The sequence below is a fragment of the Agrobacterium vitis genome (assembly GCF_013337045.2).
GTDB lineage: Bacteria > Pseudomonadota > Alphaproteobacteria > Rhizobiales > Rhizobiaceae > Allorhizobium > Allorhizobium vitis_B.
On the sequence record NZ_CP118261.1, the window covers coordinates 1 to 115,343 of the forward strand.

The following is a 115,343-nucleotide window of genomic DNA, read 5'->3' on the forward strand; positions in this document are numbered from 1 at the left end:
ATGGCGAAGATCGCCCCGAAAACTGAGGCCGTGATTGAGGGGTTGACTGCCTTGATGGAGCGTCACGCCGACGCGCTTTCCAGCCAGTTGCAAGCACATCATTTGAAAGTTTTCCCGCCGACCTCCGAAAAGGGGATTAGGACCTTCGGCCCCTCTGAAGCGTCTAAGTTGCTTGGCGTTGGGGAGTCTTATCTAAGGCAGATTGCTTCAGAAATGCCAGAGTTGAATGTCAGCATGAGCCCTGGGGGCCGGCGCATTTTCTCGATTGAAGATATCCACGTGATCCGCAAGCATATGGACCAGATCGGTCGTGGAAACCGTCGCTACCTTCCGCATCGTCGAGACGGCGAGCAGCTTCAAGTCATTTCGGTCATGAATTTCAAAGGTGGCTCGGGCAAAACGACCACCGCCGCGCATTTGGCTCAATATCTCGCAATGCGCGGCTACCGAGTGCTTGCTATCGATCTCGATCCTCAGGCAAGCTTGTCTGCGCTCTTTGGCAGCCAACCGGAGACGGACGTCGGTCCAAACGAGACCCTCTATGGCGCCATCAGATATGATGATGAGCAAGTGCCAATCGAACAGGTCGTTCGAGGAACGTATATTCCTGACCTTCATCTCATTCCCGGCAATCTCGAACTTATGGAATTTGAGCATGACACGCCCCGCGCCTTGATGAAGCGCAAGGAAGGTGACACGCTCTTCTATGGTCGCATCAGTCAAGCGATTGAAGACATTGCAGATAATTATGATGTCGTCGTCATCGATTGCCCTCCGCAACTCGGTTACCTCACGCTGTCAGCTTTGACGGCCGCGACATCCATCCTTGTTACGGTTCATCCCCAGATGCTCGATGTGATGTCAATGAACCAGTTTCTGGCAATGACATCGAACTTGCTGAGAGAAATTGAGAGCGCCGGTGCGGAGTTCAAGTTCAATTGGATGCGCTACCTTATCACCCGTTTCGAACCGAGCGATGGCCCCCAAAACCAGATGGTGGGCTATCTCCGGTCTATTTTTGGGGAAAACGTCCTTAATTTTCCAATGCTCAAAACGACGGCTGTCTCGGACGCGGGCCTGACAAACCAGACCCTTTTTGAAGTGGAACGCGGTCAATTTACACGATCAACCTATGATCGCGCCTTGGAGGCTATGAACGCCGTCAACGATGAGATTGAATCTCTGATCAAAAAAGCATGGGGTAGAACCACATGAGCCGGAAGCACATCCTTGGCGTCTCGACGGACGCCCAAGACGTTAAGCCGTCTGACAATCGTGCAGGGAAAACGCGGTCAATGCCGCTTCTCGGGGTCGCCAGAAAAGAACGCGACCCGGCAACAAAGCTGACTGCGAATATTGGAAACGCACTGCGTGAACAGAATGATCGCCTAAGCCGCGCCGAAGAGATAGAGCGGCGTCTTGCTGAAGGCCAAGCGGTTGTCGAATTGGATGTTTCGACCGTAGAGCCATCCTTCGTGCAGGACCGTATGCCTGGTGATATTGACGGACTTCTCGAATCGATTCGCGACCAAGGCCAGCAGGTCCCAATCCTCGTGCGCCCTCACCCGGATATGCCGGGCCGCTATCAGGTCGGCTTCGGTCACCGTCGGCTCCAGGCCGTTTCAGAATTAGGTCTTCCGGTCAAAGCGGTTGTTCGCGAGCTGACCGACGAACAATTGGTCATTGCACAAGGCCAGGAGAACAACGAACGTCAGGATCTCACCTTTATTGAGAAAGCACGTTTCGCCCATCGCTTGAATAAGCAATTTTCACGCGAGATCGTTATTGCCGCTATGTCGATCGACAAGAGTAACCTGTCGAAGATGCTTCTGCTTGTCGACACCCTCCCCCCGGAGTTGATCGATGCAATCGGCCCCGCACCAGGCGTCGGCCGACCAAGTTGGCAGCAACTCACGGAGTTTATCGAAAAGGCCCCCTCACCCTCGGACGTCTCAAAATATGCGCTATCGAATGAAGTGCAAGCGCTGCCATCTGCGGAGCGATTCAAGGCGGTGTTGGCCAGCCTTAAGCCTCGACGGGTCTCTCGAGGGCTTCCGGAAATTATGTCGACCCCTGATGGGGATAGATTGGCTCAGGTTTCGCAAAGCAAATCCAAATTGGAAATCACGATAGACAGGAAGGCGACGCCTGATTTCGCGGCCTTCGTCATTGATCACTTGCCTGCGCTTTATCAGGCGCACCGAGCACAGACCCAGAAGAAACAAGGAGAGTAGTCCGCAAAAGAAAAGAGCTCCCCCAACGTCGCCGTCGTGGAAGCCCTTCTGTCTCTCTAGCAAGAACAGAATCGCATTTCCTCGAATCCTCGTCAAGAGTTTTTGCGCCATTTGGTGAGTGATTTTCTTTTGCCTGCTGAAAGGTGAAAGATGATGGAGACTGGAAATGTGACGACGCCCTTTGGGCGGCGGGGTATGACGCTTGCGCTGGTGCGCCGGCAAGTCGCCACAAGCGACATTAAGCCGGGCAAACGTGCGGATAAATGGAAAATATTCAGGGATGCCTCAGCTGCAATGGAATTGCTTGGTATACAATCCAACAGCCTTGCGGTTCTCGATGCGTTATTGAGTTTTTACCCAGAGAATGAACTACGGCAGGATGCGCAACTTGTTGTTTTCCCCTCGAATACTCAACTTGCTCTTCGAGCGCACGGGTTGGCTGGAGCGACATTACGCCGGCATATCGCTGTGCTTGTAGATGCAGGGCTGATCGTTCGCAAAGATAGCGCCAATGGGAAACGCTACGCGCGCAAGGATAACGCCGGTCAGATCGAGCAGGCATTTGGCTTCGATTTGTCACCACTGCTCGCACGCTCAGAAGAACTTGCGATGATGGCGCAACAAGTGATGGCGGATCGTGCCGCCTTTAGGAAAGCCAAGGAAAGCCTTACCATTTGCCGTCGAGACGTTCGCAAACTGATCACGGCGGCTATCGAGGAGGGCGCTCAAGGCGACTGGCATGAGATCGAATGCGCGTATGTATCGCTTGTTGGCAAAGTATCTAGAACACCACCCCTTTCGGAAGTTACTGCCGTTTTAGATGAGATGAACAACCTGAAGAGTGATATTATTAAGCGATTGGAAAATCAGGTAAAATCAGAAAAAAATAGCAGCAATGCTGCTCAATTTGAGCGGCACATACAGAATTCAAATACCAAATACGTTAATGAACTTGAACCTCGCTCTGAAAAAGAGCAAGAGGCAACCAGGGCGCAAAACAGTTCGCCTCAACCTGTGCCGATAAAGTCATTTCCGCTTGGAATGATTTTGAAGGCCTGCCCTTCGGTTAGCGATTACGGTCCGGGTGGAAAAATAGAAAATTGGCGTGACTTAATGACTGCCGCAGTTGTGGTTCGATCTATGTTGGGAGTAAGTCCGGACGCCTATCAGGAAGCCTGCGAAATTATGGGTCAAGAGAATGCAGCTACCGCTGTCGCATGTATTTTAGAGCGTGCAAACTTTATCAACTCAGCTGGGGGCTATTTGCGTGATCTAACCCGCCGATCAAAACAAGGAGAGTTCTCCCTTGGGCCTATGATGATGGCTTTGTTAAGGGCCAATGGCCAAGTGGGCATGAAGGCGGGATAAAGCGCTGAGAAAATTTCGTCAAGACGATGGATTGGGATCGAAACGCGTGTAATTGAGGGCCTGATTCGGTGGTCAGCTGACCACCGACATAAGTAATTGAAAGACCAACGTTTTTTCCACGCGGTTTGAAACCACGATTTTGGATGATTCCTGACGCGGAAAATGCGAATTGCCATGAAAATCATCGTCGTGAGCAGGATATTGAGCCGTTGACTTGCTCATAACAATTGAGAAAGAGCCCAGATTTTCTGGCGGCATCTCCAATCTGGTCCCGTCCACACCTCAGTTCGGGAGCGGCTAAAAAATCGTACTAACATCAGGCCTGCGGCCTGTAAGCCAGGTAGTTATCCTGAATGATGATGTGGTCGGCTAAGTGTCTGGCATCATGCCAGACACCCCAGATGAAACTGGAGCCGCGACCGGAAAGTCCGGGAAGACCCAGGAAATAGAGGCCTTTCTCACATGAGACACCTTGATGATGTCTAGGGCGCCCTGCTTCATCGAAAGCATTCACCTTCAACCAGCTATAGTCGGACCTGAAGCCGGTAGCCCAGATGATCGTGGAGACGCCGGCGTTAATAAGATCCAGTTCGCGGATAGGATTAATAATACAATCTGTTGTCGGACCAAGGATGCGAGCCTCTGGCTCTTCAGGAAGGTTGAGACCGTTGCATGCAACAAAAGCATCCGCTTCGTCGAGCAGCGATAGATAGTTCTGGTCGCCACACTCAAGATTGTCGGCAAGATCTTGAGCGAAGGATAATTTGCCGTCCTTAAAGCTTTCGGTCATGCCCACCAGCACCATGCCCTGTGCTGCTAGACGACGGAAGTCGATCGTTTCTCCGCCTCGTGCGCCACTGACAGCGACCGTAACATGCCTGCTTAGCTTCAATTCCTGTACCTGTGCATCCCATTTGCCGAGAACGCCGAGCCACCAAGCGCAGTCGCGGCCGCGATAGCTGCGCGGAGGACGATCATGCGGCCCAACAGAAAGATAGGTCTTGCAGCCCGCACGCATTAATTCCTCGGCAATCTGCACTCCTGAAGAGCCCGCGCCAATCACGAGAACAGCCCCCTCCCCGAGTTGATCAGGGTTGCGGTATTCGCTGGAATGCATTTGGTTGATATCTGCCGTCGGTGGAACGATTGGCGGAATGTTCGGCAACTGAAACGGACCGGTCGCCACCACCACGTTTAGAGCTTCGATCACACCGTTAGACATCTCGACACGGAAGCCTGGACGACCTTTCAATCGCTCGACTTGAGTCACCTCGGTTCCACAGCGGATCGGTGCGTTATACTTCTTCGCATAGGCTTCAAAGTAGTCGGCAACGCCTTCTTTGGGGATAAACGCATCGGCATTGCCAGGAAAAGTCATGTTTGGAAAACGATCGTGCCAAGCTGGCCCATTAGTGACCAGGGAATCCCAACGCATCGAACGCCAACGCTCGGCTATCCTTCCTCTTTCAAGAACGAGATGTGCTACTTTGTTCCTAGGCCGCACACTCATAAACCGGGTTTGCAAATCGGCCTGATTTTGATTCACTGAGGCCTTGATTTGGAGGCCTCTCATGACCCGTCGCCGGTTTGATCTCACCGATTTCGAATGGACTGTCATCCAGCCCTTGTTGCCCAACAAGCCGCGTGGGGTGCCACGTGTTGACGACCGGCGGGTGATCAACGGCATCTTGTGGCGGTTTCGGACAGGTTCACCCTGGGCAGACGTTCCTGATCGATATGGTCCATATACAACCTGCTACAACCGGTTCGTGCGATGGCGAAAGGCGGGTGTCTGGGATCATGTTCTGGGCGAGATTTCCAAGGCTTTCGACGGCGATATCGTTATGATCGACAGCTCCTGTGTCCGTGTTCATCAACATGCGGCCACGGGAAAAAGGGGGATCAACACGATGGCTGCATGGGACGTTCCCGTGGCGGCTTGACCACCAAAATCCACGCCGTTGTCGATGCCGATGGCCGACCGATCCGTCTCGCACTCACAGCCGGTCAAACCCATGATGGTCGCATGGCAGAACCATTGTTACAGACAATCTCCAAGGGTGCGATCCTGCTGGCGGACAAGGCCTACGATACCAACGCGATCAGAGCATTTGCAAAGCAAAGGCAGGCATGGGCCAATATTCCTGCCAAGAGCAATCGGAAGGGAAGCTTCCCTTTCAGCCAATGGGTTTACCGACAGCGCAATCTCGTTGAGCGTTTCTTCAGCAAACTCAAACAGTTCAGAGGCATCGCAACCCGTTACGACAAAGACCCATTGAACTTTCTCGCCGCTGTCAAATTGGCAGCAGCAAGAATTTGGATCAGATCGTTATGAGTCTACGGCCTAGTGAGATGCTCACTCATGGCGATACCAGCCTGTCCGCCGCCAACGACGAGTGTATGTATTTTTTCGACAGTCATTGCTTCGTCCTTGTTATATTTGAAGTGCGCGTGCTGGCGCCTTGAGCGGTTTTTCTCGCTCGTCGGGCGTCCAGTTAAGGTAGGCATCTCTGGCTTCGGCTGATGCTGCTGAAGACCGTCTCCATTTCTTTTTTGTATGTTTTTTTATGCGCGACCATGTGGCCAATGCCGACTATGTACAACTCCCTGATAATCATGGGCCAAAATCTCAATCGCGTTCGGAGAGTTTAGGTTGGTATGAGACACTTAAAAAACAGAGGAAATTTTGGTGAGATCAACAATGCAATAAGAGACGAGGGGAGGGGAAATGGTTCATCTAAAATTTGGACACATTCACTCAACGCTGGGCAACGAATATTCAACTTTGGCAGTGTGGTTCGCTCACTTAGGATAAGTCTGTACGCTCGAGAGCGGTAGGTGCTTACATATGTTTGAAACGGCCTGTCGCAAGGAACTTAAGAAACAGCCTTACGAAAGATAATGGCTTTAGGACTCCCTTAAATGGATTTTTGCTAAATTTACCCGGTATGCTGTCTAGGCGTTGCGCAAGATGAGCCGATGATATTGAATAACCAGTTTGGCAATCGTAAAAATAGCTTTGATTTGGACGCTGCGGCCGTGCTGGATGAAGCTTGGAACCTCGCATGTACAGGTCGTTCCATTCGCGCGTTCTCCTTAGCAAATTCAGTTCTGACTTCTGCAGAACAGCGAGGAGATCAAGGTCTTGTAGCGCGCGGTTCTCAGCAATGTGCGTGGTATTGCTTTCAACTTGGCGAGACAGAGACGGGGCTAGTATACGCGGAGAAAGCTCTTTCTCTTTGGAAGCAGCTTGAAGAGCCGGCGCTTGAGGCGGAAGCAATTAGTATTGCTGCTTGGCTGCATCTGGAACTCGGTAATTTAGAGCAGGCTGTCGAGTTCGCCGCAGAAGCAATGAACATTGCCGACCAGAGCCGTAATCTCAGATGTCGGTCTCTGGCCATAAATGTTATTGGCGTGATATTCTGGATGACGCGCCAACCATCCCTTGCGGTTGATTATTGCGCTCGTGCCGTAGAGCTTGCCCGAGAGGCACACGATCTTACATTCGAATGTTGGTGGTTGATTAATCTCGGTGGCGCGCATGCAGAGGATGCTTATCTCGTTCAGGAAGCCGATAATCAAAAATTCGAAACGTCGATTAGCAGCGCAATAGATGTTACGAAACAAGCACTCAGCCTCGCTCAATTACTTAAAGACGCCTGGGCCGAGAGGTTGTGTATCGCAAACTTAGCAGAATATTTTAATGCGGTTGAGAATTTTTCCGCCGCAGAAATGTTATTGGAGCGGTACCGTGACATTCCGGGCGACGATTATGTCCGCGGGGAGGGGCATTATCTGGTTACACTGGGAAGCACGCTCGTTTCGTTAAAGCGCTATGAAGAGGCCTTGGTTCCACTTGAGCAGGCCCACTTGCTTGCCGGGGAAAATTTCAATCTTGAGACTTTAATGCATGCCTGTCTGTCTCTGTCAAAAGCTCATGAGTATCTTGAAGCATTCGAGTCTGCGCTCGATTTTCATAAAAAATATCACAAGCTCCATCAGCAGTTCACTGCGGAGCGGATCCAGCAAAATGCCCGTATGGCGGAGATCCGTTATGAAACGAAAAAACTCAAAGCAATGCTTGATACAGAGGCAGAGCGCTCTGCAGAAATTGCCCGGTCATTAGAGGCCCTTCAGCAGCAAACCAATGTCCTGACCGAAGCGGCGAATACGGACCCGTTGACAGGACTTTCCAATCGGCGGCATTTGGAGACGATAATATCTGACGTTAATACTCAAGGCGCGAGTTATGCGCTGGCGATCCTTGATGTCGATTACTTCAAGACAATCAATGATACGTTCTCCCATATCATTGGTGATCGTGTCCTTGTGCAAATCGGGGCACTGGTCAAAATTGTTGTTCGTGAAACAGATCTCGCAGTTCGCTTTGGTGGCGAAGAGTTCGTTATACTTATGACGGACCTAACACTCGCCCACGCGGAAAGGGTTTCCGAAAGACTGCGAATGACAATTACCAACTTTGACTGGTCCGAAATTGCTGATGGGCTGAATGTGTCCGTCAGTATCGGAGTTGCAATGTCAGACGATGCAGTCGACGCCGAAGCGGTTTTGCAACTGGCGGATCGGCGCCTTTATTGGGCAAAGCAGACCGGTAGAAATAGAGTTGTTTGTTTTCTGCCGTCTGGAAATAGGTTTGAACAAACGACCAGCGCGATTACGGATTGAGGAAGCGATCCGATTCTGCTGACTGTCCCATAGCCTCTCGACGTTGCATTTCTCTTACCATGAATCTCTGCTTCCGCCGGAGTGAAGATGCGTACGGAATGCCGTGCAAAACGCGCCATAGCGCATTCGATTTTAATGTCATCAATAACCGAAACCGCTAATCCGATGTCATGCAAGGCTAAAAGGTCGGGGTGTGGCGCGGAAAGGGATTTCGACGCAACGAGCGCGATAAACCATTATGATCTTCGGTAGTGATGGGACTAAGCCGAGGTGCATTTTGACAGGTAGCAGAATTGGACCAGCAGTCGCAATTGCATGCAAAATCCTGGTGAAACAACCGGTCTGAATGGGGTTCGTGGCCGAAAAATCCAATTTTCAGGTGCCAAACATTGTGATCACCAATTCACGGGATGCGAGTTTTCTGGTTCAAACAAACAAAATCAAAGCCCCGCCGCTTTTGTCAAATTGACCCTGAAGCGATCCCTTCGGCGTTGATACCTGCGGGTCATCTCGGCTGAGGCATGACCGAGTTGCTTCTGGATATAGCGTTCATCGACTTCGGCGGAGGAGGCGAGACCAGCGCGCAGCGAATGGCCGGAGAATTTGAAGGCACGTTCAATTTCGCTGAGATCGCCACGAACCCCGGCAGCCATGGCGGTCCGCTTGACGAGCCGTGCCACTTCCTTGTCGTTCAAGCGCTCTGGCCCAACCGACTTGCCTTGTCCGGTGACGCGGCGGAAGAGGGGGCCATGGGCAAGCCTGGCGAAGGTGATCCAGCTCTCCAGAGCAACCACCGGGCAGGTGGCGTCCGATGAGCCACGGCCGATCTCGACTTCGCGCCAGCCGGTCTTGCCGCGCAGGGTGACGAGCATGCCCTTGTCAAATATTTCGATCCAGCCGCGCCCGTCTTCGGTTTGGTCAGCCTTGATGTCAAGACCAACAATCTCGGACCGCCTCAGGCCACCGGCATAGCCGATCAGCAGCATGGCCCGATCGCGCAAACCTCTGAGGGTTCCGCGATCAAGCGTCTCGATCATGGCAATGATATCCTCGGCCAGCACCGCTTCTTTTTGTACGGGTGGGCGTGCGTGACTGTTGCGAATCCCCGCCATGACGGTGGCGATATGCCGATCCTTGCGATCGAGCATCAACCCGCGCTGGGCATAGTTCCAGGACAGGGAGGAGAGGCGCCGTTCGATGGTTGAGACTGAATTGGCCTTGCTGCCGTGCGCCGGTGTGCCAACGGTCTCGCCTGAGGCGCAGGCGGTGATATAGAGGCCAACAGTTTGGGGGTCCGGGGGCAGGGGAGCCAAGTTCGAGCGTCGGCACCAGGCGCTAAAATGCTTCCAGTCGGAGGCATAGGCTTTGCCGGTGTTGGCAGAACTTGCGGCCTCGACATAGCCGCGGGCGCGGTCTGCGAGGCTGGCGAGGTACGCTGGCGTCTGGTCCCCGGCAACGGGGGAGAGGAGGGCAGGGGCCGAAGTGTCTATTGCCAATCGCTGCGGCGCGGAAACCTCATGCGCTGCTGCCATACCGAGAGGCGGAGCGGCGCTTTCCTGGAGGTCAATATCGGTGTTGTGCTCGATGATTTGGGCCATTTCTTTATAATGAACATTATGTCCGATAATGCAAGATTATCGGACATTATCTTTTACGGACATGCCGTGCGGTTTCTCACTAAATACCTAGCATAAACCGCGCGTATTGCGTATCGTCTCTGGTATGGATTCGCTCCCGGCCGCTACAGAACCGCCCCAGATATGGTTGCCCCGCCTGCCAGGTTGGGCGCTGTCGCGTGGCCGTGACATCAACGAGACCGACGCCGTATTCGCCGCTGGTATCGCTCTGAAATCACTGGACGATCTGGTTCGGGCCGGCCCGCGATGGCTCGGCTGCTGGCGCGATCGACTTGCCCTCAAATCAGCCGCGGTCGCCGCGAAAATGCTTGGCCGCAATGAAGAGAAAAACGCTCTCCGCGACGCGGTCTTGCTCACCGTCACCGGCGACGACCCCGGCCCCGCCGGAAAACTATTTCTGGCCACACGAATGCTGACGCGTCGATCCGGACCGGTCACCACCTCATTCGTCAAAGAGATTGCCGATCTTTTTGGCCTCCGGTGGGACGACAGTCTTGCTTCAATCCCGGATCTGATTGAATCTGCGGTTCAGTCTGGGCGAGCAGCTCCTTTCGTCGTGGCGGACCTCCTAACGACGGTCTTTGCCGCTCGCCCGGACGCCGAGTTGATGGGGCTCGGTGTGGCCGACGTGGTGCTTTCGCAAAAGTTGAATTGGCCGAAACCTGTGCCGCTGCTTCTGCCCGAACGCTTTGGGCCAGGTTTTCGGACGATCGGCGGCAGAGGTCGCGTTCGGCCGGGCGAACTGGCCTATTCAAAAGCGATCTGCCTGGCGCTGATCGATGGTGTCAACGCGGCACTGCACTCCGCCACCGAGATCGATCGCCGCGCCGCACGTCTGCTGGCCGTGGCGCCAAAGCTTCGCACCAAGGGCGCTGAGCCCGTCGTCCAGAGATTGCTCAACGAGGATGCGGTTCCAGCCTCCGCGCCAGGCAGCACACTATCGCGCTGGGCGGCCAACCGGCTGTTCGAGCGGCTCGAAACCTTGGACGCGGTGCGGGAGCTGTCCGGCCGCACCTCCTTTCGGATATTTGGGTTGTGACGATGGCCGGATCCAACGCAGCCAAAGCTAACCGGCGTCACGCGAAAGAGCGGCAGCAGGAGGCCCTGTATGATCGCGAGCTGGAGGACTTGCCGCCGGAGCTACGCTGGCGGGAATGGATGCTGCGGGTCGAGGCAGTGATTTTTGCCTCGGCCGAACCAGTCTCCCGCGAGACGCTGGCGCGGGTGGTGGGAAAAGATTGCAGCATCGATCTCCTCGTCGATGATCTGCACGAGGAACTCCGTTCCCGGCCCTACGAGTTATTGTCGGTCGCCGGCGGCTGGCAGCATCGCACCCGGCCGCGCTTTGCCGACACGATCCGTGCGTCCTCGACCCCGACGCGGCGAGGGACCGCGGCACTGTCCGAGTTCGAGGCGATGGTGCTGATGGCGGTGGGATATTTCCAGCCGGTCACACGCGGTGAGCTATCCAAGGTCTTTGGGAAGGAGGTCAGTCGCGATACGATAGCGTCACTTCGCGGGGCTGGTTTCATCGGCTCCGGGCCACGCAGCCCGACGCCTGGGGCGCCATACACCTATGTGACGACGCCGCACTTTCTTTCCGCCTTCGGCTTGGAGACGTTGCGAGACCTGCCGAACATCGAAGCGCTGGAGGATGCAGGACTACTCAGCCGACCTGCGGTACAAAACGAAATCGCTGCCTCGGAAGTCGGCGAAAGCGAGACGGACGAAGAGCCGTCGCTTATTAAGTGATGCCGCCCGTCTGAAGCCGCTTGGCCATCAGCACTGGACTGACGAGCATCGCCGCGAGGCCATCGCCCCGCCTCTAGCGGCTCCAGTCACGTTCAGTGGTGCGCAAATCGGTATCAGTCCTATCGTGCCATCGGACAATACCTACGTGCCCCGTGCAGGCGTTCGAGCGCAGTGTGTCTCGCCATACTGACTTAACAGATATTTTGGAAAAGAGCCGTCTTGCCCCGCAAGGCGGCGTCTCTTTGCCCGCTACGGGAACCAATCCCACTGCGAGCGGTTCACACGTCGCGATAGGAGCACCGAAATGAAAAAGATCATCATCACCACAGCCTTTGTTCTTGTAGCCTCGACTGCGGCTTTCGCGCAGTCCGCCGCGGAAAGCACTGGCGCTAACTCGCTGATCGGCCGTGCGCCTTCGACGCAAGACTTCGTCATGCAGGCATCCGCCAGTGACATGTTCGAAATCGAGTCAAGCAAACTCGCACTTCAGAAGGGCGACGGGCCGACCAAAGCTTTCGCGCAGCAGATGATCACTGACCACGAGAAAACGAGCGCGGAACTAAAGGCCGTGCTCGCGGGCGGCAAAGTCGCAGGGGTTCCGGTCGCTGCTCTGACAAAAGACGACAAGGAAGAAGTCGACGATTTGGCAAAGCTTTCCGGCGCCGAATTCAAGGAAGAATATTTTGACGAGCAGGTCGATGCCCACGAAGACGCCGTAGATCTCTTCAAGCGCTACGCTGGGGGTGGGGAGAACGCCGACCTGAAGGCATGGGCCGCCAAGACGCTTCCGGCACTGGAGCATCACTACAAGATGGCTCAGGATCTCGACAAGTAGAGCTTGCCGTTGGGGGCCGGAGAACTAGATTGTTAGCTGGGCTATCCCGGTGACCACGGATGTACTGGCACCTGTAGAAGGTGAGCGCAGGAGGTCGGTGCGACTACGTCGCCCCGGCCTTTGCTTTTTGCTATGACCAGCAGCGGCCTGCGGTCACGGCTTTTGTGGACGAGCTCCGATCAGCTGCAGACACTCCGGCAAGCCTGACCGATCTCTTCGGCCATCAACTAGTCATTTTCTCACTTCGAACCTGGTGGCATTTCCACAATTCTGGCGATGTTTGATGGACGCCGCCGGTCAATTCAGCTCGGCAGCGGCGAAGAGTTAAATTTCTGAGCAACCGCGACGGTTGGCGCAAGTGATCCTGTCCGGTCCACAGCGCGTCATGCCCTGAGGGCAGCTTACCGCCGTTGCCTATCACCGACGTAGCGGTCATACAGGCACAGGCCTTTTCTCAATGGAATACATCATCACGTCATGTCGTCGAGATACATCGAAGGCGTGCGGTATTGTATCGAGAGCGAGAGATGTTGACCTCGAAAAAATCGACCAGCAAGCTTCTAAAATCTTCAATAGAGCTTCGACAAGGCTCATAGCATTGCTGTAGATGCCTTGAATGAGACAAGCAAGGGCTCAGCTGCGCCTGTTCCAAAACTCTAATACGCTTTTTGCCTGAATTGCTAGCTGATGCCCCGCATATAATGATTGGCGGCGGGTGTCAGTCCGCGGCTTCATGCCGACCATCAGCAAGCATTGCCTTGATTGTTTGCAACGTCTCCAGGGCAGCCGCAGCACAAGCCTGAAGCGTCGCGATCTATCCGGTCATCAACGGCGCTTGCCGCGATTTCCAGCAGCCGGAGCTAAGATAACAGGTTGTTCGTCAGGTCGACTAGGTCTGTGCGGTCGTGCATGAGGGCGTCCATTGGCAAGCCACACCATACCGCCAACTCGCAAGAAGCGCGATGATCGGAACAGCCTAAAGAGATGTGGAGCTGCTTGGTCTCGCCCCTTCTTGCGCTGACGGGGTCGAATACATGTCTGCCTACAGGTTTTCGGATAATTTACGGACCTGACGGCAACTTTCCAGTGATCGCCATGTTCGAACGTTGCCGATGCGGCGAAGACGATCTTTGTTTTGAAGCAACATGCCGGAAACTCATCGTTGCATCGGCGCCGCTCCTCGATTTGCTGCCGGATCAGCGATTTTGGCGGCATTCCGAGGCACCGACCTGAACGCCTCCGGAGGAAGCATGCGCTTGACGCTCATACTCATCGTCTCAGCCGTCTTCATAGCTATCGTTGCTACGGTCTTAATCTTTCCGAACAGCTCTGGCCCGGAACAACAGCCATCCCCGCACGCGATCGACCAGGAGGGGAAATGACTAAGTTTGACAAAACCGAAACGCCGACGGGTCTCGCCCCATCGGCAGACTCACCCGAGCAGAAAAGGCGAAAGCTCCTGGCGGGGAAAGGTCTGATGCTCTTCATCGTTGGCATCGCCGCTTTGGCTGCTTTCCTTTACGTGTTCATTGCCGTTTACGGGATCTTATCGAGCACATGAATAGGCAAGGCATTCCTGACGATGCAGACGCCTGACGCGTTTATGCCGGCGATAGGCGTTTGGCAGCCTAAACCGGCCGCACGGCGCGATTTGAACCCCGGTTTCGAACATACGGACCTGACCGAATTTACCCATAGGCCGACTCTACGTTCATCATGCAACTTCATTGGGCTTAGGCGGTTCGGTCGATTGACGCCGGTGTAACGGCCGGAAATTTACGACATTCGGGAATTGTTCTGCGATGAAGAGAAGTGCAGCATGGGAACTGAATACTGTCCTCATTGCGAGAAACCGTTCTCGCTTTTTTTCATCGATGACAAAAACCGACAACCCGTGCAGGTGACGGTGATTTGCCCGTACGACGGATCACCGGTTCGAACCGAGGTTACAACACGGCGGTATTTCTCAAAGGCACTCGTGGGGGCATGTGTGACGAGGGCGGATCACCATCCCTTACCCTAGCAAACGGCCTTACGTGGTAGGAGTCGCCTGACGGCCTCAATAAGGCGAGGTTGCACGCCTCCCTTCCGGCGTTACGCTGCGTCCAGGAGGTACATATGAAAGTCATGACCAAGGACCAAATTCCGTCGTTCGTCGCGGAAATCGCGGCGACCGGATGTAATTATCACTGGAGTTGCTGGCGTGGGATATCTTGTCGGCGATGCTGATCTGCCGAGACCGATTTACCGAAAGGTACTCCCCGAGCTTCGGCGCATTCTCAAGTCTTATGGATGCCGAGACCACCTCCTTAGGGAAATCAGCAGCTACCTGATCTCAATCGGCCGCTCTTATCCACCGCCCGCGCGTCATTAACGGAATTTCGCGCCCGTGGTTGAGCCAGGTGCTGGCCGTCGGCGTAGGGTCAAGTATGAAGAACCCCGGGCGCAACAGTGTCGAGATAATCCTCGATCCTTCGACTGGTCAGGCCATAGTGGATGTGGCCGGACGCGTCATAACATTGCCCGGTCCATTCAAGTCGAAGCAGGAAGTAGAAGATGCTGCTTCAGTGTTCATGGAGGCGTTGAGGCCGCCTTCACCGAAGCTCGTTCGATAGGGATATGCCCCTGAAGCATAGCCCCAACTATCGCCCGTTGCGCAAGGAACACACTGGCATTGCTAATTCGTGATGTGCGCCGTACGTTTGGCTATGCGCGGAAGAATTCCATCTGATGACCCCTTCGCCCTGCCGATCTGGCTTTGCTAGAGCGTGTTTTCGCGCAAGTCATCCCTGAACACGACACCCACCCAGATGAACTTGCAATGCTCCTGGTGAGATTGTTTCAAGATGGCATCCACGATGAGCACGAGCTTCTGATGGCCGCTGAAAAATGGTTCAGATAGCCCGTTGGGCAGAGGACCGACGAACTTGCTAGACGGTCGAGCTCGCGCCCGGTTCTGGGCTATCGCCTAAAGGCGGCCGTGTGACGCTCGCGTGACGGGTGAGCATTATATTACCACAAGCGGGCTGCCTGTTGCCCGTCCGCGATGGAAGGAAAGCCTCTCGCACTACCCCGCGACGGCTTTCCTTTTCTCCTTGGCTCCTAATCACTCAGGTCCGGAAACGGCTCTCGCCGCAATGCCTTGCAGACTATCTGCCACTGCCGGCCGTTCATGCCCGGAATGGCAATGGCTTGGAGAGCGTCGAGCCGGTCTAGGTCACTGAGGGTATGATAGCCGCGAAATTGGAGCTCGCGCACAAGAAGCGGATTCAATGGGAGCACGGATATCGGTTTGTCCATACGCGATGGTTGACAGACAAGCCTTATGAAAGCAACTAGCGCGTCCCTGTGAATGGAAGATGGACCGCATGCAAAACCTCCTGACGCTGGAAGAACTGGTCGCCGCGGTTCTTTTCGAAGCACGCGACCGATTGGCCTGGAACTCAATCACGCTCGGCGAAATCCAGGGCAGATGCCTTGAAGCGGCGGAAGACCTCGCCCCGGATCTTATGGGCGTTTTGAGTAGCGTGGCAGGCTTGCGGCTCCTTATCCCTGCTCTTCAGGCTCAGGCCACCCTCATCGAACCGGCAGATGAGGAGTTGGAAATTTGGACATCTGCTCGTGAGACAAGCTCAGATATCCAGAATCTTTAATTGACGAATCCCTAATGTTTGAGCAATCAGATGCAGCGCCTCGTGGCGGGCCAGGGCAATGACGCACCAGTGCTGGCAAGCGACCAGGCCATGCAGTAGGCGAGGTCTGAGGTGAGGGCTCTCGGCGTGTTGGCTCCCATGCCCTCGTTGACCAGATGCCGGAGGGTTTCGACATCCTGGTCGGTCAACAGCTCGGCGAGCTCATCGCGCCGGTCGATCGGCAGGACCCAGGCGATGGTGTCCAACTCAACGGCGCGCCTTTCGACGCTTGTCCTGAAGCTTTATCTTTCGGCCTGCTCGTGGCAAAGGCGGCAGTTTGAGACAGCCGAGCGTGACCCGTCTCTCTCCAACAGCGGTGCCACGATTACCACGTTCGCATGTCCTTGGTCCGCGAATGCTGCACCCTCAGCGTCCATGCACCGATCTCCTGATTAAGGTCGGTCCGGATGACGCGCAACCGGGAAAAGCCTGGAAATCCGCCCTTGATCGCGTCGAACCGCACCGGGATAGTATAGGCATCGTTGGCGTGGCGGTTCTGATAAAGTGCTTCCCGCCGGGAGACGAAGGTTGGCGCAATATCCCAGACTTCCGACATGGCACCGAGGGCGATGGCAAGCGCGAACAGGGGCACCGTCAAGACGATCAGCGAGACCCATGGGTGTTGACCGAGGTATGGTGCTAGCATTGGCGGCAGGAAGATTGCGATGAGGATAAGCGACGCCAACCAGTAAAACCGCGGTGATCTGCCGGGAGCGCGCTGGGCTCGTGTGTCACTCATGATTGCGTCTGGCTCCGGGTCGAGGCGCCTGACCGCGCCGCACGACAAGGCAATTTATACAACCCACCCACTGAAATCAAACTACCATCGATATGAGGTACTTATCGTTGGTTAGCGCGCCGACCGCCAATCGTACTATGTGAGGAACCCAAAATTTGAGATAGAGTTCCTTTACGACTTCGTTTACCATAAAATCAATGGCTTACGATCTCGGCAGATTGGCAATTTCGAGTTTTTTTGAACCGGCTTTCCGTGCCGGTATCGCCCTCACGCGCCTCGACGAGCGCATCGCCCGATCACCGGTCGCTCAGGGATGGATCGAACGATCCCAGTTCACCGATGCCTGCGCCTCGCTCTGGATCGACGGCGAGCTCGTTCATCTCGAAGACCTCGTCCTCCACGACGCCTTTCGCGACACCCGCACCCCAACCCACGAACTGACCATCGCTCGCGACGTGTTGCGCACCCGCCGGCGGATTGCCGCGCAGTCGCCCGACTGGGCGCTGTCGCCGGAAGGCATTCGCACGCTCCGGCAGACTTCGGAGATTGGGTCAACCGGCACAGGTGAGGCGCAGACCGCCGGCACAGTGCGGAGCGCCGCCTCGATCGATGCGGAAGGGGAGGGGGATGATGTCGGCGAGGGCGCCAAAGATCTGCGTGGCGTCGATTTTGCCGCCATCGATGCGATCCTTGCGCGCTCCGACGCTGCGATCGAACGAGCCAGAAAGCCTGGCCGGGCTCCTGCCGATCCGATGATTTATGATCTCGACTGGGATGAGGATGCCCGGCTTGACGAATGGCGTGGCGTGCTGCGCCAAGCCGAAAACCTGCCGGCGGTGTTGCAGGCGATCGTCGCCCTCGATGCCTGGAATGAGCTGGCCGTGCTGCAGCATGCGCCCTGGCTCGGCCGGCTGCTGGCGGCCTCGATCCTGCGGCAGGCCGGCGTCACTACCGGTGACCATCTAGCCGCCATCAATCTCGGGCTGAAAACCATTCCCGTCGATCGGCGCCGGCATCGCGATCGCGAAACCCGGCTGCTCGCCATCGCCCACGGACTTTTGGCGGCCGCCGAGATCGGGTTGAAAGAGCATGACCGGCTGGCGCTGGCTCGAACCCTCCTGGAGCGCAAACTGGAGGGGCGCCGCACGTCGTCAAAACTGCCGGAACTGGTCGAGCTGGTGATGGCGAAACCATTGGTGTCGGCCGGGATGGTGGCGAAAACGCTCGAGGTCACGCCGCAGGCGGCGCGGCGGATTGTTTTGGAGCTGGGCTTGCGCGAGATGACCGGGAGGGGGAGGTTTCGGGCGTGGGGAGTAATGTAGCCAGCTAGTAGCGCTACCGCGCGAAGCTTCCGGGTTCTCTTCGGAGAAGCGAAGTACGCTTATTTCGATATATCTTCGATGATGATAATACGTGCAGTTTCCTGTCTTCAACCACATGAGGAGTGCTGATGCGCTTGCTTTTTAGCCAACGCTACCACCGGGCGATCGAACAGGGTACAATCGCAGTCGAAATTACCGATGCTGCGCGTCGGAAAGTCTGGGCGTGGCTATCTACTAATAACACCTCCCTTGGCATTCGGCGGGACCCTAACGACAACTGGGTCTCGAACTCCTCTATCCTCGAGGAAACCGAGAGTGGTTTGCTCACCGAGAATGGTTGGGATCGCCTTCCGGTAACACCTTACCCCGCCGACACACAATATCACGCAGCTTTGCGTTTGCTCGTTCTGGACGGCCAAGGTTTCTTTGTCTTCGACACCATCGAAGTTGCGTCGAGCTATATGGCTTCACGACACGAAAGTGGCGAATCTGTCCGACTTTTAAGAACGTATCCGGAACTCAGGTTGGTTTGACCGTGGATGTCGTTGCTTTTTCGGCCTTGAGAGCTTCGTAGAGGGCGGTTTTCCCGATTTTCACGCGGGCCGCGGCTTCCCGGACGTTCAAACCGGCCGCCAGATGCTGGCGGGCTTTGGCAAGTTTGTCCGGGGTTACGACGACTTGTCGGCCACCGCGTCGGCCGCGTTCCTCTGCGGCTTGCAGACCGGCACGTGTTCGTTCCCGGATCAGATCGCGCTCGAACTGTGCCAGCGCGCCGAACAGGTGGAAGACCAGGCGACCGCCGGATGTCGTGGTGTCGATGTTTTCGGTGATGGATCGGAAGCCGACGCCTTTGGCCTCCAGTTCGGTGATGATCTCGATGAGGTGCTTCATCAACCGGCCGAGGCGGTCGAGCTTCCAGACTGTGAGCGTGTCGCCGTCGCGAACGTAGCGGATCGCCTCCGCCAATCCGAGTCGGTCAGTCTTCGTGCCGGATGCCTTATCCTCGAACAGCCTTTCACAACCTGCTTTGCGCAAAGCGTCGAGTTGCAGGGCGGTGTCCTGGTCGCCGGTGGAGACCCTTGCATAGCCGATAGCGGTCATGAGACGTGGTTTGTCCGATTTGCCGTTTCATGACAAGGTTTGCGGACAAGAACTGTGGATGCCGCGAAACGTTCGTTTGTCGGACACGCATTTTCCGTTTCGCTGCACTCTCCGCGGCGAAACGGGAAGATCAGAGAATGGTGCGAAGAGCATTACTGAGCGAGGCATGGTGGCAACAGGCGACGATCATCCCGGATAACGAAAGGGAGATCGCCAAACATTACACGCTGGATCGATCGGATCTCGACCTGATCATGCGACAGAACAAGGCCTCGAACAGACTGGGCCTCGCCTGTGTTCTGGCCACGCTACGATACCCTGGCCGACCGCTTGCGGATGGCGAGGTCCTGCCGGCTGGCGTCTTACGATTTCTGGCGCGGCAGATCGGCGTCGATCACCATGAGATCGAACGTTATTTCGAGCGCCCACAGACGCGGCGCGAGCATCTGGCCCTGCTTTTCGACAGAATGCAGATGCGTCCGTTTGTGCCTTCGGACGTGCGGGCACTCACAGGCTGGCTGACACCTGCCGCACAAACCCTGCGCCACGCCGATGTATTGGCGGATATGGTCGTGGAAGAACTGCGACGCAGGAGAATTCTCTTGCCAGCGCGGCCAGCGCTCGAAGCCATCATTCATGTGGCGATCAGGCGCGGCATTCGTATTGCTCATCGGGCCTTGGCCGGCGGGATCTCAGAAGGCCAAAAGCTCGATCTGGACAAGCTTCTCGATCCGCGTGAGGGGACAAGCGTGACTATTCTTGCCTGGGCGAGAACGCCAGCATTGTCGCCAGCCGCCGTCAACCTCGACAGAATTGCCGAGCGCATTCGCTTTCTCCGGTCTCTGAACCTGCCGACGACGTTGATGGATCGCATTCCGGCCAAGGTCTTTGACGAATTTGCTGCAGAGGGGACGCGAATGAGCGCGCAGCATCTGCGCGACCTTAACACCGAACGCCGACATGCTGTCCTGGCTGCAACAGTGCTCCACCTTTCCCGCCATCTCACCGATTGCGCGATCGACATGTTCAAGAAACTCATGGGCATCCTGACGCGGCGAGCCAATAACCAGGCGGCTGCTCGCGTCACCCGATCCGTTCGGGAAGTGCAGACGCCGTTGAAGGACGTTTCAAAAGTCTGCCATGCGATCATCAAGGCCAGAGAGAAGGGTGAGGACATGGCCAAAGCGCTTGATCTGGTCATCCAATGGCCAGCTTTTACAACCAGTGTCCAGGCGGTCGATACGCTGATCGCGCCGGATGTTATCGACGGTAAAATCGAAATGCTCCAGCGCTATCCGACGATCAGGAAACTGGCGCCACAGTTTCTCTCCACTCTCGTGTTCCGCGGTCACGCAGTGGCGGCGAACCTCTTGCGGGCGCTATCCGTGGTCGCGGGTCTATATCGTACGGGCAAAAGGACCATACCCGACAAGGCACCGATCTCCTTTGCGCCGAAGGGCTGGATGCCTCTCATACTCAAAGATGGAAAGATTGATCGCAGGGCTTATGAGCTTTGCCTGTTCAGCGAATTGAAGCGCCGGCTCGATGCGGGCGATGTCTGGGTGGAAGGAGCCAAACGCTTCCAGTCTTTCGAAAGCTTTCTCATTCCCACGCCGACATTCGAGCTGATGCGTGAGGAAGGACCGCTTCCAATCGCCGTTGATACCGATGTCGAGACGTATCTTCGCCAACAGCGCCAGCTGCTGAACGATGGACTGGCTGACCTCTCGCGTCTGGCCGCAGCCGGCGAGCTCGACGATGTAGAACTGACCGGGGCGGGGTTTAGCGTCACGCCGCACAAGGCTATGTTTCCGGACATCGCCAAGTCGCTGAAGCTAAAGGTGGAAAGCCGTCTGCCTGCGATCCGCATCACTGACCTTTTGCTCGAGGTTGACGCCCGAACGGAATTTTCGAACGCCTTTACCCATTTGCGCAGCGGTCGGACGGCCGACAACAAGCTTGCGCTCCTCACCGCCATCCTGGCGGACGGGATCAATCTCGGTCTCACGAGAATGGCGGACGTTTCCCCCGGCATTACGATGCGCCAACTCGCCTGGGCGCACGACTGGCATATTCGCGAGGAAGGTTACACGGCCGCGCACGCCATTCTCGTCAACGCCCAGAGGCAATTGCCTCTGGCAAGCTTGTGGGGCGATGGAACAACGTCATCCTCCGATGGCCAGTATTTTCCGGCGGGCGGACACGCCGAGGCGATCGGCGACCTCAACGGCCGCTATGGTCCCAACCCCGGCGCCAAATTCTACCGGTTCACCTCTGACCAGTACGGCGCTTTCTACATCATCGCCATGAATGCCAATGCGAGCGAAGCCATCTATGTCCTCGATGGACTGCTCTATCATGGCAGCGATCTCGCCATCGGAACCCACTATGTCGATACCGGCGGGGTAAGCGATATGAGCTTCGCCCTTTGCCATCTCGTTGGTTTCCAGATTGTGCCTCGGCTGCGCGGTCTCAAGGATCGCAAGCTCTATCTTTTCCCGCGCGACGCGCCTCCCGAAAACCTGGCGCCGCTCGTTGGCGAGCACATCAACGTCGAGCGGATCAAGGCAAACTGGAACGACATCCTGCGGCTGGTCACGACGATCCGTTCCGGGCAGGTTCGGCCTTCGACCCTGTTGGCAAAGCTGTCCGCATTCCCACGCCAGAACGGACTGGCGTTGGCGCTACGCGATCTCGGTCGCATCAATCGGTCCATCTTTCTGCCCCAGTGGTGGCAGAACCCCGAAATGCGCAGGAACGCGACGGCCGGCCTCAACAAGAGCGAATCCCAGAACACCTTGGCCCGCGCACTGTTCTTCAATCGCCTCGGAGAATTGCGCGACCGGACTTTCGAGAGCCAGTTCTACCGAGCATCTGGACTGAACCTGCTAATCAACGCCATCGTCTACTGGAACACACTCTATCTTGAACCGGCGTTCGCCGAGCTCAACCGAGATGGCATTCCCACGCCGCTTGACATCATCAAACACATTACCCCACTCGGCTGGCAGCACATCAGTCTCACCGGCGATTACATCTGGACCCCAACAGACGGCGTTGATCTCAGGCCATTGCGGCGCGAAACATCTATCCTCGCAGCGTGATCACCATACGTTCTCAAAAGTCGGACAGATCCAACACTTTCGTGTCGTGACGCCACAACGGGCATTTTCGTTCTTTTGGTATTCCGGTTTACTGGTAGACCACTTCATGATAGACAGATGCCTTCTCGTGTGTCAACGCTCGACAGACAACAATTTTATCTGCCCTGTATGCAGCCCCTTCGGGGGTCGATAAAACGAGAACGGCTCCGTGCTGTATTACGAGTCTTTGAAGCTGGATTGCCCTTGAGGCTTGGATGGAAGGGGATGCCGAATGATCAAATATGCGGACTGGATTTTCGAGAGCCGGACAGCGGGGAAACAGTCATGACGGGACTGAGCAAGATAGCCTTGACCCCGCGGGTTCCTCTCGCCTCGGAGGTTGCTCACCGGATCCTCGACTATCTGTTTTCAGGAGAGGTCAGGCCCGGAGACCAGATTCCGTCCGAACGGCAGCTTTCGGAAGCGCTCGGTGTGAACCGTCCCGCGGTCCGAGAGGCATTGCGTGCGCTTTCCTTTCTCGGCCTTCTGGAAATCCGGCAAGGCAGCGGCACCTATTTCAAGGACCCTTACGAGAACCTGCTTTTCACCATCTTCGAACTCAGCATCATGTTCGGTGACCGAAGGTTGATGGAGCTCATCGATGCACGCGCCGAACTTGAAGTTACGATGGCAGGACTGGCTGCGAAATCTAGGACAGAGGAGCAACTCCATGCGCTTTCGCAAAATCTCGAAGCGCTTCGGACGTCGAGGGGATCGGGCTTCATTGATGCCGACACCAATTTTCACAACACGATCGGCGAAGCTGCCGATAACGATGTGCTCCGAGACATGCTGAAGGGTGTGCGGACGATGGTCCGCAAGTGGCTTGGAACAAACATCCGTTCCGCCAATCCCGAGACCACCGCTATCGCATTCGGCGAACACACTCCGATCTTTGAGGCCATCCGGGACCGGGATGTGGAAGGTGCGCGCGCCGCGATGGCCCTGCATATGGCAGGCGCCAAACAGCGACTGGCCGAGTCGGTGGATCTTTTGCGAGCGACCCGCTCTGCGGAGGCCCGCCAAAGGAGCGCTGGAGCCTGATCATCCCTAAAGCGATCATCCTGACGCTCTTCATCTACATCGTTTTTGATCAGATCCTTCACATTCCCTGGCCGAGGACCGTTGTGGGTGAATTGCTACCGCCCTTTTTGCAGATCCCGGGAATGTGACGGGCTTGTCTATGGGTGAGGTGCAATCCGATGCTGTGCCGGCATATCTGGTTTGCTGCTTGCGTCGCTTGTTGAGCCGCGGCTTGGTCGCCTAGAATGAAGTTGGTGTGGTTTCTTTTGCGCCCTGTGCAGTGCCGATTGAGCCGTAGGTTTGAGTCTGCCGCGCGGGCGCGGGACAGAACGAAATCTGCCAGTATTAAAGGGGAGGATGTCTTGAACGGGAAGTCACGTTGGGAAGGTTGCGCTCGGCACAGCCGTTGGGCGATCTTCATGCTGATCCTGGGAAGTGCCGTTTCGGGAAGTTTTGGAACGGCAACATTTGCTCAGGATGAAGCGATCGAAGAAGCGCTGGTCACGGGAGGAAAAGTTCAAGGATCGTTGAGCGATACTCCGGGCGTGACACAGTTTCTCGGCATTCCTTTTGCCGGGAACGTCGGCGGAGAAAATCGCTGGAAGCCGGCGCCACCCGTCAAGCCGTGGGACGGCGTTCTGGTCGCCGACAAATGGGGCGACCAGATGCTTCAGGATCCCAACAAGCTGAGCGATGCACCGATCAGCGACAATGGCTTGAACCTGGCGATCTGGACGCCGGCTCACAGCAGCAGTGACAGGTTGCCCGTCTATATGCTGATCCATGGCGGCGCGAACCGCCTGGGTGCCAATGGGATGAAGGATCTGTATGCTGCACAGCTCGCGGCAAAGGGCGTCGTGGTCGTGTCGGTTCAATATCGACTTGGCGCGCCGGCCTGGTTGTCGCTTCCCGAGATGGCCAAGGCGAGCTCGGCAGGCCCGAAGGGTAATTTCGGCGTGCTGGATCTGGTTGATGCGCTCAAATGGATTCAGAAAAACGTCCAAGCGTTTGGCGGTGATCCCGCAACCGTCACGATTGGCGGACAATCGGCCGGTGGTGAAAACACCGTTGCTCTGCTTCGCACGCCGCTTGCCAAGGGGCTGTTCAAGCGCGCATTCATCCAGTCGAGTTTTACCGGCTTCCTGCCAGGTAAGACCGTGGATTTCGCCCAGAAATCGAAACAGAACCAGGAAGCCGTGAATAAGATATTTGGCAAGGAGATGACTCTTGCCGATCTGCGTGCCGTTGAATCCAAGGTCTGGCTCGACAAGTGGCAAAGTGGGAAGGAAACATTGTTCGGCGTCATGGCCGGTGCGGTGGCAACTAACCAGTTCTACACCATCGACGACTATGTTTTCACAAAGGATTCCGTGAATCTTCTCCAGCCGGGCGATTTCGACGGGTTGGACGTCATCATAGGTCAGACGGCCGACGAATATACAGGTTTGCGACCGAACGACCTCAAGATGACGGACGAGGAGCAGCACAAGGCCATGCTGGCGGCCATTCGTCCTTATCAGGCAGGCAATGTAGATGAAAATGTGTTTTCGCTTTACGCCACGGACGATCCCGTCGAGGCTTACCGCCTGTCACTGCGGATGCTTAACGACTACATGTTCGAATACGTGCGGATAGGCGCTGAATATGCCAAGGCGCACAGCAACGCCAATGTTTATCTCTATTACTGGGATCATTGGCCGCCAGGCAAGGATCAAGGTTTCCGCCGCGCTTGGCATGCGGGCGATAACTGGTATTTCAACAGCTCGCTGCGCCTGGGCAACCGCGATCAACTACCCTGGACGGATCCGGATATCGCCATGCGCGACATCTCCGTCAGCTACCTCGCGAATTTTATCAAGTCCGGGGATCCGAACGGCCACAACGTTCCGCATTGGGGGCAGGTCACGCCGAAATCCGGCGGTCAGTTCCTCCGATTCCATGAGGGTGAAGCATCCATGCGCACGTCCACTCTTTACCCGTCACGGGACCGATATCTCCGCGAGGAGGTCCTTAAGGGGATTGGTATGACAGAGGACCAGGTTAGGGGTCGCAATTGAGCAAAGTGTGGCGATAGACGCCATCCTTTGCTGGCTGGTCTAGACGATCGGCCGAGGAAGAGCGTGGCGGGGATCTAGGATCTTCTCGCCGCGCGCCGCGGGCATCGCCCATCACGTCCGTTCCGCCGAGATTTCCGCTGAATGGACAACGGTTCGCGCCGACCTTGTTTACCGCGTCTGCGAGCTTCTTCCGCAGAACTTCGTACCTGTCGGGTTGCTGCCGCAGTTTCGCGGACAAGCGCCGCCGGAATGCATTGCAGAACTGGGTCGTATCGGTGAGAAGCTCGGCTTCGTCGGCACAGCCTCAATTCCTCCACGTCCGGCGGCCATTGGATTTTTAAATCACGGGGGGCAAGCCCCTTATCCCCCGTTATGAGGCGATGGCGGAGCTTGAAGTGCCCGCGATGATGCACGTCTCGTCCTCGCAAAACGATAATTTCTATGCCACCGGCCCGCACATCAATGCGGATACGACCGCCTTTATGCAGCAGATTCAAGGGGATCTGTTCAAGTGCTTTCCGACGCTGAAGTTCATAATCCCGCATGGCGGCGGTGCGGCTCTCTACCACAACGGCCTGAGAATTAACGTTTCGGCCTTAGTCCGTCGCCAGATGTTTGACTCCATAGCTTGCTCTGCCAGAGCGTGCGTAAACTTCTGCGGCTGCGCGGGACGCATTGATGACATGAGCGGCCGCAGTTTTACGTGCGCGTTGCTCGTCCCCCTCAGAGATGGCGTCCGCGATAGCCGACATCTCCTCCAAGGACGCGCGGGCCCGGCCGGGTTGGGACATAGACATCCCGCGAAGAAAGCTGATGCGCGCATGTAGACCGTCGATGATTTCCGCAATCACAGAATTCCCAGCTGAACGCAGAATTGAGTCATAGAACTCCCTGGTGTGAGAAATTTGGCCGGCAGCATTTCCCTGCTCGACGGCATGCCGAAAAGCGGCAAGGGCCCCGCGCATTTCCTCCAGATCGGAAGGGAGGGCGTTCCTCGCAGCCAAAGCCGCCGCCTCCGCTTCGAGCAAGTTGCGGGCCTGGTAGATCTCCTGGGCTTTAGACCACGGCAGCACGGGAACGATCGGGCCGCGATTTGGTATGATATCGACAAGCCGCTCAGCTTCGAGACGCCTCAGAGCCTCTCTGAGAGATGGTCTGCTGATGCTCAGCAATTGACATAGCTCGGCTTCCACAAGCCGGTCGCCAGGGCGGAAACGCCCTTCAAGAATGGCGCTACGCAACGCGCGCACCGTTTCGTCCAATACCGTGCCGTTGACGGCGCCGCGATCGATCTTGGTTTGCAAAATACCTCCCTACGGTTCTTTTTCTTGCTGCGGCTTCACCATAGCATGCTTCCGATCGTCAGACAAACAGATCGTCCCTCGCAATTTTGTCTGACGATATGCGGTTATGCTTGACATATTGTAAGACGATAAGTATCTTCCCACTAGAAGCAATTGTAGGCGATTATCCCAATGGAACTAAATATCCGTCGTATGCTGACGGTCAAAGACGACGCCTATGACGATGGCGTCACCCGCGTGGAAAGGCCGCTTCGAAAGGTGGCCGTCATCTTCGTCGTCGCGAATCCGCTTGCCGGTACGCGGGGAGCCAATGTGCAGGGGTTGATCGACGTCAGCCCGAAGCTTGGTGAAATGATGGGGCGCAAGCTCGTCGAGGCGATGGGAGAGTTCGAGATCCAGGGCTATGGCAAGGGCGGCCTCGTGGGGCTGGGCGGAGAGCAGGAGCATGCCAACGCCTTGCTGACGACCGCTTTTGCCAACCCGCTGCGGAGTCAGATTGGCGGGGGGGAAGCGTGGATTTCTTCCTACCAAAAGGTTGTCGCACCGAATGCGGTCATCGACATCCCGATGAACCACAAGGACGAAATCTATGTCCGTTCGCATTATGACGGCATGACCCTCACCGTTCCGAACGGGCCTCAATACGACGAGATCGCGATCATCTTCTGTGCCGCGAGCCGCGGACGGCTGAGTGCCCGCGTCGGCGGCCTTACCCATGAGGAGGTGCTGACGCGCAAGATGGCTGTTCAGGCTAGTCGGGAGGGCGCGACGTGAAGACCGCGATCGTCAACATTGGCAAGATAGTGTCCGGTGATCTGGCCGCTCCCTTCGTGGCCGGGGATGGCCTTTTGATGGAAGATGGGCGCATCGCCGAAATTGGAAGCCTCGATGCCGCACAGATCGAGGCTGCTGATGTGGTCATCGATGCCGACGGCGCGGTCGCGATTCCCGGGCTCATCGATTCCCACGTCCATATCACCTTCGGCGACTACACGCCGCGGCAAAAGACGGTCGGCTATCTCGAAAGCTATGTTCATGGCGGTGTCACGTCATCGGTCTCCGCCTCGGAGGTGCATGTTCCCGGCCGGCCCAAAGATCCTGCGGGTGTGAAGGCGCTCGCTGTCGCGGCCATGAAGTGTTTCGAGACATTCCGGCCAGGTGGCATGCGCGTTCATGCAGGCGCGGTCATATTGGAACCCGGCCTCACGGCCGCCGACATGGTGGAGTTACGTTCCCTGGGGCTGCGTTATGCGAAGGCCGGGTTCGGGGCGTTCGCCACTCCGTTCGACTATGCATCCCTGGTCAAGGCGGCTCGAGATGCCGGGCTCATTACGATGGCGCATACCGGCGGAGCATCTATACCCGGGTCCTCCGGAATTTGGGCGGAACACATTCTTGCAATGAACCCCCATGTTTCGTTTCACGTCAATGGCGGTCCGATAGCAATGCCCGAAGCGGGCTTCGAACGGCTGGTATGCGAATCTGAAGTTGCCTTGCAGATCTGCACCGCGGGAAACCTGCGTACCGCCCTGCTTGTGGCCGATCTTGCGACGAAACATGACAAGCTCGACCGACTTTTGATCGCCACCGATACGCCCACCGGAAGCGGGATCATGCCGCTCGGAATGCTGTATACGATCAGCCATCTTTGCGCGCTGAGTGATATGCCCCCGGAAATTGCGATTGCAGCCGCAACCGGAAACAATGCGAGGGTTTTCGGGCTTTCTTCCGGCATACTGGCTGTGGGCCGAGATGCGGATGTCGTGCTGGTCGATGCGGGCGCAGGCGGATCGCAGACGGATGCTTTGGCAGCGTTGCGAAACGGCGACATACCTGCCGTGTGCGCGGTCGTTACGGATGGCGTTCCCCGTTTTGTCGGGCGCAGCCGAAACACGCCAGCCGGCCAGCGCAACGTTCGCACGGCGTCCAGCCGCATCGTCAATCTTTTCGATCACACGGGACATTGAACCTCGTCGCTTTTTGCCCCGCAAGCAGCCAGGAGCAACCATGCCTGCCGATGCCGTTCTCTTCTCTGAAATGACGCCCCAGCCGGATTGGGAAGATACCTTCAACACGTGGTACGACACGGAGCACATCCCGATTCGGATGAAAGTCCCAGGTTTCGAGGGCGCGCAGCGCTATCGCGATATCGCAGGCGGCGGATATCTTGCCGTGTATGACATGGCTGCGCCCGAAGTGCTCGAAAGCGCTGAATATCTGCAGATCAAGAACAGCCCTTCAGAGCAGACCGCCTCCATGCTGGGATCGGTGTCCGGCTTCACCCGCTATACAGGCAAGCTAATCGGCTTGCAGATGCGGCCGCAGGTGGAGGACGTGGACATGCTTCTCTCATCACCATTCCTGTATGCGGTCTTCTTCAGCGTTCCCGCAGACAGCGAGGCGGATTTCAACGCGTGGTACGACGCTGAACACGTCCCCATGCTGCTTGGCTGCGCCGAATGGCTCGGATGTCGGCGCTATCGGATCGTGTCGGGCGCTCCCGAAAACTTCACCCATATCGCCCTGCACCATCTGAAGGACCTGTCGGCACTCGACAGCCCGGAACGGGCGCGTGCGCGAAGGACAGAGTGGCGCGACCGGCTCGCGTCCAACGACTGGTTCAAGGGAAGCTATGGTACGTTTGCCCGTCATGGCGAGCGGTTTATCGGGGACGCCCCGCAGTTATCCTGACGCAGTTTCTTCGTCATCGCCGCGGATGCCCGCCGTACCGGCCATCGCGATCATTTTAGAAGGCAAAGTGAGAATGGATAATCGTATCGTTATCGTCGGCGCTGGACCGGCAGGTCTCGTGACCGCGCTGACCCTCGTGAAGGCAGGCCTACCCGTTCTGGTTATCGAACGAAACGCCACGCTGCTGGACGATCCGCGTGCGGCGACGATCCATCCCGCGACGCTCGATATTCTGGACGAGTTGGGCATCGTGGACAAGGTGAAGGAGGAAGGGCTGTACGCGCCGGTCTTCCAGTTCTGGGACCGCCCGTCGGGCGCGATGGTCGCCGAGTTCGATCATGCGTTGCTGAAGGGAGAGACCCGCCACCCCTATGTTATTCAGTGTGAACAGTTCAAGCTGTCGCGTATCGTCTGCGATCTTATTTCCGCCAATGCGCTTGCCGAGATTCGTTTCAATGCGAATGTCCAGGAGATCGCGGTTGTCGATGAAGGCAAGGTCCGCCTGACGGTTTCGACGCCCGAAGGAAATGAGACGATCGAAACGCCCTGGCTGATCGGTTGCGACGGCGGTCGCAGCACCGTGCGCAAGTCGGCGGGCATCGAATTTGGTGGCTTCACGTGGCCGGAGCGTTTCGTGGTCATCACCACGCCCTTCGATTTCGCGGCAGAGCATGGCTATAGCTATCGCAGCTACTTCGCCGATCCCGACGAATGGTGCAATTGCTTCAAGGTGAGCGGCTATGACGGGGTGGCGTTGTGGCGTACTGTATTTCCGGCCGATCCGGCCATCGGCGATGACGAGTTGCTCAGCCGGCAATTCGCCGAGCAGAAGCTTCAGCGCTTCTTTCCCAAAAGCTCGCCCTACGAGGTCGTTCATCACAATATCTACACGGTTCATCAGCGCGTCGCGGAGACCTTCCGGAAGGGCCGTGTTCTCCTCGCCGGGGATTCGGCCCATATCAACAATCCGATCGGCGGGATGGGGTTGAACGGCGGCGTGCAGGACGCCTTCAGCCTGGGGCAGAAGCTTGCGACCGTTATCAGAGCAGAAGCTGGCGAGCACGTTCTCGACCTTTACGATTTTCAGCGCCGCACGATCACCACGAAATTCGTTCAGGAACAGTCGATCCAGAATAAGAAGCGGCTTGAGGCGAAAGACGCCGATGTGCGCCAGCGTAATCTCGATGAACTCCGGTCGATTGCCGCCGATGCAAAGCTCGCCAAGGAGTTCCTGATGCGAACCTCGATGATCGCTGCACAGCGCGCGGCCAACGCGCTCACCTTGTAGCCGTAACTCGTACTCACAGACAAATAAAGAAAAGGGGAATGACATGAAAATAACGAGCAAATTTACTTACATCGCCGCCATGCTGGTCCTTTGCGCAGGCTCCGCCCATGGCGCGGAAACGTTCCGCTATGGAACCGTCGCCATCAAGGGAGATGCCGGTTTCGTATACATGGGCACGCAACCCGGCATCACCAAAAAATATGGTGCCGACATCGACCTGCAAGCTTTTCAGGGTGACGCTATTCTTTTGAAAGCGCTTATCGCCGGCCAGATCGACGCCTATATCGGCAATCCTGGCGGTCCGATGATTGCCGCAAGCAAGGGCGCGAACATCAAGATCGTGGGATGCCCGTGGCCCGGACTTACCTATGCCCTCTACACGAAATCCGATGTCGGGTCGGTCGCGGACCTGCGCGGCAAGACGATCGGCGTTTCCGCTCCAGGAGCGTTGCCCGACCTTTTTGCCAAAGCAGTGGTCATGTCGGCCGGCATGACCGCTAGTGACGTGAAATTTACCGTATCAGGCAGCGATGCCGAACGCGTGGCGGCGGTTGCCGCTGGCGTTACCGCTGCCGCACCCAGCTCAAGCGAATTCACCGCCAAGGCTGCGAGCCTTGGTCTGAAGCAATTGGTCCATGCTCGCGATATCGTTCCCAAGTATATACGGTTCTGCATCATGACGCGCGGCGACCTGCTCAAGAGCGAGCCCGGTCGGGTCGAAGCCTTCCTTGCGGCGCAGATCGATGGTTTTTCGAAAGCCCTCAATGACAAGAAGGCGATGACGGAACTGTCTTTCGAAAAAGCCAACCTGCCGAAGGACGATCCTTCGCCGGAGCTGATCTACAACGAGGTGACGCAGTATAATGCTGTCGATCCCACTATGGCCGTAAACGTCGAAAACCTGGCCTGGATGCGGGATCTGCTAGTGAAGACAGGCAACATCAAAGGTGATTTCGACCCCGCGACCATGGTCGATACGGCTGTGCTGACAAAGGCCCGTGCTCTTGCCTCCAGCAAGCAGTAGGCCGGAGGATTAACAGTGTCACTTGTCCAACTGCAGAATGTCGCCAAGACCTTCCTCACGAAGGTCGGCGGCAGCAAAAGGAGTGTCGAGGCTCTCCGCGGAGTTTCGTTCAACGTCGAAAGGGGAGAGATACTAGCTATCACGGGGGCAAGTGGCTGCGGGAAGACCACGTTGCTGAGAATTATCATGGGCTTGGAACAACTGACGACGGGCGCGGTGTTTGTCGGCGGCAGACACGTTGATGGATGTGGTTACGACCGAGGGCTGGTCTTTCAGCATGCGGAATTGCTTCCGTGGCGCAACGCGCTGAAGAACGTCGCCTTCGGCCTGGAACTAAAGGGCGTGGCTACTCCCGAGCGCGAAGTCGCGGCTCGCGAGTTCCTCGAACTTGTCGGCCTCGGCAATGCTGCCGATCGTCTGCCTCACCAGCTTTCGGGCGGGATGAAACAGCGCGTCGGGATTGCGAGGGCGCTGGCCATTCAGCCGGAAGTCCTGCTGATGGACGAGCCGTTCGGCGCGCTGGATGCCCAGACCCGCGAAGGTTTGCAGGACGAGCTCATGGAGATACAGACGAAGACGCAGCAGACCGTTATCATCGTCACCCACGATCTAGACGAAGCGGTGCTGCTGGCCGACAGGGTCGTCGTCATGGAAAAAGGGGTGGTGAAGGAAATCCTCAATATCAAGCTGCCGCGACCGAGGCCGAGTCTTGCGGCTCTAAGGGGCAATCCCGAATTTGGCGACAAGCGGTTGCGCCTCTGGGAGCTTCTCAGACAGGGCAAAGGAAAGCAGGAAGGCAGAGCATCATGACGATGGAGACAAACAGTCCTAAAGCGCGTAGTCCGTTGTTTTCGGCCGCCCGGGCCTCCTTGGATCGCCGGTTGCTCACAATTTTCTCATTGGTCGTCTTCTTTGCGTTCTGGGAAATGTTTGGGCGACAGATCAATCCGTTGTTCGGATCATATCCATCGGCAATCGCTGAAAAGCTCGTGGAAATGACGCTCAACGGCCGTTTGCCGACGGCATTCTTTCAAAGCATGCAGGTCTTCTTCTTGGGGTTTGCGATTGCCACGCTTAGCGGCATAAGTCTCGGCCTAGTGCTTGGTCGGTCGCGTTCGCTTGAAGCTCTGTTTGGTTTCTATCTGACCGCCGGAAACTCGATGCCGATGATCGCAGTCGTGCCCCTGTTCATCCTGTGGTTCGGTCTCGGTTTCGGCGTGAAAGTCGCGATTATCGCCGCCCTTTCCTTTTTCCCTATCTGCATCAGCACCTGGGACGGCGTGCGATCGGTTCCCAAATCCCTGGTTGAGGTCGGAAGATCTTTTGTTGGCTCACGTTCGGCGATCCTCTTCAAGATTGTGCTACCGGCTTCGGTGCCATCGATCATGGCCGGCCTCCGGCTTGCCGTCGGCAAGGGTGTTATCGCACTCGTAATCGCGGAGTTCCTGACGTCATTGTCCGGACTTGGAGGGATCATCCTCAGCGCAGCAAACAACTTCGACACCGCCGAAATGCTGGCTCCCATCGTGGTTCTGCTGGCTTTCGCTGTCGCGTTGAATGCGGTAATGCTGAGGCTGGAGCGGTTCTTGGCACCGTGGCATCTCGAGGTGACGGGGTAAGAGGCTCGCCGGCCTCCTGCAACGCCGCCAGGCGCCGATCCGATCCGCGGCAGGGCCTTTTCGCCGCGCCAACTGGCCGGCGTCCTGATGAGGCATGAACAGCAGCTTTATTATGGTGGTCGGCAGAAGGCGTCCGAGCGCCACGCACCAGGCGATAGCTTCTCGAAATTCACGATCCGATCTGGGAGGAGCGTGGACGACTTTCCCGGCAGCGTTCCGTTCTTGAATGGGACAGGGGATCTTGCCTGTCGTGTTTTCGACGTTGTTCGAAATGTAGAAAGCTCTTGAACCGCTGGAGCGACAGGACTGGCTCAGTGGGCAACTCGCCGCGGCCCATCTGGGCGTTCGGGGAAAGATCGTTTCGCATCTACGGTCAAACACGCCTCACTAAGAACGCGTGAAAGACGCGGCCGAAGTGCACTTTCCCTTCTGCGTCGGTCCCTACCGACGCTTCCCTGCCGAACATTCGCTTCGGTCTTGCTCATTTTCTCGACAATCTTACGCGTGCGAGATGACAGGACCAAGCCTACAAATTCCGAGACGCTGAGCGGAAACATGGCGGGTTCCCTCAGTTCCTCAAAATTCCAAAACCGCGAATGGCAGCAAGCTGGTACGCCTCCGAAGAAGGCCGCATTGTGCTTGTGAGTGATGCCGTGGATGGTCTGTCTATATAGACGGCAATATAGACGGTGCTTTAACCATGGACATTATGGATGACCGCCCGGGTCTGGTCAGCCGGATGGAGATTGTCGAGAGGGGTCGACGTCGGCGATTCACGGATGAGGCGAAGCTGGCGATCGTGGCGGAAAGTTATAGCGGTCTGCGCCAGGTCACCGCAACGGCAGCGCGTCACGGGATCACGCGCTGGCAGTTGAACGGGTGGCGCAGGGCCGCGCGTGAAGGAAAGCTTTCCGGGACTTCAGCGGATGGCTTCGTACCGGCACTGATCGTACCGGAGCCCAGTGTCGCAACAGCCGAGCCCGCATCGACTACGCCCGTGCAGCCCCTCGCAACGAACTGCGGTCGCATGGAAGTCATGAGCGCGAACGGCAGGCGTATCATCGTAGATCGGGATGTCGACGTTGAGGCGTTGCTGCGGATCATGCGTGGTCTGGAGACGCTGAGATGAACCCATTTCCAATGGGATCAGGGGTCAAGGTGTGGCTGGCGACGGGCCATACCGACATGCGGTGCGGCTTTCCTTCGTTGGCGCTACGGGTACAGGAAGTCTTGAAGCATGAGCCATTGTCAGGCCACCTGTTCGTCTTCCGGGGTCGCAGATCGGATATTTTGAAGATCATTTGGCACGATGGATTGGGCGCTTGTCTGTTTACCCGACGGCTGGAGAAAGGTCGGTTCATTTGGCCGAATGTGGAGGGCGGCGCGGTTGCGATTTCGCCGGCGCAGCTATCTTATTTGCTTTCCGGGATAGACTGGCGCAACCCGCAAGAAACATGGCGCCCGACGCGGGTTTGAGTGCATTTTGCGATTGAATTTGCCGCCAGGTCTGATTCACTATCACCATGACGACGGCACCGTTCTCCCTTCCTTCGGACCTTGCCAGCGCCCAGGCGGCGCTGCTGGCTGAACGTGAAGCGCGGTTGCGCAGCGAGGCCGAGCGGGATGCCGCCGTCGCCGAAGCGGCGAATGCCCAAGCCAGGCTCTCCAGCACCGAAGCTTTGATCGCGTATCTGCAACTGCAGATCGGAAAACTGGAACGTGAACAATACGGCCCGCGCCGTGAGCGCACCCAGCGGCTTATCGACCAGCTTGAATTGCAACTCGAGGAACTGGTGGCTGCGGCGACCGAGGATGAACTGGCGGCTGAAGCTGCTGCGGCGAAAGCCCAGACCGTACGTGCCTTCACGCGCAAGCGACCGGTACGCAAGCCCTGGCCGGATAATATCGAGCGCGAACGCGTCGTCATAGATGCCCCCACGGTTTGCAACGGCTGTGGCAGCTCGCGGCTGTCGAAGCTTGGTGAGGACATTACCGAGACATTGGAGGAGATCCCCCGCCGCTTCAAGGTGATCGAAACGGTGCGAGAGAAGTTCACTTGCCGTGATTGCGAGGCGATCAGCCAGGCGCCGGCGCCGTTCTACACCACGCCGCGGGGCTTCCTCGGCCCCAACCTGCTGGCGGCGATCATGTTCGACAAGTTCGCCCAGCACCAGCCGCTGAACAGGCAGGGCCGACGCTTCAAATGCGAGGGGATCGATCTGTCGACCCAGACGCTGGCCGATCAGGTCGGCCATGTCAGCGCCGCCGTCAAGCCGCTCTTCGATTTGGTCGAAAGCCACGTGTTCGAGGCCGAGCGGCTTCACGGCGACGACACGACGATACCGATCCTGGCCAAAGGACAATGCACGACGGGCCGCATATGGACATATGTGCGCGACGACAAGCCCTTCGCAGGTCCCGCGCCGCCCGCGGCGGTCTTTTACGCCTCCAGCGACCGGCGCGGCGAACATCCGCAAAAACACCTGGCCGAATTCGAAGGCATTCTGCAGGCCGATTGCTATAACGGCTTCAATCCCTTGTTCGATTGGACGACGAAACAGGTGCCGGTGACGCCTGCCTTCTGCTTTGCCCATGCGCGCCGAAAGTTCTTCGAACTTGCCGATGTCTCTCGAAACGCCCGTCGGGGCAAAGGTGCAAAACCTATCTCGGCAACTGCGCTGGAGGCGGTGAAGCGGATCGACGCCCTTTTTGACATTGAGCGTGACATCAACGGATGGAGCGCCGATGAGCGGCTCGCCGTGCGTCAGGAAAAAAGCAAGCCGCTGCTCGTCGACATGGAAGAGTGGCTGCGCCGGGAACGAGAGAGCCTGTCGCGGTCCTCACCCGTGATCGAACCTATCAATTACATGCTGTCGCGCTGGGCCGACTTCGCCCGATACGTCGACGATGGCAGAATCTGCATGACGAATAACGCGGCGGAAAGAGCCTTGCGCGGAATTGCCCTGGGGCGCCGAAACTGGACATTCGCCGGTTCCGAACGCGGTGCGGACCGCGCGGCAGTCATGCTAACCCTGCTCACGACTGCGCGTCTGAACGAAATCGATCCCAAGGCCTGGCTCGCCGACGTGCTCGCACGTATCGCAGACACTCCCGTCTCCCGCCTGCATGAATTGCTGCCTTGGAAGTGGAAGGCGCAAAGATCCCCATCTACCCTGGCTGCCGCGTAAACAGCTGTCGGAATAGCTCCTCCGACTGCCGCAGGCCTTCATCCGTCAGAATGAGCGACTTCGACTTGTTGACCGGATCGCCGATCAAACCCTTCTTGTGGAGCCTATCTGTCGTTGCCCAGTCAAAGCCTTTCCAGGCGCAGCACTCGTCGTGGAGCGTTAGCCACAACAGCGCAAGAACCGCATCGTCGATCTTGTCCTCGTCGATATCCATTCATCGATCTTACCATGCGCGATGAGCAAAATCCCGCGGCCTTCCTCGGATGGATACGCAAGCTGGGCTGCGTAATCGGGACGGGAATAAACACGCCGTCTGCGATCGATCGAGAAAGACTATCACAGTGCTCGCGGCCGGTGAGCATTCGTCTCGTACATATTCCACGATGGCAAGGATGCCGCCCAGAGCAAGAGCGCGGCTCGCCGCACGACAGAAAGTGGGGTGATCGGACGAGCGCGCCGCTGTTGCGGCCACCACACCGAGCGCACCTCCATCAGCGACAGGCCGGTGCTCTGCCTTGCCGTCGCGAACGGAGACGCAAGAAGTAGCCGGCTGCATTATGCCCTGCTGGGCGCACCGGAGGCGAGTTGACGGGTGAAGATGGCCCGTACCGCGGCCGACATCGAGCATCGGCAATCCCGAACGCACAGGAGCTGCTTCAAGCCGCGCGGCACCCAGCGGAAAGCGCCAGCCGAATATTGCCGCGGACCTGTGCGTAGCGGTCACCGATCGTCTATGCGCTCTGATTTGACATTCACATTTGCTCTATCAGTTATGCCGTTTGCGAGCATTGACTTAAGTCGATTATGTTCGACTTTACCGAGGTCCTCCCAATAGGAGGCATCCCGCGGCTTTGGAGGAAGCTGCTGGGTTTACCAATTTAGCGCAAGACGATTTCTTACGCCCGAATGTCGTCACGGATTGGAGGAGTACCAGATGAATTACAAACGAACGCTTACATCTAAAGACCTTTATTTCGCCACTGGTAAAACGACGCGCTGCCTCGCATTGACCTCGGCCATCCTGCTCGCGAGTGTGGGAACTGACTTGGTGGCCTACGCGGCCTCGTACACGTCCGGGGCCGATGCCGCCGTTGTCGATACCAGGGCCGGTGAAGTTGTCGGAGCCGAACGCAACGGGGTCTACAGTTATCTCGGCGTGCAATATGCGACTGCCGAGCGTTTCATGCCGCCGAAACCGGTAACGTCATGGGAGGGCGTGCGGCCTGCAGTGGCGTTTGGAGAAACATGCCCGATCCCGGCGATGAAATCGGTCGCAGGTGATGAGCTGTTCAATCCGCACCGCTATTTGCCGACCAGCGAAAATTGCCTGTCCCTCAATCTCTGGACGCCAGGCCTGAAGGACGGAAAGAAGCGGCCCGTCATGGTCTGGCTGCATGGTGGCGGCTACACCAACGGTTCCTCGATCGAACAGGTCGCCTATGACGGCGAAAACCTGGCGCGCAAGGGCGACGTTGTGGTCATCACCCTCAATCATCGCCTGAACGCGCTCGGTTTCCTCGATCTTTCCGCCTACGGGCCTGAATACAAGGAATCCGGTAACGCCAGCATCGCCGACCTCGTCGCGGCACTGCAGTGGGTGAAGGACAATGCCGAGGCCTTCGGTGGCGATCCGGGCAATGTGACGATCTTCGGCCAGTCGGGCGGCGGCAGCAAGGTACGAACGCTTATGGGCCTGCCAGCGGCAAAAGGCCTGTTCAGCAAGGCGATCGTCCAGAGCGGTGCGACTACGACTCCAACGACCAACCAGAAATCCGCGCAACGCATCGCCCAACTGACCCTGAAGAACCTTGGCCTCGAGACCTCCCAGGTCGCACAGCTGAAGACTTTGCCGGTTGCGACACTGATCGAGGCCGGTACGAAGGCGCTGGAGGATGCGAAGAAGGAGGGTGATCCGAACCCGCGCTGGGCACCGGTCGTGGACGGCTCCTACCTTCCGCGCGATCCGGTCGGTGATGGATGGGTCGACCAGGCAAAGGACATTCCGCTGCTGATCGGTACCGTGCTGAACGAGCAGGAAACCGTCACCCGCTTCAACCCGGCCGTTCTTTTCGCCGACAACAAGAACAAGTGGACCGCCGAAAAGACCAGCGCCAAGCTGAAGGAACGCTTCGGCGACAAGGCTGATGCCGTCGGCAAGGCTTTCGTCGAAGCCTATCCCGACAAGAAACTGGCCGATGCCGCCTATGTCGATCTCACCGGTCGGCCCGGCACGCTGAAGAACATCCAGCTCAAGGCCAAGCAGGGTGGCGCGCCTGTCTATTCATACGTGTTCACGCGTGAATCGCCCGCCATGGGCGGTATCGGCGGTGCATGGCATTGCTCGGAAATTCCCTATGTCTTCGCCAATGCCGAACTTGTTTCGCAAGCGACAGGCGGCGGACCCGAGGCTGCCGCCTTGCAAGACAAGATGAGCCAGGCGTGGATCAATTTCGCAAAGTCCGGCAATCCGAACCATCCGGGCCTGCCCGAATGGCCGGCTTATGCCGCCGACAAGGGTGCGACGATGATCTTCGACAACAAGAGCGAAGTCCGGTTCAATCACGACCTGCCGCTGCTCAAGGCCGCCGGCGTGATGTAGCCCGCATCTCGGTCCCATTCCTGATGAGTGACAAACTTCCGGCGGTGCCGTCGCCGGAAGAGTGGCTAACCTTTACGCGATGTCACCGGATGTCCAGCCGGCGCGCCACAAGAACCGGCTCCTGCATTTCTTTTCATTTATTCCATCGGAGAAAAGCATGAAAAAGACAGTTATTAGCCTCGCAATCGCATCGAGCGTATCCGCCCTGGCGGCGGTCCCTGCCGCGGCGCAGAGTGCAACGGGCACGCTGCGTGCGGGGGCTGCGCGCATAGAGATTACACCGCCGGCGAACCCGACCTATCCGGCAATGAACGAATACGATCACGAGAAGCTTTATCTCCGGGCGATCGTCGTCGACAACGGCAAGACGAAGATGGCGCTCATCGGTGCTGATCTCGGCGGTATCAACGAGGAAGTCTGGGCCGAGGCCAGCAAACGCATCGGCGAAACGCTCGGCATTCCGCTTCAAAACGTTGTCCTGTCATCCACCCATACCCATAGCGATTGGCCGGCCAACGCGACCACGGCGCCCGGCCAGCCGCGCTATGGCAGCGATTTTGTATCGAATGTTGCGGTCGATGCGGTGAAGAAGGCCGTTTCCGCATTGCAGCCGGCAAAGGTCGGCTATTCCACGGGAGAAGCTTATCTCAACGTCAATCGCGACGCGATCAATCCGCAGACGCATCTGTGGACGCAGGCAGCGAATTTCAATGCCTATTCCGACAAGACCGTAAGTGTCCTTTCCGTCATCAAGCCGAGCGGCGAGCCGATCGCGACCTATGTCAACTACGCGATGCATCCTGTGAACGGCTACCTCTCGGGTTTTGTCAGCGGAGATTTCGCCGCCGCCACGAGCCGCTATATCGAGCGCAATTTCAGCGACGATGTCGTGGCGATATTCACCCAGGGGGCATCCGGTGATCAAAATCCGCGCTGGCTCAGAACCGGTACCAACACGCTCGCATCGAAAACGGGATTGCCGATCTCCGGCTACGAGATGAGCCGGGAAGATATTGAGGCGCCATTGCGCAACAAGCAGGTAGCGGACGGCCCGCTCGATCCGAAAAGGGCGCGTCAGCTTGCCGATTATATCCAGGCCCTCGGGGTTATACTCGGAGAAGAGGTCATCCGCGTCATGTCGCATACGGATGGATGGATGGCATCGCCGGAAATCTGGGCGGCGCAAGCGACGCTGACCTGCCCCGGCCGGACGCGGCTCGACAAAGTGCGCGAAGGAGCGGCTGGTCAGTACGAGGACGGCAAGGATGTCGATATCCGGCTAGGGGCCGTTGGCATCGGCGATATCGTGCTCTCGACCGTCAACGCCGAGATCTATAGCCGTATCGGCCAACGCACCAAGCAGATATCGCCCCTTTCGAAAACCATGTTGATCACCCTGGCGAACGGTCGCGCCAATTCCGGCTATATTCCGGACGACCAGTCGTTCGAACATCAGACGTTCCAGGTTCTGGGTTCGCGGCTGAAGCCGGGTTGTGCCGAAGAGGGTATCGCGAAGGGCATTGCCGGTCTGGTCAGCGACCATATCGAACGCAAGGGCACGAACTGACTTGCGCCAAAGGCTCCAGAAATAAACTGAGGACCTTAGATCAGGAGTAATACGAATGTTGTTTGCACATCGCCCCGCGATGATCGGCGTCATGCTGCTATCATTCATCGCACCCGCCGCGCATGCCATCACTCAACCGGTTTCCGCGCCTGTTGGCGAAGTCGTCGGACAGGAGCAGGGCGATCTGCTTGTCTATCAGGGTATACCCTATGCCCGACCGCCGGTCGGTGATTTGCGCTTCGCTCCGCCTCGGGAGGCGGAGCCGTTCAAGCAGCCCTTCGTCGCAGATGCCCCCGGCAACGAGTGCGTCCAGCACGCGGTGTTCTGGCGTCCGGACAAAGGGGCAAGCTGGACCGAGGATTGCTTGACCCTTACCATCTACCGGCCGTAGGGAGATGCGGGCAATCTACCCGTCATCGTGGGATATCATGGCGGTGGATCGCGCAATGGCGCCAAGACCGACTGGGACCCGAAGGAGATGGCAAGGCGCGGGAATATCGTTGTAACCGCGAACTACAGGCTGGGAGCTCTCGGTTATCTCGCGCTTGCGGAACTGAATGCGGAATCACAGGATGGCACGAGCAGCGGGAACTTCGGGGATCTCGACAAGATCGAGGCTCTCAAATGGGTCAAGAAGAACATCGCCGCTTTCGGAGGCAATCCGGAAAGGGTTGTGGTTGCAGGACAATCGGGTGGAGCCCGAGGTGTATGCTTCATCGTCGCGTCGCCGCAGGCGAAAGGCCTGTTTCATGGAGCGATCATAGAAAGTGGACGCGACTGCCCGAGCATGTCGAACGAAAAGGCCGTGGAAAGCGGGGAGAAATTCGCAGCCGCAATTGGTTGTGCGGACAAGGCAAGCCGGCTTGCCTGCCTTCGCAGCAAGAGCCCCGATGAAATCCTGGACGCTCAGGAAAAGTCCGCTCTGCCTCTCCCAACGGTTTCCGGCGGCTATGCCATGCCGAAACCGCCTCTGGAGGCATTCGAGACCGGAGAATTCAACCGGGTTCCGGTCATCGTGGGTAATACGCGAAACGAAGCGCGCATATTCGTCTATGAGGCCAACGATCTGAAGGATCAACCGGTCAGTCAGGCCCAGTATCGCGCCGAAGTCCGCAAAAACGAGGGCGACAGAGCGGAAAAAATCCTCGCCGCATATTCGGCGACCGAGAAGACCGCCCCCGGAGCCGCGCTGGCCGATTATAGCACCGACCGAGGCTCTACCTGCCCGACAACGAAGCTCGTCACGGCACTTGCCCGCTGGACCTCAACATATGCTTACGAGTTCAGGGACGAGACGGCGCCGTTGCGGTCCTATGCCTCCGTGCCGCGGTCCTTCGCCGTAGGAAGCGGCCATAGTTCGGAGCTTCCCTATCTGTGGGGAGAAAGCATGGTGCCTGCGGGCTTGACGACCCGGCAATTGAAACTCGCCGAGGTGATGCGTCGTTTTTTTTCGGCGCTCGCGGATCCCAAAGGAATGCCGTCTGAATGGCCTCGATTTACCGTGGAAAGACCCCAGCGTCTGGCGCTTCTGGAAGACGGCGTTACGAAGGTCATCAGCGAAGACGAGTATCGCGCCGCTCATCGTTGTGACCTGTGGCAGGCTGAAAAATAGTCAGCATCGTCCAGCCATATCCGCATGTTTACCAGATCCATCGTAAGGCAAAGCTGATTGTGGGAGTTCCGCGATTAATCGCGACACTTCGGGGCGCCCAGCGGGATCGCATCAGGGATCGCATCAAAGGTTTGTTCCGGGCGGGACGCGTAGCAAGATGGTCCTCGCCCCAATAACTGTCTGTCGCGCTGCTGTGTATGGCGCGTCCGGGTGTTTGCTGAAGCGATATGACGGAGCGGCTTAGAGGTACTGTTCGGTCAGGCAACGGTGCTACACAAGATCGAGATGGACTTTCTCGACGACATGCTGGCCGCCTTGCGGGGGAAGCAACCCCGGAATGGCTGATGATCGATAGCACTTTCGTGCGGGTTCGATTCTGCAAATCAGTCCGGGCGAGCAGCATCCTTCGCAGTGGCGGACCTGTTAACGGCGATCTTTGCCGTTCGCTCGGACGCCGAGGTGATGGCGGCGGGCCTCGCAGAGAGGGTGTTGGCGCACAAGTTGAAATGGCAAAAATCCGTGCCGCCGCTGCTGCCTGAGCGTTTTGGTCCGGCTTTCCGCACCATCGGCGGCAGAGGCCGCGTTCGGCCGGGCGAACCGGCTTACCCAAAAGCTATCTGCCTGGCGCTCGTCGATGGCGTGGACGTGGCACTTCGGTCCGCAGCAGAGATTGATCGCCGCGCGAGGCGGCTGCCGGGCGGTGGTGCCGAAGTCCGAACCAAAGGCGCCGAGCCGGTGATCCACAAGCTGCTGACCGAAGATGCAGTGCCGGCCTCTGCGCCGGGCAGTGATCTGTCACGCTGGGCCGCGAACCGGCTGTCCGAGCGCCTGGAGAGCTTCGAGGCGGTGCGCGAGCTGTCCGGCCGGTCCTCCTTCCGGATATTCGGGTTGTGACTATGGCGGGAGCGAGCGCTGCCAAAATCAGGCGGGGACAGACGAAAAGACGACAGCAAGAACTCTTGTACGATCGCGAGCTTGAAGACCTGCATCCGGAGATGCGCTGGCAGGAATGGATGATGCGGGTCGAGGCGGTGATCTTTGCCTCCGCCGACCCGTCACTCGCGAGACGCTGGCGCGGGTGGTGGGAAAAGACTGCAGCATCGATCTGCTGATCGACGACCTCATTGAGGAACTGTGCGCCCGACCCTACGAACTGGTGTCGGTGGCCGGTGGCTGGCAGCACCGAACCCCGGCCGCGGTTCGCCGAGACGATCCGCGCGTCTTCGGCGCCGACAAGGGGAGGGGCGGCGGCGCTCTCCGAGTTCGAGGCGATGGCGTTAATGGCGGTGGGATATTTCCAGCCGGTGACCCGCGGCGAGCTCTCGAAGATCTTTGGCAAGGAAGTGAGCCGTGACGTTATCGGCAATTTGCATCCTCGGGTTTCATCGGCTCGGGGCCGCGCAGCCCGACGCGAGGGCGTCGTACACCTATGTGACGACGCCGCACTTTCTCTCGGCCTTCGGCGTGGAGACATTGCGGGACCTGCCGAACTTGGAGGCGCTTGAGGATGCGGGCCTGCTGGGCAGGCATTTTCTGCAAAATGCGGCAGAGACGTCTAAGGATGAGGGCGAAGAGGAGGCAACATCCGATCGGTAAACGGGAGAGCCTGGCGTCACCAAATCGCCTTGGCTTTTAACTTCATTCGAAACAGATGCAATGAGTGGTAATAGTTCTATGCGGTTTGTGAATCCAATCCCTTTCGTTCGCGATATCAGCAGATCGCGGGAATTTTATGAGAAGAAGCTCTACTTGAGAGTGCTGGAGGATGCGGGAGGCTTCGTCCTGTTCGAGTCAGGCTTTGCCATTCACGAGGGAGTGGCACTCGCGAGAACCGTTTGGGGCGATGTGGCCGAAACGGAAGAATCCTATGACCGGCGAAACCTGCTGCTATCTCTTGAGCATGAGGATATCCACGCGGCATTTGAAAGCATCGGACCGTATGTCGAATTGATCCATCCGGTTGAACGCTCAGCCGCCCAATCCTCGCACCGGTGACATCTTGCGCTAAGTGGACGGCCGATCCGATGGTGACGCATCACCTCACCCTACCATGCGCAGCGGAGGTCGGTTAGACGCCCCAAATCACCGCCTCTTCGTGACGCTTGATTAATTGCCGCAAGTTCTGAAAACCGGAGCGGATGAAGGTGCTGAATTCGTCAATGGCCGCAGAATGCGTGGCGTCTATGCGCTTCAGGATCGCCAAGGCTCGTTCCGGATGAGGAATGCTGATCGGAAGAGCCGTGATCGTCTTCTCCTTGCGTTGGGCAAAAACGACGCTGTGGGGCATGACTGTCAGCGCATCCGCGGTTTTCATGTAGTTGATCACTCCCATTAGCGAGCCGCCGGAATAGCGTATCTTGATCTCGGTTGCACCGAAGGAAAGAAGCAACGCGCGCAGATCCGTCAGCAAGGGGCTGCCCGGCGGCGGAGCGACCCAGGGGTAGTCGAGCAGTTGGCTCGGCTGCGGTCGGCGCTTTAGGAGGAGGGGGTGCGTTACCCGACAGGCGACGACGTTGCGGCCCGGCAGGATCTCTTGGAATTCTAACCCGGAACCCTCTTCGAGGATATCGATGGGGCAGATCGCGAGGTCGATCTGGTCAGCCTTCAGCGCAGCCCGCAGGTCGGGAAAATATCCATAGCTCTGCTCGATGCGCACGTCCGGGCGGCTCGCCTGAAATTCCGCGCAAAGGCCGGCGATGAGCGCATCCATGAAGAAGGGCGTGCCGCCGAGCCGAACGACACCGCTCTTGCCCAAGCGAAAGCTTTCCAGAAGGTCGGAAGCCTTTCGGGAGGCCGCGAGCATGACGAAACCGTGCTCGGCGAGCGCTAAGCCTAAGGAGGTTGGTTGCAGTGGTCTGCGACCCTTGATGAACAACGGCTCGCCGACGCGCTTTTCCAAGCTGGAAAGGGTGCGCGAGACGGCGGGTTGAGCCAGCCCCAGCAGGGCCGCGCCCTCCGTCACGCCGCCCGTCTTGACGACGGCAGCGAGCTGGATCAGGTGGCGTTCATCTATTTTCATAACAATCGGTTATATCTAACCTGAAAAAAATCATCAATCCGTCCGTCCCCAGCTGTTATTATGATTCCACCGGCACAGCGGACTTGGGAGGAGAAGCATGGCGGAGCAGGCCAAGGCGCTCATATTCAGCGAAGCGACATCTTCGGAAGCATTTGCTGAGCGCTTTTCTTCGGGCAAGGATCGGAAATTTGCGGCGCTGATCGTCGCAGCCGTCACCCATGTACATGATCTTATCAAACAACACCGTCCGACCCAGGAGGAGTGGCGCAAGCTGCTCGCCTTTCTGACCGAGGTCGGCCATGCATCCGACGAAAAGCGACAGGAGTGGGTACTGCTGTCCGATCTCATCGGCGCTTCCGCGCTGGTCGAAGAGATCAACTCACGACGGCCCAAAGGGGCAACCCCCAATACCATTCGTGGCCCTTTCTTTCGGGCAGATGCTCCGGAGCGTGTCAATGGCACCTCCATTTCACTGGACGGCATCGGCGAAGCGTTGAGCGTGCGCGGACAGGTGGTCGATCTCGACGGAAAACCCGTCACCGGCGCGGCGGTCTTGACCTGGCAGGCCAATGCGGAAGGTTTCTACGAGAATCAGCAGCCGGACCGGCAACCCGAACATAATCTGCGCGGTCTCTTTCGGACCGACGTTGATGGACGGTTCCACTACCGCTCGGTGATGCCGTCAGGCTATGGCGTGCCGAACGACGGCCCGGTCGGGCGATTGCTTGCCGAGGCCGGCTATCCGTTGCACCGGCCGGCGCATCTCCATTTTGTTGTTCGGGCACCGGGCTTTGAAACCATCACCACGCATATCTATGACGCCGGCGATCCGCTTCTCTCGGAAGACGCTCTGTTTGGTGTCCGGCCGGAACTCGTCAAATGTTTCGAGGTCAAGGACAACGAGGGGCGGCGCATGAAAACCGTCGATCTCACGTTCGTCATGGTTCGGGCCAAGCCGGGGAGGGCCGCCAGATGATCCGCAGATTTTCCTATGCCGGCAGTCCGGCGCAGATCGTCTTTGGTGCGGGCAGCAGGAACTCGGTAGCCGAGTGGATCGGCAAGGCCGGATGCAGGCGTGCTCTGGTCCTTTCGACACCGCACCAGCGGGCCGATGCAGAAGCGTTGGCTGTAGAAATCGGTCCGCTCGCCTGCGGCGTCTTTGCCGGGGCCGTCATGCATACGCCGGTCGATGTGACCGAGACCGCGATGAAGGTGGCAGCCGACATGCGTGCGGACTGCGTCGTGTCGCTCGGCGGGGGATCGACGATCGGGCTCGGAAAGGCGATCGCCTATCGCACGGATCTTCCGCAGATCGTCGTGCCCACAACCTATGCCGGATCGGAGGTAACCCCTATTCTCGGTCAGACCGAGGCCGGCCGGAAGACGACGGTGCGCGATGCGAAAATCCTCCCGGAGATCGTGATCTACGATCCGACAATGACCTATGGCCTGCCCGTGTCTCTGAGCGTGACCAGCGGTCTGAATGCCATGGCCCATGCCATCGAGGCGCTTTATGCGCGTGACCGTAACCCGATTTCGTCGCTGATGGCATTGGAAGGTCTTTCAGCCTTCAAGCGAAGCCTGCCGGTCATCGCCGAAAGCCCGGAAGACGCGGATGCACGCGGTGACGCGCTTTATGGCGCTTGGCTCTGCGGTTCGGTGCTCGGTACCGTCGGCATGGCGTTGCACCACAAGATCTGCCACACGCTTGGCGGTTCGTTCGATCTGCCGCATGCCGAAACGCATGCTGTGATGCTGCCGCATACTGCGGCCTTCAATGCTGCCGCTGCAGCACCGGAGCTTGCGGCTGCAGCCGCGATCTTCGGAGGCTCGCTCGGCGGCGGGCTCTGGGATTTCGCCAGGGCGATCGGTGCGCCGTTGTCGCTGAAGCAGTTCGGACTGCGCGAGGAGGACCTGGATCGTGCCGCCGGGATCGCGGTCGAGAACCCATATTGGAATCCGCGTCCCATCGATCGGGATTCGATCAGGCAACTCCTGCAGGACGTATGGCAGGGCCAGCGACCGGCAGGATGACATTTCATCGCGCGCCTTATGGCGCGCTCTTTGGGAGGAGAGACGATGACTGAAGGCATTTTTACAAGACGCAGATTTTTGAAGACGACGGCCGCCGGGGGCGCTGCACTTGCTGCATCCGGCCTGGCTGCACCAGCGATTGCCCAGAAGGCGGCGATCAAGCTCGGTTATGTCAGCCCGCGCACCGGTCCGATGGCGGCATTCGGCGAAGCGGACAAGTTCGTCATCGACGCCTTTCTCGCCACCACCAAGCGGATGGGCCTCAACTACGAGGTCGTGGTGAAAGATAGCCAGTCCAACCCCAACCGCGCCGCCGAAGTTGCCAAGGAGCTGATCGTCGATGACGAGATCAACCTGATGCTCGTATCGTCGACGCCGGAGACGACCAATCCGGTCTCGACAACCTGCGAAGCCGAGGAAATGCCCTGCATTTCCACGGTTGCGCCATGGCAGCCATGGTTCATTGGCCAGCAGGGCAATCCGGGCGATCCGGCATCGTGGAAACCGTTCGATTATGCCTACCACTTCTTCTGGGGACTGGAAGACATCATCGCCGTCTTTACCGGCATGTGGGGCCAGATCGAGACCAACAAGAAGGTCGGTGGCCTGTTCCCGAATGACGGCGACGGCAATGCCTGGGGCGACAAGGTCGTCGGTTTCCCGCCGGTTCTCGAAAAGCTCGGATACGGCCTCACCGATACCGGCCGCTACCAGAACCTGACAGATGATTTCTCTTCGCAGATCAACGCGTTCAAGAAGGCAGGCAGTGAGATCCTGACGGGCGTGATGATCCCACCGGATCTCACCACGTTCTGGAACCAGGCCAAGCAGCAGGGGCTGAAACCGAAGATAGCTTCGATCGGCAAGGCACTCCTCTTCCCGCAGACGGTCGAGGCACTCGGCAATGCCGGACACAATCTCTCGACGGAAGTGTGGTGGACGCCGAGCCACCCGTTCAAGTCCTCGCTGACCGGCGAAACCGCTGCCGCGGTGGCGGATGCGTTCACCAAGACGACCGGCCGTCCCTGGACGCAGCCTATCGGTTTTGCGCACGCCATGTTCGAGATCGCCGTCGATGTCATGAAACGAGCCGGCGATCCCGCCGATGGCGAGGCTGTAGCGAAGGCGATCGGTGCTACCAAGCTCGATACGCTGGTCGGGCCGATCGCCTGGGGCAACGAGAAACTTCCGCCTTTTGCCCGCAAGAATATCGCCAAGACACCTCTGGTCGGCGGCCAATGGCGCCTGAAGTCAGGTGGCGGCTACGACCTTGTGGTTGTCGAAAACGGCCTTGCGCCGAACGTCCCGCTCGGCGGCAAGCTCGAAGCGCTGGCGTGAGATAATGCCTCCCGGCCTTGCGGCCGGGAGGCTTCAGCAGAGGAAAGCCGATGCCCATACTGGAACTCAACGGTGTCTCGAAATCCTTCGGCGCGCTTGTCGTCGCGGAAAACATCGGCTTTGCGGTGGAGCAGGGCGAAGCGCTGGGCGTGATCGGGCCGAACGGCGCCGGCAAGTCGACCCTGTTCAACCTGATCAACGGCAACCTGCCGGTCGCAAGCGGCTCGATCAGCTTCGACGGACGCGACGTCACCCATATGCCGCCGATGCAGCGCTGTCTTGCGGGCATGGGGCGTACATTCCAGATTCCGCAGCCCTTTGAACGTTTGAGCGTATATGAAAACCTGCTTGTCGCGGGTGCCTTCGGCACTCAGACCGCCGAGCGCCATGTGGCGGATGCCTGTGCCGACATCCTGGTCGAGACGGGGCTTATCGGAAAGGCGAACATGCCAGCAGGATCGTTGACGCTTCTGGAGCGCAAGCGTCTCGAACTGGCAAGAGCGCTAGCTACCCAGCCGAAGCTTCTGCTGCTCGACGAGATCGCCGGCGGCCTGACGGAAGGTGAGTGCCATCAACTGGTCGCTACGATCAAGCGGGTCCATCAGCGTGGGATGACGATCATCTGGATCGAACATGTATTGCATGCGCTGACGGCGGTGGCGGAACGTATCCTGGTGCTCAATTTCGGTCGGGCCATCGGGATCGGAGCGCCGGACACGATCATGGCTTCGAACGAGGTGCGCGAGATCTATCTGGGGATGGAAGCCTGATGGCAAACCTCATTGAAATACATGGCCTGACGGCTTTCTACGGTGACTTCCAAGCGCTGTTTGGCATCGACATCCGCCTGGAGGCCGGCGAGACGATTGCCGTGATCGGTGCCAACGGTGCCGGAAAATCTACCTTGATGCGGTCGATCGCCGGCGTGATCGCCGGCCGCCCCGAGATGATCCTGCATCGCGGCGAACCCATTGGTCAGCTTGCCGCGCCAGACGTCCTGCGGCGGGGCATCGCTCTGGTCCCTGAAGGGCGAAAGCTCTTTCCGTCGCTGACCGTCGAAGAAAACCTGCTTATCGGCAGTTACGGCCGCAAGGGCAGGGGACCGTGGACGCTCGAAAGCATCTATGCGCTGTTTCCGATCCTGAAGGAGCGGCGGAAAAACCCGGCACCGGCCCTTTCCGGCGGCCAGCAGCAGATGGTGGCGATCGGGCGAGCCTTGATGTCCAACCCGGAAATCCTTCTCTGCGACGAACTCAGCCTCGGTCTTGCGCCTGTTGTCATCAAGGATATTTACGCCGCCTTTTCGAAAATCCGCGCAGCCGGTGCCGCGATCGTCGTCGTCGAACAGGACATCGCCCAGACTCTCAAGGTCGCCGACCGCCTCTATTGCATGATGGAAGGCCGGATCACCTTGACGGGCCGGCCGGCAGATCTGGATCGCAGTCGTATCCACGACGCCTATTTTGGAGCGAAACCGCATGAACTGCCTTGATACGCTCCTTCAGGGCGCACTGCTCGGCGGTCTTTATGCGCTTTTTGCGGCGGGCCTCAGTCTCGTTTTCGGCATCATGCGTCTCGTCAATCTCGCGCATGGCGACCTGATCGTGCTGGCCGCCTTCCTGATCCTGCTTCTGGTTTCCTCACTGGGGCTCAACCCATTCGTTGCAGCAGCGATTGCCGCGCCGCTGATGTTCGCCGTTGGCTGGTTGCTGCAGTATCAGCTGCTCAACCGGACGCTCGGCAAGGACATACTGCCGCCTCTGCTCGTGACGTTCGGCCTGTCGATCGTCATCCAGAACGGCCTGCTGGAGGGGTTCACGACGGACAGCCGGCGCATATCCGCCGGTGCGCTGGAAACCGCATCGATACAAGTTGCTGGCATCAATGCCGGCATGATGCCGCTGATCACTTTTGCCTCGGCTGTTCTGGTGATCGTCGCCCTCAACCAGCTCATCTACCGTACGGCGCTGGGGCAGGCATTCCGGGCGACGTCGGATGACGTGGTCACCGCGAGCCTGATGGGAATCCGGCCGAACGGCATCTTCGCCATGGCGACCGGTTTAGCGATGGTGATCGTAACGATCGCGGCGCTTTATCTCGGCATGCGGGCCAATTTCGATCCGACCGCCGGACCGGCTCGGCTGATCTATGCCTTCGAAGCCGTCATTATCGGTGGTCTCGGTTCGCTGTGGGGCACGCTTGCCGGCGGGGTCATTCTGGGGGTCGCGCAAACGGTCGGCTCGGCGATCAATCCGGAGTGGCAGATCCTGGCGGGGCATATCGCCTTTCTGCTTGTGCTCGTCTTCCGGCCGCGCGGCCTTTTCCCCAGGGCGGCGGATTGAGACCATGACGACGACGGATCTTAAAACGATGACGAGCGAGATCGAAACATCCTCTGGCTGGCGGGTCGAGACCCGCACCCGGCTGTCCGGTACATTCGCCATTCTCGGGCTGCTTGTCTTCGCTTTACTTGCGACGGCGCCCTTCCTGGCATCCCGCAGCGTCGTGCAGAACCTGTTTTTCATCCTGACCATGCTGACGCTGGCTCAGAACTGGAACCTGCTTGCCGGTTATGCAGGCCTCATCTCCGTAGGCCAGCAGCTTTTTGTCGGCTGCGGTGCCTATGCGCTTTTCGGCCTTGTCATTCTGGCGGGCGTCGATCCGATCCTGGCCGTTCCGCTTGCGGGCGTATTCGCCATGCTCGTCGCGCTGCCGACGGCCTTTTTCGTCTTCCGGCTCTACGGCCCCTATTTTGCGATCGGCACCTGGGTCGTGGCCGAGGTCGGGCGATTGCTGCTTGCGCAGTGGAAAGCGCTTGGAGGTGGGACCGGCACATCCCTGCCGCGAGACGCTATGCGGGATATGCTCGGCCTGTCCGTTTTGCAGGATTGGTTCGGCATGCGCGCCTCGGTCGCCGTGGATGCTCTCACCTATTGGCTTGCACTGGCGCTGGCTTTCGTGACGATCGTCTTTGTCTACAAGCTGCTGCGTAGCAAGCAGGGGCTTGGCCTGGCGGCTGTGCGGGACAACGAGACGGCGGCGCGCGCACTTGGTGTCGATGCGAGGCGGCTGAAGACCGTGGTCTATCTGCTGACGGCCTTCCTGACCGGGATTGCGGGCGCACTGGTCTACCTGCAGAAAGCACGGATTTCTCCCGATGCTGCATTCTCGCTGACGGATTGGACGGCCTATGTCGTTTTCATCGTGGTGATCGGCGGCATTGGCACCATCGAAGGGCCGATCATCGGACTGATCGTCTTCTTCCTGCTGCAGAACAGGTTTTCGAGTTATGGTTCCTGGTATCTGCTGGCGCTGGGGGCGCTTGCCATCCTGACCATGCTTTTCGCGCCCCGGGGTCTCTGGGGCCTGATATCCAGCCGTACCGGCTGGGAACTCTTTCCGGTTCGCCGCCTGCTGAGGGGCGGACCCATCCGACAGACTGAAAAGGGAGGGCCGCATGGCTGACATCACCACCGACGTTTTGATCATTGGCACGGGACCCGCGGGCTCGGCGACTGCCGCCCTGTTGGCGACCTACGGGCTGGAGCCGCTGGTGATCAACAGGTACCGCTGGCTGGCCAACACACCGCGGGCTCACATCACCAACCAACGCACGATGGAGGTGCTGCGCGACCTCGGCCGCGATGTCGAGGATGAGGCTTACCTCTTTGCGACCGAGCAGAATCTGATGGGGCAGAACGTGTTCTGCACCGCCGTGGCCGGCGAGGAGATCGGCCGCATGCAAAGCTGGGGCAACCATCCGCTCTCGCGGGCGGAACATATTCTCTCGTCCCCCGGCCGGATGAACGATCTCCCGCAGACCTACATGGAACCGCTGCTTTTCAAGACGGCATGTTCGCGCGGCGCCCAGTCCCGCATGTCAACCGAATATCTGCGTCACGAGCAGGATGCCGAAGGCGTCACCACCACCTGTCTCGACCGATTGACAGGCAAGGAACTGACGATCCGCTCGAAATTCCTGATCGGTGCCGACGGCAGCAATTCCAAGGTCGCCGAGCATGCGGGCCTGACTTTTGAAGGCAAGATGGGCGTTGCTGGCTCGATGAACATCCTGTTCGAGGCTGACCTTTCGCGTTACGTCGCCCACCGTCCATCAGTTCTCTACTGGGTGCTTCAGCCAGGCGCCGATGTCGGCGGCATCGGTATGGGGCTCGTGCGCATGGTGCGGCCGTGGAGTGAATGGCTCATCGTCTGGGGCTACGACATCAATCAGCCGGCGCCCGAGGTCGACAACGCTTTTGCCACCAAGGTCGTTCGCGAACTCGTGGGGGTTGAGGATCTAGAGCCGAAGATCAAATCGGTCTCGACCTGGACGGTCAACAACATGTACGCCACCACGATGTCGAACGGCCGTGTCTTCTGCATGGGTGATGCAGCCCACCGCCATCCACCGTCGAACGGGCTTGGCTCGAACACGTCGATCCAGGACGGTTTCAACCTGGCCTGGAAGCTCGCCATGGTGATCAAGGGGCAGGCCGGGATAGGGCTTCTGGACAGCTACCAGGCCGAGCGCGCACCTGTCGCCAAGCAGATTGTTGCCCGCGCTAACAAATCGATCGAGGAAACTGGGCCAATCTTCAGGGCGCTCGGCTTGCTCGATTCCGTCGATCCAGTGAAGATGCAGCAAAATATGGACGCGCGTTGCGACGACACAGCCGGTGCCGAGCATCAACGCAAGGCAATCCGGGAGGCGATCGCCCACAAGGTCTACGAGTTCGATGCCCACGGCGTCGAGATGAACCAGCGTTACAAGTCGAATGCCGTGGTGACTGACGGCCAGCCTGAACCGATCTTCGAGAAAGATCCGGAATTGCATTTTCAATCAACGACTTGGCCGGGAGCTCGGCTGCCGCATGTCTGGCTGTTCGGTGCAGACGGCGAAAAGGTCTCGAGCCTCGATTTGACGGGGAACGGGGTCCTCACACTGCTCACCGGTATCGGTGGCGACGGCTGGATCACGGCGGCCAAGACTCTGTCGAAAGAGCTTGGCATACCGATCGTCGTCCACAAGATCGGGCCACGGCAGAAGTGGCAGGACCTGACCGGCGACTGGGCGCGCGCCAACGAGATTAGCGATACCGGCGCGTTGCTTGTTCGTCCCGACCATCACGTTGCTTGGCGTTCGCATGCCGTGATCGTCGATCCGGAAGGCAACCTGCGCCGTGTCCTGAAGACCATCCTAGCTAGATGAGGCAAACATGAGCACTTGGGAAAAAGGCTATTTCACTGAAGAAAACTCCGTCGAAGTCGTTACAAACCGCAACGCAAATGCCAAGAGCGAGCGACTAAAAGAGGTGATGGAGGTCGTCACCCGGAAGCTGCACGAGGCGGTGAAGGAATTGGAGCCGACCCAGGACGAGTGGATGGAAGCGATCCTCTTCCTCACCCGAACGGGGCACACTTGCACCGATTGGCGACAGGAGTTCATCCTCTTGTCCGACGTGCTCGGCGTCTCCATGCTCGTCGACGCCATCAACAACCGCAAACCATCCGGCGCCTCGGAAAGCACGGTGCTCGGACCCTTTCACGTCGCAGATGCCCCGGAATTGCCAATGGGCGCCAATATCTGCCTCGATCAGAAGGGCGAGGATATGGTCATCGGCGGACGCATTCTTAATACCGAGGGCGGACCGATATCCAACGCCGTCATAGATGTCTGGCAGGCGAATGACGAGGGCTTCTATGACGTGCAGCAGAAGGGTATTCAACCGGACTTCAACCTGCGCGGCGTCTTCCGCACCCGCGAGGACGGACGTTACTGGTTCCGGGCCGTGAAGCCGAAATATTATCCGATCCCCGCGGACGGCCCGGTCGGCCAGCTACTTGGACACCTCGGCCGTCATCCGTTTAGGCCAGCCCATCTGCACTACATCATCAAGGCAGACGGTTTTGAGACGCTGACGACCCACATCTTCGATCCTGACGACCCTTACATCAATTCAGATGCTGTGTTCGGGGTCAAGGAGAGCCTGCTCGCCGAATTTCGTAAGACCGAAAATCCCCAGCGAGCAAAGGAACTCGGGTTTTCGGAAAAGTTCTGGGAGGTAACTCATGATTTTGTACTGGCGGCTCACCCAAAGCGACTTCGGCGCACGCGCGAAGAATAACCTACAACATCAGGGCGGGTACAATTTTACCTGAGAGAACGAGGCGGATCAGCTTTTAAGTGTGACCGCTCGATCAAAAAATCACCCCATCCGCTCGAGGCTACCGCAGAATGACCGTCTGAGCCGTTGCCAAGACGAATATCTCGGCCTATCGGATCCAGCTAAGTGTGTCCGGCCTGCGGGGGCTGATGCAGTGCCGTTATTGGCGACCACCCCGACTATAGGTCAAATCAAGCGCGAGAGTGAAGAGAGCGGACAATACCAAGCCAGACCGGAAAATTTGTATGTCGAAGCCGGGCTCCAGTAATAGGTCAACATGTATCCCGTCACAATTGCGACGCTGCGGCCAAAGCCAATCACTAAACCGACGCCCGTACCGCGCAACAGTCGGATAGATCGCTGGGGTGATCGCAAAGTATGCGGCAATACCGCCGTTCGTGCAAATGCCGACAAAGAGCGCCAGCCTCTTCGCAAAGCTTTCATTGCGACGTTGGCCGCATAAAGATGGTAAGCTAGGCTAATCCTCTCGAGCCCACGATCAGAACAGTTGCAATTCGTGGTTTGATTTTTGTGGCCAGTACGGCAAAAATGAGTGCACCGGGCACACGGCCAGATGCGATCAGCATGCCGACGACAATGGCAAGCTGGGGATCGCCGGAAGCGTCCGTCACTATTTTGGCATACCAGGTGTCGGCACAATAGAAGGCCGAAGTAAATGATGCGTAGCCCAGCCACAAAAACATCGTTCGCCAGATCAGATCGCGCTCAAGAACACCACCCAGACCCCGATGCTTCCTTTGTTCACCTGTCACTTCTGGCAGTACCATGCTTCGGAGTGACCGATCAACCTCGCGATCCGATTGTAGGTTGCGAGAGCATGCTTTGGCCGTTTATGGAGGATAATTCCACCGATTTCGGCAAAGCGCAATACGCAGCGAGGAGAGATAAGCCGGAAAGCCCGGCTCCGAAATAGAAAGGTGCGCGCCAGTCGAACGCATCTGTCAACGGCGCGATTGCAAAACCAGCCAGCGATGAATCAAGAGGAAATCCATCCCGGAGATACCAAATACGGTTTCTCTGCGTTTCTCGGATGAATATTCAGAAACCATGCTATTGAAGCTCGACACTAGCTCACCAATGAACACCCCAGCGAAACCCCTCGCCATGAGAAGCTGAGCCAACGACTGTGCCAATGCCGAAAGAACCATCGCGATGGTAATTGCGGCAAGGCACAGCAGAACGTGCTTGCGGCGCCCAATGCGATCCGCAATGGGCGAGATGATCAGCGCGCCCATTGCCTTTCCAAAAACACTGGCGCTCAAAAAGTATCCCACCTCATAGTTCGGAAGGCTCCAAACCGTCGCAATCGAAGACATTCAAAAGGCATGACGACGACTTCGTAGCCGTCTATTTTGCCAAGACAAGGCAAAGCCCAACAATGCCTTATTGAGCTGCACTCATCGGTCGTTGTTTGATGGCATCATTGACAGTCACGAGATCCTCGCATTTTGTCTCTCGGTATCATCGATGCAGCGCATGCATCCTTGAGCCGGCACCGCGGCCGAGGCACTACCGCCTGCTGCTACGCTCAACGGTCCGCGACGGACTGACACCGCGTCGCGTCGGCACATCAAAAAAATCAGCGCGGGCGTGGTTGGCTTACCTTAGGCGTCTTGGAATGTGTCATCAGACAACGGGATTTGAAGCTGTCGAGCAAGCTGCAACGTGAGCTTGGATAAGCCCGCGCTATCATCCGCCACCCCGAATACATAGCCATCGGGCCGGAGAATGACAGCCTTCACGTTCCAATCCGCAAGGGTCGCGATGAGCTCGGCGCTAAGATCATCTATCATTATCGCGCTAAGATCCTCCCAGATGCCTCTAATGCTTGGATCGACTAACTCTAGTTGACTTGCGTCCCCGAGGACGGCAAAGCGCCCTCCGATCCGTTCTTCCAAAAAACGTCCATCTCTAAGGCGCGTCTCGGGAAATAACCGCCCATTTGGTGCCGGCCCTTGGTCCCAAATTCCCTGACCTAACTGTGGCCTAGGATACTCAAAAACGTTGTCGGCATCGATCGCAAGACGGTGATCGCGCTCGGTAGCTGCCTGTTTGTCGGTGGTTTGGATGATACTTCCAAGATGGACGGCAAGCTCGATGAACGTCCTAGCATGCGGACGCCTTTCGCATTCATACGTGTCTAAAATCCCGGGATCGGCGCCCCCCCTGATGACCGCATCGAGTTTCCATGCCAAATTAACGGCATCGCGGATGCCCGCGCAAAGCCCTTGGCCAAGGAAAGGGGGCGTCTGATGACAACTATCGCCGGCCAGCAGCAGCGCGCCGTGTCGCCAACCTTCGGCGATCAGAGAATGAAATGTGTACACAGCCGAGCGTTCAATGTTGGCGTCGTTGGGGCCAATCCACCGGGAAAGTAATGGCCAGAATACCGATGGATCGGTCATCCGTTCCGGATCGTCTGTCGGCATAAGCATGATTTCCCAGCGACGTCGGTTATCTCCAACCCAAAAAAAGGTCATTGGCCGCTGAGGGTCGCACCACTGTATGGAATACTCCGGGAGATTTCGTGCTTTGGACGAGTTCAAGTCCATAAGCAGGTCAACCACTAGCCAAGGCTGATGAGATCCAAGGTCTTCCATTGCGGAGCCTATTTGTCTGCGGACGAAGGAGCGGGCACCATCGCATCCGACGACAAATCGTGCTCGGAATTCTTGTTCCTTGTCGCCAATAAGATCTTTGGCTCTCAGCAAGGCATAAGCGCCTTCAGGCTCAATGGCAATCACTTCGTGCTGCTGCAACACCGTAATTGTACTGTAGCGATCAACACCATGGCGCAGCTCGGCTTCCAGATGGGGTTGATGAAACAGCCAGTTGGACCCACGCCGCTTGAGCAAAGTTTCTCCTTGCGCGTTGATGAAGTGAGTGCCCTGGGTCGATGGCCGGGCGATTGTTTCGATGGCGTCTGCCAGTCCGAGCGAACGGAATACCCGCATGATCTCGAGGTCGAAACTTACTGCCCTTGGCAGAGAGTTTGAGCCCGCTTCCCGCTCTAGTACAAGAACGGAGAGACCTGCTTTACCAAGCAAATTTGCCATCGTGGCCCCGACCGGCCCGTACCCCACGATTGCCACATCGAAGCTATTGTTCTCGAGAATCATTGGTTCGTCCTGAATATGCGTTATGGTTATGTCCCAGCAGACCTCGGCGGAGAAAAAAGCTGCCTGCGGTCCTTGCTGCCGTGTCATCAGTACGGCCTTGGCTTTGCCGATTGCTGGCGCGTGCTTAGAGGTCCCCGTGGAGGGCTCTCCCTAGAATTGCCGCCCCGACGTGCGCGATGACCACATCTTCCTTCGTCGTGTCTGGCGTTGTCGCCATGGTTCAGGCGTACTTTCGATACCTTTCGCGTCTAGATCCCATAGCACTTCGAGAGGCCGCTCTCCCGGGGTTGAACGCTTCGGATGCCCGATCGCTATGAAGATGTGAAGACGTTGGGTGCTCACATCGTCGGTGTTGTCCAAATCACTGAAAGTCCCTCCCACTGAATATTCGCGCTTGACGAGCCCTAGAAATATTCCGCTATATGGAAACATATTTCAAGAGGCGGATTGAAACTTTGACCGTGGGAGGGTCTTATGGCGGTGATGGATGAAACAATGACCGTAGCTGAACGGATTGCGCTATCGCTCAGGCGTCATGGCGTGAAAATGATCTTCGCGCAGAGTCTCCCCTCCGCTGTGGTTCTAGCCTGTGAAACGCTGGGAATCCGTCAAATCGCGTATCGGCAAGAGAATATGGGCGGGGCGATGGCCGACGGGTATGGCCGCATTTCCGGTCAGGTTCCTGTTGTATGTGCCCAGAACGGACCGGCTGCCACATTGCTAGTCGCCCCACTAGCGGAGGCGCTCAAAGCATCTGTTCCAATTGTCGCTCTGGTGCAGGAAGTAGAGCGTCCATACATGGACCGCAACGCGTTCCAAGAGCTCGATCATTTCGCGGTGTTTTCGGGCTGCGCCAAGTGGACGAGACGCATCATAACCAATGATCGGGTAGAAGACTACATCGACCAAGCGTTTGTCGCGGCCGCAAGCGGTCGTCCGGGACCTGCGGTACTGCTGCTTCCGGGGGACTTGTTACGCGAACCTGCCCGCGAACAGCTCTATGAGCGCGCTGACACATTGGGCAATTGGCCGTTGGACACGATCCAGCCCGGCGCCGCGCAGGTTCAGCATGCGGCCCGATTGATCGCTGAGGCAGCCCATCCCGTCGTCCTCGCTGGCGGAGGGGTTCATTCCGCCGGCGGCGCTACGGCCCTGGCCCAACTTCAAGAGTTGGCCCATTTGCCGGTTTTTACAACGAATATGGGTAAGGGAGCCGTCGATGAGCATCATCCGCTTTCATGCGGTGTACTCGGGGCGTTGAACGGACCAAGGTCAGTGGGACGGCACACGCGACCGATCCTCGAGCGGGCGGATGTGGTCCTCTTGGTCGGGACGCGCACTAACCAGAACGGTACGGACACGTGGCGGCTGATCCCGCCTTCGGCCCGAGTGTTGCATATCGATATCGATCCCAACGAGATTGGACGAAATTATGAAGCCGTGCGACTGGTGGGAGATGCCGCCAGCACATTGAACGCTCTTGCCGCCGCCCTGCAGACGTCTAAGCTCTCCCGTCGCCGTGCCGGACGTTACGCGCTTGAAAACCAGATCGCGGCCGCCTGGGCGGCGTATGCGCGGGACCTCGAGCCTACATTGTCGCAAAATGCCTCGTCGATCCGACCGGAGCGGGTTATGGCGGAGTTGCAGAAGCTGCTGACCGAACGAAGCATCGTCGCCGCGGACGCCAGTTATTCATCAATGTGGGTAGCGGGGCAGTTGCGATCGTCCGCCGTGGGAACGCGTTACATTACGCCGCGCGGGCTCGCTGGACTTGGCTGGGGCCTGCCGCTGGCCATGGGTGCCAAACTGGCGCGACCGGATGAGCGGGTCATCGCCATCGTCGGTGACGGTGGATTTGCCCATTCATGGGCCGAACTGGAAACAATGGCGCGGATGCAGATACCGGTCTGTGTCATTGTTTTGAACAACGGTGTGCTTGGTTACCAAAAGGATGCGGAATCGGTAAAATTTGGGACCTTCACAACGGCGTGCCATTTCGCTCCCGTCGATCATGCTGCCATCGCTCAAGCCTGCGGCTGCCGAGCAGCCCGGGTCGGAGACGTAGACGAACTCGTTTTGCGGCTTACCGAAGCCTTCAATGATGACAGTCCATGGTTACTGGACGTGATGACCGATCCGGATGCGCATCCGCCTCTGTCCCTTTTCGCGGGATCGCTTAATCCCTTTGAATGAGAAAGGGCGGGAGGCTTCGCTTTTGAAGCTGGGAAGTCCAACCAGCGCCGCGTCACCTCAGCGCGAATCAGAAGAGGAAGTTTTCGGCCGGCTCGCAAATGTTGCCGTCATGCGCCATCAACAAGGATGAACCTATCATGGCCCCTGTAGTTCTTATCGATTCCTGTCGACACCCCGTGGCATACGACCTGCGCGGGCCTGATGCCGCACCGCTCCTCGTACTGCTCCCCTCGCTTGGGATTTCGAAAGAGATGTGGGAGCCGCAGATGATGGCGCTCACCGGATGGTTCAGAGTATTGCGCGTCGAGCATCCCGGACATGGAGGAGAGGGCCTGACACCAGGTCCGTATACGGCCGAAACCCTGGGGAGGCGTGTGCTGGAAGTCGTTGACAGTATCGGCGGTCACACCTTTTCGCTGGTCGGATCATCAATGGGCGGGATGGTCGCAATGTGGATCGCCGCGCGCTATCCTGAACGTGTCACGCGCCTTGTTCTGTGCTGCACCGCCCCTGTCATCGGGCCGGCCGATTTATGGAACGAAAGAGCCGGCAACGTGCGTCGCGACGGGACACGGCCGACGAAGCAGGAGCTTGCTGGGCGCTGGTTTACCCCGCGGTTTTCCGCCGAGAACACCGTACTCATCGACAGTTTACATAAAAACTTCACTCAGATCGATGCAGAGGCGTATGCTCTTTGCTGTGAACTTCTAGCCGAGGCTGACCTCCGCCAGGAACTCCCTGAAATCAAGGCTCCTACACTTGTCATTGCCGGCGCGCTTGATTCGGTGATCTCCATACAATCTTGTACTGAAACGACGCTGGCGATTAAGGGAGCGGCCTTAACCGCTTTGGCGGACGGTTCGCACCTGCCGAACCTCGAGCAGCCGGCGTCCTTCAATGATCTGTTGCTCCGTCACCTGATCGGTGAAACAATGGAGCGGGGAAACACCGTGCGGCGGGCCGTTCTTGGAGAGGAGTATGTCGTTTCTCAGGGTGGAAACCTGCCCAGAGAACCGTTCGAAGAGTTTATGACGAAAGTCTACTGGGGAGAGGTTTGGAGTCGCCCGGGCCTCGATATCTCCACACGCCGACTTTTGAATATTGCTATGCTGACCTGCCTAAAGCACACCGATGGCCTGGCAATCCACGTTCGAGCGGCGCTTCGCGCCGGAATTTCCGCAAACACTATTCAAGAGGTCGTCCTTCAGGCAGCCGTAGTCGCCGGCGTGCCGGCGGCAAACGCGGCCCGATTTGTGATCAACCATGTTATTAATGAAGAGCAGGCGACGAGACTTTGACTTCTCTGAAACGTAAGAGGCCCAGGGTACAGGCCCCGCTTTTTCAGTGGCGGCGCATTCGAAATTCGACCTACTTGCGTGGTCTGCCGGTGGGTCCTGAGTCTCCGAACTTTAGGAGCCTATCGGCTAATTCCCGCGCCAGCGACGTTACGTAGCGAGAAAGCGCTTGCTGGTTTCCGTTCGAGAGATCTAGGTCGCCTATGCAAAGAACGGCCAGAATCGGCTGCTGATCCGTACCAAGCACCGGCGCCGCGATGCCACGGGTGTCTTCAAAACGCTCACCATTGTCGACTGCGTAGCCTTGCGCCTGAATCTGTCCCATCTCTTTCTCGAGTTCGACGATATCCGTAATAGTCTTCGAGGTGTAGGTCGGGAGCCCTTCGACCTCATAGAGATATCTGCGCTCCGATTCGTCTAAAAAAGAAAGGAGCAATTTGCCGTCAGCACTGGCATGTGCCGGTTGGGCTAGCCCCGGCTCGAACTTCAGCTCTGGCCTTAGGGTTTTCGGGCCAGCAACATGGGCAAGAGAAACGACGCGCATGCCTACCAGAGTGCTCAGTTGAGCATCATGACCCGTAGCCTCGACAAGTCGAGCAAGAAAGGCGGTCCCTTCGAGCACCGCGGGATTTGTAAGCAAAGCTGTGGTTCCGATGCCGAGCATTCGCGTACCCAACCGATACTTCGAGGTCCGAGAATTCTGTTCAATCCAGCCGAGGCCTACCAGCGTCGCCATAAGCCGATGAGTACTCCCAGGCGAGAGCTGTACACGTTCGGCCAGTTCAAGGATCCCCATCGGATAGGGATGTTCGGCGAGAGTTGTAACAATCCTGGCAGCTCTTTCGACTGCTCGTACTTTGGGCACGGAGATTGGCGTAACCACTTGTTCTTTTTCCTGTCGATGGTAACTCGTTATGCCACAGTTAGTATAACCGCCATCAAAGGGCAAATTGTTTCCGCCTGCCGGAATATGTGACGAGCGGAAGGACAATGCGCGTGTCCTGCAGGATGCCGAACCTGTGGCGGCCTTGAATGCAATCGTGCGTAGCGGAAATCAAAGTGAGTTTCGTCTCACCCTAATCGCCGCGCTGTGCGATCGGCCAACGACCAATTGTATCCCTTGATTGATCCTTTTCCATCCACATAGGACGTCCTTTGTCCGTGAAGGTATTGTCCAGCCTGGAAATGCATGCTAATGGAAATGAAATGATGTTCCGTCTGTTGGAATGTGCGGCGAGGAATATGGCTTAAACCGGCCGCGGGAAGATGTTCAGTGCGAGTTGAATGAAAGTGTAGGCGCCACTTCAGGCATGGCGCCAGCGAGGAGGAGTGAAGCAAATGTATTCTCAACACAAGGTTCTCGACGTGCATGGCCACATGCGCGCCGTAGTCCCTGCATCCAGCTATCTGGCACTTCTTCTCGGGAGCAACACGGCCATTCCCAGTCCGCTCTCAGGACTGGCGGACGATCCAGTAGCGCCGTTCCTGACGATGAAGAAGCGAGACATGGTGCCGCAGTCTTCCAATGAAGACATCCGCAAACTCGCAGACCAGCATGCGCGCTATTTGGAAGCGCGCAACATCGACGCCCAAATTCTTGGCCCACATCCGGTCGAGTTTCACGGTTGGCTCCCGTCGGCGCTCTTTAAGGAATGGACGATCTTCATCAACGATTTGATTTTTCGTTTCTGTCAGGCGCGACCTGATCGTTTTGTAGGAGCTTGCCAACTCCCGCAGCTATCGACTGAAAATGACGCGTCCCACATGCTTCCCGAACTTGAGCGTTGCGTAAAGGAATATGCCTTCGCCGCCACCTATGTGTTCCCAGATCCCACTGGACGACGCGACACTCCACTGCTCAATCACCGCTATTGGGATCCGCTCTACGACTACTGCCAGGAGCATGACCTGCCGATTATCGTGCATGGCTCCGGCTCGCTGGATCAGCGGTTCGAAACCATTCCGATCGACTCGCAAATGGCCTTTGTGTGGGAGCAATACTATTCGTTGATGGCGTTGCGGCACAGCGACGTCTTCGAGCGGTTCCCCCGCCTGCGTGTTCTCATCTGCCACTGTGGTGGCGCGCTTGACCGTTTCGTTCAGCAATCGCCGCTGGTTAATCCCAAGCCCGAGCGGGATTTATCAGAAAACCTCTTTTTCGACACCTGTGCGCACGATCTCGATTTTCTTGCGGCGGCCGTGCATCAGCGCACCCCGGCCCAAATGTGCTTTGGAAGCGAGTCGCCCGGAACTGGCGGATTAAGACGTGCAGGCACGGAGCGAACGGTGGACGACCTTGTTCCAATGTTTGCCGAACATCCCAAGCTTGCCTTCCTCTCAGACGAGGAGAAGCTTAAGATACTGCATCACAATCCTGCAAAGTTCTGTCGGGGACTTGCTGATCCCAGCGCCGCCAACAAAAAGGCCCGACGCGCAATTGGCGTGAATTAGCGACAAGGATTATCGGGGAGGAAATCAAAATGATTAAATCTCGGCGACTTGGTTACGCCAGCTTCAGTACACCTCGCATGCAAGAGCAGGCAGAATATTTCAAGGAGATCCTCGGGCTATCCGTTTCACAACGGACCGAGAGAAAGGTCGTCCTCGCCACATCTTGTGGCCTGGAATCGATCGTTCTGGAGCCAGGCGATACGGCCGGCTTGCTCGGGCTCGCATTTGAGATCGCGCCAGCGGTAAGCCTGGAATATGCAAAGCGGGAGCTTAAGGCGCTTGGTATCAAAGCTGAGATTAGAGAGGGTCGCGCCTCCTCCGTCGGGCGGGTTGTCGCCTTCCATGATCCAGAAGGAACCGAGATCGAGCTTTTCAATTCTTCCGCATTCCTTCCTGAGATTCCGCATTATCGCCCTATAAGTCCCCTGAAGCTTGGTCATGTCGCCTGTCAGGTACCAAATATTGAGGATCTAGCGGAATTCTATGTCAATGCCTTAGGATTTAGGAAGTCCGACTGGGCAGAAGGCTTGGCGGTCTTTCTACGGTGCAGTCCTGATCACCATACGGTCAACTTTTTCTCTGGACCGTCAAGGCTTGATCACATCGCATTTGAGGTAAAGGATTTCTCGGAGCTTGTCCGAGCGGCTGACCATCTCACGATAACTGGCTACCCTCTCGAATGGGGGCCTGCCCGCCATTCAGCCGGTCATAATTGCGCAAGTTACCACTTTTCCCCAGATGGCTTCCCAGTCGAGCTTTATGCCGAAATGGACCAGATGAAAGACGAGGAACTCGGGTATTTTGAACCTCGTCCATGGCATGCTGATCGCCCACAGCGGCCAAAGAACTGGCGTCCAGATGAGTTTGTGCGAAATATCTGGTCACCTCAACCATTCGATGGAAGCGGCCCGAACAAAGGCTGACGCCACAGATGGGATCGCGCGACCGTACTTAAGCCCAAATGCTTCACTCAGCGAGCAGCAAATCCTAGCGCCGAGGACGCGTGACCGCGAGAGATATCACCAGACGCAATGACCCATAGCGGCTACAATGGAGTGATCAATGACGAGTCTAATTCGGCAAATTGGTATCCTCACCTTCTCCTCATCAGATATCGACACGGTCGCGAACGATCTGCAACAAACGATTGGATTGCGACGGCGGGCCTGCGGAGACAATACAGTGCAACTCTCCAGTAACGCGCGGGAATGCGAGATAAATTATGTGACGGCGAAAGAAACCGGCGTCGTTTCGATCGGCTTAGAAGCAACTGACGCCGCTGCCGTCGACGAAATAATGCAGCGACTGAGGTCCGAAGACCTTGAAGTCGTTCGCGACGACTCTACGGTTCCTGGAGTCGAGAGATCCGTCACCTTTAGAACCGGTTTTGGGCCCGTATTCGAAGTGCATACTCCCGTCGCCCGAATAAACGGGCAGCTCCACCGCTACAATCCGTGCAGGATTGCGCGGCTTGATCACTGCACTACCAGGACGAATGATCCGCAGGGCTTCCATGATCTGGTCACAAGGATGCTGGGTCTGCGGCTCTCTGACCGGACCGAGAATTTCTCGAACGCGTGGTATCGGGGGGCGGATGGTTACCATCACCTACTTGCCGCAGGTATCGGGTCTGGGCTGCATCACTACGGTTTTGCCGCGAGATCGGTGATTGACATAGCGGACCTGGCAGACACACTCGCCGCAAAAGGCAGGCGCTTGCTTTGGGGCCCAGGCCGCCACGGGGCGGGGAACAATATCTTTTCTTACTACAGAGATCCGCTCGGGTGCATCGTTGAGGTCTCAACTTCGATGGAGCATATCGATGTCGATGACTTCAGAGAACCTGGTATCTGGTCCGACAACGATAAGCAGGATCTTATGGACCTGTGGGGCTCCACGGCTCCTGATGGTTTTGGTACCAAAACACTTCCGTATGTCGTCAACTGACCTTTCACAGGGCCTGACAACCAGTCATCACCAATACCGGTAAGACACCGATGCTCCCGCTGGCGGCATGTGATTCCAGAACTCCTGAGATGATTGGCGGTTGTTGAGATAGCGGATTACGGCGAGATTCACTTGACAAGTAAGCGCAATAGTGGTCAGATTTCGTCTGACGGAATTTTATTCCGTTTTGGCCCCTTGCTCAGCTACTCAGCCAGGCAGATTCAGGCGACCTCGCAGGCGAGTCGTGCTCGCGCGCTGCACTCGAAGAAACGAAAGGAACGGCGGAGTGACACATCAAACGGCCACTATCACCAATAGCTGCACGGCTGTTGATTCTGCAGAGCTGCTGCGGCGCGCACAGGCGTTGGTTCCTATCTTGAAGGCGCGTGCCTCCAAGACCGCCGAGGCCGGGAAAGTTCTGGATGAGACTGTACAGGATATTCTAGCCGCCCAGTTAAACAGGATTGGAGTTCCATCCCGTTTCGGCGGATTCGACGTTGAATTCGACACACATCACAAGGTGGCGATGGAGCTGGCTAGAGCGTGTGGCTCGACTGCATGGTGTTACTCCCTTTGGGGCGCGCATACATACTGGCTGGCTTATTTCGGCCCCAACGCTCAGGAAGAGCTTTTTGCTGACGGTCCCGATATCATCACCTCGTCCGCCAGCTTCAGTGTAAAGTCTGATTATAGAAGAGTCCAAGGCGGCTTTCACGTTTCGGGCCATTGGCGTTTCGTCAGTGGATGTGACCACGCTCAGTGGGTGTTTGCTATCGTAGACGGGCCTGAAGGCAAGATGGATGCGATCTTGCCGCGATCGGCCTTCAAAGTGATTGATGGAACATGGGCTGTGTCCGGACTTGAAGGTACCGGCAGCAAGGACATCGTCGTTGACGAGGTATTCGTGCCCGATTATCGAACCCAGTTTGGCGGGGGAGAACTTTATCACGTAGACCATCCGGCGCAGCGCCCGCCTATGCCATATCACTCGCAGCGCAGATACACCGTCCCGAAATATGCCTTGGTCGTTTGGGACCTCGTGGCTCCGACAATCGGCATGGCTCAGGGGGCGGTAGACGAGATCGTCGAGAGAATGCGCGGGACCTCCGGAGGACCCCGTTCCGCGGATTCTGCGGTGGTGCAAAATAAGATCGCTGAATCTTGTGCGGAAATCGACGCAGCAAAGGCTCTCCTCCATCTGGACTTTCAGGACGCGCAGAACAAAGGGGAGCGGGGCGAGACGTTCACCACCGTCACGTTGGCGCGTTATGCCCGTGACCGGGCATACGCCGCGAAGCTGGCGGTGAATGCAGCCGACCGTATGTTTGGAATGGCGGGGGCGCGAGCGCTATCGCTCAAAGATCCTCTTCAGAGGATCGTAAGAGACGTACATGCGGCCGTACATCGTGACGGTTTGGTGTTCGATTTCGCGTCGCAGCCATTCACGCGGGCACTCTTCGGAATGGATCCTGGCTTTAGCGTTTTGCGCAAAGGGGAAAATAGCCGGCAGTAGATTGGTACTCCAATCCTATTGACCATCAGCCAAGCTGGAGGAGCCTCCGGGGAGGCGGAACTATATAATCGGGAGGAGAGCACGTCGTGCAATATCGGCACCTAGGAGGAACGGGCCTAAAAGTGAGCGTAATGAGCCTGGGAACGGCCAACTTCGGCGCTTCGGGCAATCCGGACCATACAGAAGCGCAAAAGGTGATCCATAAGAGCCTTGATGTTGGCGTCAATCTGATTGACACCAATGATGTCTACTCAAACGGAGAGGCAGAAGAAATTGTCGGCGCGGCTCTCAAAGGCCGCCGCGACGATGTTATCGTGTCCACCAAATTTGGCAGCCCTTCGGGCCCGGAAGTCAATCGAGCAGGCGCCTCGCGGCGATGGATCATACAGGCGGTCGAGGCAAGCCTAAGAAGGCTGCAGACTGACTGGATCGACATCTATCATCTTCATCGCCCCGCGCCGGACTGTGATCTGGAGGAGACGTTGGAGGCGCTGACCGATCTCGTAAAGCAGGGCAAAATTCGTTATTTCGGTTCTTCATCGACAAGCGCGCCCGATATTGTGGAAGCCCAGTGGGTGTCTCAGCGGCGCAACCTCGGCCGGTTCGCCAGCGAGCAAATTTGTTATAACCTCCTTGCTCGAGGGGTCGAACGGGCAGAACTCGCAACTTGCCAGAAGTACCGCATCGGAGTGCTCGTCTGGAGCCCGCTCTGTGGAGGTTGGCTTTCTGGTGCCTATAGAGTTGGCGCTGAGCCGCCGCGTCCATTACGCTCCAAGATCCCGATCTTTGCCAGTCTCTACGATACAGCGATCCCCGAAAACCAGCTAAAGCTAGAGGCGGCTGATCAACTAGCGACTCTCGCAGAAGAGGCAGGGATTTCCCTGCCTGAGCTGGCGCTGGCGTTCGCGCTCAACCATCCCGCAGTTAGCTCGGTGATTCTAGGCCCCGATGGCCTTGCTCACCTCGAGAGTGCGCTGAGAGGAATAGATGTGGTTCTGGCGGACGACATCATGAACGAGATCGATAGGATTGTCCCGGCAGGCACTACTATCAACGCAGTCGATTGGGGCTTTTCGCCTTTATCGCTCAGTCCGAAGGCGCTTCGGCGTCGCCGTTGAAGTTGCATCAGCTACAAAATGCGATGCGACACAACAACAAGACCTTAAGGGAGAGCTACAATGCGTTTGGCTTATTTTGATAATACGCGATTGGGTGTCGTGGTTGGAAATGAAATTATCGACGTATCGGACGCCGTCCTTGCACAGAAGGTCGCGGTTTATCCAAATGAACCCGGTGAGGCATATATTCGGCCTGGCGACTTTGGGGCGCTGATCGAGCATTGGGATCGGTTCGGGCCGTTGTTGAGCGAGGCGGCGCGTTCCGGTTCGGGGCGGCCCCTAAGCAGTGTGCAACTACTGGCACCAGTCCGGCGGCCGATCAATATCGATTGCCTGGCAATGAACTTCATTGAAGATGGCAGCGGTATCCCTCCCGCACCCATCAATGCCTTTCACAAAACGGCCGGCGCAATCAGTGGTCCCGGCGAGACTATGGTACTTCCTGACGTTCCGGGCAGCATTTTTGAGGCCGAAGCGGAGATGGCCTTGATTGTTGGTAAGCGGGGCTATCAGGTGCCGGCATCACAAGCGATGGAGCATGTGTTCGGTTACGTAAACCTTATCGACGGTTCGGTGCGTGGGTTAGGACCCGACAGGAACAATTTTTACCAGATGAAATCGCGCGACACTTTCTGCACCGTCGGTCCTTACGTGGTGACGAAAGATGAGATCGCCGACCCACAAAACCTTGACGTCAAGCTTTGGAATAACGGCCAGTTGATGCAAGATTTTAACACTAGGGACATGGCTTATCGCATTGAGCGGTGCGTTGAATTTGTTTCCTCTGTGCACACAATCGAACCTGGAGACATCATAGCACTCGGCACCAATCACCAAGGCTTACATCCCCTGATGGACGGTGACCGAATTGAGCTGGAGGTCAAAGGTTTGGGGAGGCTCACAATGGACGTTATGGATGAGCTTAAACGAACCTGGGACCGGCAAACGAGGGCCGAGCACGAGAAAACTGGGCGACCTGGCTTCTTCGGTCCGCAGCTGACCGGAAAGTATGCCCCGTAATCTCTTTAATCGACCATCATCTGAGATGGCGTTGGTCCAAGTAAAGGTAGGTTCGCTATGACATCGATGAACTTCAGAGGGTTTGGGAACGCCACAATCAAAGGCGAAACCGTAGGTGATGCGGATGACCCGACCGTGCTGCTACTGCACGGCGGCGGACGTACCCAGGAGGCGTGGACGGATGTCGCCCGAGCCTTGGTCACTGCAGGTAGGCAGGTGATCTCTATCGATCTACGAGGTCCCGAGTTCATAGAAAGCCCCGGAACGCGGCGATTGACGTTCGATGAGCTTGTCGAAGGACTGCGATATGTTCTCAGCCAGCTTTCCTCGCGTCCGACCATCGTTGCGACCTCGGTAGGTGGATGGGTAGCATGCGCCGCGTTGGGGGAAAGCAGGGCGCCGGTGGCGTCCGGCCTGGTGATTTGCGATGCGCCACCTAATTTTGATCGCGATCCACAAGAGGAAGCCGGCAATGGAGGCTTCGATTGGGATCCCTCGTACGAAATCACTTTCGACGTAAGCGACATGCGAACTCGTCTCGAGGCCGCAGCATCGAACGTAACAGTTCCTCTGATGTTTGTTGCCAGTCGTCATGCCGACAGGGCAGAAGACGTATGCTTAAGTTTCCACCAAACGGCGCCCAATCTTGAAGTCGTCGAGATCGCTACCGCCGAATATCTCAATCCTGCAGAACGCCTCGATCTCTTTAACGCGGTCCTCCTAAACTTTTTGGAACAGAAGGACCCTCGCACTCCGCCCGACTATATTGCCGGATCTGATTCGCGAACACTCCGAAACGCGATGGGTTGTTTTGCCACCGGCATTACGATCATCACAGCACTTCGCTCCGACTCGACACCGATTGGCCTTACGGCAAATTCCTTTACGTCGGTGTCCCTTGATCCGCCGTTGCTATTGGTTTGTATAGCAAAAAGTTCCAGCAACCTTGTCACGTTTGAGCAGACCGATAGTTTTGCGGTCAATGTCTTGCATATTGGTCAGCAACCGACATCGAATCTGTTTACAAGCAAGTCGGGCGACCGCTTTTCTCACGTCGAATGGCGCGTCGGAGAGAGCGGTGCGCCAATTTTGCCAAAATCGCTGGCATCCATCGAATGTAGCACCCACGCAAGATATGACGGTGGAGATCACATTATCCTGGTTGGGAAAGTAGAGCGAGCAACCTTCGATCCTCGCCGCGACCCGCTACTGTATTTTAGTGGTAAGTATCGTCGATTGCATCTCGGCTGAGTGGGCCAGATTAGAGAGTGTTTTTATCTTCGCGAACATCGGCGCTGAGGCGGTAGGACGTCTCGACTAGCAGGGGCAGTTGGTAACTGGCGATCCGCCCCGCTCCAATGAATGCCGAGCATTCAACGTTCGCGGCGCCAACGTATCCGGAAGCCACTCATAAAAGCGAAATCTTATACGGCGCGTCTTATGTCGAATGGTTCGGCGAGGAGGCAAAACGCGTTTATGGCGACACGATCCGAGGTCACCAGCAAAATAAGCGCATCCTGGTGATCAAGCAGCCGATTGGCGTCGTCGCAGCGATCACGCCCTGGAACTTCCCCAACGTTATGCTGGCTCGCAAGTTTGCGCCGGCGGTGGCCGCCGGATGCGATGATTTCGAAGCGGGCATCCGAGACGCCACTCTCAGCCCTGTCGCTCGCCATTCTCGCAGAACGCGCCGGCCTGCCGGCAGGCGTCTTTAATGTCGTGACCTCGAAAGATTCGCCTGCGCTGAGGAAGGAATTCACCGAGAACGACAAGGTGCGCAAGTTGACCTTCACCGGTTCGACGAGCATTGGTAAAACCCTCATGCGTCCGGGCGCCGAGGAAATCATGAAGCTCGGCCTTGAGCTCGGAGGTTCCGCGTTGCCGAAGCTCTCGAATACGGCATGGTCGGCGTCAACACTGGTCTGATCTCGACCGAGGTTGCCCCGTTCGGCGGCATCAAGCAATCCGGTCTGGGCCGTGAAGGTTCGAAATACGGGATTGAGGATTATCTCGAGAATCAAGTCCGTGTGCCTGAGTGTGTAGTTCCTACCGCGTGAGCGCCGGTGACCCCGAACCTCTGGCCCAAGATCTGCCTGCGTTCCTGCGTTGCGCGCTAGACGGTTCACTTGCTTCTTAGGGATACTTGAGCGATTTGGAACCACATGCCAAACGAATAGCGTACCAAGTAGTCAGGGGCGTTGTCTCAGCGACGGATGACTATTGTACTGTTCGATTGCGATCATGGAACGATGGACTAATCCAACTTTGACACACCAGTGGCTGGATAGAAGAAACTAGCTCCATATAGCGGACGCTACCTCCTCTGAAATTCCGCTCTCTCGGATTTCTCCTAATAGGGACCCTTCGACGGCTTGCGGCCGCAGTTCGACAACCGAATTGCCGCAGCCAAGCTGAGCTATTCGCTTCACCACAGCAGAAGATGCTGTTGTGGTGGCTCCAAGATTGAATTGACCGACGAGTTCGCGCAATTTTTCCGCTTCTTGAGCGAGCGCTGTCGAAGCTGCCGTTGATTGCTCTACCATAGCCGCATTCTGCTGGGTAGTTTGGTCCAGCAAAGTGACAGCGGTATTGACTTCTGCAAGCCCGATTGATTGCTCTCGGGACGCGGTGGCGATGGCGCTCATGTGCTGATTGATGTCAGCAATCCGTGCAGCAATTTCTTTCAAAGCCATTCCAGTTTCACGCACAAGCTGGACGCCGGTATCGACCTCCATCGTAGATGCATGGATAAGTGCCTTGATTTCTTTTGCCGCGGTCGCAGAGCGTTGGGCCAGTTCACGCACTTCCTGCGCCACCAAAGCCTTTTCCTGCTTCGCCAGCACGAGCCGCCTCGACGCCTGCGTTAAGCGCAAGAAGATTCGTCTGGAAGGCAATCTCGTCGATGACGCCGATGATGTAAGAAATCTGAACAGAGGAATTTTCAATTCTCTGCATCGCATCTTCGGCCTGCGCGACGACCTTCGAGGAACGGGAAGCGTCTTCGTTGGCGGTCGCCGCATCGAATTGCGAATCAACAGTTCTCCTGGTCGAATTGGACACGTTGATGGTGATTTCATTCAACGCCGCGGCTGTTTGCTCAAGAGACGCAGCCTGCTGTTCGGTCCTGCGAGAAAGATCGTTGGCGTCGCAAGCGATTTCCCGCGAACCGTTGTTAATAGTAGAGATACTATCGGAGATCGCCCGTAGCGTATCTCTAAGCTGTTTGACCGACGTGTTGAAGTCGTGACGCAACGGTTCAAAGTCGCGGGAGAACGCTTCATTCAACTGCCACGAAAGATCACCGGCCGACAAGCGCTTCAGTCCAGTTGCAAGCCCAGATGTAGCCACTCTCAACCGCTCAGCTGCATCGGCTTCAGCGTTTTCCTGGGCGGCGCGACGATCGGATTCAGCCTGACGACGGGCAAGTTCAGCATCTGCTTCCAACTGCTCGTTGGCGATAGCCGCCTGAAGAAACACTTCTACCGCCGCGGCCATCGAGCCGATTTCGTCCTTACGCCCTATCACTTTACACTCAATGTCAGTTCTCCCGCTTGCTAGGGCCGCCATGTCCCTTGCCAACATAAGAAGGGGTCTGCTGACTGTTTTGCGGAAGAGATAGAATATTAGGCCCATCAGCAAGACTGCCGTTCCAAAAAGCCCGTGCAGAATATCTAAGATTATGTCGATACTGACCCAGTCCGAGCCCTGCTCAGAACGCGCATCTATCTGATCGCTTGCCTCTTCCATCGCGGTTTCGAGAGCCGAAAACTGCTTCGTGAAGTCAGACAAGGCCTTTTTGGCCTCGGCCTTGTCTGTTTGTGCCAATGCGACAAGGCGGGTGGCGCTATCAAGAAAGACCAACAGATGGGCTCGAAGCCAGGTGACACTTTTTGCATCTGGGAATCGTTGGCGAGCCTTTTGTTTTCTGCAAGCATTTGATCAAGTGCCGCAGCATGCTCCGTGAAATTTTGTTTCACGGCATCCAACGAAATCCCGGACGAGGGATCGGACGCCTACAGGGATGCGAGAACATCGCCACGAAGGGCATTATGCATCATGTTAGCCTGCATGTGGTTCTGTAAAAGTTTCGACGAGTACGTGATTTCTTCGGCCTTTTTCGCAAAGGTTAAAACAGACCAAAGACCGGTGCCGGTAGCCCCACCAGCCAACACGAAAATCGCGATGCTTGTAAGTGTGATCTTCTGCTGGATGGATGCCATAGCTGGTACCTCAATGAAACGCTAGGGAGTGCGCGACGGTGTTGGATAAAGTGCGGGACGGCCTTGAGCGCAAACGACGAGATTGATGAGGCACTTGCTTCCTTCGGCGCCGCTGGCGATGTCGGTGAGAACGACGAAACCGCGGGCAAGTGCCCAGCACAAGTGAGACAAAGCCCATAATGCTCCTGCCGGTTATGCGAGGCTAAGAGAGCGCCGTGTGGCAACTTTGGAGCACGGGAGTATGCGTTCTGATGTGTAGTGGCCCAAGCTCGGCGTACCGACCAGCATGAACTGCCGAAGGCTATTCCTTCGGACGCGCGGTCCGCGCGTCCGCCTATGGGTCACCATTGTCTCGAAGCAAGCAATCGTCCGTGTTTCTTTCATTGCTAAAGACTTTCCGAATTTGCCGCCGGCATAACGAAGGGTAGCCGGCGACCGTCCGTAGATAGAGCGGAAGAACCATTGCGGTTGCGGTCTGGAGACAGAGATCGGTATGGTTAATGTCTTCCACGCTCATGCGAGCTATTTGCTTCTATACCGATTGCCTGCCTGCTCCTCTGGCATGTCTGCGCCCTCGGGAAGGATTGGAAATTTCGGCATCGCGTAAGTGAGGGCAGCTATGGCCAATGTCATCGCAATAAGCGTTATCAGCAACGTGCCGCTCCCAAATTGTTCGCGCAAGATCTGGGCGAGAGTGGGAGCGGCCCCTGCGATTACGGCACTCAGTCCCATGTTCAGTGCGAGAGCTTGGGCAAAAAGGCCCTTTCCAAAATAGCGGAGCATCAAAAGCGGGGGGACAATGAGTTCCGCGCCGAATGGCATCCCGATCAGGAACATGGCCACGAGCAGAGCCCAGAACACATTCTGCGTTGTTGCGACGATAGCCAATCCGATGACGACGTTGACAAATAGGACAGCGATCACTCGCGGCGATGCCGCTCGGTCCAGCATGGGTCCAATGAAGATCAGCCCGATGACGGAGCCCACTTTTGCCGCCGACAACGACAGCGAGATTTGTCCGATAGTGTAACCAGATTCGCTCAGCAGAGACTCAGCGATGTTGAAGACGACAACGGTAGGCGCGAGCAACATCGCGTTGATTAGGATCGACGCAAGGAGAACTGGTCTGCGCAGCAATCCCCACATTGACTTTCGGGGGGCGCGCTCCTGATTAATTTCGCTGGCGTCTTGGTTTGTTGTAATGCCAACGGCAGTTCCACGCGTATCGTTGGTCGGTGTTGTCAGAAAGAACAGTTGCATCGGCAGGGCGACGATTATGTAGCAAAGCCCGATCGATACGAAGAGGGCGCGCCAGCCTATTGTGGCGGCTGTCTCGGCGAGGATGGGCGGCAACAAGACACTAACAAGGCTAGTCAAGGAACCAACGATTGCAAAAGCAGCACCACTATGAACGGGCATCCACCCGGCTACCGCTCTGAAAGCAACGGAGAAAACAAGGATGAAGCTGCAGCCTACGGACAACGTTAGTGCGATGAGGATCACTGTGAAGTTGCCTGGCAATACAGCAACCGCAGCAGTGCTCAGCCCGTAAAGAACTCCGAAGATCGCCCCAGCGGTGCGAAGCCCGGAGCGCCCGACCAAATAACCACCCAGCGGTAACAGCAGTGCAGGCGCGATAATTATCGGAAGCGTAAATGCCGCTACCGCATGCGATAGTGGCCAGTCGAACCCCGCTGAAACTGGCCCCACGGTGAAGGCCACAGCGGATTGGTAAACGGTGCTGCTGAAGAATACGACAGCGATCGCTGCCAGCAGCGTAGTCCATGCCTTCTTGGGATAGGTACGCATTATAGCTAGATATTGTCTGAACGAAGCGGGGGGGATGTTCGGAGTAAGAGCAGAAAGCGTAGAAGTTTGCGACATTTTCGTTGTTCCTCCGGATTTGACAGACTGTGTTGGTCTTTTTGTCAGAATTGTCGGTTGAGTATTGTGGACGTGGGGCTCGATTGACCGACCCCATTCTGGAGCCAAAATTGGTTTCGTTGCTTTTTGTAGGCATCCGCCTGATCCGTCCTCCTCGGATCAAAGCGCCCTACATTGAACGTTCCGATTAAACCGGCCGGTCGTTTCACGGGTACCGACGCTGCTGCGGTCAGGAAAGACAGGCCCGATAGCTGGTGGCAAAAATCATGTCGGATTCCGAAAAGCACCGAGAGCGACGGCGCCGTAACGCTGAGCGGTCGAATTATATTGGCTACCGCGGTGAGTGCGGTAAATCGCGATGTCGCGCAGGTACCGCTGCATGGGCTGATTCGCCATGGACGCGGAGGTCCCGGCCGAGCGGAACAAGATATCAACGGCGTCACACGCCAACTCTCCGGCTTCGAGAATCATGCCGGCGAAAGTATTGTCGGCCTTGACGTCAAATTGCCGGCTGCCGGTTACCGCGTCGCGGCTCAAGGCGCTCATAGCCTCAGCTGTGTGCAATACGATAGCTTCGGCAGCATCAGCTTTCATCTTTGCAGCACCAAAATCACGCTGATAAAACGGATCTTGGAACCGCAGTCCGCTTGTCCCCGGTGTCAAGGGAGCTTTGGTCTTGGCCAGTGCCTCATATTCGTCCAATGCTGCGCGTGCAGCACCGACGACGGTAACCACAAGTTCGAGTTGAGCAAAGGACACGGAGGGACCGCCGGCGTAGATCGGGTTATCGTGTAGACGCGCACCCGGAACGCTCCCCACCGGAGCCGGATCGGGCCCGAACCTGGCGACCTGATGGTCGGCGACGACAAGATCTTCAACAATAACGGAATTGGATCCGCTAGCCCGCATACCGAATACCCGATCGGCGCCCCAGTCATCACTGACTTTGAACTTGCCGGCGGGTATCAGCACGTGGAGCATTGCCGAAAAGTCGGCGACACGCGCTGGCGCGTCGGAGGCCGGCGCTTTGAGAGCCTGCTCGTCGACAGCGCGCACAGTGACGGTGGCATGGGTGGCGTAAGCAACACCGGATTGATAGGGCGAGCGGGCATTGACCAACCAGCCGCCTTCAACGCGCTGCGCTGTACCGCTGGGATTGACCCCGTGTGAAGCGCGAAAGTAGCCGCTGCCATTGTGGAATGCCTCGCGCTGGCCTTGTTCTGGCCAGTGCGTTGCAGTGGTCAACGCGTGACCTTGCCCCAAACACAGGCACCAAGCGGTACCGGGGTCTCCGCGGCCGATCTCGATCATGATCTTTGCAAATGTGCGCAGGTCGGTCTCCAACCCACCATAGCGGGTCGGGGTAAGGAGATTGTAGAAGCCGGATTTCAGGAAAGTTTGGTGCAGTTCAGGGGTATAGCGACCGAGACGTTCAGCTGCGCCGGCTTGGGCGCGTATCTGGTCCTTCAAACCGCAGGCCCGCAGGATCAGTTGATTTGATGCCTCCTTTTCAGGGAAGGTCTGGATGGTCATCTCTCTTGTTCTCCTAATGATGCGCCAGCAGTGGCGACTAGATGCCTGGCAGCACAGTGGCGCCAAGAACGGCTCGGTTAGATACATCGCGCAGAGCCTGGCCAGTCTCGCCAAGGCCATAGCTGCGCTGGGCAAGCGAGCTGAGATCGAGCTGGCCTCGTTCCGCGAGCCGTATCAGCCATGGAAGATCACGTCGCATTATGAGGGAGCCTTGTTGGCAGACGTGGATCACTTTACCACCGAGGGCAAATGGTGCCGCCGGAAAGCTGACCATCGCGCCGGGGCGGATATCTATGCCCGCGAGCACGACATGTCCGGCCGAGCGCGCCATTGCCCAAGCTTGTTCGACTGCACGAGCATCGGTCGCCGCTTCGAAGACGTAGTCGGCGCCACGGCCCTGCATCTCGCCTCCGGCATCGCCGGATAATTCCTGCACCGCGGCAACAGGATCGGTTTCGCGGGGATCAATGATATCCGTGGCGCCGCACCGCAGGGCCGCCTGGCGCCGCTGTGCCAACGGCTCAACGGCGATGATCCGTGAAGCACCAGCCAGCCGGGCAGCCATGATGTAAGACAGGCCAACCGGTCCGCATCCAATAACGGCGACGATGCTTCCCGCCTGGATAGGTGCGGTGACCAAGGCAGCGCCTACTCCAGTACTCACAGGGTTGCTGATCAATGCCAGCTGTTCTAGTGGCAGATCGCTGAAGATCGTCGTGACCTGGGTCTCGCGAGTGACGGCCAGTTCAGCGAAGCTGCCAACATACGAGTTGCCGTGCACTTCTCCGCCTGCATCGGAGCATGCGATGGGAGGACTCACCATTGTATTTTGAGCGCATTGATCCATTCGCCCCCGCCGGCAAAAGTGACACTGGCCACAATTAGCGGAACTCGTCACGAGGACGCGATCGCCTACTTTGACACCACCGACAGCCGAGCCAACGTGTTCAACCAGCCCCACCGCCGCATGACCGTGGATTATGTTAGCCGGAAGCCGCGGCAATGTAGGCAGGACTGATGAAGCTCCATCAGCGACTTTGTCGGCGGTTCCGGGGGGTGGCGGCGCATCAATCGACAGCACATCTGCGCTGCCGACATTCGTTGCTTGGACCCTGACAACCACTTCTTGTGGGCGCAGCGGCAAAAGTTCCAGAGTCTCCAGCTGCTCGCCGGACTCTTTGCACATCATAGCCTGGAAACGCATATCTCCTCCCTAGACGAGCGTCCAATAAACGGTACGGTGGTGACTTGTCCTCCTGACAGCCAGATCCACTCCCTCGACGCTTTCAGATTATTACTCGGAAATCTTGGAGTGGCTTATAGTGAATGCAATGAGTCGCCCTTGAGTGTGACGGAGTTCCGAGGCCGTCGGCTCAGAGCGAGGCGGCTCCGAATTGGTGGCAATGCGGCGTCACGAGCAACCTTAGATACTTCTCCAGTCGAAGCGGCGGCGGCGAGACGGCGCAAAAATTGCGCAGATGTTCCCTCAGCCCAATTGAATGGGAGATTAACAAGCCCTGACTCGCGGAGCCGGAGAGGCTCCTCAGCCCACAACACCAAGACAATCATTTGCTGCCGGAAAAATCGGTCTGTTACGGCCGTTGCCCGGGGATTTGCTAAGAACACTACCACGAGACTTTCTCCTCCCAGCCGTCGTGACACGATGGACAAAACGCCGTATTCCATCTAACGGAACATTATTTCATCGAAGGGAATGATTTCGCAAATGAGATCCAATGTCAAGGGTAAGCACGCGTAATGGGAGAGAGGCCTAGGATTTCGATTCCCCCTATTAAGCTCCCGGCACCCTCCGACAAAACGAGCAATTTATGTGATACAAATAGATCCATTCACAGTTGGTTCGCCCCTGGTGGGAAATCTGTCCCATTCCCAAAATCGACCTCGTTATTACAATCTCTGTGCCGAGCATCAGTGTAGCGGAATGCGGCGACTACAGTGCCCAGCGGTTGATTCCAGCTCAAGACGAGCGCTGCCTTCGAAAACAAGCGACAGAGAGCTCGCCCCGATAAGCCTATGAAAAGCCAGACAAGCACCGCACAGTCTTCGCGGGCTGCCTCCCCGTCATTGGGTCGTGAAGAACCTAGGTCCCGTCCCCGACAACACGCAACTACTCTTTGCTTCGTCTACCGTGTTATCGGGAGCAAGAACACATCGGAAATTATCAGAAATACCCCACTTGACCGATGAGGGCCTGCGCCATACTATGGAACTATATTCCGTCACGCGGAATAACAGGCAACACTTGGGAGGAGAAAATGGTGCAAATCGCCTTAATCGGAGCCGGACGAATGGGACAGGCTATTGCTCGGCTGGCATCCGCTGCTGGCCATGAAGTGATTCTGTCAAATTCTCGGGGACCAGATACGCTCTTAGATCTCGCTCAAGATCTTGGCCCTAAGGTTTCGGCTGCCAATGTCAGTGATGCAATCAAAGCAGCCGATCTGGTCATTCTTGCGACGCCGTGGGGTAAGACCAAGGATGCCGTCTCGACCATCAAAGATTGGAACGGCAAAATCGTTGTCGACACGACGAATAACCGGGCCGGACCGCAAATTTTCGACATTGGCGGCATTCCATCAAGCATGGTTGTCGCCGGTTACCTACCCGGCGCGCGCGTAGTGAAGGCCTTTAATCACAATGCGATTCATGTCTTTGCTGAAGCCTTGGAAAGCAAAAGTGAAGCCAATGCGCTTTATGTTTCAGGGGACGACGCTCAGGCCAAGAAGGTCGTGGCCGAGTTTATCTCCAGCATCGGCGGCGAACCGATCGACGCTGGAGATTTGGGCACCGGTGCCCGCCTTTACGGGACTGGTGGCGTTCTCCCGGGTAATCCGCTTGAAATGCTGCGCCCCGCGGAAGCCAGAGCTAAACTGACAGAGGCTATGGGCAAATGAGTATCACAGCGGATTGGTCGATCGACTGGCGGCTGAATGAAAGTGCGGACTTTCGGCAAGCAACCGATGCAATCTTAACAAAGGCGTGGGACCTCGCTCCGAAACTTAGGGAAAGAGCACGCGAGACCGAATTGCTTCGTCGTATGCCCGAGCAAACGATGGCTGACGCGAAAGACCTCTGGAACATGTTGGTTCCCAAGCGCTGGGGTGGATTGGGATTGGGCTCTCGGGCCATATGCGAAACCGCGCGAATACTCGCACATGGCGACGCATCGAGCGCCTGGGCGCTCTCTTTTCTCATTGAACACAGCCACATGGCTTGTCACCTCCCATGGGAGGCGCAGGAAGAATTGTTCGCCGATCGATCCTTCATTCTCGCCTCTGCTCCGCTTAGCCCCGGTGGGAACGCATTAAAGGTCGATGGAGGTTATCAACTAAGCGGCACGTTTAGATATGCGTCCGGCATAGGGAATTCAGACTGGACCTTTGCAACGGCTTTTGTCGACGAGAATGGCGTGGATGTTCCTTACACGTTTCTAGTGCCGCTCAACAACGCGAGTGTCACGGTAAATGACGATTGGCACATGTCTGGCATGGCTGCAACATCGAGTGCCTCGGTCACAGTTGATCACCTGTTCATACCCAAACAATATGCTATCAATACCGAAATATTCGACTCCGCTGACCTCCATCCAGGGGCTCGCCACGAGGAGGCTTTCCTGCGGTATCCACCGCTAGGCTCAATTCGGATCATGGTGGCGGCTGTTTCGCTGGGCTCGGCGGAGGCGTGCATAGATCTCGCCCGAGAACGCATGGCGCAATCGAAGATGTTCAATATACGTCGATTGGATCTACCCCTGGTAAGGGTACGCTGGGCGACGGCATTTCAGAAAGTGCGAGCCGCGCGGCTCATCTATCGCGATCTTGTCGAGCGGATGATCAAACAGTGCGAAGCGGTCGAGACCTGGACGGAGGAATTCACGGGGCAAGCTGAACTCGATCTCGTGACCATCGTGCAACTCTCCAAAGAGGCGGTATTTATGGGCACCGAGGGCTTGGGGTCGTCGGTCTTCAAGTTGGATGATCCGGTCCAGCGCTATCGTCGCGACGTAGATGTCATGTCTAGCCATCTCTTCCAGGAATATGACTTCGTCGCAGAGCGGGCAAGCCGGGTTCTTCTGGGATTGGGATACCTCCCGACAGACCCCTATCCGACCCGACCACCCAAGGTCAGTCATCACAACGAGCTGGAAAGGTTTGCCTCGATCAAGAAGACACGGTCGTCAGGGTGACGTGCCTCTGCGAAGCTATTGATAGATAGCTCAGGTAATCGCCAACGCTGCTTTCAGTGCGTTGAACAGGCAACTAGGCGACCAGGGGTGGCAAGCCAACCGATTGTGCTTCCGGACCTGTGCCTATTCGGCGGCGGTTGAATTTCCTGGCAAGGTGGCTGCGGCATCCTGAGTCGTCGCAGCCGCGTTTGGTTCATCCTACAGTTGCGAACGCCGGCACTTGAATGGCTGAACACGGACGAAACTATCGTGAAATAAATCAGGTGGAACGACAACTACCCAGGTCTATTACGATCCACCTGAAGCTATTCTTATGCTGACAGCAGGTTCTTTTGTCACGGCGGACAATTTTCCTTAGTTTCGGGGAGCAAGCCCAAGGTCAGTCCTGTTTCCCTTATTGAGGTGAAGGACAAATCTGATCTATCGGCTCAGGAAGCACATGAACGACTGGTAGCGGGGCTGACAGCAACGCTGCTTCTCGAGTTTTACAGCATCAGTTCGGTTGTATTTCAAAGACAATCCCGAAAGAGACACGCTGGGAGGAGAACACAGCGATGCGCAGAGTAAATCGTGCCCTTGCAAGTGTGGGGACATGCGGGCTGACGCTAATTGCCATTAGCAACATCGTATGTGCTCAGGACTCATCAAAAAGAACGGATAGGATTGCCCAAGCAAAGCAGGGCAATGTCCCGCTGTCCGAAAGCAAGAATTGTCCTAGCTCGAAAACCCAAAAGCCTGGCGCCCCCGCTACGGATGGGTGCCCATCCAACTTCGCCGCGGAGGAAAGCACACCTGCGCAGGGTCCTGGTGGCTTCGGCGGACCGCCGCAAACAGGCGCACTTCCCCCGCCACCACGTCGCATGACAATTTCGCCGCAGACTTTTGATGCTGGGCCACCGCTCGCAGGTCCAGCGGCGATCAACGGCGTTGGTCCCATATTCATACTGCCACCAGGGTTGGTCGGGGATCTGAAGCCTGGACAAACTCTGCTCGGGTTTAGTGATGTCGCTAAACTTCCTCCAAGTCCCGATGGTTTCACCCATAAAGGTATCGAGATCGGTGCGATGGGCGGCTCCTTCGGCCGGTATCGTTCGACCCTTCAGATCGGCCAGTCGAACGACAACTTTGCAGCCTATCTCGCCGGAAGCAAGATCAAGGATCCGGGATGGCGGGATCACGCAAACAGCGATCTCGAGGAGCTATATGGCGATTTAGGTTGGCGGGACGGTACTTCCAGTTTGCATCTGACCTTTAGTCAATCAAACAGTAGTTCCGCGGGTGGGCCCACTCCCATCGAATTACTTGCGAATGATCGCGGAAGTTCTTGGCTGTGGCCAAACGACAGGTCCGATGAGACCCGTAAAATCGAACTTTCGGGCGAGCATCAGACAGACAATGGGTGGACGTTAAGCGGCAAGACTTATTACGGATATACCTCTCGTCAGGCACGGCAAACCGAAGGTGCGCTTGGTTTGCCGTGTGCAGACGACCCTTCCACTCTTTGCGGCGTTTCGGGTGCCTATTTGGACACCAACGGAAGTCGATATCCGCTATATGCGACTTCGGGTCGATATGGATTTTTCAATGAACTCGAAGATAAAACGAATGCTTACGGGGTTTCGTTCAAGGCGCAGACCGAAAACCCGCTGTTCGATCGTCCGAACAATTTCGTCATCGGCGCCTCATTCGATGCATCGGATACTTCCGCATCAGTTTCTCGAACTTTGGGGGAGTTGACAACCGATCTGGGCTTCACAAACCGGCAGAACACCTACCAGTATACCTCGGTGAAATCAGAGGCCAAATACTTCTCTCTTTATATGGCCGACCAGCTTTCAGTGACTGATCGCCTTACGGTGGGTGCCACACTTCGATACAACCTTTCCAACATCGAACGGTATGACGGATCAAGCACAAACATTTCCTACGACTACAGCTTGAACGATAATCGAACCTTCCAAAGCCTCAATCCATCACTTGGGTTGACCTATAAGGTCACTCCGGATTTGGTTGGCTATGCCGGTTGGAATCGTGAAAATCGTGCTCCGACGCCCTTTGGCACGATGTGCGCCAACGTCGAATCGGCTTGTGCTTTCAGCAACTATTTCATTGCGGATGAACCTTTGGACCAAGTGCGGTACGACAATCTCGAAATTGGCCTGCGTGGACAGAATACACTATCCGGAGAAGCGACGCTTTCGTGGAATATCCGTCTGTTCTCCAAGCATGCCGACAATGACCTATGGCTCGTGCAACGCGAAGAACGGCCAATGTTCACCAATGTAGGAGAAACATGGCGGCGAGGCATTCAGCTTGGCGCAGCGTTGCAATCCGGTCCATGGAACGTCGGATTAGATTATATCCTTCAAAAGTCGACTTTCGAGGAGGAGTTCTCGTTTTATAGTCCAGAAAACCCTGCGGCTGACGCGTCCCGAAATATCACCGTTCCTCCCGGTTCCGAGATGCCGAATATCCCGAACCAAGTTTTGAATTTCAGTGTTGATTATGCCCTGAACGAGCGGTTGAACGTGGGAGGCATCGTTACAGCGGTTGCAGGGACTTACGCGTTCAATGATGAGAACAATCAATTACAAAAGTCGGATCCATATGCTGTTTTTTCGATCAATGCGCGCTATAAGGTTAGCGATCACTTTGAGTTATTTGGGCTCGTCTCAAACGTCTTTGACACGCAGTATGACACAATAGGCGCGTTGCTGCCGGTCAGTAGAGTGGAGGTTAGCTCGGTACCAGGTGCATCGAACCCCATCAGCTATATTCCAGGGGATCCGCGGACCTTCTATGTCGGAATGCGGGCAACCTTCTGAAAGGAGAGAGCGAGATGCCGGCACCACGGCGGCACTTGTTTATAGCGCTGTGTATTTCGGCCCTTCAAATGGCGTGATCATGGTCCTTTAGGTCATAGCTGTTGGTTGCCACGCGGAACTGAGGCGGTTTTGGAGTGAACCCCCTCGGGCTGGACCAGCGAGGAGCTTCAAACTAAGCCGCCTGCTGGGCGAGTTGGGTTTCAAACTCCGCTGGCGGTCTGTAGCCATGGGCCGAGTGCCGCCGCTTGGCATTGTAGACATCTTCAATGAACCTGGGCAATCGCTCGGCCACGTCCGCGAAGGTTTCGTAGCCAGCGGGGTAGAGGTCCTCCACTTTCAGGGTCTTCATGAAGCTCTCCGCCTGCGCATTGTGATATCGGTTGCCGACGGCGCTCATCGAACCCTGCAGGTCCGCGGCATCGAGCGCCCGTCGATAGGTTTCACTTGCGTATTGGGCAGATTCAACCGGTCGCTGCAACACCTTCGCTCATATCCGATTTAAGCAGGCCGTCCAGCGCTTCTGCCGGCGTGCGATAACCCAGCGACTTGCGAGGCCTGCTATTAAGGGCATGCGCCACAGCACTAAGCTCATCGGCTCCGTGCTGGCTTAAATCTGTACCTTCGGAAAGTACTGACGTAACAAACCGTCGGTGTTTTCGTTGCTTCCACGGTGCCAGGGGCTTTGAGAGTCACAGAAGTAGATATCCAGGCCAGTGTCAATCCCAAGCTGTGCGTGCTGCGACATTTCTGTGCCTTGGTCCCAGGTCAGGGATCGGCGTAGATGCGCCGGAAGTTCCATGATGGTCTCAGCGATCGCATCACGAACCGCTCCAGCACCGTGTCCAGCGAGTGCAGGACCGTTCTTGACGGATTTTTCGATTCCGTGACCTTCCATGCGTGGCAGGTGCAGGAGCATTGTGAACCGTGTCGTGCGTTCGACCAGAGTGCCGATCGCGGAGCTGCCGAGACCGAGAATGAGATCACCTTCCCGGTGACCGGGCGCAGCTCTGTCGCCGATCTCCGCGGGACGGTCGCTGATCATCGGTGCATCACCAAGAAAGGACTTACCACGGCTACGAGTCCGTTCGCGAGGCAACCTCAGCGCTCGACCGGAACGCAAGCAGGCCATAGTTCACGCTTCAGAGCGCCTCGACCTCGAATGTAAAGCGTCTGATAGATGGCTTCGTGGCTGATGCGCATCGTCATGTCCTCGGGGAAAGTCAAGTCTCAGACGCCCCGCAATCTGTTCTGGACTCCAGGCTTTGGACCAGCGTCGGCTTTGCCGATGAACGGCCTGTCGTCCTTTCCATACCACGGCAGGTCCATCAAACGCGATGCCATGGGGTGTGGCAATGAGGCCGTCGAGCCGGTCCTGTACTAGTCGCGAAGGGCAATATTGGCTGCCAGTTTCGCCACCTTCGGCCGTCGAGCCGCTCGATCAGCATGCCACTATGCAGTAATCGCACGACAGTCGAAGTCGCCGCCGCGCGTCGCTGAATTCAGCCTGATCTCGCGCGAGATTGTGCTCGGTGATCGTCCCAGCTTACGTGCGATGGCACGGATTCCAGCACCTCGGGCGCATTTTTCCAAAGCAATTTCCTCACGCTCTCTGAGCGTCAGGCTGCGGTTCCTGAGTGGTATTGCCGAGGGTGAAAGATGTGTGGCAGGCAGACCGCCTGAACTCCGAAACCACCGGTTCCTGTCAAGCGAAGCGAAGAATTGATCGATCATTTTGCACCCCCGTCTGACAGTGATGGCGGAGCATCTCCCGCTGTCGCCGGCGATCGGCTGGCGCGGTGTTTTTTCACTAGCCGGGTTACTGTCCTGTGCCCGCTGGCCAGCGTTGCGGCTGTGGGGATGATGCCTTCGTGAAACGATCATGGAAGGCGGCGCGCGGTGCTACGTCGGGATCGGCGACGGAGGCTGGAAATGGACTATTACTCGGGACTGGACGTATCGCTGGAGGCGACCAGCGTGTGCGTGGTGAATGGCGAGGGCAAGGCCCGTCCGGGAGGCAAAGCTGCCGTCCGACCCGGATGCGATCGAGTTGTTTTTGGCCGAATGGGGCGTCCACCTGAAACGTGTCGGGCTGGAAGCTTTTTCGTTCAGCGCCTGGCTGCATACGGCCCTCGACGACAAGGGCCTGCCGGTCGTGTGCATCGAGACGCGCCACACCAAGGCGGCGCTGAACGCCATGCTGAACAAGACCGACCGCAACGACGCGCGCGGCATCGCGCAGCTGATGCGCACCGGCTGGTTCCGGCCCGTGCATGTGGAATCCGAAGCTGCGCAGGCGCTGCGCGTGCTCCTGGCCAGCCGCAAGGCGCTGCTCGGCAAGATGATCGACATGGAGAACATGATCCGCGGCCTGATCCGGCCGTTCGGACCGAAGGTCGGACAGGTTTCGACAGGCCGGTTCGATGCCCGCGTGCGCGAGCTGGTCGCCGGCATGGCCGAGCTGGAACAGATCGTCGAGCCGCTGCTGGCGGCCCGGGCGGAGATGTGCCTCCAGTTCGCGCGGATGCATCGCATGGCGCTGGCGGCAGCGCGCAACGACAAGGCGGTGCGGCGACTGATGACGGTGCCCGGCGTCGGCGCGATCGTGGCGCTGACCTTCCGCGCCACCGTCGACGATCCCGGCCGTTTCAAAAAGTCCGTGACCGTTGGCGCCCACTTCGGGCTGACGCCGCGACGATGCCAGTCCGGCGAGACCGACTGGTCGGGACGCATCTCCAAATGCGGCAACGAAATGATCACATCCAACGCGTCGGGTATTAGCTGGCTTGCGGATGTAGTCGTTGCCAACGACATCGAATTTGCGTGCCTGGTTGGTGTCAAGAATCTGGATTCGAGACATGCGAAGCTTTGCTTAAACGACTTCACGAAAATACAGGTCAGGCGCTCGTCGTGACACTCGGCGCCAATGGCGTAATTGCTATCCGGCAAGGCCGGATCCATCGGGCCAACGGATTGAACATTCTTCCCGTGGATACCGTTGGTGCGGGGACACCTTTTGCTGATACTTGGTAGCTGGGTTGGACGAACAACTTGATTTCGATCATGCCTTGTGCCGGGCCGCCGCCGCGGCTTCTCTCGCCTGTCTCGCTTCTGGCGCACAGTCTTCGATACCCGACGCAGCGAGAGTTGCCGCGGAGCATCGAGTGCGCAGCAACCCTACTCGCTGACGATCCAGTGAAAATCAACAGAACCATCCTGCACAGATCCCCAGAATGATCCCTGATGGCTGTGGCACGCGGTGAGGACATTGCTACGTTCGACTGAACCCCCGCCAAATTTCCCGCTCAACCTAGAGTCTAAATGAAGGTAGAAATCGCCCAGCGCAAGAACTATTCATCAGTTTATCGCGCGACAAACATTGTTCGAGATCAACAGACCGCGTTTAGGATCCTAACCTGCCAGTGGAAGGCGAAGCCACAGCGTGATCGCACGGTCTCCGTCTTCTCCTCTAGATTAGGCCGTCGTGATTGAACCACGACCACCACAGGTAGTTGAAACGACTGACCATAGTCAGTTCTGAAGTCTAAGTTGATTCAGTGTCTCTGTTGCCAGCGCAGCAGGCGCCGCTCTATCGTGGCGAAAATCACCGATGTCAGATAACCAAGCCCGCCGAGCACAATAATCCCTGCATAGAGATCTGGCGCGCGAAAGGCCCGAGCCGCGAGCAGAATCCAGCTACCCAGACCTTCCTGACTGGCTAGCATTTCACCGACAACCGAGAGGATCAGCGCCACGGTCAGGCCAAGCCGCATTCCGGCAAGGATATCCGGCATCGAACTTGGCAGCGCGATTTTGAAGATGACCTCTCCACGCGACATCCTGAACATCCGCGAAACTTCGTAAAGCCGGGGCTCGACTGCAGAGAACCCATGAATCGTGGCCAGAAGCATAGGCCAGATTGCTCCGAAGGCGATGACAGCCAGCACCATGGTTTCGCTGAGGCCGAGTAGCGCTATCGCCAAGGGCACGACGGCCGAAGCCGGCAACGGACGCAGAAACTCGACACCGGGTCCCAAATATTCGCGAATGCGTGGCGAGATACCGATGAAGGCGCCAATCGCGATGCCCAAGAGTGATGCGAGCAGCCAACCATACAGCATTCGCCGCACTGTTCCGAGCGTATTGTCAATCAAAACACCGCTTTCCACGCCGCGAAGTAGCGCGTTCCAAGCGCTGGCTGGTCCGGGAAGGAAGACGGGTGACACAAGGCGTTGAGCGGTGATCCACTGCCATAGCAGAACGAGAAGCGCGCCGACGCAAACGCTGACAGCGAGCCAAATTATGCGTTCCGACCGGGTCATGCGGTGCCCTCGACAAGTGCTGCAGGCCCGAACAGAGTTCGCTGGATCATCAGAAGTATGGCGCCGAGTGCCCAGCCAACAATGCCGATCCACACCAGAAGCGCCAAGGCATCATCTGGTCGCAGCGACTGTTGTGCGTTCATGATCGCATACCCCAATCCAAGCGTGTTGATGCTGATCTCGACGGTGACCGCGACGATGAGAGAAATGCCCACCCCCAGCCGCAACGCCACGAAAATTCGGGGAAGGGCAGCAGGCAGGATGATTTTTGTAATTCTATCGATCAGTCCGAATCGCAGCACGCGTGCGACATCGTTGAGCTTCGGTTCAATCCCCGCGACGGCGCTCCGCGTCAGAATGAGCGCGGGCCAGAGAGTTGCGAAGGCGACGATCGAGTACTCTAGCCTGTATCCGAAACCGAACACCAGAAGCCCGATTGGCATCAGGGCGATCGGAGGCACGGGACGTATTGCCTCTACGCTGACTTCGAACATCCGATCGAACACCGGCAAGACCGCGAATAATATGCCGAGGATCATCCCGAGCGAAAATCCGATCGCAAGGCCGGCTAAGGCTGCGGTCAGGGTCTGAACGGTAGCAAGAAGGATCGTGCCATCGACGAGTTGCCTCCAAAGCGCAACGAAGATTGCGCTCGGGGCTGCCAAGCTGTCGCTTTGAAGATGCGATACCTGTGCGCCGACTTCGGCGAGCAGCACCAAGGCGATCGGTAGAACGAAGCCACGCCAGCGGATTTTTCGCGCGCCAGTTTTGTCCGGCCCACTCATCTTTTTTCCGCCTCCGCGATGAAATCGAAGAGCTGGCGGCGCATATGCAGGAATTGCGGCAGCTCCCGCGTCGTGAGCTGGTTGCGCGGCCGCGGCAGATCGACATTGATGGAGAGCGCCGTGCGTCCCGGATACGGGAGTAGGCCAATCACCCGATCGCCGAGGTAGATTGCCTCTTCAAGATCGTGAGTGACGAAGAATACCGTAGCTCCCGATTGGGCGACGAGGGAAAGGACTTCGTCCTGCAAGTGCTGCCGCGTCATCGCATCGAGCGCTCCGAAAGGCTCGTCCATCAACAGAACGGCCGGCTGCTGAGCGAGACAACGAGCGATCTGCAGGCGCTGCTGCATCCCGCCGGACATTTGAGCCGGAAATTTCTCGGCTTGCCCAGCCAGTCCAACCTTAGCGAGAAGCGCATTGATGCGATCAGGTCTTTCAGCCTTCGGAACACCGAGCGATTCCAGCGCCAGCGAAACGTTTCCGGCGGCAGTGCGCCACGGAAGCAGTGCCTTTCCGTAATCCTGGAAGACGAATGCGATATCCGGTCGTGGCTCCGTAACCTTTTGTCCGTCTATCGAGACAGTGCCGGTTGTGGGTTGATGAAGGCCGGAGAGAAGGCGCAGCAATGTCGTCTTACCGCAGCCCGACGGGCCTACAACACAAACGAATTCTCCCCTGCGAATGTCGAGATTGATGTCTCGCAGGATTTCATATCCACCCAGTGAGAGACCCACACCGGACAACTTCAAGAGTGACGAGTTGCCGACTGCCCGGTTTTTCAGTTGTGAAAGATATTTATCCGGGTCTGCTGATACCACTTTGTCTCTCCCGTGCATTGACCACCATCATTATAATAGGCACAGCGTCCTGCAGACGCCCCTCCTCAGAACTGAAGAGAGCAGACCGAGTGGCCCAGACGATCTGCGCGCGTGTCGTTCGGCTCACATGGAGCTGACGGCAGACACTATGCCATTTATGGCCAGATCACATCGGCAACGGCAATTTTCGAAATCCGGCCTTGGCGCTTCATCTCGGCCATCCACCAGTTGAAACCGACCTCGCTGATCTCGGGGCTGAGCGTCGGCAGACCGAAATTGGCGAGAACCTCCGGCGTCAGCTTGAGATATTTGCCGATGCTCGCGCGAAGTTGCGTCGGGTCGGCCTGCCCCTTCGAGACACCCTCCTTCATGGACTTGCGGAAAGCGGCGAGCAATTCGCTATTGTTCTGCGCCCATTCGCGCTTGGTAACGTAGAGATTGAGAGGCAGGTTGTCGGGAAGTTCAGCGGGGAGAAGCGCCAGAATTTCGCCAACGCCGGAGTTGATGATGTTGGTCATGAACGGGATGGATGAGATGGCCGCATCCAGAGTTCCGGCTTTGATCTGGTCGAGTTGTGTCGGGAACGTTGCTTCGACGATCTTGACCTTCTTGACGTCTATCCCCTTTTGACTGAGCCAGGCACGCAGAATGACGTCGAACACCGCGCCAAGGCCGGGCACGCCAATGGTTTTGCCAGCCAAATCTTCAACCCTGCTCACTCCACCGCCCTTGCGGACCACGATGCCGTAATCAGGCTTGTTCTTGTTGCTGACGGCGGCACCGCCGACAATCACGATATCAAGCCCGTTCTCTGCCGCCTGCAGAATGGTTGAAACCGTGCAGACACCGATATCAATAGATCCTGCGAGCAATGCTGGCGGCACGTTCGGATCAAGGCCAATCAGAAGGTGTTCGTAACTGATGCCGTTCGCTGCGAAAATCCCCGTATCGGCAGCAACAAAGCAGCCGGCGGGACCGGGTTGAGGTGTACTTCCCAGTCTGATGGTCGTTGCCGCCGAAGCCGGTGATCCAAATCCAAGTGCCATCGCTCCCCCGCCCAGGAAAGCCATAAAATCTCTTCGAAGCACATTCTGAAACATTTAATCCTCCCAAATCGCGCTCAGGGCGCCACCTACTGACTTCTCAGGTCTCGGCGCAGGATCGGCTCTTATGGTCGTTGCGACGTCGCAATCCCTGCTCCGACGAGGGAGATCGCACAAATAGATATAATTAGCAAGAAAAAATATTTTCTGTGGACAGGTCGCCATAGCTTCCGCTACAAGAGCGCCACATGACACTGAAGGGAGAGAAGATGCGCTTCATAGCTTTTAAGGAAGATGGCAAGTTAGGTATGGCCGTTAGTCAGGACGGTAAGACATGGAAAGGTCTGAAAGTCGGCGACCCCGGTTATCCAGGCAATCTTGAGGAGATTTTGCGGGCGGGCGAGATCGTCGAAGCTGGCAAGGTGCTTCTGCAAGGACGCTCGGTTGATCTTGCCGAGATCGAATTTTTGCCGCCGGTTTCGAATGCATCGAAAGTCATCTGCGTTGGTCTGAACTACGCGGACCATGCTGCCGAGGGTGGTTCGAAAGTGCCGGACTATCCGACTGTCTTCGCCCGCTTCAACTCCAGCCTGATTGGCCATGGTGCGCCTCTTGTGTGCCCGAAGGTGTCCGAACAGTTCGATTACGAAGCTGAGATGGTCGCCATCATCGGAAAGGGCGGCCGTGCGATATCGGAAGCCGAGGCCCTCTCGCACGTTGCCGGTTACTCCGTCTTCAACGACGGTTCGGTACGCGATTATCAGCTTCGCACACCGCAATGGACGATCGGTAAGAATTTCGACGGAACCGGAGCATTCGGACCGGCCTTCGTGACTGCTGACGAACTCGAGCCCGGCGCGACCGGTCTGCGCATCCAGACCAGGCTGAACGGCCGTGTCCTACAGGATGCCTCGACGAGCGACCTCGTTTTCAGCGTGGCGCGTCTTGTCTCCCTCATCAGCGCGGCCATGACCCTTGAACCGGGCGATGTCATCGTCACCGGCACTCCTGCGGGCGTCGGCCTTGGCCACAAACCCCCGATCTTCATGAAGGAAGGCGATGTCTGCGAGATCGAAATCGAAAAGATCGGTCTTCTGAGCAATCCGGTCGTCAAGGAAAAGTGAGGCGGACGGTTCGGGCATCGCAAGCGGAGGAATAAGATGACTTACATGATACGACAGATGGGCCACGTGGCCTTCTACTCACCCGATCCGGAGAATGCCGCCCAGGATCTCGTCGAAATCGTCGGGATGAGGATTACCGAGCGCGACGGCGACACGGTCTATCTGTCCAGCAATGACCGTCACCATGAGATCAGCTTCACCAAGGGTGGATCGGGCACCGCGATCGCGATCGGCCTCGAAGCCGTCTCAGTCGAGGCCGTCGATGAAGTGAAGCGACGTGCCCAATCCGACGGTCTGGAGATCATCGACGACAAGCCCCTCGGAAAACATTACGACAAGGCCGTCCGGCTGGTCGCTCCGGGTGGCGCTGTCCTGGAAATACATACTCCGATCGCTCGCAACCAGCCCCGGCGTTATAATGGTGTCGGCGCCAATCCCAAGCGTATCGAACATGCCAATGCATTCGCGCCCAACGTTGCGGCATTCGGAGACTTCGTCGAAAAGGTCCTGGGCATGAAGTTGTCGGATCGCACCGCCGATGACAAGTTGCGATGGTACCGCGCCGAGGACGGCTTCCATCATGCGATCGCGATGGGGACGGGAGACAGCGTCCTGCATCATTACGCGTTTGACCACTTTGCAGTGGAAGACCTCGTCAAGATCGCCGACACGCTCTCGCTCAAGGGCAGAGCTATGGCCTGGGGGCCAGGACGTCATGGGGCCGGCGAAAACATCTTCACTTACTACGCCGATCCGCACGGCTGCATCGTCGAGAATTCGGTGCAGATGGCACATATCGATAACGATGCTGTGTACCAGCCCGGCAATTGGGATGCATCCGAAGGTTTGAATGGCCGCTGGATCAATCTCTGGGGAACTCCGCCGACCCCGGCATTCCTCGTACCCGGAATTCCGTTCGCACGCTGAGAAGATGCGCCTCCCGGCATGGCTTGAATGCCGGGAGGCCGTTTGAAGACGAAGATTGTAGTTTTGAACCGATGGGCGGTGTCGCGCCCATCGGAACGTTAGCTGATTGCCGCGAAGACGACGTCGTAGTTGGCGCAACAGGTCAGGGAGGACAGGTCGTGAGGATTGGAGTGACCGGAGCCGGCGGTTTTGTCGGTACTGCGCTGATCCATCGCCTTGTAGCGAAGGACATTGGTTGCGGATTTGCAAATCCGACCATCGTCGCGATTGATGCAATGTTGCCTGCCGATCTGCCAACGACGGTTGAACGCGCGGAAGGCGATCTGTGTGATCCCTCATTTCGACAGCAGCTTTTTGCCGAACCATTCGATGTTCTGTTCCATCTGGCAGCCGTTCCGGGTGGCGCCGCCGAGCGAGATTATTCTGCCGGGTGGAATCTCAACGTAGAAGCTGCCGTCGCGATGCTGGAATTGCTCGCGCAGCAGAAAACGCCAGCCAGACTGGTCTTCGCATCGTCGATCGGGGTGTTTGGCGTGCCGCTGCCGAAGACGTCGGTAGATGACGAGACGCTGCCTCTGCCTTCAATGAGCTATGGCACGCAGAAGCTTATCCTGGAGGCATTGATTGCGGATTATGCCCGGCGGAAGCTCGTTGACGGTATTGCTGTTCGGCTGCCAGGAATCTTGGCGCGTCCACGCGTCAAGGGCGGACATCTCTCTGCTTATATGAGTGACATCCTTCATTCTCTTCGCGCAGGCGAATCCTTTACATGTCCAGTTTCAGAGGATTCATCCTCGTGGTTCATGTCGCGGTACCGATGTGTCGAAAACCTGGTCCATGCGGCTGCACTACCGAGCTTTTCTCTCGGCCCACGCCGCGCCTTCAACCTTCCGGCCCTACGCCTGACAATGACAGAACTGGTCGACGGTGCCGCTGTTCATTTTGGCTCGCGAGTCCGTTCGCTTGTTTCTTACGAACCGGATGCGGCGCTTCAGGCCCAGTTCGGATCCTATCCGCCGCTTGTGACGGCAATCGCCGACAGGCTCGGTTTCAAACATGACGGCAGTGCGGCGGTGCTGGTCGCGGAAGCGTTGGGCCTCGACCCGGTCGAAATCGGCGTGGGTGCGGCATGAGTGCTGCTTTGACGCTGCCCATTTCCCCCGGCTTCCGCCTCGACGGACGCCATGCTCTGGTGACGGGCGCAGGCCGCGGGCTTGGTCTCGCAGCGGCGACGGCACTGGCCGAGGCCGGGGCTGCGGTGACACTTGCGGCGCGGACGCTCGCGGAGATCGAAGACGCAGCCAGGGCCCTTCGCGACCGAGGTCTGAAGGCTTCGGCCCATGCCGTGGATGTCACCGATACCCAGGCGATAGCCGCGCTGATGGTAGGCGCCGACGCGCCGTTCGACATCCTCGTCAACAATGCCGGCACCAACAAGCCTGGACCGTTCGTCGAGGTGACGGAGGCGAACTACGACCTCGTCATGGGTTTGAACGTCCGCTCAGCCTTCTTCACGTCGCAGGCCTTCGCGCGGCGGCTGATCGTGGAGAACCGGCCGGGCGTCATCATCAACATGACCTCGCAGATGGGGCATGTGGGCGCTGCTAGACGGACGATCTATTGCGCGTCGAAGCATGCGCTCGAAGGCCTGACGAAGGCGCTCGCCGTCGAGCTTGCGGAGCATGGCATCCGCGTCAACAGCGTGGCGCCGACCTTTATCGAAACCCCGATGACGAAGCCCTTTTTCGAAGACGAGGAATTCCGGCGGCAGACACTCTCGAAGATCAAGCTCGGGCGCATCGGCAGGGTCGAGGATATCATGGGCGCGATCGTCTACCTGGCCTCCGATGCGGCGGCCCTGGTGACGGGAACGTCCCTTCTGGTGGATGGCGGCTGGACCGCCGAATGATGAGTGCCGCGTTTTGCGGCTGAGTGAGGAAACGATGATCCGGTACCTGAAAAAGGGCGGCAATGCCGCCGAATCCGCCGAGGCCGACCGCAAGGTCCGCCAGACCGTCGAGGCGATCCTGGAGGACGTGACCACCCGCGGCGACGCGGCGGTCCGCGACCTTTCGGTGAAGTTCGACAAGTGGTCGCCCGAGAGCTTCCGCCTGACGAAAGAAGAAATCGATGCGCTGATCGCCAGCGTACCGGTCGGCGTCATCGACGACATCAAGTTCGCGCAGGCGCAGATTCGTCGGTTTGCCGAAGCCCAACTCGCCTCGATGAAAGAGATCGAGGTGGAGACGCTGCCGGGCATCCGGCTCGGCCACCGCCACGTGCCGATGGAAAGCGTCGGCTGCTATATTCCCGGCGGCCGCTACCCGATGGTGGCCTCGGCCCATATGAGCGTGCTGACCGCCAAGGTCGCGGGCGTGAAACGCGTCATCGCCTGCACGCCGCCCTTGAACGGTGCTGCGCCGGCCGCGACCATCGCCGCCATGGCGCTTGCCGGCGCCGACGAGATCTACGTGCTCGGCGGCATCCAGGCCGTCGCAGCCATGGGTATCGGCACCGAGACGATCAAACCCGTCGACATGCTGGTCGGCCCCGGCAACGCCTTCGTCGCCGAAGCCAAGCGACAGCTCTACGGCAAGGTCGGCATCGACCTCTTCGCCGGCCCGACCGAGACGCTTGTGATTGCAGACGATACCGTCGATGCCGAGATCTGCGCGACCGACCTTCTCGGCCAGGCCGAACATGGCCCGACCTCTCCGGCCGTGCTGCTCACCACCTCGCAACGCATCGCCGACCAGATCGAAGATCAGATCCAGCGGCAGCTTTCCCGCCTTCCGACCGCCGATATCGCCTCGGTCTCCTGGCGCGACTATGGCGAGGTCATCCTGTGCGATACGGACGAGGAACTGCTTTCCGAAGCCGATCGCATCGCCTCGGAACATGTGCAGGTGATGACCGCCAACCCGCGCTGGTTCCTGGAGAATATGCGCAATTACGGCGCGCTGTTCCTCGGCCCGCGCACCAACGTTGCTTATGGTGACAAGGTGATCGGCACCAACCACACGCTGCCGACCAAGCGCGCGGCGCGCTACACCGGCGGCCTGTGGGTCGGCAAGTTCCTGAAGACCTGCACCTATCAGGAGGTGACGACGGATGCCGCCTCCGCACTGATCGGCGACTATTGCTCGCGGCTCTGCGCCATCGAAAACTTTGCCGGCCACAAGGAACAGGCCGACATCCGCGTGCGCCGCTATGGCGGCAAGAATGCCTGAGTATTCGGAAGGGAGGAAGACATGAAGCTTGCGACAATTCCGAACGGCACCCGAGATGGCGAACTGGTGGTCGTCTCGGCCGATCTTTCCCGGGCGGTCTCCGCCCGTGAGATCGCGCCGAACCTTTTGACCGCCTTCGAGGACTGGTCATCCGCCGAACCGAAACTCAGGGCACTTGCCAAGGACTTGGCCGAAGACCTCGCCAAAAACACCTTCGCCTTCGACCAGGCGACGGCGCTTTCGCCGCTGCCGCGGTCCTTCCAGTGGATCGACGGTTCCTGCTTCAAGAACCATCTCTATCTGATGGCGAAGGCGACGGGCCGTGATCCCGAGATCGAGATGAACTCGCCCTTTCCGCTGATGTACCAGGGCATGTCGGACGACTTCTACCGTCCGCATGGCGATATCCCGTTGCCGCGCGAGGAGGACAATATCGACTTCGAGGCGGAAGTCGGGATCGTGCTGGACGAGGTGCCGATGGGCACGACGGCCGCAGAAGCTCCGCAATACGTCAGGCTGATCCTGCTGATCAACGACGTCTCCTGCCGCGTCTATGTGAAGCGGGAGATTACCGTCGGCTTCGGCTGGATGAACGCCAAGCCGTCGACCGCCTTCTCGCCGGTTGCCGTGACGCCCGATGAATTGGGTGCGGCATGGACCGGGAAGGTGGAACTGCCGATCCGGGTGGACTGGAACGGCATCCGGTTCGGCGAACCGAACGGCCGGGAAATGTCCTACACGTTCTACGAACTGATCGAACACGCTGCCCGCACCCGCAAGCTTGCCGCCGGCACGATCTTCGGTTCCGGCACGATCTCCAACGCCGACTACAGGAATGTCGGCTCCGCCTGCATCGCCGAGCGTCGCTCGATCGAAATGCTCGAACATGGCGAACACCGGACCGGCTTCATGAAGTTCGGTGATACCGTCCGAATCGAGATGTTCGACAAGGACGGCATCTCCATCTTCGGAGCTATCGAACAGACGGTCACCAAGTACGAAAAGGTGGCGTGATATGGCTGTAGCAAACGAACTTTTCGACCTGACGGGAAAGGTCGCCCTCGTCACCGGAGCTCATCGCGGGATTGGCTTTGCGATAGCCGAGGAGCTGGCAAAAGCCGGCGCGCGGGTTGCGATCTGCAGCAACGATCAGCAGGCTGTCGCACAAGCAGCGAACACGCTTCGCGAAAGAGGCCATGACGTCCGTGGTTTCTGCTGCGACGTGTCCTCCAATCCCGCACTGGATGATCTGGTGTCGGCGACGCGGAAGGCTTTCGGCCGGATCGACATCCTCGTCTGCAACGCCGGGATCGCACCCCATTTCGGGCCGATGGCAACCGCCAGCGACGAAGAGTACGACGCGACGATGCGGGTAAACCTCTACAGCGCCATGCAGCTTGCCAACTGCGTCATTCCGGAGATGGTGGAGCGCCAGGACGGCGTGGTGATCTTCACCTCAAGCATTGCTGGACTGCGTGGTAATGGAAAACTCGGCGTTTATGCTCTGTCCAAAGCCGCAATCGCCCAGCTTGCGCGCAATCTCGCCGTGGAGCATGGACCGGACAATGTCAGGGTCAACGCTATTTCTCCCGGACTTACCAAAACCGAGTTCGCCACCCCCATCCTCAGCAACGAAGAGGGGCTTAAGGTGAGGCTCGGGAAAACGCCATTGCGTCGAGCTGCAGACCCCCGGGAGATTGCCGGTGCCGCGGTGTTTTTATCTGCGGCGGCAGGCGGATTCATAACAGGGCATAATCTGGTCATTGACGGGGGAACAATGATTTCGGATTGATTCGAAAACATGCGACTGAATCGACAATAGAAAAGGCGAGGGCACCAAATATTCGACACAAAAGTATTTTTTTTTGAAAAAAATATTTTATTGTGCCATCAAGGTGGCGGAGGATCTAAATGGTCAATACAAGTCGCATTGTTCAAGCTTACGATACGCTGAAGCAGAGCATTCTGAACGGCTCCTTCCGACCTCGGACAAGGCTGCGCATCGAACATCTCTCGGAAAAGTTCGATGTAGGGCCTGGAGCGATCCGTGAGGCGCTGTCTCGGCTGACCTCGGAAGGCATGGTCGTGGCGGAGCCGCAACGCGGGTTTCTGGTTGCGCCGATCTCGAAGTCGGATCTTCAGGATCTGACCACAGTCCGGATAGAAATCGAGGTGAAATGCCTTCGCCGTTCGATCGAGCTGGGAGACGTCGCTTGGGAGACGCAGGTTTTGTCTGCAAACCACCTTATGGCAAGGACTCCCGAATATACGGATAACGGCGAAAGCCACCCGGACTGGGCGGTTGTTCATACCAATTTTCATGACGCGCTTGTCGCTGCATGCGGAAGTCCCTGGCGGCTGAAGCTTCGCGGCCAGCTTTTCCTTCAAGCCGAACGCTACCGCCGCCTGTCAGTACCTCATGCACGGTTGGAGCGTGATGTTGCCGGCGAGCATCGGATGCTGGCAGAGGCGACGCTTGCCCGGGACGCTGATACTGCGATGAAGCTGGTGGAAGAGCACTTCCAGAAGACGGCCGATCTGCTGTTGGCTTCCGATGCCCCATTCGATGACTGAGACACCCGACGATCATTTTTGGTCCGCGGTATCCCGGAAACCTTTCGAGGCAATATCCGAATTTCGGCTTCATCCCGTCGGCTTTGCCGGATGGGCCTCTGACGACTTTTACCCAGGATTGCCGCCACGCGCGCGAAACCCCATCAATTACGGAGATCAAAGATGCCAAAGCTTCTCGTTATCGCCTGCAGCACACGCCCAACCCGCGTCGGCTTTCCAATTGCCGAATGGACAGTCGAGCGCGCGCGACTTGATGGAAGGTTCGAGGTCGAGCTCGCCGATCTACGTGAGCTCAATCTGCCGAACTACGACGAACCGCACCATCCGCGCCTTCATCAGTACCAGCACGAGCATACCAAGAAATGGAGCGCAGTCGTGGAGCGTGCAGATGCGGTCGTTTTCGTGACGCCGGAATACAATCACAGCTTTCCCGGGGCCCTTAAGAACGCGATCGATTATCTCCATGACGAATGGAAGTTCAAGCCTGCTGCTTTCGTCAGTTATGGCGGTATCGCTGCCGGAACGCGTTCGGTCCAGGCGCTGAAGCCGGTGATAGATTGCCTGCGTATGATCCCGGTCTTCGAAGGGATCAACATCGCCTTCGTGCACGAGCTTCTCAAGGACGGAAAGTTTGCCGCAACTCAGCCGCATGAGGTCGCAGCCACATCGATGTTTGACACCTTGTTTTTCTGGTCGGGACGTAACAGCGAACTGTATGTGCATTGAAGGCCTCAGTGTAAACCCGGCCCAAACTGTCGTTGCGGTTCGCAAATTCGCTTGCTTGGCCGGATCGCACCAAGCCGATTCAGAAAAACTCCGGGAACGCTTTTCATATCACACTCTCTGCTTCTTGTGAGATAAGAAGCGCTGGCTCGGGTAGCGGCGCTTGCCGGCGATGGGGGATGGACCGTAGAACGCGAGGCACCATTTTAAGGAATGCCGGGCCGGGTTAGAGCGTCCCAGGGTATCGCTTGCCCACTCCGTGATCGGACTGTCTCCATCTCCGCTTCAATCTCACCGCCATTCCAAATTTCGACCGGCCTGCTTGGGAATCTCAAGCGCCACTGCCAGCCCGCCACCGGCCGCTGTCGATGCCGAGACACGGCCGCCATGCTGCTCGACCGCGTGCTTTGTGATGGCGAGGCCCAGGCCAAAGGCGTTTGACGCCGTGTCGCTTCCGCGCGCAAACGGCTGGAATATCCAGTCGACTTGAGGCGCAGGCAGACCTGGCCCCATGAATAATCTCCGAGCGAATGGAAACGCGAGAGTTGTTGGGGGAATATTTCAGGGCGTTGCGGATGACATTCGCGAAGGCGCGATAGATTAGCTCCCCGTTGACCTCGGCGATGAAGGTGGCGGAGCCGTCATGGGACACCGCGCCTGTCCCTCCAAAGCCGCGTCTTCGATGATCCCATTCAGCAGATCCATCAGATCGAGAGTTTGAACGACGTTGCTACCGGAGCCGGCGGTCAATCGCGCGAGGGTGAGGATCTCGCCAACCATCCCGTCGATGCGCTCAATCTCACCGCCCATGCGGTCCATCATTATCTCAAGCTTCGAAGGATTCTGCCGCAGCACCCCAATGGCCGCCTGAAGGCGGGACAGCGGCAAGCGCAGTTCATGGGACACGTCGTGAAACGGGCGTTGTTGGACCTCCTGAAGTTCCTGCAGGCGCGCGGCACTGGCGTCGAAGTCATGAGCCAGAGCGGTTACCTCGTCCTTCCGACCGTCCATTTTGTCACCGATGCGGACGTTGAACCGGCCATAGGCGAGAGCGCTCAGGCCGTGACGGAGGTGGGCGACAGGACGAATGAGATAGCGAGCGAGCCAGATGGCGGAGATCGCGCTTGCGATCAGGGCCGATGCCAAGGGCACCAGCTTCGGCCAGGTCTCCGCGACAACTCCTGGTTCCTGCGCGATGACCGTCGCGCGGTAGCAAGCGTCACCGACAACGACGTTGCGCATGTTCGTTGTACCGACATCCGGGCAAGCAGTCGCCGGACCGATGTCCGATATGGAAAGGTCGACGGGCTGGTGCACCGCCCTTGCGGCTCGCGCAAACGATTTGGCAGCTTCCCCCTTCTAGCGCCAGCAACTGTTGCGCTACGTCAAGCGCGAAAACCCGCTGCTGGCGGGCCGATGTCCTGAGAGAGCGGGCCGACATCGAGTAGAGCGCCGATTGCAAACAAACCTGCGATTGATGCAGCCATCATCAACCATGTGATGGTGAAGAACTTCCAGAACAGGGCACGCATCATCCATCTTGCAGGAGTAGATAGCCCTGTCCCCGCACCGTTTCTATCCAGGATTGGCCGTCATCCCTGGTGCCGAGCTTCTGGCGGACGCTGCTCAGGTGAACGTCGATCCGCCGGTCGAACGGCGTCAGGGGGCGTCCGAAGGCGTGCTTTGATATTTCCTGCTTGGAGACGAGCTGACCGGCACGGGCAAGCACCTCGAACTCAGTGCCTGTCAGTCCCAGACGCTTTCCGCGCCATTCCGCCGTCCTGTTTCCCGGATGGATGGCCAATTCTCCAGCCCGGAGCGCGTCCTGCGAGATGCCGGCGCCAGAGGAGCCGGCCCGGCGCAATATGGCCTTCAGCCTTGCCGCGAGCTCGCCGGGGGAGCATGGCTTTGGCACATAATCGTCGGCGCCGAGATTGAGCCCGGCGATGCGGTCCACGTCGTCGCCCCGGACCGTCAGCATAAGAACGGGCACTTTGCTCACTCGCCTGATCCGTTGCAGGAAGTCGATGCCATTCATGTGTGGCATCATGATGTCGAGAACAATGATGTCGGCGGCGCCTGATGCGGCCTGAACGATCGCGGCGCGCCCGTCCTGCGCGGTCGCGACGTCGAAGCCCTCTTCGGAGAGATACTCCTTGAGAAGCGTTGTGAGATCGGCGTCGTCGTCGATGAGAAGAGCCTTTGCCATTTGGAAAGCATATCACTCGTTCACAGGGGGCAGCCATACAGGACAAACCCCTGTCGGACAGTGCATTTTACTTATCTTAACATCGGCTTGACAGCACTTGACGTTCGATCCGCTACGGACAGGGAAATTCCTCGCTAGTCCGGGCAGGTCAATGAAAATCGCATTCAGAAAAAGATCCAACCCGCCTTTGGCGGTCACGCTCTGCCTGCTCCTGTCCGGTTGCGCGACATTCGCGGAGCTTCAACCATCCGACGTCAAGGTAGCGAATGTCTGGCATGCCACCCTGCCGCATGGCGGCAATGCATCAAGCCTCTTGTCGTGGTGGTCGACCTTCAACGACCCGTCGCTGACAGCACTCATCGGCTACGCCCAGGAGGAGAATCCGAGCCTTGCCTCGGCCACCGCCGAGATCGACAAGGCGCGCGCAACGCTGGCTTCCGCGCGATCGAGTCTGTTTCCCGGACTGGACGGCTCGGCCTCGGTCACACGGTCCGGCACTGATGGTGACGCTGCCAACCGTATTACCGCCTCGACAGCGTCAAGCGGCGGCCTGGACGCTTCGTGGGAAATCGATCTGTTCGGTAAAACGCGGCAAACGAGCGAAGCAGCGCGTGTTCGGGTCGATAAGCAGATCGCCAACTGGCACGACGCACGGGTCTCTCTCGCCGCCGAGGTGGCCGACTACTATGTCCAGTACAAGGCCTGTCGGCAGCTCGAGAATGTCTACAGCGTCGAACTCGCCTCGCAACGGGAAACGATCCGTGCTACGGAAACGGCTGCGACATCGGGCTTCACCTCCACCGCCGATCTCGCTCTGGCGCGGGCGAGTGCCGCCTCATCCTCCTCGACACTGACGGCGCAAAAGGCCGAATGCGAGGTCCTGGTCAAGTCACTGGCGGAGGTCACCGGTGGTGACGAGGCAAGGGTCCGGCAATTGCTGGCCAAAGGCAAGGCTGGCATCCCGGCGCCGAAGACCTTCAAACCCGCGGCAGTGCCGGCAGAAGCGTTGCGGCAACGTCCGGACATCGGGGCACTCGAACTGGAACTGGCCGCGTCCATTGCCGATGTAGGCGCGGCAAAGGCAGATCTCTATCCAAGCCTGAGCCTTGGCGGTTCCGTGACGGTCAGCAGCTCGACATTGACCGGTGGATCCCTGCCCTGGTCCTTCGGCCCGGCGCTGACCATTCCCCTGCTGGACGGCGGATCACGACGCGCTGCCGTCAGGAGCGCAATCGCCGATTACGACACAGCGGTCGCCAACTACAAGTCCGGCGTGCTGAGCGCTGTTTCCGAGGTGGAAATCGCGCTCGTTCGGGTCGACAGCACTCGCAGGCGGATCGGCGACGCGAGCAGTGCAGCCCGCAATTACCGCAGTTACTTTACCTCCATCGACTCAAACTGGCGCGCAGGCGGTGCCAGCCTGCTGGATCGGGAGGAGGCCCGGCGGTCGGCGCAGTCTGCGGAAATCTCGCTCATCGAAATCCGGCGCGATGCGGTGCGCTACTGGATTGCCCTCTACAAGGCGCTGGGCGGAGGCTGGAACGCCGATGCCGTTACCCCGGCGCAGCGCCAAACGAAATCACAAGGAAATTCTCTCTGATGCGAATAGCCCCTTATTTTGTTGTCCTCCTCACGGGGGCAAGCCTCGCATTCTCTGGTCAATCTTCACGCGCGCAGCAAGAAGAAGCTGCGGCCCTCACCGTAGCCGTCGTGAAGCCGTCTGAGCGCCAGTGGGCGGAGACCGTGCCGGCGAGCGGCTGGCTGAAGCCATGGCACGAGGCGATCATCGCATCGGAAATCAGTGGGCTTCGCATCACCGATGTTCTTGTCGATGTCGGCTCGGTGGTCGCGAAGGGTCAGCCGCTTGTTCAGCTGGCGGACGAAACCGTGCTTGCGGATTTGCGCAAAGAGGAGGCGTCGGTTGAGACCGCCAAGGCAGACCTCGCCAAAGCGAAGGCCAATGCCGACCGCGCGCGGCAGGTGCGGGGAAGCGGCGCGCTTTCGGATGAGAAGGTCACGGAATACCTGATCGCCGAGCAGACAGCCGAAGCGAGCCTCAAGTCGGCCGAAGCCACGCTGGACAGCCAGAAGATCAAGGTCAGCCAGACCAAGATCGTCGCGATCGATGACGGGCTGATCACATCCCGCTCCGCCCAACTCGGCGCGGTGGTTTCCTCCGGTACGGAGCTGTTTCGCATGGTCCGGCAAAACCGTGTGGAGTGGCAGGCCGAGGTCTCCGCCCGGCACTATCCTCACATCAAGGAGGGCCTTGCTGCCGCGATTGCCGGTCCCGGCGGCAGGCGCATCGAGGGCAAGGTCAGGCTGGTCGGACCGACGGTCAGCACCGATACGGGTCGCGCGATCGTTTATGTCACGCTGCCACCGGAGGATCATCCTCCTGTCGGCATCTATGTCACCGGACAGATCGAGCTGCAGTCGACAAGCGCCCTCACGGTGCCCGAGACCGCGCTCGTGTTCCGCGACGGCATCAACTACGTCTTTACGGTCGATAAGGATCGGCGCGCCTCTCGCGTGCGCGTCGAGACCGGACGCCGCAATGGGGGCGAGGTGGAGATCCTGTCGGGAATCGATCGATCAACCTCAGTTGTAAAATCCGGTGGCGCATTCCTTTCGGACAAAGCGCTGGTGCGGGTTGAAGGAGATGCGCAATGAACTTCTCCGCCTGGTCGATCCGCAATCCCGTTCCCGCCATTCTGTTGTTTGCTCTCCTGACGGTGGGCGGCCTGCTCGCCTTCGAGCGGCTTGCGGTCCAGAACTTTCCGGACATGGACCTGCCGACGGTCAAGATTACAGCGACGCTTGAAGGCGCCGCGCCGTCGCAACTGGAGACCGAGGTCGCCCGCAAGATCGAGGACAATCTCGCCTCGCTCAGCCTTCTCGATCATATCACGACGACCATCACGGACGGATCGGTGTCGATCAGCGTCTCCTTCAAGCTGGAGAAGGACAGCGAGGAGGCTCTCAACGAAGTTCGCAACGCGGTGGACAGCACCACCGATCTTCCTGCAGCCATGGAGTCTCCGAGCGTGACGAAAGTCACGGTGCAGAGTTCTCCGCTGATCACCTATGCCGTGCGCTCGACGCGCTTCAACGAAACGGAGCTGTCCTGGTTCGTCGATAACGACATGACCAAGGCGCTTCTTTCTGTATCCGGGGTCGGCGAGGTCGGCCGCATAGGCGGCATCGACCGCGAAGTGCATGTCGATCTCAACCCGCAGATCATGGGATCGCTGGGGATTACGGCCGCGACGGTCTCTTCCCGACTGAAGTCCGTTCAGGCCGACAGCTCGGGCGGTCGTGGCGAAGTTGGCGGCAGCAGGCAATCGATCCGCACGCTGGGGGCCGTCGCCTCGGTGGAGGATCTTAAGGCGCTCGCGATCCCGCTTCCGAGCGGGGAACTGGTGCGCCTCGACGAAGTCGGCACGGTAACGGACAGTTTCTCCGACCGCTCCTCGCTCGCCTATCTTGACGGTCAGCCGGTGATCGGCGTTCAGGTCAAGCGCTCGAACGGCTTTTCGGACACGGGCGTCGCAGCCGACATCCAGGCCGCGATGAAGATGTTCGCGGCCGCCAATCCCGATGTGGAGATCGTCCAGGCCTACAGCACAGTCGGGCCGATCATAGAGAATTACGACGGCTCCATGCACATGCTCTATGAGGGCGCGATTCTCGCTGTTGTGGTCGTCTGGCTGTTCCTGCGTGACTGGCGGGCGACCTTCCTGTCCGCCGTGGCTTTGCCCCTGTCGGTCATCCCGACCTTTCTGGCGATGTACTTCGCTGATTTCAGCCTGAATACCGTGACGCTGCTCGCGCTCTCCCTGGTGGTCGGCATCCTTGTCGACGACGCCATCGTCGAGGTCGAAAACATCGCCCGTCATCTCAACATGGGAAAATCGCCGATGGACGCGGCGCTGGAGGCCGCCGACGAGATCGGCCTTGCTGTCATCGCCACGACCTTCACCCTCGTCGCCGTGTTCCTGCCGACCGCGTTCATGAGTGGCATTCCCGGCCTCATCTTCCGGCAGTTCGGGATCACCGCGGCCGTCGCGGTGCTGGCCTCGTTGCTGGTCGCACGTCTGCTGACGCCAATGATGGCCGCCTACATGATGAAAGCGCATCCGACGGAAGAGAAGGATGGCCGTATCATGCGCGCCTACCTGGCCGTTGTAAAAGCCTGCCTCGGCCACCGGAAGCTGACGATTTTCGGCGTCTGCGTTTTCCTCGGCCTCTCAGTTTCGGCCATCCCTCTTCTCAAATCAGGATTCCTGCCGGCGTCGGACGACGCACAGACGAAAGTCACGCTCACACTGCAGCCGGGAAGCACTATAGAGCAGACAGACGCCGTGACGCGCCAGGCCGCGGGCATCATCGCGAAGCTGTCGGACGTGACCCGTGTGTTCTCCTCGGTCGGCACCGCCTCCTCGGGAGGCGGCCTGGAGTCCTCAACAACAAATGACGTCACTTCAGCAACACTCGTCGTTGATCTGACACCGATCGGAGATCGTGATCGCAAGCAGTCAGAGATCGAAAACGCCATCCGGCAGGCGCTTGCCGTGCTGCCGGGCGTGAGGGTCGAAGTCGGTTCGGGAGGCAACGGAACCACGCTCGAGATCACGCTTGCCAGTGACGACTCCAATGTGCTCGATCAAGCCGGCAGCGCGCTTGAGGAGCAGTTGCGCACTCTCAAGGGCATTGGCGCCGTTACCTCCAGTGCCTCACTCCAGGCCCCGGAGATCCAGATCGTCCCCGATTTTACGCGCGCCGCAGCACTTGGCGTGACGTCGGAGTCGATTTCCGAGGCGGTGCGCGTCGCGACCAATGGCGACTACTCTTCTTCGATGGCAAAGCTCAATCTGCCGCAACGCCAGGTATCGATCCGCGTGCGGCTCGATCCCGGGAACCGCACGACCCTGGACGACATCGCCAATCTCCGCGTCAGCGGGACCAACGGCAGCGTCGATCTCGGTTCCATCGCCGAAATTGGCATCGGCGGCAGCCCGTCGGAAATCAACCGCATCGACCGCTCCCGCAACATCACCCTTTCCGTCGAGCTGAACGGCCGGATTCTTGGCGACGTTAACCGAGAAGCCCAGGAACTACTCGCACTGAAGAACCTTCCGCAGGGCGTCCACCTTGTCGAACAGGGAGAACTGCAGCGCAGCTCTGAATTGTTTGAAAGCTTCGGCATTGCCATGGCCATTGGCGTGTTCTGCATTTACGCCGTGCTGGTTCTTCTCTTCCACGATTTCCTGCAACCACTCACAATCCTCATGGCGTTGCCGCTGTCGCTCGGCGGAGCACTTCTGCCGCTCATTGTCACCGGTACAAGCTTCTCGATGCCAGCGGTGATTGGACTGCTCATGCTGATGGGCGTCGTAACGAAGAATTCCATCTTGCTTGTTGAGTATGCCATCATGTCGAGACGCGGTGGCATGTCGCGATTTGATGCTCTGGTGGATGCGTGCCACAAGCGAGCGCGGCCGATCATCATGACCACGATCGCCATGGGATGCGGCATGCTGCCCGTGGCACTGAGCCTCACCGGCGGCGATGGAAGTTTCAGGCAGCCTATGGCAATCGTCGTGATCGGCGGGCTACTAACCTCGACGTTCCTCAGCCTCCTCGTTATCCCGGTCATCTTCACCTTCATCGATGACTTTCTCGAGCTGCTCAAGCGGCCGTTTCGTGGGAGGCAGGCGAAAGAGACGCAGCCAATGCCGGCGGAGGCTGGCTGACGCCTCCGCGGTGGGAGCATGAAATGTGCGAGGACACGTCAACATGGACGATCATCGGATGCGAAGCCGGTTGGCGCAACATCTTGCAGCCCATCTGATGGCGCTGGTGCGGCTCATACTCGCACAGGCGATTCAGACGATCGCAGTTCTCCTGCTTCGGAGCCTGAGCGCCACTGTGCTCAATGGGAGCATTCTCGCCGGAAGTTCATGGGAGCGGATCATTGAGTGGGGTAGCAGGTTTCTCAGTAAGGATGCCGAATGGATCGACGTTTCGCCTTCGCGTGGTTTGCATTTAAGCGTTCGACGCCAGCAGCTTTGGCTGAACCGGCGCGCGTTGATAGCTCACTTTCACGCTCAGGTACGCGAAGGATGCGCAAGCCAGGGAACAGTGTGCTTTCATTCATCCTTGTCGTTGTGCTCTGCATCCCTGTGTACGGCTGCGTGACGACAACCCGGGCAGTCTATTCGGCCAGCGAAGCGGCAGTTGCCGAAGTCGATGGCTTCGACAACATCCGTGCTTATGCCGATGCCCCGGATAGCAGCATTAGAGACCAGACACAGTGGTTGCCCCGCACGACCGGCAGGAACCTCAACGTTCTCTGCGTCTCGGGGGGAGGTTCGGGAGGGGCATTTACGGTTGGCTCCTGTCCGCCTGGAGCGATCAACATACACGGCCAGTATTCGATGTTGTCACAGGTGTCAGCACAGGTGCGCTGATAGCACCTTACGCATTTCTCGGCTCCGCATACGACAAGTCGCTCGCCGGCCTTTACACCGGTGGTCAGGCGAGAGAGCTCGTGGACATGAGGTGGATGGGAACCGGTCTTTTTGGAACAAGCCTTCTCAAGGGGGAGCGCTTGCGGCAGATGGTTTCCAACTACATAACAAATGATATCCTGCAAAAGGTTGCAGCTGAGCACCGCCGCGGAAGACGGCTGTTCGTTCTGACGACCAATCTCGATTCCCAGCGGGGCGTGCTCTGGAACATGGGCGCTATTGCAAACAGCGGCCGGCCCGATGCGCTGGCGCTTTTTCGGGATGTCCTGATCGCCTCCGCCAGCATACCGGGCGTCTTTCCAGCGGTGACAATCAAGGCGAAATCCGGGGCCAGGCAGATCGAGGAGCTGCATTCCGATGGCGGCTCATCCATGCAATTCTTTGGATTGCCTGACGCGGTGCTCGCCTCGCCAGGCAAACCACCACCTCTCAACAATCGCCATCCCGAAATGTACGTGATCGTGAACAACGCCCTCATGCCGGAGTTCGCCGAGACGAAGAATTCGACGATCTCGGTGGCCGGACGGTCCTACGCAACGATGGTTAAATCTCAGACCAAACAGGCTTTGCTTGCCCTCTATAACCATAGTCAAAGAACCGGCAGTCGATTGAGGATCGCATGGATCGACAAACAGATTCCCTATTCGATGCTCGATCCCTTCAATACCGACTATATGCGAGCTGTCTATGCGGACGGATACAATCAGACCAAGGTCGGTATGATATGGAAGAACGCGCCAGTCTTTTGAGCCAGGCGTTGCAGCAAGCGGCGGGGGTCTGTTTCAGGAAGGCAGAAGAGAAATCAACTTCGCCAACGCCGCAACCAAATCGCGCCGTTCGGAGAATTCAAGAGCACGAATGCCCTGGAGCAGATGAGACGACTTCGCAACTTCTTCCCTCGTCCTGTTCAAAAGTTCCCGACCTGCCTCCGTAATTTCAACGTAGATCGTTCGCTTATCTGAAGGATGCGGTACCCGTTTAAGGCACTTTCGCTGCTCCAGTTTGGTTAGCCGCCCCGTGATGGCGCCAGTCGTCACCATGCAGAGTTCCGCAAGATCGCTCGGTCGAACAGGGCGGTCCTCCGGACGCTGAGCGAGATGGGTCAGAACATCGATATCACCCACTCCAAGACCAAAAGGCGTGAGAATTGCCTGGAGAGATTCCTGATCCAGCTGATAAAGGTGCCGTATCCTCATAGCAATCGCAATCGGAGAGCTGTCTTCGCCGGGGAAATCAATTTCCCACTGTCGAACAAGTTCCTCGAACACCTTTTGGGTTTGAGATACAACGCGATCGCTACTATCTAACATGTCTAAATCCGATTCATGCGGCCTAGCCTTTACTTACCAAAGCCGGGCATGATGCGCAAAGGGTCCACGCGTAGCCGCGTCCATCACTAATCGCATATGACGCTTGACAGACGATATCTTAGATCTAAGATACCTCTAAACGATATGGGAGGTATCGATGAAAATAAATGCTGCTGCTGCGCCGCCGCTTCCTTATTCGCCACAGGTACAAGCTTACCCCAGCCGGAACGAGTTGAAGGACGTCTTTGGTCGTCTCCCGTCCGGAGTGGTAATCGTCACAAGTATCGCCGAAGATCAACTCACGGGCGCGACTGTCAGCTCCTTCAGTTCGCTATCATTTGACCCACCTTTGGTCGTCTTCGGCCTCGCACAAAAGTCAAAGACGCTCCAGGCGATTTTGCACTCGAGGAAGTTTGCTGCTCACATCGTTTCCGAGCCCAACCGCGAGCTCGCCCTCCGGTTTTCATCGGACGGGCATGACAAATTCGAAGGGTTGGTCTGCACGCTATCTCGCTACGGAGTTCCGGTCCTTCCCGGGTTCGATGCGTCCATCGAGTGCTCCTTGGACGGTACGCATATCATCGGAGATCACCAACTCCTGATCGGCGGGGTTCTTGCCACCTCGACCAATGATGAAGTCAGCGCGCCGGTGGCGTGGTTTCGCAGAGACTTTCATTCATGTGTACCCTTTGCCGCCCCGTGAACACAGGGCACCATCAGCACCAAAAAACAAGGAATTATAGCGTGGACATGAACTTGAAGCTGTTTAAGGAGTCGGCCACGAACGTGCTTGAATCGCCTTACTCCAGTGAGATCGGACGCGGCGTTCGGGAAAAAGCCGCTAAACTCGTTCCCCTGTTGCGCAAGAATGCGTTGGAGGGCGAAAAGCTCGGCGCCTTGAGCCGCGAAAGCCTTCAAGCGCTTAACGATATCGGCGCGTTTCGGCTTACGCTTCCGACCGATTTCGGAGGTTATGCGCTCGGAGCGCGTGACGTGGTCGAGATTGTCAGCGAAATCGGTCGCGGCGACGGTGCCGCGGGGTGGATGGTGTTCGTCGCGGGGGGCTTGCGCAATATCATCTCCTTTCCGGACGACGCGGTCCGGGAAATCTTCGACGGGGGACAGAATTGGGTCGGACCGCTTGCCGCCGGAGCCTCAATCTTCGCGACCAAGGTTGGTTCTGCTCGCCGCGTCGAAGGGGGCTGGATGCTCAGTGGATCGTGGCACTTCGGCAGCGGCTGCAAGCATGCAAAATGGATCGCCGTTGGCGTCGATTACGAGCGTGCCCCGGGAGAGATGAGCCGTGCAATGGCCATCCTTCAAGCTGACCAGGTAGAGATCGTCGACAATTGGCACGTGATGGGATTGAAGGCGACATCATCGAACAGTCTCACAGTAAAGGAAGAGCAATTCGTTCCCGATCGACGCTTCATGGACATGCGTGATTTCCCGATAAGGATGGACGAAACGCGCCGGCGTTACAGCGGCCTCGCCAGCAAATTCGATGCGCGTGGCCTGATGCTTCTCACCAACCTTACTCACATGGCGATTGTCCTTGGGATGGCTCGAGGCGCATTCGAATGCTACGTCGAGATGGCCAAGAAGCAGCAACCCTTCAATCTGCCTTATGCAAAAGTTGCTGAAATGGCCTCGACGCAGGTCTGCGCGGCGAAGGCCTATGCCATGATCAAGATGGCGGAGGCGGTTGCCGATCGCAGCGCCGACATTCTCGATCGCCATGCACTCGAAGGCATCGAGATCACTCGCGACCAGGAACAGGCAATGATGATGGAGTCCGTCTACGCGACAAACTCCCTCGATGCCGTCCTCAGCATGCTTCAACTCAGTATCGGGTCGGCGACCGCGAGCGAAAACAATCCAGTGCAGCGCTTTGCCCGCGATGTACGCGTCGCTCTGCTGCATGGTGCGGTTCGTCTCGACCCGACGGCAGAAATTTTCGGGAGGCACCTTATGGGAATTGAACCATTCCCGATGTTCGCGGGTGGTCTTCCAGACCGGTCGCCACCCGCATCGGCCGCATGAATCAGGGGCTTGTGCGGTAGGAGGCCGCGCAAGAAGCAACTCGGGAGGAGAGAGTTTTGGAACAGGGAGTAAGAGCGCACGCGGTCGGCAGGCCAGTGGCGGTGCGTGGATTTGAATACAGCGCGGAGGCTTGGAGGGTTCTCGGGGCGCTTTGGCTGGTAGTGCTCCTGGTTGTGGCGGTGCCTAGCGCCGGCATCTCCGTAATCAACGCTCAGATGATAGAAGATCTCAATCTCGATCGTTCAGTCTTCGGTTTGGGCTTCGGCGTGTTCGTCTTGATGATGGGCCTCCAGGGTCCTGTCGTGGCGATACTGATGAGGAAATTCGGATATCAGCGCACAGTCACGTTTGGCTGTTTCGTTCTGCTTGTCGGATCTGTTTCCATGGCGTCCGTCGTGAACACCGGCTGGCAGTATGTCATCGCCTTCGGGTTAGTCGTCGGGACCGGTGTATGCGTCGCTGGCATGTTGCCTGCGCAAGCGGCTATTGCGCGGTGGTTTCACGTCCGCCGCGCCTTGGCAGTCTCGGTCGTGCTTTCGGCCATCGAGTTTGGTGGGTTCCTGTCGCCACCGGCCCTTGACCGCTTGCTGGCGGTTTCGGGCAACAACTGGCGCCTCGGCTGGTGGGTGATCGCAGGCCTCGCCTCCGTCGCCTTGCTTACCGTCCGGTTCGCCCTGAACGAACGCGATATTGAGCGGCTCGTAGTTGAAAACCCTACGATTTCTCAAGCGGAGGGGAGACTGCTGTTTTCAAGAGCCAGATCTACTGGACTCTGAAGGAGGCGGTAAAAAGCAGATCCTATTGGCTCATCCTCGCTTATATGAGCGTTGCTGGAGTGGCGTGGGTATTTCTGATGGCGCACGGGGTCGTCCACCTGCAGGACGTTGGCTACACGTCAGCGGACGCGGCTATGGCCATGGCGATCACGATCGTCGCCTCCTTCGTCGGCAATATGACGGCAGGATTTTTGGGTGATCGCATATCGCCGGCAATCATTGCCGCAGCCAGTATGGTGCTCGTCACCCTTGGCTTCTATCTGCTGAGACAACCGCAGGGCTTTGCGGGGATACTGCTTTACGCCGTGCCTGCGAGGATCGGTTACGGTGCTTCGCAAGTCTGCATTATGGCGCTTTTGGGAAACTACTTCGGGCGAGAAGCCTTCCCGTCGATGTTCGGTTCGATGATGCCGGTATCCACGTTCTGCGCAGCATCGGGAGCGGCCGGCGCCGGAGCGATTTTCGACCAGACCGGATCTTACGCGCTGATGTTCAACATCATTATCGGCCTCTGCATCATTGGCGCACTCGCCGTGCTGCTCGCCTCGCCGCCCAGACTGAACAGAATTGAAGAATATCCTGCCGGGGGAGCAGGCCGATGAAAGCATCAACTTACATATGGGAGGGGAAAATGCGCGTCCGACTTGGCTATGCCGCCTCGATTGTTCTTGTGACTGCAGCTACTGCTTGTGCAGATGATAACGGCCTTGCCATCGCGGTGCCGCCAGTTAATCCGGTCGGCAGCGTCCAGGAACCCGTATTCGTTGGACCATTGTCGGAAACCGGCAAATGGCTTCACGACAACGGAGTCGATATTCAACTTGATTATGTGAACATCTATCAGAATGCACCGTCCTTTGGATTCGAAGGAGGCTCCTCCGCAAATTACGGAATGTTCGTCTTCGGAGCCACGGGCAACCTGACGCCTGACCTGAGGATCAAATGGGTCGAGACAATCAACTACCCATCGTACAACACTGACAATTATCTCTTCGATCTGTCGAACGCATTTTTTCCGGTGCCTGTTGTGGATTCACGGACTGATCTGACGCGCCTGACGATCGAAGCCGATTTCCTTGATGACAGGCTTCAGATCGAGGCGGGCAGAATGGGACTCGGAAAAGACTTCATGACGCGGGGCTTTTGCGGGGGGCTCGGATGTCTGAACTCGACGCTGGCGACAACTCTCAATATGCCGGGGGAATCGCTTTCAGTTTGGGGTGCGCGCGCAGGCTATCATTTCACGCCCAATACCGCGATCGGTTTCGGGGTCGTTGAGGACAATCCAGACAACTGGCAGGAGGGAAATGGCTGGGACTGGGGCAAGGGTGATGCCGAGGGCGTAATTGCGATCGCGAACCTCACGCACCAGGAGTCGTTTTTCGATAATCCGAATCCGTTGAAATTTGAGGTTGGCGCCTACTATCGCTCCACGCGTTATGAGGATGCTCTCTACAATTCCGGTTGGGGTAACCCGACCTTTGGGCCGGCACCCACGATCGTCGAGCACGAAGGCACGACCGGCGTTTACGGGCAGGTCCGCAAAGTCGTCTGGAGCGCGCCAGGTGCTGGGCCCGTTCCAGAGAACATCGCGCTCTATGGCGGATTGTTTCACACCTTCGGCGACGGTCAGGCCTATCCGTGGGAGGCCTATGCGGGGATCGAATATTCGGGCTTCTGGGCGGAAAATCCCGTCGCCACGATTGGCGCTTCGGTGCATTACATCGGGCTCAGCGAGAAGCGTGCGCAATACGAGAGAAACGCGCGACTATTCTTTTCCGGCATCGACGAGAAGCAGCCGCGGGATACGTTCATGTTCGACGTCCATGGAAGCGTTGGACTTTTCGAGCGCGGTGTTCTCGATCTCGGCGCCGCCTATATCGTCAACCCCAACACGTCTGTGCTCGCAGATTATTCCTCCGGCCGGCAGAAGGACGGCTTTGTCTTCTATGCCACCCTTGCCTTCGACATCAGCGGCGGCCTCGGACTCTCCCCGTTGCGCCGGCCGTGAGGACGTCGTTGCGGACCACAAAGGACAATGTCATGGAACATGAAAACAAAGAACAGCTGGAACGCAACAAGCATCTGGTTCGGGAATTCTATCGTCGGGTCTTCGATGGTCAGAACCCTGATGCCGCGAAGGACTTCGTGACTGAGGACTACCGCCAGCACTGCGACCATATACCCAGCGGTCTGTCTGGGCTCGAAGGTTTCGTGAGGACGATTTTCCCGAATGGGCCGGTGCCAGAACCCGCCGAGATGCTTATTCCTCCGGCATTCATCGTCGCCGAAGGAGACATGGTTGTTGTCGCTGCCTGTTTACCTCAACCTGAACCGGACGGCAGCGGCAAAACCTACGATTATTTCATTTTCGATGCCTTCCGCGTTCGTGGCGATAGGCTTTCCGAGCACTGGAGCAGTGTGAACAAGATCGCACCCCCCAAGCATTGATACCATGCACAACAGCCTCGATTGGGAGTAGCAACATATGAAGCTTTACCAAGTCCCCGGAACCTGCTCGACCGCATCACGGATCGTTCTGGA

Annotated in this window: 95 protein-coding genes and 10 pseudogenes (1 of these 105 running past the window's edge); 78 read left to right on the forward strand and 27 right to left on the reverse strand. The window is 57.7% G+C overall.

The annotated features are described in order from the left end of the window. The 3 genes from repA to repC all read left to right on the forward strand — a co-directional run bounded on the left by repA (position 1) and on the right by repC (position 3,602). On the forward strand, positions 1-1,215 hold the full coding sequence (gene repA / locus G6L01_RS22930) for a plasmid partitioning protein RepA (RefSeq protein WP_060720102.1): 1,215 nt from the start codon (positions 1-3) through the stop codon (positions 1,213-1,215). Beyond that, positions 1,212-2,234: a plasmid partitioning protein RepB gene (gene repB, locus G6L01_RS22935; protein WP_060719979.1), complete on the forward strand. Its 1,023-nt coding sequence runs from the start codon at positions 1,212-1,214 to the stop codon at positions 2,232-2,234. Before repA ends, repB begins: the two co-directional genes overlap by 4 nt. A gap of 153 nt (positions 2,235-2,387) precedes the next feature. Further along, positions 2,388-3,602 (forward strand): plasmid replication protein RepC, encoded by a 1,215-nt coding sequence (repC, locus tag G6L01_RS22940; RefSeq protein WP_060720101.1) that lies wholly within the window; start codon positions 2,388-2,390, stop codon positions 3,600-3,602. A 316-nt stretch (positions 3,603-3,918) separates the two neighbouring features. On the opposite strand, the gene G6L01_RS22945 is transcribed toward repC, so the two are convergent. Continuing rightward, positions 3,919-5,112 (reverse strand): flavin-containing monooxygenase, encoded by a 1,194-nt coding sequence (locus tag G6L01_RS22945; protein WP_139190181.1) that lies wholly within the window; start codon positions 5,110-5,112, stop codon positions 3,919-3,921. A 61-nt stretch (positions 5,113-5,173) separates the two neighbouring features. Between G6L01_RS22945 and G6L01_RS22950 the strand changes: the two genes are divergently transcribed. Continuing rightward, positions 5,174-5,937 (forward strand): IS5-like element IS869 family transposase gene (locus tag G6L01_RS22950; protein WP_139190091.1). Its coding sequence is split into 2 segments (ribosomal slippage): positions 5,174-5,489 and positions 5,489-5,937, totalling 765 coding nucleotides; the frame shifts between segments, so codons are not numbered across the junction. Between the two features lie 644 nt (positions 5,938-6,581). Continuing rightward, on the forward strand, positions 6,582-8,288 hold the full coding sequence (locus G6L01_RS22955) for a tetratricopeptide repeat-containing diguanylate cyclase (RefSeq protein WP_070167280.1): 1,707 nt from the start codon (positions 6,582-6,584) through the stop codon (positions 8,286-8,288). A 440-nt stretch (positions 8,289-8,728) separates the two neighbouring features. On the opposite strand, the gene G6L01_RS22960 is transcribed toward G6L01_RS22955, so the two are convergent. Further along, positions 8,729-9,886 carry a site-specific integrase gene (locus G6L01_RS22960; RefSeq protein ID WP_070167281.1) on the reverse strand — a complete coding sequence of 386 codons (1,158 nt, stop codon included), beginning with the start codon at positions 9,884-9,886 and terminating at the stop codon, positions 8,729-8,731. Positions 9,887-10,010: 124 nt separating this feature from the next. Between G6L01_RS22960 and G6L01_RS22965 the strand changes: the two genes are divergently transcribed. The 6 genes and pseudogenes from G6L01_RS22965 to G6L01_RS22990 all read left to right on the forward strand — a co-directional run bounded on the left by G6L01_RS22965 (position 10,011) and on the right by G6L01_RS22990 (position 16,165). After that, entirely contained in the window at positions 10,011-10,964 is a 954-nt protein-coding gene (locus G6L01_RS22965) for a DUF1403 family protein (protein ID WP_174089357.1), read from the forward strand. A gap of 2 nt (positions 10,965-10,966) precedes the next feature. Beyond that, the gene (scpB, locus tag G6L01_RS22970; RefSeq protein WP_174089355.1) at positions 10,967-11,677 is read left to right on the forward strand and encodes an SMC-Scp complex subunit ScpB; all 711 of its coding nucleotides are present in this window, start codon (positions 10,967-10,969) and stop codon (positions 11,675-11,677) included. Positions 11,678-11,722: 45 nt separating this feature from the next. Then, positions 11,723-11,867 (forward strand): annotated as a pseudogene (locus G6L01_RS22975) (BA14K family protein); the annotation flags it as partial. A 114-nt stretch (positions 11,868-11,981) separates the two neighbouring features. Next, the gene (locus tag G6L01_RS22980) at positions 11,982-12,512 is read left to right on the forward strand and encodes a DUF4142 domain-containing protein (RefSeq protein WP_174089353.1); all 531 of its coding nucleotides are present in this window, start codon (positions 11,982-11,984) and stop codon (positions 12,510-12,512) included. A gap of 1,378 nt (positions 12,513-13,890) precedes the next feature. Further along, positions 13,891-14,073, forward strand: a complete 183-nt coding sequence (locus G6L01_RS22985) for a hypothetical protein (protein ID WP_174089351.1) — start codon at positions 13,891-13,893, stop codon at positions 14,071-14,073. A 1,807-nt stretch (positions 14,074-15,880) separates the two neighbouring features. Continuing rightward, positions 15,881-16,165, forward strand: a complete 285-nt coding sequence (locus tag G6L01_RS22990; RefSeq protein ID WP_174089349.1) for a carbohydrate kinase family protein — start codon at positions 15,881-15,883, stop codon at positions 16,163-16,165. A gap of 44 nt (positions 16,166-16,209) precedes the next feature. On the opposite strand, the pseudogene G6L01_RS22995 reads toward G6L01_RS22990, so the two are convergent. After that, a pseudogene (locus G6L01_RS22995) lies at positions 16,210-16,410 on the reverse strand (integrase); the annotation flags it as partial. 119 nt (positions 16,411-16,529) lie between these two features. Beyond that, positions 16,530-16,943, reverse strand: a complete 414-nt coding sequence (locus tag G6L01_RS23000; protein WP_174089347.1) for a hypothetical protein — start codon at positions 16,941-16,943, stop codon at positions 16,530-16,532. A gap of 188 nt (positions 16,944-17,131) precedes the next feature. On the opposite strand from G6L01_RS23000, the gene G6L01_RS23005 reads away from it, so the two are divergent. Together G6L01_RS23005 and G6L01_RS23010 are read left to right on the forward strand one after the other, a co-directional pair. Further along, positions 17,132-18,265 carry an RHE_PE00001 family protein gene (locus G6L01_RS23005; RefSeq protein ID WP_174089359.1) on the forward strand — a complete coding sequence of 378 codons (1,134 nt, stop codon included), beginning with the start codon at positions 17,132-17,134 and terminating at the stop codon, positions 18,263-18,265. Positions 18,266-18,393: 128 nt separating this feature from the next. Next, positions 18,394-18,798, forward strand: a complete 405-nt coding sequence (locus G6L01_RS23010) for a hypothetical protein (RefSeq protein WP_174089346.1) — start codon at positions 18,394-18,396, stop codon at positions 18,796-18,798. Here the strand turns inward: G6L01_RS23010 and G6L01_RS23015 are convergent. After that, the gene (locus G6L01_RS23015; protein WP_060716698.1) at positions 18,785-19,366 is read right to left on the reverse strand and encodes a recombinase family protein; all 582 of its coding nucleotides are present in this window, start codon (positions 19,364-19,366) and stop codon (positions 18,785-18,787) included. The genes G6L01_RS23010 and G6L01_RS23015 overlap by 14 nt on opposite strands. 137 nt (positions 19,367-19,503) lie before the next feature. On the opposite strand from G6L01_RS23015, the gene G6L01_RS23020 reads away from it, so the two are divergent. From G6L01_RS23020 to G6L01_RS28145, 4 genes and pseudogenes are all read left to right on the forward strand, one after another. Beyond that, positions 19,504-22,470 carry a Tn3 family transposase gene (locus G6L01_RS23020; RefSeq protein WP_070167330.1) on the forward strand — a complete coding sequence of 989 codons (2,967 nt, stop codon included), beginning with the start codon at positions 19,504-19,506 and terminating at the stop codon, positions 22,468-22,470. A gap of 324 nt (positions 22,471-22,794) precedes the next feature. Next, the gene (locus tag G6L01_RS23025) at positions 22,795-23,553 is read left to right on the forward strand and encodes a FadR/GntR family transcriptional regulator (protein WP_071206344.1); all 759 of its coding nucleotides are present in this window, start codon (positions 22,795-22,797) and stop codon (positions 23,551-23,553) included. A 398-nt stretch (positions 23,554-23,951) separates the two neighbouring features. Continuing rightward, positions 23,952-25,589 (forward strand): carboxylesterase family protein, encoded by a 1,638-nt coding sequence (locus tag G6L01_RS23030; protein ID WP_071206342.1) that lies wholly within the window; start codon positions 23,952-23,954, stop codon positions 25,587-25,589. Between the two features lie 407 nt (positions 25,590-25,996). Continuing rightward, positions 25,997-26,095: pseudogene (locus G6L01_RS28145) on the forward strand (hypothetical protein); the annotation flags it as partial. 90 nt (positions 26,096-26,185) lie between these two features. Here G6L01_RS28145 and G6L01_RS23040 read toward each other — a convergent pair. Continuing rightward, entirely contained in the window at positions 26,186-26,893 is a 708-nt protein-coding gene (locus G6L01_RS23040; protein WP_071206340.1) for a GntR family transcriptional regulator, read from the reverse strand. A 171-nt stretch (positions 26,894-27,064) separates the two neighbouring features. Here G6L01_RS23040 and G6L01_RS23045 point away from each other — a divergent pair, with 171 nt between their 5' ends. The 10 genes from G6L01_RS23045 to tnpC all read left to right on the forward strand — a co-directional run bounded on the left by G6L01_RS23045 (position 27,065) and on the right by tnpC (position 36,703). Further along, positions 27,065-27,667 carry an amino acid synthesis family protein gene (locus G6L01_RS23045; protein WP_071206337.1) on the forward strand — a complete coding sequence of 201 codons (603 nt, stop codon included), beginning with the start codon at positions 27,065-27,067 and terminating at the stop codon, positions 27,665-27,667. Further along, positions 27,664-28,860, forward strand: a complete 1,197-nt coding sequence (locus G6L01_RS23050; protein ID WP_071206335.1) for an amidohydrolase family protein — start codon at positions 27,664-27,666, stop codon at positions 28,858-28,860. The genes G6L01_RS23045 and G6L01_RS23050 overlap by 4 nt, the downstream gene beginning before the upstream one ends. Positions 28,861-28,900: 40 nt before the next feature. Beyond that, the gene (locus tag G6L01_RS23055) at positions 28,901-29,584 is read left to right on the forward strand and encodes a DUF4286 family protein (RefSeq protein ID WP_071207467.1); all 684 of its coding nucleotides are present in this window, start codon (positions 28,901-28,903) and stop codon (positions 29,582-29,584) included. Further along, positions 29,526-30,872 carry an FAD-dependent oxidoreductase gene (locus G6L01_RS23060; RefSeq protein WP_081356565.1) on the forward strand — a complete coding sequence of 449 codons (1,347 nt, stop codon included), beginning with the start codon at positions 29,526-29,528 and terminating at the stop codon, positions 30,870-30,872. Before G6L01_RS23055 ends, G6L01_RS23060 begins: the two co-directional genes overlap by 59 nt. Positions 30,873-30,915: 43 nt before the next feature. After that, positions 30,916-31,896: an ABC transporter substrate-binding protein gene (locus tag G6L01_RS23065; RefSeq protein WP_081356564.1), complete on the forward strand. Its 981-nt coding sequence runs from the start codon at positions 30,916-30,918 to the stop codon at positions 31,894-31,896. 15 nt (positions 31,897-31,911) lie between these two features. Beyond that, on the forward strand, positions 31,912-32,706 hold the full coding sequence (locus G6L01_RS23070; RefSeq protein ID WP_071206327.1) for an ABC transporter ATP-binding protein: 795 nt from the start codon (positions 31,912-31,914) through the stop codon (positions 32,704-32,706). 185 nt (positions 32,707-32,891) lie between these two features. After that, a complete protein-coding gene (locus tag G6L01_RS23075) occupies positions 32,892-33,515 on the forward strand; it encodes an ABC transporter permease (RefSeq protein WP_234892428.1) in 624 nt (207 codons plus the stop codon). Between the two features lie 700 nt (positions 33,516-34,215). Then, the gene (gene tnpA / locus G6L01_RS23080) at positions 34,216-34,644 is read left to right on the forward strand and encodes an IS66-like element accessory protein TnpA (RefSeq protein ID WP_071205534.1); all 429 of its coding nucleotides are present in this window, start codon (positions 34,216-34,218) and stop codon (positions 34,642-34,644) included. Beyond that, positions 34,641-34,991: an IS66 family insertion sequence element accessory protein TnpB gene (tnpB, locus tag G6L01_RS23085; protein WP_071205532.1), complete on the forward strand. Its 351-nt coding sequence runs from the start codon at positions 34,641-34,643 to the stop codon at positions 34,989-34,991. Before tnpA ends, tnpB begins: the two co-directional genes overlap by 4 nt. Before the next feature lie 47 nt (positions 34,992-35,038). After that, the gene (gene tnpC / locus G6L01_RS23090) at positions 35,039-36,703 is read left to right on the forward strand and encodes an IS66 family transposase (RefSeq protein WP_071205530.1); all 1,665 of its coding nucleotides are present in this window, start codon (positions 35,039-35,041) and stop codon (positions 36,701-36,703) included. Here tnpC and G6L01_RS23095 read toward each other — a convergent pair. Beyond that, positions 36,684-36,917: a DUF6429 family protein gene (locus G6L01_RS23095; RefSeq protein ID WP_071205529.1), complete on the reverse strand. Its 234-nt coding sequence runs from the start codon at positions 36,915-36,917 to the stop codon at positions 36,684-36,686. The two genes, tnpC and G6L01_RS23095, sit on opposite strands and share 20 nt — an antisense overlap. A 720-nt stretch (positions 36,918-37,637) precedes the next feature. On the opposite strand from G6L01_RS23095, the gene G6L01_RS23100 reads away from it, so the two are divergent. The 6 genes and pseudogenes from G6L01_RS23100 to G6L01_RS23125 all read left to right on the forward strand — a co-directional run. After that, on the forward strand, positions 37,638-39,302 hold the full coding sequence (locus tag G6L01_RS23100) for a carboxylesterase/lipase family protein (protein WP_081356563.1): 1,665 nt from the start codon (positions 37,638-37,640) through the stop codon (positions 39,300-39,302). 157 nt (positions 39,303-39,459) lie between these two features. Beyond that, entirely contained in the window at positions 39,460-40,869 is a 1,410-nt protein-coding gene (locus G6L01_RS23105) for a neutral/alkaline non-lysosomal ceramidase N-terminal domain-containing protein (RefSeq protein ID WP_071207469.1), read from the forward strand. Positions 40,870-40,960: 91 nt separating this feature from the next. Continuing rightward, positions 40,961-42,481, forward strand: a pseudogene (locus G6L01_RS23110) (carboxylesterase/lipase family protein). A 372-nt stretch (positions 42,482-42,853) separates the two neighbouring features. Beyond that, positions 42,854-43,375: pseudogene (locus tag G6L01_RS23115) on the forward strand (DUF1403 family protein); the annotation flags it as partial. A 2-nt stretch (positions 43,376-43,377) separates the two neighbouring features. After that, positions 43,378-44,077: pseudogene (scpB, locus tag G6L01_RS23120) on the forward strand (SMC-Scp complex subunit ScpB). A 78-nt stretch (positions 44,078-44,155) separates the two neighbouring features. Further along, positions 44,156-44,455 (forward strand): annotated as a pseudogene (locus G6L01_RS23125) (VOC family protein); the annotation flags it as partial. Between the two features lie 94 nt (positions 44,456-44,549). Here G6L01_RS23125 and G6L01_RS23130 read toward each other — a convergent pair. After that, positions 44,550-45,500, reverse strand: a complete 951-nt coding sequence (locus G6L01_RS23130) for a LysR family transcriptional regulator (RefSeq protein ID WP_071205809.1) — start codon at positions 45,498-45,500, stop codon at positions 44,550-44,552. Positions 45,501-45,597: 97 nt separating this feature from the next. On the opposite strand from G6L01_RS23130, the gene G6L01_RS23135 reads away from it, so the two are divergent. Genes G6L01_RS23135 through G6L01_RS23175 form a run of 9 tightly spaced genes read left to right on the forward strand, consistent with a single transcriptional unit; the run spans position 45,598 to position 55,000 of the window. After that, the gene (locus G6L01_RS23135) at positions 45,598-46,476 is read left to right on the forward strand and encodes a dioxygenase family protein (RefSeq protein ID WP_071205811.1); all 879 of its coding nucleotides are present in this window, start codon (positions 45,598-45,600) and stop codon (positions 46,474-46,476) included. After that, positions 46,473-47,534 carry a maleylacetate reductase gene (locus tag G6L01_RS23140; protein ID WP_071205813.1) on the forward strand — a complete coding sequence of 354 codons (1,062 nt, stop codon included), beginning with the start codon at positions 46,473-46,475 and terminating at the stop codon, positions 47,532-47,534. The genes G6L01_RS23135 and G6L01_RS23140 overlap by 4 nt, the downstream gene beginning before the upstream one ends. A 57-nt stretch (positions 47,535-47,591) precedes the next feature. Beyond that, on the forward strand, positions 47,592-48,872 hold the full coding sequence (locus G6L01_RS23145; protein WP_071205919.1) for an ABC transporter substrate-binding protein: 1,281 nt from the start codon (positions 47,592-47,594) through the stop codon (positions 48,870-48,872). 50 nt (positions 48,873-48,922) lie between these two features. Next, on the forward strand, positions 48,923-49,642 hold the full coding sequence (locus tag G6L01_RS23150) for an ABC transporter ATP-binding protein (RefSeq protein ID WP_071207466.1): 720 nt from the start codon (positions 48,923-48,925) through the stop codon (positions 49,640-49,642). Beyond that, a complete protein-coding gene (locus G6L01_RS23155; protein WP_071207465.1) occupies positions 49,642-50,364 on the forward strand; it encodes an ABC transporter ATP-binding protein in 723 nt (240 codons plus the stop codon). Before G6L01_RS23150 ends, G6L01_RS23155 begins: the two co-directional genes overlap by 1 nt. Further along, a complete protein-coding gene (locus G6L01_RS23160; protein ID WP_071205819.1) occupies positions 50,351-51,214 on the forward strand; it encodes a branched-chain amino acid ABC transporter permease in 864 nt (287 codons plus the stop codon). The genes G6L01_RS23155 and G6L01_RS23160 overlap by 14 nt, the downstream gene beginning before the upstream one ends. Positions 51,215-51,218: 4 nt before the next feature. Next, entirely contained in the window at positions 51,219-52,337 is a 1,119-nt protein-coding gene (locus G6L01_RS23165) for a branched-chain amino acid ABC transporter permease (RefSeq protein WP_234892424.1), read from the forward strand. Next, on the forward strand, positions 52,330-54,084 hold the full coding sequence (locus G6L01_RS23170) for an FAD-dependent oxidoreductase (RefSeq protein ID WP_071205821.1): 1,755 nt from the start codon (positions 52,330-52,332) through the stop codon (positions 54,082-54,084). Before G6L01_RS23165 ends, G6L01_RS23170 begins: the two co-directional genes overlap by 8 nt. A gap of 7 nt (positions 54,085-54,091) precedes the next feature. Beyond that, positions 54,092-55,000: an intradiol ring-cleavage dioxygenase gene (locus G6L01_RS23175; RefSeq protein WP_071205824.1), complete on the forward strand. Its 909-nt coding sequence runs from the start codon at positions 54,092-54,094 to the stop codon at positions 54,998-55,000. A gap of 512 nt (positions 55,001-55,512) precedes the next feature. On the opposite strand, the gene G6L01_RS23180 is transcribed toward G6L01_RS23175, so the two are convergent. The 3 genes from G6L01_RS23180 to mhpA form a co-directional block, all read right to left on the reverse strand. After that, a complete protein-coding gene (locus G6L01_RS23180; RefSeq protein ID WP_071205826.1) occupies positions 55,513-55,827 on the reverse strand; it encodes a hypothetical protein in 315 nt (104 codons plus the stop codon). A 174-nt stretch (positions 55,828-56,001) separates the two neighbouring features. Further along, on the reverse strand, positions 56,002-56,295 hold the full coding sequence (locus tag G6L01_RS23185; RefSeq protein ID WP_234892423.1) for an MFS transporter: 294 nt from the start codon (positions 56,293-56,295) through the stop codon (positions 56,002-56,004). 369 nt (positions 56,296-56,664) lie between these two features. After that, positions 56,665-58,266, reverse strand: a complete 1,602-nt coding sequence (mhpA, locus tag G6L01_RS23190; protein WP_234892422.1) for a bifunctional 3-(3-hydroxy-phenyl)propionate/3-hydroxycinnamic acid hydroxylase MhpA — start codon at positions 58,264-58,266, stop codon at positions 56,665-56,667. A gap of 387 nt (positions 58,267-58,653) precedes the next feature. Between mhpA and G6L01_RS23195 the strand changes: the two genes are divergently transcribed. Continuing rightward, the gene (locus G6L01_RS23195; protein WP_071205830.1) at positions 58,654-60,372 is read left to right on the forward strand and encodes an acetolactate synthase catalytic subunit; all 1,719 of its coding nucleotides are present in this window, start codon (positions 58,654-58,656) and stop codon (positions 60,370-60,372) included. Between the two features lie 137 nt (positions 60,373-60,509). Further along, complete coding sequence (gene pcaDC, locus G6L01_RS23200; protein WP_071205924.1) at positions 60,510-61,670, forward strand: bifunctional 3-oxoadipate enol-lactonase/4-carboxymuconolactone decarboxylase PcaDC; 1,161 nt, start codon at positions 60,510-60,512, stop codon at positions 61,668-61,670. 70 nt (positions 61,671-61,740) lie between these two features. On the opposite strand, the gene G6L01_RS23205 is transcribed toward pcaDC, so the two are convergent. Then, positions 61,741-62,658, reverse strand: a complete 918-nt coding sequence (locus G6L01_RS23205; protein WP_081356559.1) for an IclR family transcriptional regulator — start codon at positions 62,656-62,658, stop codon at positions 61,741-61,743. A 347-nt stretch (positions 62,659-63,005) separates the two neighbouring features. On the opposite strand from G6L01_RS23205, the gene G6L01_RS23210 reads away from it, so the two are divergent. The 8 genes and pseudogenes from G6L01_RS23210 to G6L01_RS23245 form a co-directional block, all read left to right on the forward strand. After that, a complete protein-coding gene (locus G6L01_RS23210) occupies positions 63,006-64,118 on the forward strand; it encodes an amidohydrolase family protein (RefSeq protein ID WP_071205834.1) in 1,113 nt (370 codons plus the stop codon). 29 nt (positions 64,119-64,147) lie between these two features. After that, on the forward strand, positions 64,148-65,041 hold the full coding sequence (locus G6L01_RS23215; protein ID WP_071205836.1) for a VOC family protein: 894 nt from the start codon (positions 64,148-64,150) through the stop codon (positions 65,039-65,041). A gap of 139 nt (positions 65,042-65,180) precedes the next feature. Next, complete coding sequence (locus tag G6L01_RS23220; RefSeq protein WP_071205838.1) at positions 65,181-66,065, forward strand: VOC family protein; 885 nt, start codon at positions 65,181-65,183, stop codon at positions 66,063-66,065. A gap of 286 nt (positions 66,066-66,351) precedes the next feature. Next, positions 66,352-67,578: an acyl-CoA dehydrogenase family protein gene (locus G6L01_RS23225; protein WP_071205840.1), complete on the forward strand. Its 1,227-nt coding sequence runs from the start codon at positions 66,352-66,354 to the stop codon at positions 67,576-67,578. Between the two features lie 131 nt (positions 67,579-67,709). Beyond that, positions 67,710-68,696, forward strand: a complete 987-nt coding sequence (locus G6L01_RS23230) for an aldo/keto reductase (protein ID WP_081356558.1) — start codon at positions 67,710-67,712, stop codon at positions 68,694-68,696. Positions 68,697-68,756: 60 nt separating this feature from the next. After that, positions 68,757-69,716 carry a fumarylacetoacetate hydrolase family protein gene (locus tag G6L01_RS23235; protein WP_071205844.1) on the forward strand — a complete coding sequence of 320 codons (960 nt, stop codon included), beginning with the start codon at positions 68,757-68,759 and terminating at the stop codon, positions 69,714-69,716. A gap of 57 nt (positions 69,717-69,773) precedes the next feature. Further along, positions 69,774-70,967 carry an alpha/beta fold hydrolase gene (locus G6L01_RS23240; protein ID WP_081356557.1) on the forward strand — a complete coding sequence of 398 codons (1,194 nt, stop codon included), beginning with the start codon at positions 69,774-69,776 and terminating at the stop codon, positions 70,965-70,967. Between the two features lie 146 nt (positions 70,968-71,113). Next, positions 71,114-71,759, forward strand: a pseudogene (locus G6L01_RS23245) (aldehyde dehydrogenase family protein); the annotation flags it as partial. Between the two features lie 251 nt (positions 71,760-72,010). Here the strand turns inward: G6L01_RS23245 and G6L01_RS23250 are convergent. The 4 genes and pseudogenes from G6L01_RS23250 to G6L01_RS23265 all read right to left on the reverse strand — a co-directional run bounded on the left by G6L01_RS23250 (position 72,011) and on the right by G6L01_RS23265 (position 78,557). Then, positions 72,011-73,936 (reverse strand): annotated as a pseudogene (locus G6L01_RS23250) (methyl-accepting chemotaxis protein). 522 nt (positions 73,937-74,458) lie between these two features. After that, positions 74,459-75,820: an MFS transporter gene (locus G6L01_RS23255; protein WP_071205855.1), complete on the reverse strand. Its 1,362-nt coding sequence runs from the start codon at positions 75,818-75,820 to the stop codon at positions 74,459-74,461. Between the two features lie 264 nt (positions 75,821-76,084). Next, the gene (locus G6L01_RS23260; protein ID WP_071205857.1) at positions 76,085-77,353 is read right to left on the reverse strand and encodes an acyl-CoA dehydrogenase family protein; all 1,269 of its coding nucleotides are present in this window, start codon (positions 77,351-77,353) and stop codon (positions 76,085-76,087) included. Positions 77,354-77,390: 37 nt separating this feature from the next. Beyond that, positions 77,391-78,557 carry a zinc-binding dehydrogenase gene (locus G6L01_RS23265; RefSeq protein WP_081356556.1) on the reverse strand — a complete coding sequence of 389 codons (1,167 nt, stop codon included), beginning with the start codon at positions 78,555-78,557 and terminating at the stop codon, positions 77,391-77,393. Positions 78,558-79,629: 1,072 nt separating this feature from the next. Between G6L01_RS23265 and G6L01_RS23270 the strand changes: the two genes are divergently transcribed. From G6L01_RS23270 to G6L01_RS23280, 3 genes are all read left to right on the forward strand, one after another. Continuing rightward, complete coding sequence (locus G6L01_RS23270; RefSeq protein WP_071205861.1) at positions 79,630-80,268, forward strand: NADPH-dependent F420 reductase; 639 nt, start codon at positions 79,630-79,632, stop codon at positions 80,266-80,268. Next, positions 80,265-81,560, forward strand: coding sequence for an acyl-CoA dehydrogenase family protein (locus G6L01_RS23275; RefSeq protein WP_071205863.1), 1,296 nt, complete (start codon positions 80,265-80,267; stop codon positions 81,558-81,560). Before G6L01_RS23270 ends, G6L01_RS23275 begins: the two co-directional genes overlap by 4 nt. Positions 81,561-82,114: 554 nt before the next feature. Next, a complete protein-coding gene (locus G6L01_RS23280; protein ID WP_081356554.1) occupies positions 82,115-84,385 on the forward strand; it encodes a TonB-dependent receptor in 2,271 nt (756 codons plus the stop codon). Positions 84,386-84,557: 172 nt separating this feature from the next. On the opposite strand, the gene G6L01_RS23285 is transcribed toward G6L01_RS23280, so the two are convergent. Continuing rightward, positions 84,558-84,734, reverse strand: coding sequence for an integrase core domain-containing protein (locus tag G6L01_RS23285; RefSeq protein ID WP_234902254.1), 177 nt, complete (start codon positions 84,732-84,734; stop codon positions 84,558-84,560). A gap of 112 nt (positions 84,735-84,846) precedes the next feature. After that, a pseudogene (locus G6L01_RS23290) lies at positions 84,847-86,116 on the reverse strand (IS30 family transposase). Positions 86,117-86,372: 256 nt separating this feature from the next. On the opposite strand from G6L01_RS23290, the gene G6L01_RS23295 reads away from it, so the two are divergent. Continuing rightward, positions 86,373-87,296 carry an IS110 family RNA-guided transposase gene (locus G6L01_RS23295; protein WP_081356553.1) on the forward strand — a complete coding sequence of 308 codons (924 nt, stop codon included), beginning with the start codon at positions 86,373-86,375 and terminating at the stop codon, positions 87,294-87,296. Next, positions 87,206-87,415, forward strand: coding sequence for a PfkB family carbohydrate kinase (locus G6L01_RS28150; protein WP_420360034.1), 210 nt, complete (start codon positions 87,206-87,208; stop codon positions 87,413-87,415). Before G6L01_RS23295 ends, G6L01_RS28150 begins: the two co-directional genes overlap by 91 nt. A gap of 521 nt (positions 87,416-87,936) precedes the next feature. On the opposite strand, the gene G6L01_RS23305 is transcribed toward G6L01_RS28150, so the two are convergent. The 4 genes from G6L01_RS23305 to G6L01_RS23320 form a co-directional block, all read right to left on the reverse strand. Next, a complete protein-coding gene (locus G6L01_RS23305) occupies positions 87,937-88,704 on the reverse strand; it encodes an ABC transporter permease (RefSeq protein WP_071205867.1) in 768 nt (255 codons plus the stop codon). After that, positions 88,701-89,489: an ABC transporter permease gene (locus tag G6L01_RS23310; protein ID WP_071205869.1), complete on the reverse strand. Its 789-nt coding sequence runs from the start codon at positions 89,487-89,489 to the stop codon at positions 88,701-88,703. Before G6L01_RS23310 ends, G6L01_RS23305 begins: the two co-directional genes overlap by 4 nt. Next, a complete protein-coding gene (locus G6L01_RS23315) occupies positions 89,486-90,238 on the reverse strand; it encodes an ABC transporter ATP-binding protein (RefSeq protein WP_234892425.1) in 753 nt (250 codons plus the stop codon). The genes G6L01_RS23310 and G6L01_RS23315 overlap by 4 nt, the downstream gene beginning before the upstream one ends. A gap of 224 nt (positions 90,239-90,462) precedes the next feature. Further along, positions 90,463-91,353, reverse strand: coding sequence for an ABC transporter substrate-binding protein (locus G6L01_RS23320; RefSeq protein WP_174089339.1), 891 nt, complete (start codon positions 91,351-91,353; stop codon positions 90,463-90,465). 266 nt (positions 91,354-91,619) lie between these two features. Here G6L01_RS23320 and G6L01_RS23325 point away from each other — a divergent pair, with 266 nt between their 5' ends. The 9 genes from G6L01_RS23325 to G6L01_RS23365 all read left to right on the forward strand — a co-directional run bounded on the left by G6L01_RS23325 (position 91,620) and on the right by G6L01_RS23365 (position 99,931). Further along, on the forward strand, positions 91,620-92,474 hold the full coding sequence (locus G6L01_RS23325) for a fumarylacetoacetate hydrolase family protein (protein WP_071205875.1): 855 nt from the start codon (positions 91,620-91,622) through the stop codon (positions 92,472-92,474). 36 nt (positions 92,475-92,510) lie between these two features. Then, positions 92,511-93,401, forward strand: a complete 891-nt coding sequence (locus tag G6L01_RS23330; RefSeq protein WP_071205877.1) for a VOC family protein — start codon at positions 92,511-92,513, stop codon at positions 93,399-93,401. A 71-nt stretch (positions 93,402-93,472) separates the two neighbouring features. Further along, positions 93,473-94,534, forward strand: a complete 1,062-nt coding sequence (locus tag G6L01_RS23335; protein WP_081356552.1) for an NAD-dependent epimerase/dehydratase family protein — start codon at positions 93,473-93,475, stop codon at positions 94,532-94,534. Then, positions 94,531-95,310, forward strand: a complete 780-nt coding sequence (locus tag G6L01_RS23340) for an SDR family NAD(P)-dependent oxidoreductase (protein WP_071205879.1) — start codon at positions 94,531-94,533, stop codon at positions 95,308-95,310. Before G6L01_RS23335 ends, G6L01_RS23340 begins: the two co-directional genes overlap by 4 nt. Positions 95,311-95,344: 34 nt before the next feature. Then, positions 95,345-96,631 carry a histidinol dehydrogenase gene (gene hisD, locus G6L01_RS23345; RefSeq protein ID WP_071205931.1) on the forward strand — a complete coding sequence of 429 codons (1,287 nt, stop codon included), beginning with the start codon at positions 95,345-95,347 and terminating at the stop codon, positions 96,629-96,631. A gap of 21 nt (positions 96,632-96,652) precedes the next feature. Then, positions 96,653-97,645: a fumarylacetoacetate hydrolase family protein gene (locus G6L01_RS23350; protein WP_071205881.1), complete on the forward strand. Its 993-nt coding sequence runs from the start codon at positions 96,653-96,655 to the stop codon at positions 97,643-97,645. A 1-nt stretch (position 97,646) separates the two neighbouring features. Continuing rightward, complete coding sequence (locus G6L01_RS23355) at positions 97,647-98,423, forward strand: SDR family NAD(P)-dependent oxidoreductase (protein ID WP_071205883.1); 777 nt, start codon at positions 97,647-97,649, stop codon at positions 98,421-98,423. A gap of 119 nt (positions 98,424-98,542) precedes the next feature. Continuing rightward, complete coding sequence (locus G6L01_RS23360) at positions 98,543-99,205, forward strand: GntR family transcriptional regulator (RefSeq protein ID WP_071205885.1); 663 nt, start codon at positions 98,543-98,545, stop codon at positions 99,203-99,205. Positions 99,206-99,367: 162 nt separating this feature from the next. Further along, the gene (locus G6L01_RS23365; protein WP_071205887.1) at positions 99,368-99,931 is read left to right on the forward strand and encodes an NADPH-dependent FMN reductase; all 564 of its coding nucleotides are present in this window, start codon (positions 99,368-99,370) and stop codon (positions 99,929-99,931) included. 288 nt (positions 99,932-100,219) lie between these two features. Here the strand turns inward: G6L01_RS23365 and G6L01_RS23370 are convergent, their stop codons facing one another. The 4 genes from G6L01_RS23370 to G6L01_RS23385 all read right to left on the reverse strand — a co-directional run bounded on the left by G6L01_RS23370 (position 100,220) and on the right by G6L01_RS23385 (position 102,137). Further along, a complete protein-coding gene (locus G6L01_RS23370) occupies positions 100,220-100,441 on the reverse strand; it encodes an ATP-binding protein (protein ID WP_337692724.1) in 222 nt (73 codons plus the stop codon). An 87-nt stretch (positions 100,442-100,528) separates the two neighbouring features. Continuing rightward, positions 100,529-101,170, reverse strand: a complete 642-nt coding sequence (locus G6L01_RS23375; protein WP_337692723.1) for a histidine kinase dimerization/phospho-acceptor domain-containing protein — start codon at positions 101,168-101,170, stop codon at positions 100,529-100,531. A gap of 143 nt (positions 101,171-101,313) precedes the next feature. Next, positions 101,314-101,463 (reverse strand): hypothetical protein, encoded by a 150-nt coding sequence (locus tag G6L01_RS23380; protein WP_345799434.1) that lies wholly within the window; start codon positions 101,461-101,463, stop codon positions 101,314-101,316. Continuing rightward, on the reverse strand, positions 101,460-102,137 hold the full coding sequence (locus G6L01_RS23385) for a response regulator transcription factor (protein WP_071205890.1): 678 nt from the start codon (positions 102,135-102,137) through the stop codon (positions 101,460-101,462). Before G6L01_RS23385 ends, G6L01_RS23380 begins: the two co-directional genes overlap by 4 nt. Before the next feature lie 151 nt (positions 102,138-102,288). Here G6L01_RS23385 and G6L01_RS23390 point away from each other — a divergent pair, with 151 nt between their 5' ends. The 5 genes from G6L01_RS23390 to G6L01_RS23410 all read left to right on the forward strand — a co-directional run bounded on the left by G6L01_RS23390 (position 102,289) and on the right by G6L01_RS23410 (position 109,419). Continuing rightward, positions 102,289-103,737 (forward strand): efflux transporter outer membrane subunit, encoded by a 1,449-nt coding sequence (locus G6L01_RS23390; RefSeq protein WP_071207464.1) that lies wholly within the window; start codon positions 102,289-102,291, stop codon positions 103,735-103,737. Then, entirely contained in the window at positions 103,737-104,810 is a 1,074-nt protein-coding gene (locus tag G6L01_RS23395) for an efflux RND transporter periplasmic adaptor subunit (protein ID WP_071205894.1), read from the forward strand. Before G6L01_RS23390 ends, G6L01_RS23395 begins: the two co-directional genes overlap by 1 nt. Beyond that, entirely contained in the window at positions 104,807-107,893 is a 3,087-nt protein-coding gene (locus G6L01_RS23400; protein WP_071205896.1) for an efflux RND transporter permease subunit, read from the forward strand. Before G6L01_RS23395 ends, G6L01_RS23400 begins: the two co-directional genes overlap by 4 nt. A 258-nt stretch (positions 107,894-108,151) precedes the next feature. Beyond that, positions 108,152-108,610 carry a hypothetical protein gene (locus G6L01_RS23405; protein WP_234823945.1) on the forward strand — a complete coding sequence of 153 codons (459 nt, stop codon included), beginning with the start codon at positions 108,152-108,154 and terminating at the stop codon, positions 108,608-108,610. Then, positions 108,538-109,419, forward strand: coding sequence for a patatin-like phospholipase family protein (locus G6L01_RS23410; RefSeq protein ID WP_234823943.1), 882 nt, complete (start codon positions 108,538-108,540; stop codon positions 109,417-109,419). Before G6L01_RS23405 ends, G6L01_RS23410 begins: the two co-directional genes overlap by 73 nt. 33 nt (positions 109,420-109,452) lie before the next feature. Here G6L01_RS23410 and G6L01_RS23415 read toward each other — a convergent pair whose 3' ends face one another. Beyond that, complete coding sequence (locus G6L01_RS23415; RefSeq protein WP_060716695.1) at positions 109,453-109,980, reverse strand: MarR family winged helix-turn-helix transcriptional regulator; 528 nt, start codon at positions 109,978-109,980, stop codon at positions 109,453-109,455. Positions 109,981-110,137: 157 nt separating this feature from the next. On the opposite strand from G6L01_RS23415, the gene G6L01_RS23420 reads away from it, so the two are divergent. The 7 genes from G6L01_RS23420 to gstA all read left to right on the forward strand — a co-directional run. After that, positions 110,138-110,683 (forward strand): flavin reductase family protein, encoded by a 546-nt coding sequence (locus G6L01_RS23420; protein WP_060716694.1) that lies wholly within the window; start codon positions 110,138-110,140, stop codon positions 110,681-110,683. A gap of 47 nt (positions 110,684-110,730) precedes the next feature. Beyond that, positions 110,731-112,023 carry an acyl-CoA dehydrogenase family protein gene (locus G6L01_RS23425; protein ID WP_060716693.1) on the forward strand — a complete coding sequence of 431 codons (1,293 nt, stop codon included), beginning with the start codon at positions 110,731-110,733 and terminating at the stop codon, positions 112,021-112,023. 56 nt (positions 112,024-112,079) lie between these two features. Further along, positions 112,080-112,799 (forward strand): MFS transporter, encoded by a 720-nt coding sequence (locus G6L01_RS23430; RefSeq protein WP_234823938.1) that lies wholly within the window; start codon positions 112,080-112,082, stop codon positions 112,797-112,799. Between the two features lie 77 nt (positions 112,800-112,876). Beyond that, positions 112,877-113,401 carry an MFS transporter gene (locus G6L01_RS23435; protein ID WP_234934177.1) on the forward strand — a complete coding sequence of 175 codons (525 nt, stop codon included), beginning with the start codon at positions 112,877-112,879 and terminating at the stop codon, positions 113,399-113,401. Beyond that, positions 113,398-114,810, forward strand: a complete 1,413-nt coding sequence (locus G6L01_RS23440; protein WP_234823940.1) for a carbohydrate porin — start codon at positions 113,398-113,400, stop codon at positions 114,808-114,810. The genes G6L01_RS23435 and G6L01_RS23440 overlap by 4 nt, the downstream gene beginning before the upstream one ends. Positions 114,811-114,842: 32 nt before the next feature. Then, positions 114,843-115,250, forward strand: coding sequence for a nuclear transport factor 2 family protein (locus G6L01_RS23445; protein ID WP_060716711.1), 408 nt, complete (start codon positions 114,843-114,845; stop codon positions 115,248-115,250). Positions 115,251-115,287: 37 nt separating this feature from the next. Continuing rightward, positions 115,288-115,343 carry the 5' end (the start) of a glutathione transferase GstA gene (gene gstA, locus G6L01_RS23450; protein WP_060716691.1) on the forward strand. 547 nt of this gene lie beyond the right edge of the window, so 56 of the gene's 603 nt are visible here — the first part of the coding sequence; the start codon lies at positions 115,288-115,290; its stop codon lies off the right edge, out of view.

Bases quoted from the DNA above. Each gene is read 5' to 3' on its own strand.
- repA (WP_060720102.1), top strand. From the start codon at position 1: ATGGCGAAGATCGCCCCGAAAACTGAGGCCGTGATTGAGGGGTTGACT.
- repB (WP_060719979.1), top strand. From the start codon at position 1,212: ATGAGCCGGAAGCACATCCTTGGCGTCTCGACGGACGCCCAAGACGTT.
- repC (WP_060720101.1), top strand. From the start codon at position 2,388: ATGGAGACTGGAAATGTGACGACGCCCTTTGGGCGGCGGGGTATGACG.
- G6L01_RS22945 (WP_139190181.1), bottom strand. From the start codon at position 5,112: ATGAGTGTGCGGCCTAGGAACAAAGTAGCACATCTCGTTCTTGAAAGA.
- G6L01_RS22955 (WP_070167280.1), top strand. From the start codon at position 6,582: ATGATATTGAATAACCAGTTTGGCAATCGTAAAAATAGCTTTGATTTG.
- G6L01_RS22960 (WP_070167281.1), bottom strand. From the start codon at position 9,886: ATGGCCCAAATCATCGAGCACAACACCGATATTGACCTCCAGGAAAGC.
- G6L01_RS22965 (WP_174089357.1), top strand. From the start codon at position 10,011: ATGGATTCGCTCCCGGCCGCTACAGAACCGCCCCAGATATGGTTGCCC.
- scpB (WP_174089355.1), top strand. From the start codon at position 10,967: ATGGCCGGATCCAACGCAGCCAAAGCTAACCGGCGTCACGCGAAAGAG.
- G6L01_RS22980 (WP_174089353.1), top strand. From the start codon at position 11,982: ATGAAAAAGATCATCATCACCACAGCCTTTGTTCTTGTAGCCTCGACT.
- G6L01_RS22985 (WP_174089351.1), top strand. From the start codon at position 13,891: ATGACTAAGTTTGACAAAACCGAAACGCCGACGGGTCTCGCCCCATCG.
- G6L01_RS22990 (WP_174089349.1), top strand. From the start codon at position 15,881: ATGCAAAACCTCCTGACGCTGGAAGAACTGGTCGCCGCGGTTCTTTTC.
- G6L01_RS23000 (WP_174089347.1), bottom strand. From the start codon at position 16,943: ATGAGTGACACACGAGCCCAGCGCGCTCCCGGCAGATCACCGCGGTTT.
- G6L01_RS23010 (WP_174089346.1), top strand. From the start codon at position 18,394: ATGCGCTTGCTTTTTAGCCAACGCTACCACCGGGCGATCGAACAGGGT.
- G6L01_RS23015 (WP_060716698.1), bottom strand. From the start codon at position 19,366: ATGACCGCTATCGGCTATGCAAGGGTCTCCACCGGCGACCAGGACACC.
- G6L01_RS23020 (WP_070167330.1), top strand. From the start codon at position 19,504: ATGGTGCGAAGAGCATTACTGAGCGAGGCATGGTGGCAACAGGCGACG.
- G6L01_RS23025 (WP_071206344.1), top strand. From the start codon at position 22,795: ATGACGGGACTGAGCAAGATAGCCTTGACCCCGCGGGTTCCTCTCGCC.
- G6L01_RS23030 (WP_071206342.1), top strand. From the start codon at position 23,952: ATGCTGATCCTGGGAAGTGCCGTTTCGGGAAGTTTTGGAACGGCAACA.
- G6L01_RS23045 (WP_071206337.1), top strand. From the start codon at position 27,065: ATGGAACTAAATATCCGTCGTATGCTGACGGTCAAAGACGACGCCTAT.
- G6L01_RS23055 (WP_071207467.1), top strand. From the start codon at position 28,901: ATGCCTGCCGATGCCGTTCTCTTCTCTGAAATGACGCCCCAGCCGGAT.
- G6L01_RS23060 (WP_081356565.1), top strand. From the start codon at position 29,526: ATGGTACGTTTGCCCGTCATGGCGAGCGGTTTATCGGGGACGCCCCGC.
- G6L01_RS23065 (WP_081356564.1), top strand. From the start codon at position 30,916: ATGAAAATAACGAGCAAATTTACTTACATCGCCGCCATGCTGGTCCTT.
- G6L01_RS23075 (WP_234892428.1), top strand. From the start codon at position 32,892: ATGACGCTCAACGGCCGTTTGCCGACGGCATTCTTTCAAAGCATGCAG.
- tnpA (WP_071205534.1), top strand. From the start codon at position 34,216: ATGGACATTATGGATGACCGCCCGGGTCTGGTCAGCCGGATGGAGATT.
- tnpB (WP_071205532.1), top strand. From the start codon at position 34,641: ATGAACCCATTTCCAATGGGATCAGGGGTCAAGGTGTGGCTGGCGACG.
- tnpC (WP_071205530.1), top strand. From the start codon at position 35,039: ATGACGACGGCACCGTTCTCCCTTCCTTCGGACCTTGCCAGCGCCCAG.
- G6L01_RS23095 (WP_071205529.1), bottom strand. From the start codon at position 36,917: ATGGATATCGACGAGGACAAGATCGACGATGCGGTTCTTGCGCTGTTG.
- G6L01_RS23100 (WP_081356563.1), top strand. From the start codon at position 37,638: ATGAATTACAAACGAACGCTTACATCTAAAGACCTTTATTTCGCCACT.
- G6L01_RS23105 (WP_071207469.1), top strand. From the start codon at position 39,460: ATGAAAAAGACAGTTATTAGCCTCGCAATCGCATCGAGCGTATCCGCC.
- G6L01_RS23130 (WP_071205809.1), bottom strand. From the start codon at position 45,500: ATGAAAATAGATGAACGCCACCTGATCCAGCTCGCTGCCGTCGTCAAG.
- G6L01_RS23135 (WP_071205811.1), top strand. From the start codon at position 45,598: ATGGCGGAGCAGGCCAAGGCGCTCATATTCAGCGAAGCGACATCTTCG.
- G6L01_RS23140 (WP_071205813.1), top strand. From the start codon at position 46,473: ATGATCCGCAGATTTTCCTATGCCGGCAGTCCGGCGCAGATCGTCTTT.
- G6L01_RS23150 (WP_071207466.1), top strand. From the start codon at position 48,923: ATGCCCATACTGGAACTCAACGGTGTCTCGAAATCCTTCGGCGCGCTT.
- G6L01_RS23155 (WP_071207465.1), top strand. From the start codon at position 49,642: ATGGCAAACCTCATTGAAATACATGGCCTGACGGCTTTCTACGGTGAC.
- G6L01_RS23160 (WP_071205819.1), top strand. From the start codon at position 50,351: ATGAACTGCCTTGATACGCTCCTTCAGGGCGCACTGCTCGGCGGTCTT.
- G6L01_RS23165 (WP_234892424.1), top strand. From the start codon at position 51,219: ATGACGACGACGGATCTTAAAACGATGACGAGCGAGATCGAAACATCC.
- G6L01_RS23170 (WP_071205821.1), top strand. From the start codon at position 52,330: ATGGCTGACATCACCACCGACGTTTTGATCATTGGCACGGGACCCGCG.
- G6L01_RS23175 (WP_071205824.1), top strand. From the start codon at position 54,092: ATGAGCACTTGGGAAAAAGGCTATTTCACTGAAGAAAACTCCGTCGAA.
- G6L01_RS23180 (WP_071205826.1), bottom strand. From the start codon at position 55,827: ATGGTACTGCCAGAAGTGACAGGTGAACAAAGGAAGCATCGGGGTCTG.
- G6L01_RS23185 (WP_234892423.1), bottom strand. From the start codon at position 56,295: ATGGGCGCGCTGATCATCTCGCCCATTGCGGATCGCATTGGGCGCCGC.
- mhpA (WP_234892422.1), bottom strand. From the start codon at position 58,266: ATGACACGGCAGCAAGGACCGCAGGCAGCTTTTTTCTCCGCCGAGGTC.
- G6L01_RS23195 (WP_071205830.1), top strand. From the start codon at position 58,654: ATGGCGGTGATGGATGAAACAATGACCGTAGCTGAACGGATTGCGCTA.
- pcaDC (WP_071205924.1), top strand. From the start codon at position 60,510: ATGGCCCCTGTAGTTCTTATCGATTCCTGTCGACACCCCGTGGCATAC.
- G6L01_RS23210 (WP_071205834.1), top strand. From the start codon at position 63,006: ATGTATTCTCAACACAAGGTTCTCGACGTGCATGGCCACATGCGCGCC.
- G6L01_RS23215 (WP_071205836.1), top strand. From the start codon at position 64,148: ATGATTAAATCTCGGCGACTTGGTTACGCCAGCTTCAGTACACCTCGC.
- G6L01_RS23220 (WP_071205838.1), top strand. From the start codon at position 65,181: ATGACGAGTCTAATTCGGCAAATTGGTATCCTCACCTTCTCCTCATCA.
- G6L01_RS23230 (WP_081356558.1), top strand. From the start codon at position 67,710: ATGAGCCTGGGAACGGCCAACTTCGGCGCTTCGGGCAATCCGGACCAT.
- G6L01_RS23235 (WP_071205844.1), top strand. From the start codon at position 68,757: ATGCGTTTGGCTTATTTTGATAATACGCGATTGGGTGTCGTGGTTGGA.
- G6L01_RS23240 (WP_081356557.1), top strand. From the start codon at position 69,774: ATGACATCGATGAACTTCAGAGGGTTTGGGAACGCCACAATCAAAGGC.
- G6L01_RS23255 (WP_071205855.1), bottom strand. From the start codon at position 75,820: ATGTCGCAAACTTCTACGCTTTCTGCTCTTACTCCGAACATCCCCCCC.
- G6L01_RS23260 (WP_071205857.1), bottom strand. From the start codon at position 77,353: ATGACCATCCAGACCTTCCCTGAAAAGGAGGCATCAAATCAACTGATC.
- G6L01_RS23265 (WP_081356556.1), bottom strand. From the start codon at position 78,557: ATGCGTTTCCAGGCTATGATGTGCAAAGAGTCCGGCGAGCAGCTGGAG.
- G6L01_RS23270 (WP_071205861.1), top strand. From the start codon at position 79,630: ATGGTGCAAATCGCCTTAATCGGAGCCGGACGAATGGGACAGGCTATT.
- G6L01_RS23275 (WP_071205863.1), top strand. From the start codon at position 80,265: ATGAGTATCACAGCGGATTGGTCGATCGACTGGCGGCTGAATGAAAGT.
- G6L01_RS23280 (WP_081356554.1), top strand. From the start codon at position 82,115: ATGCGCAGAGTAAATCGTGCCCTTGCAAGTGTGGGGACATGCGGGCTG.
- G6L01_RS23285 (WP_234902254.1), bottom strand. From the start codon at position 84,734: ATGAAGACCCTGAAAGTGGAGGACCTCTACCCCGCTGGCTACGAAACC.
- G6L01_RS23295 (WP_081356553.1), top strand. From the start codon at position 86,373: ATGGCGAGGGCAAGGCCCGTCCGGGAGGCAAAGCTGCCGTCCGACCCG.
- G6L01_RS23305 (WP_071205867.1), bottom strand. From the start codon at position 88,704: ATGACCCGGTCGGAACGCATAATTTGGCTCGCTGTCAGCGTTTGCGTC.
- G6L01_RS23310 (WP_071205869.1), bottom strand. From the start codon at position 89,489: ATGAGTGGGCCGGACAAAACTGGCGCGCGAAAAATCCGCTGGCGTGGC.
- G6L01_RS23320 (WP_174089339.1), bottom strand. From the start codon at position 91,353: ATGGCACTTGGATTTGGATCACCGGCTTCGGCGGCAACGACCATCAGA.
- G6L01_RS23325 (WP_071205875.1), top strand. From the start codon at position 91,620: ATGCGCTTCATAGCTTTTAAGGAAGATGGCAAGTTAGGTATGGCCGTT.
- G6L01_RS23330 (WP_071205877.1), top strand. From the start codon at position 92,511: ATGACTTACATGATACGACAGATGGGCCACGTGGCCTTCTACTCACCC.
- G6L01_RS23335 (WP_081356552.1), top strand. From the start codon at position 93,473: ATGGGCGGTGTCGCGCCCATCGGAACGTTAGCTGATTGCCGCGAAGAC.
- G6L01_RS23340 (WP_071205879.1), top strand. From the start codon at position 94,531: ATGAGTGCTGCTTTGACGCTGCCCATTTCCCCCGGCTTCCGCCTCGAC.
- hisD (WP_071205931.1), top strand. From the start codon at position 95,345: ATGATCCGGTACCTGAAAAAGGGCGGCAATGCCGCCGAATCCGCCGAG.
- G6L01_RS23350 (WP_071205881.1), top strand. From the start codon at position 96,653: ATGAAGCTTGCGACAATTCCGAACGGCACCCGAGATGGCGAACTGGTG.
- G6L01_RS23355 (WP_071205883.1), top strand. From the start codon at position 97,647: ATGGCTGTAGCAAACGAACTTTTCGACCTGACGGGAAAGGTCGCCCTC.
- G6L01_RS23360 (WP_071205885.1), top strand. From the start codon at position 98,543: ATGGTCAATACAAGTCGCATTGTTCAAGCTTACGATACGCTGAAGCAG.
- G6L01_RS23365 (WP_071205887.1), top strand. From the start codon at position 99,368: ATGCCAAAGCTTCTCGTTATCGCCTGCAGCACACGCCCAACCCGCGTC.
- G6L01_RS23370 (WP_337692724.1), bottom strand. From the start codon at position 100,441: ATGGGGCCAGGTCTGCCTGCGCCTCAAGTCGACTGGATATTCCAGCCG.
- G6L01_RS23375 (WP_337692723.1), bottom strand. From the start codon at position 101,170: ATGCGCAACGTCGTTGTCGGTGACGCTTGCTACCGCGCGACGGTCATC.
- G6L01_RS23380 (WP_345799434.1), bottom strand. From the start codon at position 101,463: ATGATGCGTGCCCTGTTCTGGAAGTTCTTCACCATCACATGGTTGATG.
- G6L01_RS23385 (WP_071205890.1), bottom strand. From the start codon at position 102,137: ATGGCAAAGGCTCTTCTCATCGACGACGACGCCGATCTCACAACGCTT.
- G6L01_RS23390 (WP_071207464.1), top strand. From the start codon at position 102,289: ATGAAAATCGCATTCAGAAAAAGATCCAACCCGCCTTTGGCGGTCACG.
- G6L01_RS23395 (WP_071205894.1), top strand. From the start codon at position 103,737: ATGCGAATAGCCCCTTATTTTGTTGTCCTCCTCACGGGGGCAAGCCTC.
- G6L01_RS23400 (WP_071205896.1), top strand. From the start codon at position 104,807: ATGAACTTCTCCGCCTGGTCGATCCGCAATCCCGTTCCCGCCATTCTG.
- G6L01_RS23405 (WP_234823945.1), top strand. From the start codon at position 108,152: ATGGATCGACGTTTCGCCTTCGCGTGGTTTGCATTTAAGCGTTCGACG.
- G6L01_RS23415 (WP_060716695.1), bottom strand. From the start codon at position 109,980: ATGTTAGATAGTAGCGATCGCGTTGTATCTCAAACCCAAAAGGTGTTC.
- G6L01_RS23420 (WP_060716694.1), top strand. From the start codon at position 110,138: ATGAAAATAAATGCTGCTGCTGCGCCGCCGCTTCCTTATTCGCCACAG.
- G6L01_RS23425 (WP_060716693.1), top strand. From the start codon at position 110,731: ATGAACTTGAAGCTGTTTAAGGAGTCGGCCACGAACGTGCTTGAATCG.
- G6L01_RS23435 (WP_234934177.1), top strand. From the start codon at position 112,877: ATGGCGCACGGGGTCGTCCACCTGCAGGACGTTGGCTACACGTCAGCG.
- G6L01_RS23440 (WP_234823940.1), top strand. From the start codon at position 113,398: ATGAAAGCATCAACTTACATATGGGAGGGGAAAATGCGCGTCCGACTT.
- G6L01_RS23445 (WP_060716711.1), top strand. From the start codon at position 114,843: ATGGAACATGAAAACAAAGAACAGCTGGAACGCAACAAGCATCTGGTT.